This window comes from Castellaniella sp. MT123 (genome assembly GCF_039614765.1).
Classification (GTDB): domain Bacteria; phylum Pseudomonadota; class Gammaproteobacteria; order Burkholderiales; family Burkholderiaceae_B; genus Castellaniella.
The window spans coordinates 456515-571857 of the sequence record NZ_CP154879.1; the positions used below are offsets into that span (position 1 = coordinate 456515).

At 63.1% G+C, this 115343-nt stretch carries 96 protein-coding genes, 3 tRNA genes, 3 rRNA genes and 3 pseudogenes (2 of these 105 running past the window's edge); 59 read left to right on the forward strand and 46 right to left on the reverse strand.

Annotated features, from left to right (window positions below; translation table 11 throughout):
• Both ABCV34_RS02050 and ABCV34_RS02055 read right to left on the reverse strand, forming a co-directional pair.
• Positions 1-2059, reverse strand: the 5' portion of a protein-coding gene (locus ABCV34_RS02050; protein WP_345797606.1) for a helicase-related protein. 788 nt of this gene lie to the left of the window's left edge; the window shows 2059 of its 2847 coding nt (coding positions 1-2059); its start codon is at positions 2057-2059; its stop codon lies off the left edge, out of view.
• Complete coding sequence (locus ABCV34_RS02055) at positions 2056-7377, reverse strand: DEAD/DEAH box helicase (RefSeq protein ID WP_345797607.1); 5322 nt, start codon at positions 7375-7377, stop codon at positions 2056-2058. Before ABCV34_RS02055 ends, ABCV34_RS02050 begins: the two co-directional genes overlap by 4 nt.
• Positions 7378-7755: 378 nt before the next feature.
• Between ABCV34_RS02055 and ABCV34_RS02060 the strand changes: the two genes are divergently transcribed.
• From ABCV34_RS02060 to ABCV34_RS02070, 3 genes are all read left to right on the forward strand, one after another.
• On the forward strand, positions 7756-9684 hold the full coding sequence (locus tag ABCV34_RS02060; protein ID WP_345797608.1) for a hypothetical protein: 1929 nt from the start codon (positions 7756-7758) through the stop codon (positions 9682-9684).
• Positions 9685-10692: 1008 nt separating this feature from the next.
• Entirely contained in the window at positions 10693-10941 is a 249-nt protein-coding gene (locus ABCV34_RS02065; RefSeq protein WP_345797609.1) for a type II toxin-antitoxin system Phd/YefM family antitoxin, read from the forward strand.
• Positions 10931-11212 (forward strand): type II toxin-antitoxin system RelE/ParE family toxin, encoded by a 282-nt coding sequence (locus ABCV34_RS02070; protein ID WP_345797610.1) that lies wholly within the window; start codon positions 10931-10933, stop codon positions 11210-11212. The genes ABCV34_RS02065 and ABCV34_RS02070 overlap by 11 nt, the downstream gene beginning before the upstream one ends.
• A 49-nt stretch (positions 11213-11261) precedes the next feature.
• Here ABCV34_RS02070 and ABCV34_RS02075 read toward each other — a convergent pair whose 3' ends face one another.
• The 3 genes from ABCV34_RS02075 to ABCV34_RS02085 all read right to left on the reverse strand — a co-directional run bounded on the left by ABCV34_RS02075 (position 11262) and on the right by ABCV34_RS02085 (position 12836).
• Positions 11262-11522 (reverse strand): helix-turn-helix transcriptional regulator, encoded by a 261-nt coding sequence (locus ABCV34_RS02075; RefSeq protein ID WP_345798667.1) that lies wholly within the window; start codon positions 11520-11522, stop codon positions 11262-11264.
• A 171-nt stretch (positions 11523-11693) separates the two neighbouring features.
• Positions 11694-12047, reverse strand: a complete 354-nt coding sequence (locus tag ABCV34_RS02080; RefSeq protein WP_345797612.1) for a hypothetical protein — start codon at positions 12045-12047, stop codon at positions 11694-11696.
• Between the two features lie 300 nt (positions 12048-12347).
• Positions 12348-12836: a hypothetical protein gene (locus tag ABCV34_RS02085; RefSeq protein WP_345797613.1), complete on the reverse strand. Its 489-nt coding sequence runs from the start codon at positions 12834-12836 to the stop codon at positions 12348-12350.
• A 326-nt stretch (positions 12837-13162) separates the two neighbouring features.
• Between ABCV34_RS02085 and ABCV34_RS02090 the strand changes: the two genes are divergently transcribed.
• Positions 13163-13651 (forward strand): hypothetical protein, encoded by a 489-nt coding sequence (locus tag ABCV34_RS02090; protein ID WP_345797614.1) that lies wholly within the window; start codon positions 13163-13165, stop codon positions 13649-13651.
• 134 nt (positions 13652-13785) lie between these two features.
• Here ABCV34_RS02090 and ABCV34_RS02095 read toward each other — a convergent pair whose 3' ends face one another.
• Positions 13786-14784 carry a site-specific integrase gene (locus tag ABCV34_RS02095; protein WP_345797615.1) on the reverse strand — a complete coding sequence of 333 codons (999 nt, stop codon included), beginning with the start codon at positions 14782-14784 and terminating at the stop codon, positions 13786-13788.
• 125 nt (positions 14785-14909) lie between these two features.
• Positions 14910-14986 (reverse strand) — tRNA-Met (locus tag ABCV34_RS02100).
• A gap of 79 nt (positions 14987-15065) precedes the next feature.
• Here ABCV34_RS02100 and scpB point away from each other — a divergent pair.
• The 8 genes and pseudogenes from scpB to typA all read left to right on the forward strand — a co-directional run.
• Positions 15066-15686 (forward strand): annotated as a pseudogene (gene scpB / locus ABCV34_RS02105) (SMC-Scp complex subunit ScpB); the annotation flags it as partial.
• Positions 15687-15801: 115 nt separating this feature from the next.
• A complete protein-coding gene (gene rluB / locus ABCV34_RS02110) occupies positions 15802-17439 on the forward strand; it encodes a 23S rRNA pseudouridine(2605) synthase RluB (protein ID WP_345797616.1) in 1638 nt (545 codons plus the stop codon).
• A gap of 259 nt (positions 17440-17698) precedes the next feature.
• Entirely contained in the window at positions 17699-18169 is a 471-nt protein-coding gene (gene rimP, locus ABCV34_RS02115; protein ID WP_345797617.1) for a ribosome maturation factor RimP, read from the forward strand.
• Positions 18166-19650 (forward strand): transcription termination factor NusA, encoded by a 1485-nt coding sequence (nusA, locus tag ABCV34_RS02120; protein WP_345797618.1) that lies wholly within the window; start codon positions 18166-18168, stop codon positions 19648-19650. Before rimP ends, nusA begins: the two co-directional genes overlap by 4 nt.
• Positions 19651-19705: 55 nt before the next feature.
• Complete coding sequence (gene infB, locus ABCV34_RS02125) at positions 19706-22660, forward strand: translation initiation factor IF-2 (RefSeq protein WP_345797619.1); 2955 nt, start codon at positions 19706-19708, stop codon at positions 22658-22660.
• 16 nt (positions 22661-22676) lie between these two features.
• Positions 22677-23087, forward strand: coding sequence for a 30S ribosome-binding factor RbfA (rbfA, locus tag ABCV34_RS02130; protein WP_345797620.1), 411 nt, complete (start codon positions 22677-22679; stop codon positions 23085-23087).
• Positions 23088-23122: 35 nt separating this feature from the next.
• Positions 23123-23878: a tRNA pseudouridine(55) synthase TruB gene (gene truB / locus ABCV34_RS02135; protein WP_345797621.1), complete on the forward strand. Its 756-nt coding sequence runs from the start codon at positions 23123-23125 to the stop codon at positions 23876-23878.
• Positions 23875-25695: a translational GTPase TypA gene (gene typA, locus ABCV34_RS02140; RefSeq protein ID WP_345797622.1), complete on the forward strand. Its 1821-nt coding sequence runs from the start codon at positions 23875-23877 to the stop codon at positions 25693-25695. The genes truB and typA overlap by 4 nt, the downstream gene beginning before the upstream one ends.
• Here typA and ABCV34_RS02145 read toward each other — a convergent pair whose 3' ends face one another.
• Positions 25696-26610 (reverse strand): DMT family transporter, encoded by a 915-nt coding sequence (locus tag ABCV34_RS02145; RefSeq protein WP_345797623.1) that lies wholly within the window; start codon positions 26608-26610, stop codon positions 25696-25698.
• 135 nt (positions 26611-26745) lie between these two features.
• Positions 26746-27420, reverse strand: coding sequence for a helix-turn-helix domain-containing protein (locus ABCV34_RS02150; RefSeq protein ID WP_345797624.1), 675 nt, complete (start codon positions 27418-27420; stop codon positions 26746-26748).
• Positions 27421-27566: 146 nt separating this feature from the next.
• Here ABCV34_RS02150 and ABCV34_RS02155 point away from each other — a divergent pair, with 146 nt between their 5' ends.
• The 3 genes and pseudogenes from ABCV34_RS02155 to ABCV34_RS02165 all read left to right on the forward strand — a co-directional run bounded on the left by ABCV34_RS02155 (position 27567) and on the right by ABCV34_RS02165 (position 30048).
• The gene (locus ABCV34_RS02155) at positions 27567-29003 is read left to right on the forward strand and encodes a catalase (RefSeq protein WP_345797625.1); all 1437 of its coding nucleotides are present in this window, start codon (positions 27567-27569) and stop codon (positions 29001-29003) included.
• A gap of 4 nt (positions 29004-29007) precedes the next feature.
• Positions 29008-29574, forward strand: a pseudogene (locus tag ABCV34_RS02160) (YqiA/YcfP family alpha/beta fold hydrolase); the annotation flags it as partial.
• A gap of 159 nt (positions 29575-29733) precedes the next feature.
• Entirely contained in the window at positions 29734-30048 is a 315-nt protein-coding gene (locus ABCV34_RS02165) for a GNAT family N-acetyltransferase (protein ID WP_345798668.1), read from the forward strand.
• A gap of 255 nt (positions 30049-30303) precedes the next feature.
• Here ABCV34_RS02165 and ABCV34_RS02170 read toward each other — a convergent pair whose 3' ends face one another.
• From ABCV34_RS02170 to ABCV34_RS02190, 5 genes are all read right to left on the reverse strand, one after another.
• Positions 30304-31071 (reverse strand): ATP-binding cassette domain-containing protein, encoded by a 768-nt coding sequence (locus ABCV34_RS02170; protein ID WP_345797626.1) that lies wholly within the window; start codon positions 31069-31071, stop codon positions 30304-30306.
• Positions 31072-31075: 4 nt separating this feature from the next.
• Positions 31076-31786 (reverse strand): histidine ABC transporter permease HisM, encoded by a 711-nt coding sequence (hisM, locus tag ABCV34_RS02175; RefSeq protein WP_345797627.1) that lies wholly within the window; start codon positions 31784-31786, stop codon positions 31076-31078.
• Positions 31783-32472, reverse strand: coding sequence for an ABC transporter permease (locus ABCV34_RS02180; protein ID WP_345797628.1), 690 nt, complete (start codon positions 32470-32472; stop codon positions 31783-31785). The genes hisM and ABCV34_RS02180 overlap by 4 nt, the downstream gene beginning before the upstream one ends.
• 39 nt (positions 32473-32511) lie before the next feature.
• A complete protein-coding gene (locus tag ABCV34_RS02185) occupies positions 32512-33303 on the reverse strand; it encodes a transporter substrate-binding domain-containing protein (protein ID WP_345797629.1) in 792 nt (263 codons plus the stop codon).
• Between the two features lie 134 nt (positions 33304-33437).
• Positions 33438-34109 (reverse strand): TIGR00730 family Rossman fold protein, encoded by a 672-nt coding sequence (locus ABCV34_RS02190; RefSeq protein WP_345797630.1) that lies wholly within the window; start codon positions 34107-34109, stop codon positions 33438-33440.
• Here ABCV34_RS02190 and polA point away from each other — a divergent pair.
• On the forward strand, positions 34108-36828 hold the full coding sequence (gene polA / locus ABCV34_RS02195; protein WP_345797631.1) for a DNA polymerase I: 2721 nt from the start codon (positions 34108-34110) through the stop codon (positions 36826-36828). The genes ABCV34_RS02190 and polA overlap by 2 nt on opposite strands.
• A 62-nt stretch (positions 36829-36890) precedes the next feature.
• On the opposite strand, the gene ABCV34_RS02200 is transcribed toward polA, so the two are convergent.
• Positions 36891-38549: a Na/Pi cotransporter family protein gene (locus tag ABCV34_RS02200; RefSeq protein WP_345797632.1), complete on the reverse strand. Its 1659-nt coding sequence runs from the start codon at positions 38547-38549 to the stop codon at positions 36891-36893.
• A gap of 15 nt (positions 38550-38564) precedes the next feature.
• Positions 38565-39440, reverse strand: a complete 876-nt coding sequence (gene htpX / locus ABCV34_RS02205) for a protease HtpX (protein ID WP_345797633.1) — start codon at positions 39438-39440, stop codon at positions 38565-38567.
• Between the two features lie 88 nt (positions 39441-39528).
• On the opposite strand from htpX, the gene ABCV34_RS02210 reads away from it, so the two are divergent.
• Together ABCV34_RS02210 and ABCV34_RS02215 are read left to right on the forward strand one after the other, a co-directional pair.
• Positions 39529-40449 (forward strand): DMT family transporter, encoded by a 921-nt coding sequence (locus ABCV34_RS02210; protein ID WP_345797634.1) that lies wholly within the window; start codon positions 39529-39531, stop codon positions 40447-40449.
• Positions 40446-41312: a sulfurtransferase gene (locus ABCV34_RS02215; protein ID WP_345797635.1), complete on the forward strand. Its 867-nt coding sequence runs from the start codon at positions 40446-40448 to the stop codon at positions 41310-41312. Before ABCV34_RS02210 ends, ABCV34_RS02215 begins: the two co-directional genes overlap by 4 nt.
• A gap of 17 nt (positions 41313-41329) precedes the next feature.
• Here ABCV34_RS02215 and ABCV34_RS02220 read toward each other — a convergent pair whose 3' ends face one another.
• Positions 41330-42481 carry an aromatic ring-hydroxylating dioxygenase subunit alpha gene (locus ABCV34_RS02220; RefSeq protein WP_345797636.1) on the reverse strand — a complete coding sequence of 384 codons (1152 nt, stop codon included), beginning with the start codon at positions 42479-42481 and terminating at the stop codon, positions 41330-41332.
• A gap of 154 nt (positions 42482-42635) precedes the next feature.
• Here ABCV34_RS02220 and ABCV34_RS02225 point away from each other — a divergent pair, with 154 nt between their 5' ends.
• The 9 genes from ABCV34_RS02225 to ABCV34_RS02265 all read left to right on the forward strand — a co-directional run bounded on the left by ABCV34_RS02225 (position 42636) and on the right by ABCV34_RS02265 (position 49609).
• The gene (locus ABCV34_RS02225; RefSeq protein WP_345797637.1) at positions 42636-42914 is read left to right on the forward strand and encodes an exodeoxyribonuclease VII small subunit; all 279 of its coding nucleotides are present in this window, start codon (positions 42636-42638) and stop codon (positions 42912-42914) included.
• Positions 42911-43831 (forward strand): polyprenyl synthetase family protein, encoded by a 921-nt coding sequence (locus tag ABCV34_RS02230; RefSeq protein WP_345797638.1) that lies wholly within the window; start codon positions 42911-42913, stop codon positions 43829-43831. The genes ABCV34_RS02225 and ABCV34_RS02230 overlap by 4 nt, the downstream gene beginning before the upstream one ends.
• A 29-nt stretch (positions 43832-43860) precedes the next feature.
• On the forward strand, positions 43861-45723 hold the full coding sequence (gene dxs / locus ABCV34_RS02235) for a 1-deoxy-D-xylulose-5-phosphate synthase (protein ID WP_345797639.1): 1863 nt from the start codon (positions 43861-43863) through the stop codon (positions 45721-45723).
• Positions 45720-46529, forward strand: coding sequence for a GTP cyclohydrolase FolE2 (folE2, locus tag ABCV34_RS02240; RefSeq protein ID WP_345797640.1), 810 nt, complete (start codon positions 45720-45722; stop codon positions 46527-46529). The genes dxs and folE2 overlap by 4 nt, the downstream gene beginning before the upstream one ends.
• Positions 46530-46660: 131 nt before the next feature.
• The gene (gene rpsF, locus ABCV34_RS02245) at positions 46661-47029 is read left to right on the forward strand and encodes a 30S ribosomal protein S6 (protein WP_345797641.1); all 369 of its coding nucleotides are present in this window, start codon (positions 46661-46663) and stop codon (positions 47027-47029) included.
• Between the two features lie 19 nt (positions 47030-47048).
• Positions 47049-47342: a primosomal replication protein N gene (priB, locus tag ABCV34_RS02250; RefSeq protein ID WP_345797642.1), complete on the forward strand. Its 294-nt coding sequence runs from the start codon at positions 47049-47051 to the stop codon at positions 47340-47342.
• A gap of 45 nt (positions 47343-47387) precedes the next feature.
• Entirely contained in the window at positions 47388-47660 is a 273-nt protein-coding gene (gene rpsR, locus ABCV34_RS02255) for a 30S ribosomal protein S18 (RefSeq protein WP_066456389.1), read from the forward strand.
• Between the two features lie 16 nt (positions 47661-47676).
• Complete coding sequence (gene rplI, locus ABCV34_RS02260) at positions 47677-48132, forward strand: 50S ribosomal protein L9 (RefSeq protein ID WP_345797643.1); 456 nt, start codon at positions 47677-47679, stop codon at positions 48130-48132.
• 106 nt (positions 48133-48238) lie between these two features.
• On the forward strand, positions 48239-49609 hold the full coding sequence (locus ABCV34_RS02265) for a replicative DNA helicase (protein ID WP_345797644.1): 1371 nt from the start codon (positions 48239-48241) through the stop codon (positions 49607-49609).
• 91 nt (positions 49610-49700) lie between these two features.
• Here the strand turns inward: ABCV34_RS02265 and pdxA are convergent, their stop codons facing one another.
• The 4 genes from pdxA to ABCV34_RS02285 are packed head-to-tail and all read right to left on the reverse strand — an operon-like array spanning position 49701 to position 53484.
• Complete coding sequence (pdxA, locus tag ABCV34_RS02270; protein WP_345797645.1) at positions 49701-50705, reverse strand: 4-hydroxythreonine-4-phosphate dehydrogenase PdxA; 1005 nt, start codon at positions 50703-50705, stop codon at positions 49701-49703.
• A gap of 1 nt (position 50706) precedes the next feature.
• Positions 50707-52551 carry a PhoH family protein gene (locus ABCV34_RS02275; RefSeq protein WP_345797646.1) on the reverse strand — a complete coding sequence of 615 codons (1845 nt, stop codon included), beginning with the start codon at positions 52549-52551 and terminating at the stop codon, positions 50707-50709.
• A 19-nt stretch (positions 52552-52570) separates the two neighbouring features.
• Positions 52571-53041 carry a peroxiredoxin gene (locus ABCV34_RS02280; protein WP_345797647.1) on the reverse strand — a complete coding sequence of 157 codons (471 nt, stop codon included), beginning with the start codon at positions 53039-53041 and terminating at the stop codon, positions 52571-52573.
• On the reverse strand, positions 53038-53484 hold the full coding sequence (locus ABCV34_RS02285) for an MTH938/NDUFAF3 family protein (protein WP_345797648.1): 447 nt from the start codon (positions 53482-53484) through the stop codon (positions 53038-53040). The genes ABCV34_RS02280 and ABCV34_RS02285 overlap by 4 nt, the downstream gene beginning before the upstream one ends.
• A gap of 161 nt (positions 53485-53645) precedes the next feature.
• Between ABCV34_RS02285 and alaC the strand changes: the two genes are divergently transcribed.
• From alaC to thrC, 3 genes are read left to right on the forward strand one after another with little or no spacing between them, the layout of a single operon-like run.
• A complete protein-coding gene (gene alaC / locus ABCV34_RS02290) occupies positions 53646-54833 on the forward strand; it encodes an alanine transaminase (protein ID WP_345797649.1) in 1188 nt (395 codons plus the stop codon).
• The gene (locus ABCV34_RS02295; RefSeq protein ID WP_345797650.1) at positions 54830-56134 is read left to right on the forward strand and encodes a homoserine dehydrogenase; all 1305 of its coding nucleotides are present in this window, start codon (positions 54830-54832) and stop codon (positions 56132-56134) included. Before alaC ends, ABCV34_RS02295 begins: the two co-directional genes overlap by 4 nt.
• Positions 56131-57531, forward strand: a complete 1401-nt coding sequence (gene thrC, locus ABCV34_RS02300) for a threonine synthase (RefSeq protein WP_345797651.1) — start codon at positions 56131-56133, stop codon at positions 57529-57531. Before ABCV34_RS02295 ends, thrC begins: the two co-directional genes overlap by 4 nt.
• A 6-nt stretch (positions 57532-57537) precedes the next feature.
• Here the strand turns inward: thrC and ABCV34_RS02305 are convergent, their stop codons facing one another.
• Positions 57538-57963 (reverse strand): Lrp/AsnC family transcriptional regulator, encoded by a 426-nt coding sequence (locus ABCV34_RS02305; RefSeq protein ID WP_345798669.1) that lies wholly within the window; start codon positions 57961-57963, stop codon positions 57538-57540.
• Positions 57964-58104: 141 nt separating this feature from the next.
• Between ABCV34_RS02305 and ABCV34_RS02310 the strand changes: the two genes are divergently transcribed.
• Complete coding sequence (locus tag ABCV34_RS02310; RefSeq protein ID WP_345797652.1) at positions 58105-59187, forward strand: ornithine cyclodeaminase; 1083 nt, start codon at positions 58105-58107, stop codon at positions 59185-59187.
• A 79-nt stretch (positions 59188-59266) separates the two neighbouring features.
• Positions 59267-60184: an arginase gene (gene rocF, locus ABCV34_RS02315; protein WP_345797653.1), complete on the forward strand. Its 918-nt coding sequence runs from the start codon at positions 59267-59269 to the stop codon at positions 60182-60184.
• A 3-nt stretch (positions 60185-60187) separates the two neighbouring features.
• On the opposite strand, the gene hpnE is transcribed toward rocF, so the two are convergent.
• Genes hpnE through hpnC form a run of 3 tightly spaced genes read right to left on the reverse strand, consistent with a single transcriptional unit; the run spans position 60188 to position 63217 of the window.
• Positions 60188-61480 (reverse strand): hydroxysqualene dehydroxylase HpnE, encoded by a 1293-nt coding sequence (gene hpnE / locus ABCV34_RS02320; RefSeq protein WP_345797654.1) that lies wholly within the window; start codon positions 61478-61480, stop codon positions 60188-60190.
• Positions 61477-62340: a presqualene diphosphate synthase HpnD gene (hpnD, locus tag ABCV34_RS02325; protein ID WP_345797655.1), complete on the reverse strand. Its 864-nt coding sequence runs from the start codon at positions 62338-62340 to the stop codon at positions 61477-61479. The genes hpnE and hpnD overlap by 4 nt, the downstream gene beginning before the upstream one ends.
• Positions 62330-63217: a squalene synthase HpnC gene (gene hpnC, locus ABCV34_RS02330; RefSeq protein WP_345797656.1), complete on the reverse strand. Its 888-nt coding sequence runs from the start codon at positions 63215-63217 to the stop codon at positions 62330-62332. Before hpnC ends, hpnD begins: the two co-directional genes overlap by 11 nt.
• Before the next feature lie 89 nt (positions 63218-63306).
• Here hpnC and alr point away from each other — a divergent pair, with 89 nt between their 5' ends.
• The 9 genes from alr to ABCV34_RS02375 all read left to right on the forward strand — a co-directional run bounded on the left by alr (position 63307) and on the right by ABCV34_RS02375 (position 72092).
• Positions 63307-64425 carry an alanine racemase gene (alr, locus tag ABCV34_RS02335; protein ID WP_345797657.1) on the forward strand — a complete coding sequence of 373 codons (1119 nt, stop codon included), beginning with the start codon at positions 63307-63309 and terminating at the stop codon, positions 64423-64425.
• Between the two features lie 21 nt (positions 64426-64446).
• A complete protein-coding gene (locus ABCV34_RS02340) occupies positions 64447-65163 on the forward strand; it encodes an SDR family oxidoreductase (RefSeq protein WP_345797658.1) in 717 nt (238 codons plus the stop codon).
• Positions 65163-66518 carry a DNA repair protein RadA gene (radA, locus tag ABCV34_RS02345; protein WP_345797660.1) on the forward strand — a complete coding sequence of 452 codons (1356 nt, stop codon included), beginning with the start codon at positions 65163-65165 and terminating at the stop codon, positions 66516-66518. The genes ABCV34_RS02340 and radA overlap by 1 nt, the downstream gene beginning before the upstream one ends.
• Before the next feature lie 12 nt (positions 66519-66530).
• Complete coding sequence (locus tag ABCV34_RS02350; RefSeq protein ID WP_345797661.1) at positions 66531-67316, forward strand: sulfite exporter TauE/SafE family protein; 786 nt, start codon at positions 66531-66533, stop codon at positions 67314-67316.
• The gene (locus ABCV34_RS02355) at positions 67313-68011 is read left to right on the forward strand and encodes a 3-deoxy-D-manno-octulosonic acid kinase (RefSeq protein WP_345797663.1); all 699 of its coding nucleotides are present in this window, start codon (positions 67313-67315) and stop codon (positions 68009-68011) included. The genes ABCV34_RS02350 and ABCV34_RS02355 overlap by 4 nt, the downstream gene beginning before the upstream one ends.
• Positions 68012-68074: 63 nt before the next feature.
• Positions 68075-69172, forward strand: coding sequence for a polyamine ABC transporter substrate-binding protein (locus ABCV34_RS02360; protein ID WP_345797664.1), 1098 nt, complete (start codon positions 68075-68077; stop codon positions 69170-69172).
• Positions 69173-69195: 23 nt separating this feature from the next.
• Entirely contained in the window at positions 69196-70302 is a 1107-nt protein-coding gene (gene potA / locus ABCV34_RS02365) for a polyamine ABC transporter ATP-binding protein (RefSeq protein WP_345798670.1), read from the forward strand.
• Between the two features lie 72 nt (positions 70303-70374).
• A complete protein-coding gene (locus ABCV34_RS02370) occupies positions 70375-71283 on the forward strand; it encodes an ABC transporter permease subunit (protein WP_345797665.1) in 909 nt (302 codons plus the stop codon).
• A complete protein-coding gene (locus ABCV34_RS02375; RefSeq protein ID WP_345797666.1) occupies positions 71283-72092 on the forward strand; it encodes an ABC transporter permease subunit in 810 nt (269 codons plus the stop codon). Before ABCV34_RS02370 ends, ABCV34_RS02375 begins: the two co-directional genes overlap by 1 nt.
• Positions 72093-72124: 32 nt before the next feature.
• On the opposite strand, the gene ABCV34_RS02380 is transcribed toward ABCV34_RS02375, so the two are convergent.
• Together ABCV34_RS02380 and ABCV34_RS02385 are read right to left on the reverse strand one after the other, a co-directional pair.
• The gene (locus ABCV34_RS02380; RefSeq protein ID WP_345797668.1) at positions 72125-72382 is read right to left on the reverse strand and encodes a carbonic anhydrase; all 258 of its coding nucleotides are present in this window, start codon (positions 72380-72382) and stop codon (positions 72125-72127) included.
• A 58-nt stretch (positions 72383-72440) separates the two neighbouring features.
• Positions 72441-72857, reverse strand: a pseudogene (locus ABCV34_RS02385) (carbonic anhydrase); the annotation flags it as partial.
• A 159-nt stretch (positions 72858-73016) separates the two neighbouring features.
• Here ABCV34_RS02385 and rpiA point away from each other — a divergent pair.
• Together rpiA and phoU are read left to right on the forward strand one after the other, a co-directional pair.
• Positions 73017-73700, forward strand: a complete 684-nt coding sequence (gene rpiA / locus ABCV34_RS02390; protein ID WP_345797670.1) for a ribose-5-phosphate isomerase RpiA — start codon at positions 73017-73019, stop codon at positions 73698-73700.
• 235 nt (positions 73701-73935) lie between these two features.
• Complete coding sequence (gene phoU / locus ABCV34_RS02395; protein ID WP_345797672.1) at positions 73936-74667, forward strand: phosphate signaling complex protein PhoU; 732 nt, start codon at positions 73936-73938, stop codon at positions 74665-74667.
• A 68-nt stretch (positions 74668-74735) separates the two neighbouring features.
• Here phoU and ABCV34_RS02400 read toward each other — a convergent pair whose 3' ends face one another.
• The 4 genes from ABCV34_RS02400 to argA are packed head-to-tail and all read right to left on the reverse strand — an operon-like array spanning position 74736 to position 78463.
• Complete coding sequence (locus tag ABCV34_RS02400; protein ID WP_345797673.1) at positions 74736-75008, reverse strand: oxidative damage protection protein; 273 nt, start codon at positions 75006-75008, stop codon at positions 74736-74738.
• Positions 74996-76012, reverse strand: coding sequence for a dTDP-4-dehydrorhamnose reductase (gene rfbD / locus ABCV34_RS02405; RefSeq protein WP_345797674.1), 1017 nt, complete (start codon positions 76010-76012; stop codon positions 74996-74998). The genes ABCV34_RS02400 and rfbD overlap by 13 nt, the downstream gene beginning before the upstream one ends.
• A complete protein-coding gene (gene rfbB / locus ABCV34_RS02410; RefSeq protein WP_345797675.1) occupies positions 76009-77100 on the reverse strand; it encodes a dTDP-glucose 4,6-dehydratase in 1092 nt (363 codons plus the stop codon). Before rfbB ends, rfbD begins: the two co-directional genes overlap by 4 nt.
• A 7-nt stretch (positions 77101-77107) precedes the next feature.
• The gene (argA, locus tag ABCV34_RS02415) at positions 77108-78463 is read right to left on the reverse strand and encodes an amino-acid N-acetyltransferase (RefSeq protein WP_345797676.1); all 1356 of its coding nucleotides are present in this window, start codon (positions 78461-78463) and stop codon (positions 77108-77110) included.
• Between the two features lie 39 nt (positions 78464-78502).
• Between argA and hrpA the strand changes: the two genes are divergently transcribed.
• From hrpA to ABCV34_RS02455, 8 genes are all read left to right on the forward strand, one after another.
• A complete protein-coding gene (gene hrpA, locus ABCV34_RS02420; RefSeq protein WP_345797677.1) occupies positions 78503-82504 on the forward strand; it encodes an ATP-dependent RNA helicase HrpA in 4002 nt (1333 codons plus the stop codon).
• A gap of 49 nt (positions 82505-82553) precedes the next feature.
• Complete coding sequence (dnaE, locus tag ABCV34_RS02425; RefSeq protein ID WP_345797678.1) at positions 82554-86033, forward strand: DNA polymerase III subunit alpha; 3480 nt, start codon at positions 82554-82556, stop codon at positions 86031-86033.
• Complete coding sequence (locus tag ABCV34_RS02430) at positions 86030-86803, forward strand: glycosyltransferase family 25 protein (protein WP_345797679.1); 774 nt, start codon at positions 86030-86032, stop codon at positions 86801-86803. The genes dnaE and ABCV34_RS02430 overlap by 4 nt, the downstream gene beginning before the upstream one ends.
• Complete coding sequence (locus tag ABCV34_RS02435) at positions 86800-87897, forward strand: glycosyltransferase family 4 protein (RefSeq protein WP_345797680.1); 1098 nt, start codon at positions 86800-86802, stop codon at positions 87895-87897. The genes ABCV34_RS02430 and ABCV34_RS02435 overlap by 4 nt, the downstream gene beginning before the upstream one ends.
• Positions 87897-88733, forward strand: a complete 837-nt coding sequence (locus tag ABCV34_RS02440) for a polysaccharide deacetylase family protein (protein WP_345797681.1) — start codon at positions 87897-87899, stop codon at positions 88731-88733. Before ABCV34_RS02435 ends, ABCV34_RS02440 begins: the two co-directional genes overlap by 1 nt.
• A 72-nt stretch (positions 88734-88805) precedes the next feature.
• Entirely contained in the window at positions 88806-89552 is a 747-nt protein-coding gene (locus tag ABCV34_RS02445; protein WP_345797682.1) for a glycosyltransferase family 2 protein, read from the forward strand.
• A gap of 88 nt (positions 89553-89640) precedes the next feature.
• Positions 89641-90429: a polysaccharide deacetylase family protein gene (locus ABCV34_RS02450; protein WP_345797683.1), complete on the forward strand. Its 789-nt coding sequence runs from the start codon at positions 89641-89643 to the stop codon at positions 90427-90429.
• Positions 90430-90500: 71 nt separating this feature from the next.
• Positions 90501-91646 carry a glycosyltransferase family 4 protein gene (locus tag ABCV34_RS02455; protein ID WP_345798671.1) on the forward strand — a complete coding sequence of 382 codons (1146 nt, stop codon included), beginning with the start codon at positions 90501-90503 and terminating at the stop codon, positions 91644-91646.
• Positions 91647-91697: 51 nt separating this feature from the next.
• On the opposite strand, the gene ABCV34_RS02460 is transcribed toward ABCV34_RS02455, so the two are convergent.
• On the reverse strand, positions 91698-92462 hold the full coding sequence (locus ABCV34_RS02460) for a YdcF family protein (RefSeq protein WP_345797684.1): 765 nt from the start codon (positions 92460-92462) through the stop codon (positions 91698-91700).
• The gene (locus tag ABCV34_RS02465; RefSeq protein ID WP_345798672.1) at positions 92459-93373 is read right to left on the reverse strand and encodes a glycosyltransferase family 9 protein; all 915 of its coding nucleotides are present in this window, start codon (positions 93371-93373) and stop codon (positions 92459-92461) included. Before ABCV34_RS02465 ends, ABCV34_RS02460 begins: the two co-directional genes overlap by 4 nt.
• A 151-nt stretch (positions 93374-93524) precedes the next feature.
• Between ABCV34_RS02465 and msbA the strand changes: the two genes are divergently transcribed.
• Positions 93525-95318 (forward strand): lipid A export permease/ATP-binding protein MsbA, encoded by a 1794-nt coding sequence (msbA, locus tag ABCV34_RS02470; protein ID WP_345797685.1) that lies wholly within the window; start codon positions 93525-93527, stop codon positions 95316-95318.
• A gap of 77 nt (positions 95319-95395) precedes the next feature.
• Positions 95396-95827 (forward strand): hypothetical protein, encoded by a 432-nt coding sequence (locus ABCV34_RS02475; protein WP_345797686.1) that lies wholly within the window; start codon positions 95396-95398, stop codon positions 95825-95827.
• A 7-nt stretch (positions 95828-95834) separates the two neighbouring features.
• Here ABCV34_RS02475 and rng read toward each other — a convergent pair whose 3' ends face one another.
• From rng to rfbA, 3 genes are all read right to left on the reverse strand, one after another.
• A complete protein-coding gene (rng, locus tag ABCV34_RS02480) occupies positions 95835-97310 on the reverse strand; it encodes a ribonuclease G (protein WP_345797687.1) in 1476 nt (491 codons plus the stop codon).
• Positions 97311-97393: 83 nt separating this feature from the next.
• Positions 97394-97927, reverse strand: a complete 534-nt coding sequence (rfbC, locus tag ABCV34_RS02485; RefSeq protein WP_345797688.1) for a dTDP-4-dehydrorhamnose 3,5-epimerase — start codon at positions 97925-97927, stop codon at positions 97394-97396.
• The gene (gene rfbA, locus ABCV34_RS02490; protein ID WP_345797689.1) at positions 97924-98802 is read right to left on the reverse strand and encodes a glucose-1-phosphate thymidylyltransferase RfbA; all 879 of its coding nucleotides are present in this window, start codon (positions 98800-98802) and stop codon (positions 97924-97926) included. The genes rfbC and rfbA overlap by 4 nt, the downstream gene beginning before the upstream one ends.
• A 795-nt stretch (positions 98803-99597) precedes the next feature.
• On the opposite strand from rfbA, the gene ABCV34_RS02495 reads away from it, so the two are divergent.
• The 5 genes from ABCV34_RS02495 (at position 99598) to rrf (ending at position 105055) form a co-directional block, all read left to right on the forward strand.
• A 16S ribosomal RNA gene (locus ABCV34_RS02495) occupies positions 99598-101136 on the forward strand.
• Positions 101137-101238: 102 nt separating this feature from the next.
• Positions 101239-101315: transfer RNA gene (locus tag ABCV34_RS02500), tRNA-Ile, on the forward strand.
• A 45-nt stretch (positions 101316-101360) separates the two neighbouring features.
• Positions 101361-101436, forward strand: a tRNA-Ala gene (locus ABCV34_RS02505).
• Between the two features lie 357 nt (positions 101437-101793).
• Positions 101794-104681, forward strand: a 23S ribosomal RNA gene (locus ABCV34_RS02510).
• 261 nt (positions 104682-104942) lie between these two features.
• Positions 104943-105055 (forward strand): 5S ribosomal RNA (rrf, locus tag ABCV34_RS02515).
• Together the 16S, 23S and 5S rRNA genes with 2 tRNA genes alongside form the textbook arrangement of a ribosomal RNA operon.
• Positions 105056-105146: 91 nt before the next feature.
• Here rrf and ABCV34_RS02520 read toward each other — a convergent pair.
• The 8 genes from ABCV34_RS02520 to ABCV34_RS02555 form a co-directional block, all read right to left on the reverse strand.
• Positions 105147-105836, reverse strand: coding sequence for a Maf family protein (locus ABCV34_RS02520; protein ID WP_345798673.1), 690 nt, complete (start codon positions 105834-105836; stop codon positions 105147-105149).
• 52 nt (positions 105837-105888) lie between these two features.
• Positions 105889-107331 (reverse strand): pyruvate kinase, encoded by a 1443-nt coding sequence (pyk, locus tag ABCV34_RS02525; RefSeq protein WP_345797690.1) that lies wholly within the window; start codon positions 107329-107331, stop codon positions 105889-105891.
• 70 nt (positions 107332-107401) lie between these two features.
• On the reverse strand, positions 107402-107872 hold the full coding sequence (gene rlmH, locus ABCV34_RS02530; protein WP_345797691.1) for a 23S rRNA (pseudouridine(1915)-N(3))-methyltransferase RlmH: 471 nt from the start codon (positions 107870-107872) through the stop codon (positions 107402-107404).
• Positions 107869-108264, reverse strand: coding sequence for a ribosome silencing factor (rsfS, locus tag ABCV34_RS02535; RefSeq protein ID WP_345797692.1), 396 nt, complete (start codon positions 108262-108264; stop codon positions 107869-107871). The genes rlmH and rsfS overlap by 4 nt, the downstream gene beginning before the upstream one ends.
• Entirely contained in the window at positions 108261-108878 is a 618-nt protein-coding gene (gene nadD / locus ABCV34_RS02540) for a nicotinate (nicotinamide) nucleotide adenylyltransferase (protein ID WP_345798674.1), read from the reverse strand. Before nadD ends, rsfS begins: the two co-directional genes overlap by 4 nt.
• Positions 108878-109780, reverse strand: a complete 903-nt coding sequence (gene hemF, locus ABCV34_RS02545) for an oxygen-dependent coproporphyrinogen oxidase (protein WP_345797693.1) — start codon at positions 109778-109780, stop codon at positions 108878-108880. Before hemF ends, nadD begins: the two co-directional genes overlap by 1 nt.
• 20 nt (positions 109781-109800) lie before the next feature.
• Positions 109801-111099, reverse strand: coding sequence for a phosphoribosylamine--glycine ligase (purD, locus tag ABCV34_RS02550; protein WP_345797694.1), 1299 nt, complete (start codon positions 111097-111099; stop codon positions 109801-109803).
• Positions 111096-111827 (reverse strand): YebC/PmpR family DNA-binding transcriptional regulator, encoded by a 732-nt coding sequence (locus tag ABCV34_RS02555; RefSeq protein WP_345797695.1) that lies wholly within the window; start codon positions 111825-111827, stop codon positions 111096-111098. Before ABCV34_RS02555 ends, purD begins: the two co-directional genes overlap by 4 nt.
• Positions 111828-111968: 141 nt before the next feature.
• On the opposite strand from ABCV34_RS02555, the gene ABCV34_RS02560 reads away from it, so the two are divergent.
• Positions 111969-112952 (forward strand): quinone oxidoreductase, encoded by a 984-nt coding sequence (locus ABCV34_RS02560; RefSeq protein ID WP_345797696.1) that lies wholly within the window; start codon positions 111969-111971, stop codon positions 112950-112952.
• Position 112953: 1 nt separating this feature from the next.
• On the opposite strand, the gene ABCV34_RS02565 is transcribed toward ABCV34_RS02560, so the two are convergent.
• Positions 112954-113964 (reverse strand): class 1 fructose-bisphosphatase, encoded by a 1011-nt coding sequence (locus ABCV34_RS02565; protein WP_345797697.1) that lies wholly within the window; start codon positions 113962-113964, stop codon positions 112954-112956.
• Positions 113965-113993: 29 nt separating this feature from the next.
• Positions 113994-115343 carry the end of an aminopeptidase N gene (gene pepN / locus ABCV34_RS02570; RefSeq protein ID WP_345797698.1) on the reverse strand. The gene runs 1353 nt beyond the window's last position, so the window shows 1350 of its 2703 coding nt (coding positions 1354-2703); the start codon falls outside the window, past its right edge; the stop codon is at positions 113994-113996.

Consider the following 115343-nt stretch of genomic DNA (forward strand, 5'->3'; position numbering starts at 1 on the left):
TTAGGCGTCGCTGGGCAAAGAGCGTACGGTTTTTGGCGGCCTTGTCTCGCGCTGACTGCCACGCTGTTTCGATGGCCTGTTCTGGGTCGCCGAAGTCCAACCCCAACTGTGGGGCGGTGCGAGTGGTCGTGCCTTTGCGGAGTAGCACGGCACCGACCAGCGCCTGGGTCAGCTTGCCATCGTCGTCGGGCATGGGTACCAGAACTCCAAGCTCCTTGCGGATGCGTTCGGCTTTTCGCAGGATGACCTGAAGTACCGCGCCATCGACCGGGTTGTCTTGACCAAAGAGCATGGTGCTGCGTACCTCTCGGGCTTTCTGGCCAAATCGGTCTACACGGCCTTCGCGTTGCTCATGCCTGGTTGGATTCCATGACAGGTCGTAGTGCACCACTGCTGTAAACAGGTTCTGCAGGTTGATGCCTTCCGATAGGCAGTCGGTTGCTACCAGAATGCGCTGGTCGGCATCGGCCATGGCTTCTACTGCGGCTTCGCGTTCGGAAGGGGCCATTTCCCCTGTCACGGCAATCACCTGATGGTTGCGGAATGTCAGGCGTAACTGTTCGGCCACGTAATGGGCGGTGGCGATGTAACGGCAAAAGACCACAGGCTGAAAGCCGTCACCTGTAAGCTCTCGCAGATGCTCGATAAGCCGCTTGAGCTTGGGGTCCTTTGAACTGCCGGTAAGCGCAGCGGCCCGCTCGGTCAATGCCGTCAGCCAGTCGCTGTCTTCCGTGTTGGCGGCAGGCTCGATATCCTGGGTAGAGAGCGCGTCGTTGACACCATCCAGCACTCGGTCGCGACCATTCTCATCGGCTTCTTCGAGCGTGAGGGCGGTTTCGCCGGGGGAGCCCTCGGAGAGGCTGCTGCTCTGCAGGCGCGTGCGTAAAGCATTCACCGCTGCCGCTGGCGAAGACGAAATGCAGCGCAACAAGGCCAGCGCGGCCCACCAGGACATACGCTGGCGCATCAAGTCCAGACCTTCGGTTCGTTCGACCAGTGCCCGAGCATAGGACAGCACGTCGTCAAAGAGCTTGCCCCAGTCGCCAGTAAGCTTATAGGTGATTTCCGTTGAATAACGTTGAGGAAACACGCTGTTGTCGTGCCACTCGTCGATATCTGGTCGGCGGCGTTGTACGAAATGGTTCGCCAGCTGCTCGCGCAAAGGACGTCTGCCGTCTGCCGGTGCGTCCTTGAGTTCCTTGAACTCTGGTTGCAAAAGCCCTAGCAAGTTGTAGAACGCTTCATCGTCGCCCGAGTGTGGGGTGGCGGTTAGCAAAATCATGTGCCGCTCGGTATCGTCTGCAAGGCCTTGAAGCAGGGCGTAGCGCTGTTGCTTGCCCTGGCCGCTATGGGTGCAGGTATGTGCCTCGTCGACAATCACGCATTCTGGGCAGGCCCGCTGGAACTCATCACGCCGTCGGTCGGACTTGATGTAGTCCAGGCTCACCACCGTAAACGGGTAGGCCTCGAAGATGGACTGATTGGCAGGTAGTCCACGTTCAAGCCGTGCAACGGTCGTGTTGCGGACCACCACAGCCTGGATGTGGAAGCGGTCGTGTAGTTCTTGCTGCCATTGCTCACATAAGTGCGGTGGGCACAGAACCGCTATGCGGGAAATCTCGCCTCGGTCCAGCAATTCGCGCACAATGAGGGCTGCCTCAATGGTCTTGCCGATACCTACGTCATCGGCAATCAGCAGGCGCACCACCTCTTGCTTGAGCGCCATGAGCAGGGGTACAAGCTGGTACGCCCTGGGCTCTACGGCGATACTGCCAAAACTGCGAAACGGACCCGCACCGGAGCGTAGCTTAAGCTGCAGCGCGTCGAGCAACAGTTGTCCCGCCGCGAAGTTTGCAGCCTGTTCCACCGTGGGCGTCGGGAAGCTCGCTGGCCCCACAGTGCCGAGTTCGATGGGCAGGTAGATGAGTGTGGCATCATCCTCTGCAGCTCCCAGCGGTCGCAGATGCAGCGTGTCCTCGGAAGATTCTGGCAGCACTATCCATTCGCGGCCGCGCGCAGAGACGAGACTTCCTGGTTGGAATGAAGTTTGCAGAGTCATGCATGGGTTCCTGCGACACGGCCGGGACCAAATAGGTCGGCATGTGTCTTGAAAATGTCGGCCCAGCGGGCGCTGTCCTTGGGGAATCGGACCACATAGTAACCAGCGGCTTCCAGGCAGTTGGTGATGGCCTGGTCTTTTGCGGATTGTGCGGCGGCATCATGATGAGGGCCGTCAATGAAAACAGCGGCTTTCCAGTCAGCATAAAAAAAGTCTGCTGATGTTTTGCAGCGGTCGATAGTGTGTTGCCCTTCATCAGGTTGGCGATAGCCGTGCTGCTGAACGTATTCGAGCCATGCCTGCTCCAGAGAACTCCCTGCAACGCGCTCAAGCTCGGCCTGCTGTTCGCTGGGGCTACGTCCGAAGGTGCCGACCGAGCTGTGGGAGCGCGTCAGCTGGCACAGAATGTCCAATGCCTTTCCGTCATTGTCTGCATCCCTACGGTCGATATGGAGATGGTCGGGCTGGTTGTAGTACGACAGCAGGCACCGGTAGCAGCCTGCCTCACATAGGGGTTGGCCGTCAGCTTCTCGGTCTTCGGTGAGATGTGCTGCGTCCCAGCGACCATCCTTGGGACTTTGGTAATGCATGATGGAGAGGGCCTCTGTCGCCACAAGCGCCAGAGCCTCGGGCTCGGTGGCAATGCGGGTCAGCACTCCGGCACCGCCTTCGGCAGATTCATAAAAGAGGATGGAACGGCGTAGGTCTGCTTTGGGCAGGGGTTCAGCCATCAGTTCACTTTCTTCGAGCTGGTATACGGCTTCCATGCCGCGCTTGAGCGCGTATTGCAGGGTCGCCATGGTCTTGATATCCAGCGCTTCAAGCGGACGCACGATAAGAACGTTGCGCCGGTCTTCCACATACGGGACGATGCGCTGGGGCGGTGTCTTGTCTGGGGGCGTATCGGTATCAGGCTCGTCCTCTTCATTGGCGCCGCCCATCCAGTGGCCCGTGACCGGATTGATTTTGAACCCAAGCAGACTTTTTTCCTTACGCCGACGCCAACCCAGGTTCATGCGCCAGACCGTGGCGGACTGCCCGTACTGCAGCTCCAAGACCGGGGTGTCAGCATCCATGAGCAGTGCCCGCATGACATGGAGTTTGCCCTCCTGCTCGCCAAACTGAATGGTCGTCTGCATTTCGTAGCCCTGACGCACCCGTTCTTCCTCGTTGGCGCTGATGCGCTCCGCCCGCTTTGTGGACACGTTTTCGATGCGGTAGAGGTTTTGGACGGCCACAGCCTCGGTCAGCGGTGCATTGCAGGAGACACAGCGGTCGGCATCACGCTGATTGCGGAAATGTCCATAGCCGCATGCTGGGCAGATGCGCGCCACGTCGGTGGTCAGTTTTGCACCGACGGAGACTTGGTCGTTGGCACCAATCGAGAGCATGGCACGTGTGACGCGATACTGGCTGCCTTCGTGATAGATGAGGCTATAGGGCCCAAACTCCGAGAGCGCCAGGAAACGCGGGCGTGATAAAAAGTTCTCCCTGCCAATCTTGCCGCGGCGTGCCGGTATGTAGGCCATGAGCGGCAGGCGTGGGAAATTGTAGCCAGGCAAGAAACCCTGGCTTGCCAGATAGCGATAGGTATAAAAATCCGAATTGGCCGAGCCGGATTCTTGCAGCAGCAATGACTGCTGGCGGAATGCTTCGTCGTGGCGCTGCTTGGCGTCGCGGCGCTCTCGTTCGCTGGCGGCTGGGTTGTTCATCACCTTCTGGTTGATTTCCATCTGGCGCTTGGTTGCGGAAAACAGGTCGCGCCAGCGGTCTAGTGCGTTATCAAAGGAGGCGAAGGCTTGACTAAAGACCTGCTCTGCAAAGCGCTCGGAGTACCAGGGGGCTTTCTGGGGCGTCAATTCGCCTTCCAGCATGGTCAGTATTCTCAGGCCTCGTCCGTGAGCACGTTTTTGTGGTGCGTCGGCGTCCATCTGCTGCCGATAGTCCTCGGTGAGTGCCGCCTCGGGGTCGCTCATGTCCAGCAAGCCGCGCACACTGTTATCGAGCTTCTTGCCTGTTTCCGCAAGCCAGACGGCATGCAGGTGGCTCTGTATGAGTTCACGGTTTGCGAGGTCAAGCGTGGGCGGATTGACTTGACCATGCACCATGCGCACGGGGTCGCGGAAGAAATATTGGTCATGCGGTGATTGCGCTGCACAATATGTGATGACCAGGGCCGGTTGGCCCGCTCGGCCCGCTCGGCCGCTACGTTGTGCATAGTTGGCTGGTGTTGGCGGGACATTGCGCATGTACACCGTGTTCAATGACGCGATGTCTACGCCGAGTTCCATTGTCGGCGAACAAAAGAGCACGGGCAGCCAGTCTAGCGGCCTGCCAGTTGCTACCAACCAGTCCGCACGGTCTTTTTCGGTAAAGCGGAAACGTGCTTCGCGCTCAAGTCGGTCATCTTGTTCCACCTGAGCTGTGTGTTCTCGGGCTTCGAAATCAAAGAGGCGGTGAACAGGGTTCGAGAGCAGTCCGGCGATGTTACGGTACAGGCTGCGGAAAAACGAGTTGTCATGCGCACCACGACTGCTCTGGCCGTCACCCAGCGTCCAGAGCAGGCTGGTGCCATTCAACTGATAGCCTGTCACACCAAATTCGGTCTCTTCCGATACGACCAAGCCATAAGTCTTGGCGGCGTTCAGTAACGCACGAATGATGGCTTCGCACTGCTCGTCCTTGATTTTTCCGGCGTGCGGGTTGTCGCTGCCATCGGCCTCACGCCAGGTGCTGGCCCTTTTTATCGCTTTGCCCAAATTTGAACGAGGGCTACCAGAGACCAGGTAATCAACATTACGGCGGTCTTCGTCTCGTGGACGTGCGCTGGTGATGAACCAGTTAGATGGGGCGGGCGTTTCGTCTTCAGTAAATCCCCAGGGTTCACGCAGATTGGCGTAGCTCGAGGTTTTGAGCCGGTCGAGCTCGGTGCGGTCAAGATAGCGTGTGGCTAGGCATAGTCCTTGGCGCATCGCATCGAAAAGGGCGATGAGCAGGCGCTTTCTGACGTCGGGAGATGCGCTTTGCAGCACTGCGGGGATGTCTGCAGGCCAGGATTCCGCGTCAGTAGCGAGGTCGTCGAGGTCCTGATACGCAATACGAAGCAGACCTAGTTGTTCCAGGTTGGGGTTGTTGAAGCGCCATCCGTGGCGCAGGTCAAAGTACGCCCGATAGCCCAGGATGGTGCGCATGATGTCTTGTACCTGGCGTCGTGCGTTCCCCTTGATGTCGGGGTCTTGCATGTATTCGGCACGCACTCCATGGTCATCACGGTCAAAGCCCAGGGCCTTGAAGATGGCATCTGATACCTGGGCCTCGCTAAGGCTGCCACCTGCCTGGTCAACGGCGGAAAAGAGTGCGGCACGAAGCAACACGACTTGGAGGAAATCGTTAAAGTGGCCAACCTGAAGTGCCGCATCCTGTCGGTTGTCCGTGAAGCCCAACACCTTTTTGGCTTCTGCTTTCAGTTGCGTGTCGTCTTCATAGAGATAGCGTAGCGCTGAGAGCGTCAACATCGTGGTGGCGGAGCTGCGCCCTTCGCCTGACAGCCCCATGAGCCTCAGCGACTCCTTGCCCGCCGTGCTGTGCGTCACACCACAACGCAGACAGAATCCGAAGTTGCCAGGCACAAACCAGCCAGGCGTACCATCGGCAGCGAGCCGGCCTTCCGTATTGATGCGAATGTGGCGAGGTTGGCGTTTCTTGTAGTTGGACTTGAGCTTCAGGTCGCCATTGGCGCGTGGTTCAACCCACGTTTCCGGATACAGGTCGAGGGTGTCCTCCCAGATGCCCGTAGTATCCGGCATGAAGTAACCACTTCGGGTGTCTTCATCATCGTGATTGCGCTCGTCAATGCCGCGAGGGCTGAACGTACGCCCGGTGCTGCCGTTCTCATCCCAGACTGGTGCATACTCTTGCCCGCATTCGCGACAAAAGTGCAGGGTATACAGGCGTCGGGAGCGGTCGCCTGGTACGAACTGCGCACCTTCGAGGGTCAGATAACGTTTGCCTTCAGGTTCCAGTGTCCCATACACCTTGCTGCCGCCGGAGATGAATTGGTGCAGTTTGAACGCAAAAAGGCTGCGCCCCCCTTCTTCCACTGGTTTGTCAGTCGTGTGGTACGCGAGCAGAAGAAAGTCAGCCAATGTCCGGCGTGCCAATTCTTCATCGGTCTGTCCATCGTGGGCTAACTGTCGGGCAGCGGCCTCGAGAGTCATAGGCTGTGCCCTATGCCATTTGCCCTCATTGCGAGTCAGACCCAGTGTCAGTTCCACCCAGATGGCCAGAGGGTGCCGGGCAAGCTCTGCAAATGTGGCTGAGCGCGGCAGTTCCTTCTGAACTGCCTGCGTAAGTTCTGGCCGTATGTGTTCTATCAGAAGGTCTTCGGGAGTAACGCGCTGAAGTGTCTCGGTGATGACGTTAGCTGCCGAGAGGGCCTGGCCAAAGAGCCGACCAGCCACTTCAGCCACCTTGGTGTTTTTTTCTTTTTCACTGCCCTCGGTGGCCATGGTGGCCGAGGTGCCGATGCATTGCAGCTCATCTGCCAACGCCTCACGTACACGGCGTACCAGCAGAGCCACATCGGCCCCCTGGCGGCCGCGATACGTGTGCAGTTCATCTAGTACTAGAAAGCGCAGCCCCTTGGCGTGGCGGATGACAGCCTTGTCTTTGTCATCCTGGCGCGTCATCAGGAGCTCGAGCATCATGAAGTTGGTGAGCAGGATGTCTGGTGGGTTCTTCGCCAGGTACAGGCGTTCTTCCTCACTTTCCTGGCCCGTATAGCGACCGTACGTAACAGGTGGATGGTCGCCATAGTCAGAGAGGAACTTGCCAAGCTCCTCCAGTTGGCTATTGGCCAACGCGTTCATGGGATAGATGACGATGGCCCGGGTCCGTTTCTCGGGGTCTGCCATCTTGGCCTTGAGGATGGCATCCACCAGCGGGATGAAATAAGCAAGGGACTTGCCCGACCCTGTTCCGGTCGTGAGCACATAGCTTTGACCGTTCTGCGCGAAAGTTATGGCCTCTTGCTGGTGCTTGAAGAGCTTGAGCGAAACGCCGGGGTTCGTCGCAGTCTTGCCCGCCCGGAAAATCTGCGCACATTCGGTGTGCAGTACGCCTTGAGCAACCAAGTCTTCAATTGTGTTGCCAGTCTGAAAGTTCGGGTTGACCTGCACCAATGGGGCAGGCCAGTAGTGGCCCGATTCGTACGCTGCGTCGACGTAGCGGCGGATGTCAGGCGCATGGATGCGAGTGAAGCTGCGCGTGAACGCTGCGTAGTCAGAGACGAGCTTTGTGCGGAATTCAAAAACGTCCATTCTCTTCCTTTGTCCTTCCTGTTCACGGCTGAGATTGCTCGGGCGGACACATTCTGTGACGTGTGGCGCTCCCCACGATTCTACCCGCATCGAGAGGGACAACTCACCGTGGGCGTGAGGGCGGGGCCAGCCGGGTGAGCGCTTGAGGTCAAAAGTCTGTCGCTATACGAAGGGCGAAGACACTCCTTATCCTCCCCATTTTTCGAGCGAAATCCGATACCTGCATACCCACCATCCTGTAACCAAAAGGGTGGTACGGCTAACGGCCGTGAATCATCTGATAAATCAGATGGTTATGAATCCTGCAGGTACTTCGTTCCGGCGTCTTTACTTGCTTCGCAGACGCCGCAAAAAGGAGGAAAGGCATACCGGAAGAAAATGCTTACCCCTACGTCTCTCACATATGAATATCTGCGCGATGAACAGCGACGCAATGCCCAACTGTCGGTTGTCAGCAAGCAGACGGTCGCCAATCGCTTGACAGCGTTAAATTTATTTTTACGAGCGAACCACCTGCATGAACAGGATGTCGTGGGCGAAGAGTTTCGCGCTGGACATGGCGCCGCTATTGAGCCCTTGGTTGCTGAGCTGCGTCGTGAAGGGCGTTCTGAGCGTTCGATTGGCAATACGCGCTCCGCGCTGATGGCGTTTAAGAAAGCTGTAGTGGTATTCGATACGCAATTGGCGGTTGCTGGTGCTGATATTTCGCCGTTCCATAAGAGGATTAAAGAGGTTCTGAGTGCATATCCAATCAGGAGAGTTGCCAAGCAGTGTGCGATACCGCCGGATATGTTATTTGGGTGGAGAAATGGTAAGTGGCCTCGCATCAGCAGCATATGTCATTTGCGGCGGCTTGAATCTTTTTTTGGCTTGGAGCGTGAGAGCCTGGTGTTTCTGGCTGGTTTCCAGGATGGTAAACATATTGAGCAGAGAGTGGGGGATGCTGCGACGATTGAGTATCGTGTGGGTCTGGCCCGTCGCAGCAAAGAAAATTACTGGCTTCGCGTGCCCTGTGACTCTGAATTGGCTGAGCAGTGGCGGGCGTTACTCGAGTATAAGACAGCCGCGGTGCCGTTTTTAGAACGTAGCGGAAACGGTCGTTGGACCCTTGCTCCGCTTGCCGCAGCTCGTGAAACGAGTGGTAGTTGGTGGGCCTTTCTGGATGGGAGAGAAGTACCATCGGCGAGGATGGGATGGGCACGCGTTGCAAGCTACCTTGGTTGGCTATCTCTTCCCGCAAAGGAGGGCGGCGGCAATGTGCCAGTTGTAGATGCCCAGACGCTCGCTTGGTTTGCGGTACCTGAGTTCATTGAAAAATTTTTGGATTGGATGAAAGCTCGGGCAGGTGGCAAGCATACGGGCACGACACGAGAGTTTTTGGCAATGGTGCGCTGGCTGTGTCGCCCAGGTGATGGCTATCTTTACCAGATGCCCCATTTGGTTGAGACTTTACCAAGGAGCTACCGTGGACACGATTGGAAGGCTCTTTGTGAACGACAGCACAAATATGCCGGCCAGTTGAATCGAATATATCAACCGGAGATGGCGGCGGGTCGTGACCCTTTTGAGCCGATTACTACGCTTGTGAATTCACAAGAACCGATGCAATATATGATGGATATGGTTGCCAGAATGCGTGCCGACAGGCCTATTGGTCGAAGTCTGAGGGCGCAGGCGGTGTGGGCTCGTGATTTATTCGTCGTAGAGCTTTTGCTATCAAATCCCATTCGCTTGCGGAACCTTGCTTGTTTGCAATGGCATGGAGAAAAGGGCAGTAGAGGTTCGGATAAGGATGGGGTTTTATATCAGCGCGATGATGGCTCTTGGTGGATATATATTCCTAAGCGTCTGCTGAAAAACCGTGCATCGACGGCTTCAATAAGAGACTATCACGCACCGGTGCATCGGGCTGTTTGGCCTGACTTGGAACGCTATATATTCAAATTCCGGCCTGTACTGCAGCGTGCGCCGACCAACCTTGTCATCCTTACGCTGAACGGCGGTCGCGCTGCTACGCGCGCTCGCGAAAATGGGCAGCACGTGCATTTACCATATATGGACATAGGACGGACAGTTTTTCGGCTGACTCGCAAATATTTGTGGAAGTCTGATGGCATTGGGCCGCACGCCTTCCGCCATATTGTTGCAACGGCGATTCTGAAGGCCCCTGGCGGGGATGTGAAGACTGCAGCTCAGGTCCTGAATGACAAAGAGACGACTGTCGAGGAGCACTATGCTTGGCTAAGCAGTGGGGATGGCAGCCAGAGGATGGCCGAGCTTTTAAAAGACTCATTCTCGCGACTATAAAATAAGATGACTACACATCTGTCTGTTTGTCAAGATAACTTTAGGGGTTGTGTGCCACATATTCATCTCTTGCCGATGGCCTCGGGTGGTGCTATTTCGCGCATCACATCGCACGGGAACGACGTGGAAGACACCTTTCCTGTCGTCCCAGAAGGGTTTTCTATGTTGCCGTCCGAGCTATTGCGTTCCGGGTTCTTTGGGCTTTCGACGACACTATGTGATGACGATATCTCTGAATCGTACCCAGTCTACGATTGGGAGAGTGTTGACGTTAAATTGCGTGACCAGTGTTTGACCTTGAATGGACCTTCGCTGAATCAATACCACAAACGGATTTTGCTTGGGCTGATTTCGCGGGTATCAGGTAAAAAAGTTGATGCTACGGTTGCCATTAATCCAGCGGAGTTTCTTGAGTTTATAGGGAGGTCACCCTGTTCGAGGAACGTCGCTGCGCTAAAGCGCGCCTTGGTGCATCTTTCTCGTGCGCAAGTGAGCATCAAGCGGTATGCCTATGACGGTCGAAATCGGTTCACATTTCTTCGCTCTGCATCCATGGAAGAGGGGCGAGTTGAGATTCAGATGTCGCCCGGTTTCGCGGATGTCTTGCGATGGAGAGGCTCAACCCGTATTCCGCTGTCTTCACATTTGAGAGTGCCTGATGGCGTATCGACTGCGTTGGTAGACTTATTCCGTGCGTGTCGTACCCATGTGTATTACATATCCGCACTAGGCCAGGTTTGGCAGCGGGAGCCAGTCCAGTTTGGCCGCGAAATCACACGAACAATGAAGGCGCTTCATGCGGCAGGACTCCTGGCTTCCTACGACCGACGACGTGGGAAAATTCTGGTTGTGGCAAAGGAACCTTGGCAAGTTTAAAGAAATCTGCATCGACCTAAGCCGGGCGGCGATGTCGGGCCTCGCTTACCACTCAGGTCTTTTTCATTGAAAAGACCTATTTATAGTGCTAACATAAGAGCTTCTAATGATGCTTTTGTGAGGACTTTTCACATGGCCCACACTGTTCTTGCCGAAACGACGGCTAGCGTCTCTGAGCTCAAACGAAACCCCATGGGCACCGTAGCGGCGGGAGAAGGGTGGCCTGTGGCCATCCTCAACCGCAACGAGCCCGCGTTTTATTGCGTCCCAGCAAAGGCCTATGAAGCCTTGCTGAACCGCCTGGAAGACCTTGAGCTGAACGCCATCGCCAATGCCCGCCAAGGCCAGGCGGAAATCGAGGTCTCCCTGGATGACCTATAGGCTGAAGTTCAAAGACGAAGCTTTGAAGGAGTGGCACAAGCTCGACAACACGCTGCGCGAACAATTCAAGAAGAAGCTCACGGAACGTGTGCAAGACCCACGCGTGCCCGCTGCCAAGCTGTCTGGCCACGCCGACCGTTACAAAATCAAGCTCAGGTCCAGTGGCTACCGGCTGGTCTATGAGGTACGCGATGCGGAGGTCGTCGTGGTCGTCGTCGCCGTTGGCAAGCGTGAACGCAATGCAGTTTATTCTGCGGCGGACAAGCGCTGATTCTTCGGAATGAAGCAAGCACTACGTGGGCTTTATTGTTTGCCATAGCTCACCAATTTGGACTGGCTGACGGTTTTGGTGCCTCTGGAGTTGGTGGGTGGCGCAGCACCATTTCGACGCCCAAAAGACTCAGGAGCATCAATAATCTGTCTGCACTGACTTTTTGCGCATTGCGTTCTAATGCCGAAAGCGTCTGCTGAGTGACCCCCAATCGCTTTGCGACCTCAGTTTGAGTCAGGCCCGCTTGCTTTCGAAAGGCTTGAAGCAACAGTGGGAGGTGCTGTGCAGTACGAACTGTGAATTCTGGCATACAAAATTTAGGCTGTATTTTCATTTTACAAACTGCGAGCTGTGCGATAAAGAGCAAACCATTTAAGGTGTTCGCGTTTCGTATATGAATTTTTGAGAAATAGTGGAATAAGATAAAAATAAAAAGTGTTTCATTATTTTGAGTGAGCCTATATCCTGTCCCAGGAAGTATTTAAACGTCATTGGGCGGTTCATCGAGCAGTTGCGTGAGGCGTTTCATAATCCACTGCTGCTCATCGGGCGTAATATCCCACTGGGAGCTACGAACTTTGGTTTCTATGCCCTTGCCGATACGGGATAAATTGAATTCTCTCGTCCATTCCGGGTGCTCGCGTTCTTTGCGTTGGCCGTATTTTTTGAACTGCTGAGCGAGGTCTTCTGCATTTTCGTAGGCCTGGAGATGCTCAGTGTCATCCACATAATTCGAATACTGGCCGTCAGCTGTTTTCCGAACTGCAAGTTTTGGCGCTTTTCCTGCGACTGAGCTCATTATTTTTCTGCGGGGAAAATTATCTGGAATTTCCATGGCTTCGCTTTCCGCTAAATTGAGTCGTGTGAGTTGTGATTTGTTCTGTGGGATGAAATATTATGATGTAGATTATTTTTATTTAATCATAATGAATTTTTCAGACCGTGCAATCTGCCACGTTGGATGACTGAAGACGCTTGCGCTGTGAGGGTGTCTCAGTATCACGCTTTTCTTTTAAAGAGCTTTATATAAAGAGTTTCATATAAAGTAGAGCTCTATATGGAGAGTGCCGGGCGTTACCCGAGAAGGCAGTTGCCAATGGGTTTTGGGGAGAGGCTTTTCAGGTAGTGAGCTTTTTTATTTTTTATGATGTTCTTTTGCTTTTCTGTATGGGGTAACTACCTGTGGGACATATCCCATCACCCGCAGTTGCTCAAGCAGTGCTGCGATAACAAGTTGGTCTGGTGGCATGTCAAAGGCGTCTGGTGCATATTTGGCGTCATAGCGTTGCGTTGTGTCGCAAATGTATGTGGCTGCCCAGATGTGGTTTTTATGACGTTTTATTTTCATTTTGAATTTTGGTAGAGATGGGCTGGCATCGCTGTGATGCAATATTTGAATTGTTTTCCAGTCTCTACGTGGTGGGTAAGGGAAGTCTTCTTGGTGAGGACTAAATGCCAATGTGAGCATATTGATGATTTTTTGCTCGTATGGTGATGATGCATCTACAGCCATTGCGTATATTGAATGCTGTTTTTCCCTCTGGCAATGAATAAGGTAGGGGTCGGGGAAATTTGTATCCTCTTCGCTTTGTGGATGTCCTGAGGCAAGAACGCTCCAGCTCATGATGGTCCGATGCGCCTTGACGCGAATCTGCAGTAGACACTCATGCCTGGGACAGTCCAGGTTGGCATCTGCCCATCTGAATGCTGAGGATATGCCTAACGGGGTGCAACTAGTTTTTGAGCTCATGTTGGGCTTTTGTGCGTTGTTGAGTCGATTGTTATCGCAGCAACGCACATAAACACGCAATACTCAGAAAGCTATCTGTGACTTGATGTCGGCCAAACGCGCTCCGGTTATTCGCTCCTCAATTCGCAGGCAATGCGCCCTGACGGTCGCTATACGTCGCAAGCAGCGACGTGCTGCGAAAGGATATGGATGGATAGGTTATGGAATCTGAACGACCAGTCCGTATGGATGAACCGCTCATTGAACTGTTGCTCAGGCGGGCTGCTCAAAATGGACATTCATTGGTGCGGCTTTCGAGTGAAATTGGAATTTCGTATCAGCGCCTTGTTCAGTACCGGCGCGGCGAGGCGAGGTTGGCCAGTGCGCGACGGCTGACGTTAGAAAATATTGGGGCCTACCTGCAGATTCCTGTCGTGCTCGTCTTGCTCATGGCGGGGAGCATTGGAATGAGAGACCTGACGTGGCCCGGAGAGGCAGAACGTCACCGGGTGGCAATGGCATTGGCGCTGATGCGTCAAGACATCCATGTGGGACCGCTGGTGCCAGGGGGGCTGGAAGGTGCGTCAGCTGAGGTCCAGCACTTTGTGGTGTTTTTGTATGAGCAGCTTGTTGGTGTGCGCTGCGGGGGCGAAAGCGCCTACATGAAGGAGTGGACGAACATGCTCGCGCAGCTCTCGGCTCATCCCTGAAGGGGTTAGGCTGCTTGAGATGTGTGGGAATGAAGGAGAAGGGGGCCAGCGACTGTGGCTGCCCTTTTTGGCTTGAATGATTCTGAACAAACGGCCCCAACTGGGGCCGTTCTTCCGATGCAGGCAGTCAGCCGTCAGGCCACTTTTCTGATGGCGTCTACGAGTTCGTTGGCTGTCGGATTGTAGTAGCGCATGGCCATTTGCAAAGTTTTCCAGCCCATGATTTTTGCAAGCGTCGTCGGTGGCATTTTCTTGGAGAGCCGCGAGGCCGCTTCGTGCCGCAGGTCATGAAAGCGCAGCCCTTCAATGCCCGCGCGCTCACACGCCCTCGCAAATGCGGCGCCAAGCCCATTGGAGTCGTGAAAGCTCATGAGCCGCCCGCCGTGCAGCGGACGTGGCAGCGAGAGAAGGGCTTCTTCTGCGGTCTCTGAGAGTGGCACGATACGTCGCTCGCCGTTCTTGGTGTCTGCCGCGTCGAGCCGGATGACTTTGTTTTTGAAGTCAACTTGGTTCCATGTCAGCAGTGCTATTTCCCCTCGGCGCATCCCCGTTTCAATAGCCAGAATAACGCAGGTACTCAGTGTCGACGCACGGGCGTCACTTGTGGCGGCAAACAGTCGCGCCTCTTCGTCGTCCTCAAGTCGGCGCTCTCGTCCGGGAGGCAGCTTAGGCTTGCGGATGTTGGCGATAGGGTTGCTAATGGGGATGGACCAGTCCTTGTTCGCGGTTACGAGGACAGACGACATCAGCGATAATTCGAGATGCACCGTCTTTGGGGCGACTTCTCCCAGCCGCTCGTCGCGGTACGTCGAGAAGTCGACGCTACGCAGGCTCGCTAATGAGCGTAGGGCAAGCGGGTGTTTTTGCAGTTGCTGCAGCCGAGCGCGCTCTGCGGGTGCGCCTTTATGCGTGGGGGTGACCTCGCGCTCATAGCGCTTCAGGACTTCGCCGAATGTTGTGCGCTCGGCCTCGGAAAGGTCTACAAAGACTTTCCTGGCCATCTTCGACTCGACAGTAGCCGACCAGGCCTCAGCTTCACGCTTCGTTTCGAAGGTTTTGGTCTGCGTGGGATAGCCACTTCGGCGGATGGTGGCTTGGTATTGATACGAGCCGCGCTTTGTGATGCTTGCCATGTTTTCTGCTCCAGACAGAGAGTGGTTGGAGTCAGGTGTAGCGACAAGTGCAGCAAAATTGCAGCAAAAACCGAATTTAGAAAGCACAAGGGCTTACCGAAATTCGGTAAGCCCTTGATTTTATTTGGTTGCGGGGACAGGATTTGAACCTGTGACCTTCGGGTTATGAGCCCGACGAGCTACCAGACTGCTCCACCCCGCGTCTGAAGAACATAACTATAGCAAGTCTGCGAAAATAATGCAAGCAAGAATGCAAGCAAACCTTCGGAGTTCACGATAAAATGACGGAAACGGAAATCCTGCGAGTACTGGAAACCGCGTTATTGTGCGCGGACGCCCCTTTGCCGGTGGCCCAGTTGCGCAGCCTGTTCGAAAATACGATTTCCGGGGATGATATCCGCCGTCATCTGGCTGCGCTGCAGCTGGACTGGCAGGAACGGGGGCTCGAACTGGTGCAGCTGGCTAACAGCTGGCGCTTCCAGAGCCGCCCTGACATGCAGCGTTACCTGGCGCGCCTGAGCCCGGAAAAACCGCCCCGATACTCTCGCGCCGTTCTGGAAACCCTGGCGATCATTGCCTGGCGCCAGCCCGTGACGCGAGGCGACATCGAGGACGTTCGCGGGGTTACCGTGTCGGCGCAGATCATCCGCACCCTGGAAGACCGGGGCTGGATCGAAGTGCTGGGTTATCGCGATGCGCCAGGTCGCCCGGCTTTGCTGGGAACGACGCGCCGATTCCTGGAGGATCTGGGTCTGAAGGCGCTCGACGAATTGCCTGAGCTCGATTCGGCGGAATCGGAACAGATGCTGGAAACCCTGCCGTTTGCGTCAGCGAACACGGGCCGGACCGAAGATGGCGTTTTAGTCGAGCCGGATGCGGAACCGGCATCGGGCGCGGCCGAACCTGTGCCCGACGCGACCGATGATCGTCTCGGGCAGGCGCCGGATATCGCGCAAAACGGACCTTGAGCCGTGCACCACTCAATATTGGAATTATGTGAAGGAGTCATTGAACCCCATGACAGCAGAACTCGAAACGAAGCCACAACCCGCAAGCGACAGTCTGGCGGGGGCGCAGCCAACTGATTCGGAAGCCCGCACCGCGCCAGGCCGCGCCCGGGGTGGTCGCAAGCTGCGCACGCCGTTTCGTCGCCGTCGTGGGGATGAAACGGCCGCAGCCAAACCGGCTGACGATTCACCGGTGCCGGATGCCGGATCCGCCGAGGAGGCCGACCGGGCGCTGTCCTACCTGAGCAAAACCCATGCGACCGCTCAGCGCCTGGATCGCTACCTGAATAGCGACGCGCTGATGCCCAAGCTGCATAAGGTGCTGGCCGAGGCGGGTGTCGGGTCGCGCCGCGACATGGAAGAACTCATCGTTGCCGGCCGGGTCTCGGTCAATGGCGAGCCCGCGCATGTGGGCCAGCGCGTCGGCCCCGATGATCAGGTGCGCGTCAATGGGCGGCTGGTGTCGCGGCCGAGGGCCGGGAAATTGCCGCGTGTGATCCTGTATCACAAGCCGGCCGGTGAAATCGTCAGCCATGACGACCCGGAAGGGCGTGCGACGGTGTTTGCGCGTCTGCCGCGCATCCGCAGTGGCAAATGGCTGTCGGTGGGGCGTCTTGATTTGAATACCGAAGGCCTGTTGATCCTGACGACGTCGGGCGAACTGGCCAACCGTCTATCGCATCCCCGTTACGGTTCCGAGCGCGAATACGCTGTGCGGGTGTTGGGCGACCTGGATGAGCCGAAGCAGGCTGAACTGACCTCCGGCATCCAGTTGGACGACGGTCCGGCGCAGTTCAATTCGCTCGATTATCTGGGCGGCGAGGGTAGCAACCGGTGGTACCGGGTCACGCTGTCGGAAGGCCGTAACCGGGAGGTCCGGCGCATGTTCCAGGCGGCGGGGGTCACCGTCAGCCGGCTGATCCGCACACGCTTTGGCGATGTGATCCTGCCGACCAATCTGCGGCGTGGCCGGTGGGAAGAACTGGATTCCCCGCTGGTCGGGGCGTTGATGGTGCAGTTGGGGTTGATTCGCGCCGCGGGCGATGAAGATGAGGATCAGGTCGAGCGCCAGCCGCTGTCGCATGCCAGCGCCTTGCCGCCGGGGTTCGGGACGCCGGGTCAGAATGGCCAGAATGGCGCACGTCTGAATCGGCGCGGCCGCGTCTCCGGGGGGCGCAAAAGCGCCATCGACCCATTCACGACGGGCCTGTTGATCAGCGGTGGGCTCGCAAACGGGCATCCGGACGGTGGTAGGGCGCGTCCTGCGTCGAAGCCCGGTCGTGGGACGGCAAAGCCGGCCCGGTCGGCCAGGCCGCCCAAGGCGGCTGAGTCGCCGCGCACGGGCAGGCCGCGCAAGCCAGCCCCAGAGGGATCCCAGGCGCAGGATATGGGCGGACAGGTCGCCAAGGGGCATGCCGGAAAGGGCCGCGGCGGCAAGGGGCGCGCTGGCAATGATCATGCCGGAAAGGGGCATGATCGTCCCGCCGGAGAGTCCGCCCGTTCCCGTGCGCCGAAATCCGGCCAGCCCGCGGCACCGAAGACCGACCGTCGTTCGGCCAAGCCGCGCAAGCAGGGCGGCGGTGAACACCAGCCTCAGGGCGCGCATGCGCATGAGTCCCAGTTGGGCCGCCTGGGGCGGGGGCGTTGATCGGATTTCTCCGATTTCGAAAGTCAGGAAAATGCCCTTTACGACAGTGAATGCTGTTATAATCTAAGGCTTTACAGCATCTTTGTGCTGTGTCCACCGGAAATTTCGCGCACGGAAGTGCGACTGGTCTGTGGCACGTGCAGCTGGTCTTTAGCCAGTTGCAATGCTGCGATCAGGATTTTCGGCGGTTCCTGAATTCACCTCGGGGAATGCCGAGGCCAACAGAGGGCTGCGGGACAGCCCCTTTTTTTTGGATTTTATGGCGGACATATTTGCGGTCACCCAGCAGGCTCTGCTGGGTTTTGGTGTTGAACTGGTCGATGTGGAACGCGCGCCTCTTGGAGTTTTGCGTGTGGTGATCGATCGCCCCGAAGGGGTGCGCATCGAAGACTGCGAGCAGGTTTCGCGCCAGTTGTCGCATGTCTTCGAGGTCGAAAACATCGATTACAAGCGACTGGAGGTCAGCTCGCCGGGCGTGAACCGGCCGCTGCGCCGCCTGGCCGATTATGTCCGCTTTGCCGGTCAGCGGATCGAACTGCGTCTCCATGAGCCGGTCGAATCCCGCAAGGTCTTTACCGGGACGTTGCACGTGACGGAACAGGAACCCCCCGCCCTCAGTCTGGAATACGAAGACCAGACCGGGGGGCTGCGGACCCTGCCGTTTTCTTTTGACGATGTGGATCGGGCTCACCTGGATCCTGTTCTCGATTTCAAGGGTAAGAAGCGATGAGTCGCGAAATTCTTCTATTGGTCGACGCCCTGGCGCGTGAAAAAAACGTCGAACGCGAAGTGGTGTTCGGCGCGCTCGAAAGCGCGCTGGCCTCGGCCATGAAAAAGCGCTTCAAGGAAGACGTGGACATTCGCGTGGCCATCGACCGTCAGACCGGCGAACATGAAGGCTTTCGCCGTTGGCTGGTGGTGCCCGACGAGGCGGGCCTGCAGGAACCCGATGCGCAGGAACTGTACACGGATGCCCAGGACATCGTCCCCGGCATCGAGGTCGGCGAATACATCGAAGAGCCGCTCGAGCCCATCGAATTCGGTCGCATCGGTGCACAGGCGGCCAAGCAGGCGATTCTGCAGAAGATCCGCGATGCGGAACGCGAACAGGTGCTCAACGACTTCCTCGATCGGGGGGAAAGCATCGTCTCCGGCACGGTCAAACGCCTGGACAAGGGCGATGCCATCATCGAGATCGGCAAGGTCGAAGCCCGCTTGCCGCGCACCGAGATGATCCCGAAGGAAAACATCCGCTCGGGCGACCGTGTGCGCGCCTGGGTCCTGAAGGTCGATCATGCCGCGCGTGGCCAGCAGGTCATCCTGTCGCGCACCGCACCCGATTTCATCCGTGAACTCTTCGAAAACGAAGTGCCGGAAATCGAACAGGGTCTGCTCGAAATCAAGGCCGCTGCGCGCGACCCCGGCGTGCGTGCCAAAATCGCTGTCGTGGCGTACGATAAGCGGATCGATCCGATCGGCACATGCGTCGGCATGCGGGGGTCCCGCGTGACGGCCGTGCGTAACGAACTCGGCGGCGAACAGGTCGATATCGTCCTCTGGGCCGATGACCCCGCCGAATTCGTGATCGGCGCCCTGGCGCCTGCGCACGTCGAATCCATCCTGGTGGACGAGGACAAGCACGCCATGGATGTGGTGGTGGATGAGGAAAACCTCCCCAAGGCGATCGGTGCGCGGGGCCAGAATGTGCGGCTCGCGTCCGAACTGACGGGGTGGCAGATCAACATCATGACGCCCGAGGAAAGTCAGAATCGGCAGGATACCGAGCGCGCCGCCCTGCGTCATACCTTCATTACGAAGCTGGACGTGGACGAGGAAGTCGCCGATATCCTGATCGACGAGGGCTTCACCGGGCTCGAGGAAGTCGCCTACGTGCCCTTGCAGGAACTGCTGGACATCGAGGCATTCGACGAGGAAACCGTCAACGAGCTGCGCACCCGTGCACGTAATGCCTTGCTCACCGAAGCAATCGCCAAGGAAGAACGCGTGCAGACCGCCCGCGACTTGCTGGAGATCCAGGGCATGGACGCGTCGCTGGTCGCCAAGCTCGCCGAGAACGACATCACCACACTGGATGATCTGGCCGAGCTGGCGGCCGACGAGCTGGCCGAATTGACCGGTCTGTCCGAGGAAACCGCCAGCGACATGATCATGCAGGCGCGGGCCCACTGGTTCGAGGACGACAAAGCCTGATTGCTTTGTCGCATCGTTCCATACCGCCCCTTAACGTAGTCAAAGAGAGAGTCGAATGCCGAGTAACACCGTCGCCCAATTCGCCGAAGAACTGAACATGCCCGCCAACGTCCTGCTGGATCATTTCCGCTCGGCCGGTGTCCAGATCGATTCGGTGAACGCGGACGTGACCGAAGCAGACAAAAGCGCCTTGCTGGAGTCCCTGCGGCGTTCGCATGGCTCCGACTCGGGCAAGAAGGTCGTGCTGACGCGTCGCAAGACCTCCGAGATTCATCAGGCCGACAGCTCCGGGCGTTCGCGTACCATTCAGGTCGAGGTCCGCAAGAAACGGGTCCTGGTCAAGCGCGATCGCGCCGATCTGGTGGAACCGGCGCGTGCCGAAGCCGCCCAGGTCATCGCGGCGCAGCAACCTGCCGCCCTTGAACCGTCCGTCGCGGCGGCGCAGCCTGTGCCGGAACCGGTAGCGCCCCCGGTGACTGTGCCCGTCACCCCAGAGCCGCTGGCCGCTGCGGCGCCGATGGAAGACCAGGCCGTTGCCGAGGCGCAAGCCACGTCACCGGAAGCTCCGGTCAGTCAGCCGGCTGCGGCTCCCGTGGTGGAAGCACCCGTCCAGGCTGCCGCCGCACAGGCCGAAGCCGCCCCCGAGGCTGTCCAGTCCGCGACCGGGTCGGACACACCGTCCATTGAGATCAAGCAGGAAATCGTGAGCGAAACCCCTGTCGTCGAGTCGCAGGCCGCGCCTGCCAAGACGTCTGTCCCCTCCACACATTCACATGCGCGCTCCGATGCGGGATCGCCGCGTCAGGCTGCTGCCCGTCATGACACGACGATGCCCGTCGCGGCACCCGCCGCGACGCCAGGCAAAGCGCGTCGTGCGCCGGCCGACTCGGACCGCGAGCAGGCTCGCCGTGCCGCCGAAGCCGAAGCCGCCGCTTTGCGCGAGATGATGCGTCAGCCCCGCAAGGTCCTGCGCGCTCCCGAAACAGAAGAGCCCGCCGCCGCCAAGACGCTGCACAAGCCCGCAGGCAAGCCTGCGCCAAAAAAGGAAACCGAAGGCAAGAAGGTCATCAAGACCGCCGACGTTTCGTCCAGCTGGTCCAACGATGGCCGCAAGAAGCAGCCCTCCAAGGCCGACACGCTGTCGGCGGGGGCGGGCGAAGCCTGGCGCGCCGGCGGTAAGGGCCGAGGCGGCAAGGGCGGTCGCAGGCAAGGGCGCCGTCAGGCGGACCACCACCAGGAACCGCAACAGGCCGAGTTCATCGCGCGCGAAGTCCATGTCCCGGAAACCATCTCCGTGGCCGATCTGGCGCACAAGATGTCCGTCAAGGCCGCCGAGGTCATCAAGCAGTTGATGAAGCTGGGCCAGATGGTCACCATCAACCAGATTCTGGACCAGGAAACGGCGATGATCGTGGTCGAGGAACTTGGCCACAAGGCAATTGCGGCCAAACTCGACGACCCCGAAGCCTTCCTGGCCGATACCGAGATCACCGAGGCGGAAGCCTTGCCGCGCGCGCCGGTCGTCACGGTCATGGGCCACGTCGATCACGGCAAGACCTCGCTGCTGGACTACATCCGCCGCACCAAGGTCGCCACCGGCGAGGCGGGCGGCATCACTCAGCATATCGGGGCCTATAGCGTCAAGACCAGCCGCGGCATGGTGGCCTTCCTGGATACCCCGGGCCACGAGGCCTTTACGGCCATGCGGGCGCGCGGTGCGCAGGCGACCGACATCGTCATTCTGGTGGTCGCGGCTGACGACGGCGTCATGCCCCAGACGCGCGAGGCCATCCACCACGCCAAGGCGGCCAATGTGCCGCTGGTGGTTGCGATCAACAAGATCGACAAGCCCGAAGCCAACCCGGAACGCGTCAAGCAGGAACTGGTTGCCGAGGAAGTCGTTCCCGAGGAATACGGCGGCGACGTGCCCTTCATCTCTGTGTCCGCGAAGACCGGCCAGGGGATCGACGAACTGCTGGAAAACGTGCTGTTGCAGGCCGAGATCCTGGAACTGAAGGCGCCGGTCGACGCACCCGCCAAGGGCATCGTCATCGAAGCCCGGCTGGACAAAGGCCGTGGTCCTGTGGCCACGATTCTGGTGCAAAGCGGCACCTTGCATCGCGGCGACGCGGTGCTGGCCGGCGCGGCCTTTGGCAAGGTGCGCGCGATGCTGAACGACACCGGCAAGCCGACCAACGAAGCCGGTCCTTCGACGCCGGTCGAGATCCAGGGCCTGACCGAGGTACCGGCCGCCGGTGACGAGGTCATGGTCCTGACGGATGAGCGCAAGGCCCGCGAAATCGCCTTGTTCCGCCAAGGCAAGTTCCGCGACGTGAAGCTCGCCCGCCAGCAGGCCGCCAAGCTCGAATCCATGTTCGACAACCTGGGCGAGGGTGTGCGCACGCTGCCGTTGATCGTCAAGACCGACGTGCAGGGCTCTCAGGAAGCCCTGGTGCAGTCCCTGCTCAAACTGTCCACAGACGAAGTCCGGGTGCAGGTGGTACACGCCGCAGTGGGCGGCATCTCCGAAAGCGACGTCAATCTGGCGATCGCATCGGGTGCGGTCGTCATCGGTTTCAACGTGCGTGCCGACCAGTCCGCCAAGAAACTCGCCGAGACCAACGACATCGATCTGCGTTACTACAACATCATCTATGACGCGATCGACGACGTGAAGAATGCGTTGTCGGGCATGCTCGCGCCGGAAAAGCGCGAAGAAGTCATCGGCATGGTGGAAATCCGCGAGATCTTCACGGTCTCCAAGGTGGGCAACATTGCAGGTTGTATGGTCCTCGAAGGGGTGGTCAAACGCGATTCGCAGGTCCGCCTGTTGCGCAATCACGTCGTTCACTGGTCCGGCCACCTGGAATCCCTGCGTCGCTTCAAGGACGACGTCAAGGAAGTCAAGTCCGGCTTTGATTGCGGTATCACGCTGCGGGGCAACAACGACATCCAGATCGGCGATCAGCTCGAAGTCTTCGAAATCAAGGAAATTGCCCGCTCGCTCTGATGGCGTGGCTTGAATCATGGGTCGTCATAAATCCAAACCGAATCCCGGCCGCAATACGCGCCTGGCCGACCAGATCCAGCAGGATCTGGCGGCCCTGGTGCAGCGCGAGCTCGATGTGGCGCGCGCGGGCCTGATCACGCTGACCGGCGTCGATCTGTCGGCCGATTATGCGCATGCCAAAGTGTATTTCACGGTGCTGGGTGCCGAACCCGACGCCGCAGCCCAGGCCCTGAACGAAAAGGCCGGCTGGCTGCACTCGCAGCTCTTCAAGCTGCTGCATATTCACACGGTCCCCACGCTGCGATTCGTGCACGACGTGCAGCTGGCGCGTGGGATCGAACTCACCCAACTGATTGATCGGGCCAATCGTCCCCAGGCGGGCGCATCGGAAATTCCCGAGCTCGAAGACCCGGACGGCCAGCCCTGACAGGGCGGTCGTCACTCATCTAAACGGATTGAACGATGGCTTCCCGACGCGGGCAGTTGCTCGACGGTGTCCTGTTGCTGGACAAACCCGAGGGCCTGTCCAGCAACCATGCGCTGCAGCGCGCCAAACGTACCGTGGATGCCCGCAAGGCGGGGCACACGGGTACGCTCGACCCGTTCGCCACGGGCCTGCTCGTCTGCTGCTTCGGCCGGGCGACCAAGATTTCGGCGGCCATGCTGGAAGCCGACAAAATCTACGAGGCCACGCTGACCTTCGGCGAGGAAACCGACAGCGGCGACCTGACCGGGCACGTGGTGGCGCAGGCGCCGGCCGATTTTGCGGATGTCCCGGACGATGCGCTGGAAGCGGTGCTGGCGGGGTTTCGTGGCGAGATCGATCAGATCCCGCCGATGGTGTCGGCACTCAAACGCGACGGCAAGCCCTTGTACGAATACGCGCGCCAGGGCATCGAGCTGGATCGCCCGCCGCGCCGGATCACCATCCATGCGCTCGAACTGCTGGCCTGCAACGGCAGGACCGCGCAGCTGCGGGTCCATTGCAGCAAGGGGACGTACGTGCGCACCCTGGCGCAGGACATTGGCCGCCGCCTGGGCTGCCTGGCGCATCTGTCGGCGCTGCGGCGCACCCAGGTCGGTCCCTTTTCCATCGAGCAGGCCATCGGGCTGGAAGCCCTGCAGGCCATGGCGGCGCCACAGACGGCGCTTATCCCTTTACACGCCTTGCCGGACGGTCTGCGTCCGGCAAGTGTTTCAACCGAGGAAATCCTATGAAGCGAGCTTTGCGCAACGTGGCCATCATTGCCCACGTGGACCATGGCAAGACCACTCTCGTCGACCAACTGCTGCGGCAGTCCGGCACATTCCGTGACAACCAGCAGGTGTCCGAACGGGTGATGGACTCCGGCGATATCGAACGCGAGCGCGGTATCACGATCCTGGCCAAGAACTGCGCCGTGGAATACGAAGGCACGCACATCAACATCATCGACACCCCGGGCCACGCCGATTTCGGGGGCGAGGTCGAGCGCGTGCTGTCCATGGTGGACGGCGTCCTGCTGCTGGTCGATGCTGTCGAGGGGCCCATGCCCCAGACCCGCTTCGTGACCCGCAAGGCGCTGGCACTGGGTCTCAAGCCCATCGTCGTGATCAACAAGGTTGATCGTCCCGGCGCCCGCCCCGATTATGTGGTCAACGCCACCTTCGACCTGTTCGACAAGCTCGGCGCGACCGAAGAGCAGCTGGATTTTCCGGTGATCTACGCGTCCGGCCTGGCGGGGTACGCCGGATTGACGCAGGACGTGCGCTCGGGCACCATGCGGCCGCTGTTCGAGGCGATTCTGCAGCACGTACCACAGCGCGATGACGACGCAGATGGGCCCCTGCAGATGCAGATCATTTCCCTGGACTACAGCAGCTACGTCGGCAAGATCGGCATCGGCCGCATCAACCGGGGACGCCTGCGCTCCGGCCAGGATGTTCTGGTGAAGTTTGGCCCGGAAGCGGAACCCTTCAAAGGCCGCGTCAATCAGGTCCTGAAATTCCAGGGGCTGGAGCGCGAGCTGGTGGACCAAGCCGAAGCCGGCGACATCGTGCTGATCAATGGCATCGAGGACATCGGCATCGGCTGCACCCTGATGGATCCCAATACGCCGGAAGCACTGCCGATGCTGCGCATCGACGAGCCCACGCTGACCATGAATTTCATGGTGAACACGTCGCCCCTGGCCGGGCGCGAGGGTAAGTTCGTCACCAGCCGCCAGGTGCGCGACCGTCTGGACCGCGAACTGAAATCCAACGTGGCGTTGCGCGTCAACGACACCGCCGACGACACCGTGTTCGAAGTCTGTGGCCGGGGCGAACTGCACCTGACCATCTTGCTGGAAAACATGCGCCGCGAGGGCTACGAGCTGGCCGTGTCGCGTCCGCGTGTGATGTTCAAGGACATCGATGGCGTGCGCTGCGAGCCCTTTGAGCTGCTGACCGTGGACGTGGAAGACACCCATCAGGGCGGTGTCATGGAGGAACTGGGCCGTCGCAAGGGCGATTTGCAGGACATGCAGCCCGACGGGCGCGGCCGCACGCGTCTGGAATACCGTATTCCCGCGCGGGGTCTGATCGGCTTCCAGAGCGAATTCCTGACGCTGACGCGCGGCACAGGCGTGATGAGTCACATTTTTGACGATTACGGCCCGATGCGCGAAGGCGGGGTCGGCGAGCGCCGCAACGGCGTGCTGATCAGCCAGGACGACGGTACGGCGGTCGCTTATGCGCTGTGGAAGCTGCAGGAACGCGGCCGCATGTTCGTGTCGCCCCAGGATCCGGTCTACGAAGGCATGATCATCGGCATTCATTCGCGCGAGAACGACCTGGTGGTCAATCCGATCAAGGAAAAGAAGCTCACCAATGTGCGCGCCTCAGGCAAGGACGAACACATCGATCTGGTGCCGCCCATCGCCTTGAGCCTGGAATACGCGGTCGAATTCATCGCCGACGATGAACTGGTCGAAGTCACGCCCAAGTCCATCCGCCTGCGCAAGCGCTACCTGCAGGAGCACGAGCGCCGTCGCAGTCTGCGCGAATCGGCCTGATCAGCGCGTTTCGGCCCGGATCACGATGGCCAGGCCGGCCAGTAGCGCGGCCAGGCCGGCGTAAGCCAGTGCGGCGGGCCGTTCGCCTACCACGATGAGGGCCAGCAGGAAGGCGGTGACTGGCTCCATCAGGGCCAGTGACACGCCACTTGCGGCGCTGATGCTGCGCAGGCCGGTGCTGAACAACAGGTAGGCTGCGCCTGTGGCAACGATGCCCAGGAAGCCGACCACCAGCCAGCCTGCGGTCGTGATCGTCAACGGCCCCGCGCCGAACCAGGCAGCGGGCAGCGCTAGGACGGCTCCGGTGAAGAAGACGCCCAGGGTGGTGACGGCTGGTGCCGACCGGTGCACCAGCCGTTTATTCAGGATGGCGTAGACCGCGTATGCGAGCCCAGCCGCCAGGCAAAGGGCAATGCCCAGTGGATCGGCCTGGATGTCGCCGCCGCGCCCGAACACCAGCAGTACGCCGCCGGCCACCGCCAACAGCGTGCCTGCCCACCAGCCCGCGCCGGGCCGCGTGCCGCCGGCCAGTTGCAGCAGGCCGGCCCAGATCGGCCCGCTGCCGATGGTCAGCGCCGTGCCGACCGCCACCCCCGTGATCTTGACGCCCGCGAAGAACGTCAGGTTGTAGCCCGCCATGCAGGCACCCGCCCAGATCGCGCGGCGCCAGTCCAGGTCCGCCAGCTGACGGATCAGATGGGATAGCCCGTTGATCGACCCGGCATAGATCAGGAAAAAGAGGGTCGCCACCAGCAGGCGCAGGGCGCCTACCCAGTAGGGCGACAGGGTGCCGTCGGAGAAACTCTGGGCCGTGCCTGTGGTGCCCCACAGCATGCCGGCGCCCAGCACCAGCAGGATGCCGTGCAGGGGCCGGAGCGAGGGCGCGGTCGGCGAAGGATTCGATATCGTGCTCATGCCACCATGATGGCAGGCACAGCTGCGGATCTCTGTCGAGAAACGCTTGTGCTACGGTGGTGCGGCGTATTCATGCGGCCTTTGGCAACCGATAAGCGAACCTGGATGCGTTCCTGTCGTCGGAAGCGGGAGCGATCAGGAGACGCGCTGTCGAATCATCCGGGCGCCGGTACCCCGGTCACGCCGCAGGGCGTAGGCCAGGGCGCTGCCGGACCGGTAGCCGACCCGGGCGGCGGCGACTTCCAGTGTTGTTCCTTGCATCAGTGCCGCGCTGGCATGTTCCAGCCGCAGGGCGCGCAGATAATCGCCCGGCGTGCAGCCGGCCAGTTCGAGCAGGCGGGCATGGAATCGCTGGGGACTGAGATGAAACAGCCGCGCCATGCGGGCCGTCGGCCAGGGCTCGTGCAGCGCCTGTGTCAGGGCGGCATCCAGGCGCGTTAGATCCAGGCCCCGGCGCGAGGACAGGATGGCAGGCAGGCCCAGCAGAAGTGCCAGTTGCCGCCCGGCATCACCCTGGCTGTCCAGTGTGCGGCAGGCCGAGGTCAGCGCAAAACGCCGCAGCCGTTCGAGGCCGGCGAATTCAGGCGTGTCGATCACCAGGATGCGGGTGCCGGGTTGCGCATGATACGCGTGCCGGGCGCCAGCGGGGATAAGCATGCCGCAGGACGGATCCGTGAACAGCGAGTGCCCCGAGACTTCCAGTTCCATGCGTCCGGCCAGCGGCACCATGACCTGCGCATGGTCGTGGACGTGCACGTGTGCTGTTCCGTCATAGGTACGCACGGCACTGGTCGGCTGAAGAATCGACATGATATGGTGTGAAAACGGCGGCAGCAATGCGTTGATCTTAGCGCAGTCCTGTCAGTTGATGACCTGGATGGCCGTCTGTCTTTTAGGCGGAACTCTGGCTTGCAGCATTCCGGATACCGATTGACCCCCTGATCAGGAGAACGCTCATGAAGAAACTGACCACTGCCGCAGGTGCCCCTGTCGTCGATAACCAGAACATCCTGACCGCCGGATCGCGCGGCCCGGCGCTGCTGCAGGATGTCTGGCTGCTCGAAAAATTGGCCCATTTCGACCGCGAGGTCATCCCCGAGCGCCGCATGCATGCCAAGGGAGCCGGGGCCCACGGAACTTTCACCGTCACCCACGACATCACCCGCTACACGCGGGCTGCGATCTTCTCGAGCGTCGGCAAGCAGACACCGATGTTCCTCCGCTTTTCCACGGTTGCCGGTGAACGCGGTGCTGCCGATGCCGAGCGTGATATCCGCGGCGTGGCCATGAAGTTCTACACGGAGGAAGGTAACTGGGATCTGGTCGGCAACAATACGCCGGTCTTCTTCTTCCGCGATCCGCTGAAATTCCCCGACCTGAATCATGCCGTCAAGCGCGATCCGGGAACGGGCCTGCGCAGTGCCCAGAACAACTGGGAATTCTGGACTGGCTTGCCAGAGGCCCTGCATCAGATCACCATTGTCATGAGCGATCGGGGCATCCCGTCCGACTACCGCCACATGCATCTGTTCGGCAGCCACACGTTCAGCTTCATCAATGCCGCTCAGGAACGCTTCTGGGTCAAATTCCATTTCAAGTCCCGGCAGGGCATCCGCAATCTGACGGATGCCGAGGCGGCGGAACTGATCGGCCGCGATCGCGAAAGCTCGCAGCGTGACCTGTACGACAGCATTGCCCTGGGCCGCTTCCCCAGCTGGACTTTGTTCGTGCAGATCATGCCGGAGAAGGAAGCCGGCAGCTATCACCTGAATCCCTTTGACCTGACCAAGGTCTGGCCGCACAGCGACTATCCGATGATCGAGGTCGGCACGCTGGAATTGAACCGCAACCCCGATAATTTCTTCGCCGAAGTGGAGCAGGCGGCTTTCACACCGGCCAATGTCGTGCCGGGTATCGGCTTTTCGCCGGACCGCATGCTGCAGGCCCGCCTGTTTTCCTACGGTGACGCGCAGCGCTACCGCCTGGGGGTGAATCACCACCAGATCCCCGTCAATGCGCCGCGTTGCCCCTTTCACAGCTATCACCGGGACGGTGCGATGCGGGTCGACGGCAACCATGGCAGCCTGACCGGCAATCAGCCCAATCGTGTGGGAGAGTGGGCCGAACAGCCGGAATTCCGCGAACCGCCGCTGAGCCTGGAAGGCGCGGCCGACCACTGGAACCATCGCGAGGACACCGATTATTTTTCACAGCCCGGCAATCTGTTTCGCCTGATGTCGTCCGCTGAGCGGCAGGCGCTGTTCGACAATACCGCCCGCGCCATCGCTGGCGTGACGCCGGACGTGCAGGCGCTGCACGTCGAACATTGCACACAGGCAGACCCGGCCTATGGAGCGGGCGTAGCGGCCGCGATCCGCGCTGTGCAGGGTTGATTTCATGATCCTCTATCTGCATGGGTTTCGTTCTTCTCCGGACTCATCCAAAGCACGTCTGATGGCGGCTGCGCTGGCCGAGCGCGGCCTGGGGGATGCCTGGTGTTGTCCGCAGCTGCCGGCCAGCCCGGCGGCTGCGCTGCGGCTGGCTCTGCGCCTGGCAGAGGAGGCACAAACAAGCGACCTGACCCTTGTCGGTTCCTCGCTGGGCGGCTTTTACGCCACCTGGCTGGCCGAGCGCCTGGGCTGCCGCGCCGTGCTGCTCAATCCCGTCGTGCATGCGGCGCGCGATCTGGCGACACAGGTTGGCTCGCATCGTACCTTTCATGGCGACGATCCCTTTGAGTTTCTGCCGGACTATGTGGATGAACTTGCGCAGGCCGAAGCCGAAATCCCGGTGTTGACGCACCCCGACCGTTATTTCCTCGTCGCCGCCACCGGCGACGAGGTCCTGGATTGGCGCGAGATGCAGGCGCGGTTCGCGGGCAGCCGTCAGCGCATCATCCAGGGCAGCGATCACGGGATCTCCGACTTTGCCCGTTGGTTGCCCGAGGTCCTGGATTTCGCGCTGGCCGATGCCCCACAAAAAGTGACGTCGGCCGACCCGAGCCGGAGAGGCGCGCGGGTTGCGACGGGGAGCTGGGCCGAGCTCGGCACCGAGGCTGCCCGAATCCGCTTCGAGGTCTTCGTCCAGGAGCAGCGGGTGCCCCCGGAGGAAGAACTCGACCCCATGGATGGGCAGTGCGTGCACGCGATCGCCTATGCCGCCGACGGCCAGGCTGTGGGCACGGGCCGCCTGCTGCCCGATGGCCACATCGGCCGCATGGCCGTGCGGCAACCTTGGCGTGGCCAGGGCGTTGGGTCGCTGCTATTGGCGGCCCTGATGGACGCAGCCAGGCAGCGTGGCGACCGGGAAGTTGTTCTGGCTGCCCAACTGCATGCGCGGCCCTTCTACGCCCGCCATGGCTTCGCGGAGGAGGGCGAAACCTTCATGGATGCGGGGATTCCCCACCGGTTGATGCGATATTCTTTCGCGGCTCGATAAGCGGATGCGGAGGGTACCTGCCCGCCGGTCCCATTCGGTCAGCGCCGGGTGCTACCGTAGGGAATCGGGGGGCTCTCGGCGGACGTGTTTGCGCTGCGAAGCAGCGAGTTCGTCCGCCGCCCCGATGGACGAGGTAGACCCGGGAAGTCCGAAGGACCGCTGATCGTGGGCCGGCGGGCAGGTACCCTCCGCATCCGCAGCGTGCCAGAGAGAGGCCTTGCCGATGTCGTCCTGACCTCGACGGGGTCATGGGACTTATTTCAAGTTCCCTGACAGAAACTGCCGCAGCCGCGGGCTTTGGGGATTGTCGAAAATATCCGCCGGGGCGCCGGTTTCTTCCGCCACACCCTGGTGCAGGAACATCACATGCGATGCCAGGTTGCGCGCGAAACCCATTTCGTGCGTCACCACCAGCATGGTGCGGCCTTCCTCGGCCAGCTTCTGCATGACCTTCAGGACTTCGCCGACCAGTTCCGGGTCCAGCGCGGACGTCGGCTCGTCGAACAGCATGACTTCCGGTTCCATCGCCAGCGCCCGTGCGATCGCCACGCGCTGCTGCTGGCCGCCGGACAAGGACGACGGATACTGGGTTTCCACCTTCGGGTCCAGGCCTACCTTGGCCAGGTAGTGGCGGGCGCGCTCCGTGGCCTCGGCGCGGCCGAGCTTCAGTACCTGGATCGGGGCTTCGATGACGTTGCCTAGCACGTTCATGTGCGCCCACAGGTTGAAGTGCTGGAACACCATGGCCAGTTTCGAGCGCAGGCGGCGCAGCTGATCCAGGTCGGCGGCGTGTGGCTCGCCGTGTTTGTCGTGGACGATCTTCAGCAGTTCGCCGTTGAGCGACACGGAACCCTGATTCGGCTTTTCCAGGAAATTGATGCAGCGCAGGAAGGTGGATTTTCCCGAGCCGCTGGAGCCCAGAATGCAGATCACGTCGCCGGCATTGGCCTGCAGGGACACGCCTTTCAGGACCTCGTTGTCGCCGTAGCGCTTGTGGATGTTGAGTACGTCGAGTTTGGACATGGTCTTATCGGTGATGGCCCAGATAGGCCAGCGTGCGGCGTTCATACAGGCGAAACAGCCCGATCAGTGCAAATGACAGGCACAGGTAGAGCAGGGCGGCGATGCCGTATGAAGCAAAGGTCTGGTAGGTGGCCGAATTCGCGTCGCGGGCGATCTTGAGGATGTCGGGGACCGTGGCGGTGAAGGCCAGCGAGGTTGCGTGCAGCATCAGGATGACCTCGTTGCTGTAGGCGGGCAGGGCGCGCCGCAAGGCCGAGGGCAGGATGATGCGCCGGTACAGGGCGAATCGCGTCATGCCGAAGGCGCGCGCGGCCTCGATTTCCCCGGCGTTGGTGGCGCGGATGGCGCCGGCGAAGATTTCGGTCGTGTAGGCGACGGTATTGAGAGTCAATGCCAGCACCAGGCAGTTGAAGCCGCTCTGGAAAAACGTTGCCAGACTGGGGGTGTTCTTGACGAAATCCAGGCTGTAGATGCCGGCGTAAATGAACAGGATCTGCACGTACAGCGGGGTGCCGCGAAAGACGTAACTGAACGCCCACAGCGGGACGGACAGCCAGCGGCGCGACGACACGCGGGCAACCGCCAGTCCGATCGAGGCGAAAAAACCGATCGACACGGACAGCACCAGCAGCCAGAGCGTGATGGCCATGCCCGACAGGCTGCCATTGCTGGAATACAGATAGGCGCGCCAGAACTGGTCCAGGACGTCCATCATAGGGACACCTCGCGCACGCCGACGCTATAGCGTTTGTCGAGCCAGTACAGGATGCCGTTCGACAGGGTGGTCAGGGCCAGATAAATCAGGCCGGTGATGGTGATGAACAGGAACACGCGGAACGTCACGTTGCCGGCGTCCTGGGCGACCTTCACCAGATCCGTCAGGCCGATCAACGAGACCAGCGCGGTGGATTTCAGCAGCACCTGCCAGTTGTTGCCGATGCCCGGCAGGGCGTGGCGCATCATCTGCGGAAATAGGACGCGGCGGAATGTCTGGAATTCGCGCATGCCGTAGGCGGTGGCGGCTTCCATCTGCCCATGAGGGACGGCCATAAAGGCGCCGCGGAATGTTTCCGCGAAGTAGGCGCCGTAGATGAACCCCAGGGTCAGCACGCCGGCGGCGAAGGGGTCGATGTCGATGGGGTCGATGCCCAGCAGGTCGGTGAAATCGTTCAGGTAAATCTGCAGGCTGAAGAAGATCAGCAGCATCAGCACCAGGTCCGGGACGCCCCGGATCAGGGTCGTGTAGGCCGTCGCCAGCAGACGGGCGCCCCAGGATGTGGACAGTTTGGCCCAGGCGCCCAGCAGCCCCAGTCCCACGGCGACCGCCAGGGACAGGAGGGCAAGCTGGATGGTGACCCAGGTCCCCTGCAGCAGCAGGGGACCGTAGCCGTTCAGGAACATGATGATCGTGTCAGGCCGCGCCACAGGGCGCGGATAGGGTCATTGGGCGGGAAACTGGATCAGGTCCTTGGCGAAATATTTTTTCGCGAAGCCCTGGATGGTGCCGTCGGCCAGCATGGCCTTCAGGGTCTTGTCGACTTCGGTTCCCAGTTTCGTGTTGCCTTTGCGCATGCCCATGGCGATGGGTTCGTTCAGGATGGGATCCTTCAGCGTCATGGAGGCCAGCTCGTAGCCGGCGCCTTCGGGTTTGCTGAGGAAACCGTCGACCGCGCTCTGGGCTTCCTGGAATGTGGCGTCCAGGCGGCCGGCCTTCATGTCGACGTAAGCATTGGTGTAGCTGGGATAGGCGATGACCTGGACCTCTTTGGGTGCCCAGTGCTTGCGTGCATAGGTTTCCATCGTGGTGCCCTGTTGCACGCCGACCCGTTTGCCCTTCAGGGATTCGGCGGTCGGTTCCAGGCCGCTACCCTTTTTCACCAGCAGCTTGACCGGCACGATGTACATCGGCGTGGAAAAGTCGATGACTTTCTTACGGGCCTCGGTGGCCGTCATGGTGGAATTGGCGAGATCGAATTTGCGGGCCTGCAGGCCCGGGATCAGGCTGTCGAAGGACTGGTCGATCCAGACGCATGTGCGTTGCAGGCGCTTGCACAGCTCGTTGCCGATGTCGATGTCAAAGCCTTCCAGCTGGCCGCTGGGATTGCGGTATTCGAACGGAGGGTAGCCTGCCTCGGTGGCGATTTTCAGTTCCGGGGCGTCGGCGGCCGAGCCGATGGCGGGAATGAAACCGGCTGCGATCAGCAGGGCGGCGCCCAGCAAGGTGGTTTTCATCGAGGGAATCTCCTGTGGAGCCGGAAACGGGGTCCTCCGCCCGGCGGTAACAAGGCGTGATGTTAACTCAGGTGGGCACCGGGGCGCATCGAGCATTACCCGAAGGAGTGCCGGGGGCTTGGTCCTGCTGTCCCTTATTCCGGAAGCACGGGTTCGCGGTCGGGTTCGATCTGGACGGCTTCCTGGATGTGGCGGATGACCTCGTCCAGATCGTCGGTGATCACCAGCAAGTCCGCGTCGTAAGGCCCGATCATGCCGTTGGGGGCCAGTTGGTCGCGGATCCAGTCGATCAGCCCCGACCAGAAAGCGGTGCCCACCAGGATGATGGGGGCCGGCGGCTGCTTCATCGTCTGGATCAGTGTGACGGCCTCGAAGAGTTCGTCCAGGGTGCCGAAGCCGCCCGGCAGCACCACGTAGGCCAGGCTGTGCATGAAGAAGGACGCCTTGCGTGAATTGAAGTATTCGAAATGCAGGCTGTCGGTCTGGTAGGGGTTGTTGGTGGTTTCGCGCGGCAGGCGGATGTTCAGCCCGACACTGCGGCCGCCGGCGCTGAAGGCGCCGCGGTTGGCGGCTTCCATCAGGCCCGGGCCACCGCCGGCGATGACGGGAACGCCCAGTTGGGCGATCCGTGCCCCCAGTTCCAGGCCCAGATCATAGAAAGGGTGGCCGGGAGGGATGCGTGCGCTGCCGAAAATACTGACGCCCATGCCGATTTTCTGAAAAGCGGCGGCCGCGGCGCGCATCTCTGCAATAATCGTGGGAATTTGTTGTTCTGCCGAAACTCGTTTCGTCTTGTTGTTCGTCATGAAAAAAACCTTGTTGCTCGTGGATGGGTCCAGCTACCTGTACCGCGCCTATCATGCGATGCCCGATCTGCGCAATGCGCGGGGAGAGCCCACCAGTGCCTTGTATGGCGTCATCTCCATGTTACGGAGGCTGATGCACGATTACAAGGACGCGGCGCAGTATGGCGCCTGCGTGTTCGATGCGCCGGGGGGGTCGTTCCGCGAAGCGATCTATCCGCGGTACAAAGCCAATCGCCCCTCGATGCCGGATGATCTGCGGGCGCAGATCGCGCCGATCCACGAGGCGGCCGCCGCCCTGGGCTGGACTGTCATCTCGACGCCGGGCGTCGAGGCGGACGATATCATCGGCACCCTGGCGCGCCAGGCTACCGAAGAGGGCTTTTATACCATCATTTCGACGGGCGACAAGGATCTGGCGCAGTTGGTGAACGATCAGGTCGAACTGATCAACACCATGTCCGGAGAGCGTCAGGACCGCGAGGGTGTGATTCGCAAATTCGGCGTGCCCCCCGATCGCATCATCGATTACCTGATGCTCACGGGCGACACCGTGGACAACATTCCGGGCGTGGACAAGGTCGGCCCCAAGACGGCCGCCAAATGGCTGAACGAATTTGGCGACATCGGCACGCTGGTGGCGCGGGCCGACGAGATCAAGGGGGTGGCGGGGGCCAATCTGCGCGCCGCGATCCCGAACTTTCCCATGACCCGCGAGCTGCTGACCATCAAACTGGATTGCACGTTGCCGCCGGAACATGAAGTCCCTGGGCTGGCATTCCGCGCGCCCGATCAGGAGACGCTGCTTCGACTGTACGAGACCTATGGCTTTCGGACCTGGCTGCGGGAAGCCACCGGGGACCCCGAACGGATTCCGCTGCAGGATGGACGGGTCGAGCCGGTGGCGCAGGAACGGCCGCAGGCCCTGCAGTACGAAACCATCCTGGACCGGGACCATTTTGCCCGCTGGATGGCGAAGATCCAGGCGGCGTCGCTGGTCGCGCTGGATACGGAAACCACCAGCCTCGATCCCATGGCCGCCCGGCTGGTGGGCCTGTCCCTGGCGATCGAGCCCGGGCATGCCGCGTATATCCCGGTTGGGCATCGCGCGCCTGGAACGCCCGAACAGCTCGATCGGGCCTGGGTGCTGGACCAGTTACGCCCCTGGGTCGAGAATCCGGACGCGCCCAAGCTGTTGCACCATGCCAAATACGATGCCCATGTGCTGGCCAACGACGGGCTGACGCTGCGGGGCGTGCGGCATGACACCATGCTGCAGGCCTACGTGCTGCAGTCCCACCGTCGTGTGAACCTGCAGGATCTGTGCATCCAGTGGCTGGGCCTGACCGGCACCACATACGAGGATCTATGCGGCAAGGGAGCCCGTCAGATCGGCTTCGAAGAGGTGGATCTGGAACGCGCAGCCCATTACGCAGCCGAGGACGCGGATTTCACGCTGCGGCTGCATCAGGTCCTGCTGCCGAAGGTGCAGGCCGAAGCGGGTCTGCGGCGGATCTATGAACTGGAAGTGCGCACGTCCGATGTGCTGACGCGCGTCGAGCGCAATGGCGTCGCCATCGACGCGCAGGTGCTGGCGCGGCAGAGCCACGAACTGGGCCAGCAGATGATCGACCTGGAGGCCCAGGCGCATGCCCTGGCCGGCCAGCCGTTCAACCTGAATTCACCCAAGCAGTTGGGCGAGATCCTGTTCGAGCGGATGCAGCTGCCGGTATTGCGCAAGACCGCAGGCGGTGCGCCTTCTACAGACGAGGAGGTCCTGACCCGGCTGGCGGCCGACTATCCGCTGCCGCGTCTGTTGCTGGATTACCGGGGAATCGCGAAGCTGAAATCCACCTATACCGACAAGCTGCCGCGCATGATCAATGCCCGCACCGGGCGGGTGCATACGCGGTATGCGCAGGCGGCGGTGGTCACCGGGCGCCTGGCGTCCTCGGATCCGAACCTGCAAAACATCCCTGTACGCACCGCCGAGGGCCGGCGCGTCCGGACCGCTTTCGTCTCCAGCCTGGGCAGCATCGTTTCGGCGGATTATTCCCAGATCGAATTGCGCGTGATGGCGCACGTGTCGGGCGATGCCAACTTGCGCCGCGCGTTCGCCGAGGGCCAGGACATCCACCGCGCCACTGCGGCCGAGGTCTTCGGCCTGGCACTGGATCAGGTCGATGCGGAACATCGACGCGCGGCCAAGGCGATCAATTTCGGCCTTATCTACGGGATGGGGGAATTCGGCCTGGCCTCGAACCTGGGCATCACCCGCGCGGCGGCGAAATCCTACATCGACCGCTATTTCATGCGCTATCCCGGGGTAGCCGACTACATGGACCGCATTCGCCGGCAGGCGCGCGAGCAGGGCTATGTGGAAACGGTTTTCGGGCGGCGCCTGTATTTCCCGGAACTGGCTGGCGCGAAGGGGCCTCGTGCGGCTGCGGCCGAGCGCGCCGCCATCAATGCGCCGATGCAGGGCACGGCGGCGGATCTGATCAAGATGGCCATGGTGTCGGTGCAGGACTGGTTATCGGCCGAAGGCCTGCGCAGCCTCATGGTGATGCAGGTGCACGACGAATTGGTGTTCGATGCGGTGCCCGACGAGGTCGAGCGTCTGCGCGAACGGGTGCCGCAGCTGATGGCCGGGGTGGCGGAGCTGGCGGTCCCGCTGGTGGCCGAGGTCGGCGTGGGCCGCAATTGGGGCGAGGCGCACTGATCGTCCGGGCGCGATGGCCCCGCGCCCGGCCCGTCCGCATCGTCGTTCGCGATCCGGTTGATTCAGCGCGCCTCGCGTAGCCGGTTGGGGCGCAGTTCGCCGAAGCGCGCCAGGATCGGATAGGCGGCGGCATTGACCAGATAGGCGTTCACGCCGCCCGCGTCGCGCAGGATTTCCAGATAGAAGGCCCCCACGTCGGCCGCATCGATGCGGCCGAGCTTGAGGCGTTCCAGGTGGCGTTCGGCGGCCTTGGCCTCCAGATCGCGAAAAACGTCCTTTTCGAATGCCAGCGTGCGGGCGGCCTGGCGGTCGGCGGATACGAACAGGGCTGCTGTCTGCCGCAGATTACGCTGCAGGCGGTCCAGCGTCTCGTTGAGTTCCGCCTGCTGTTCCGCGTCCAGTGCCCAGTGTTTCTTGTTCAGGTGGCTGGCGTGGCTCAGCAGGCCAGTCCCCAAGGCACTGGCTGCGTGGGCGACGTTCGTGGAGAAGGTCAGGATGGACTTCAGATACTGTTCGTCGTCCGGACTGAGGCTTTCCTGGTCCTGGGTCGCCAGATAGGTGGTGATGGACTGGTCCAGCTGCCCGATGGCGCCATTCAGATAGCGCGCGCGAGCGACCGCGGCGTTGTCCTCGTGCAGCAGGGCGCGCTGGGTCAGTTGCAGGGATTCACGCAGCAGGTCCGTCAGGCGCAGGGCCTCGCGCGCCGCCTGCCCCAGGGCGACGGCCGGGACCTCGTGGGCGGATTCGTCCAGGTAACGAGGGCGGGCCGGATCATCCGGATTGATGCGCTGCGGCAGAAAGCGCTGCAGCAGGTGGGCGTAGGGCTTCAGGGCCGGCATGAAGCAGGCCGCCACCACCAGGTTGAAGATCAGGTGAAAGTTGGCCACCCCGTGGGCAGGGTCGCTGCCCAGCGCATTCATGATGTCTTTTGACCAGGGCAGCAGGATCATGCCCACCAGACAACCCGCGATGCGGGTACCCAGATTGCCGATCGGCAGACGCCGGGATGCGGGGTTGTCGTCGTGGTCGCCTTCCAGCACCGGATTGATGGCGGTCCCCAGGTTGGCGCCCAGCACCAGGGCATAGGCCAACTGCGGGTCCGCCAGCCCGTGGTGCGCGAGCGACATGATCAGCACCACGACGGCGACGCTGGAATGCGAGGCCCAGGTCAGAGCCGTGCTGGCCAGCAGCGCGATCAGCGGCGTGTCGCCCAGGGCACCCAGCGCCGTGCCGAGCATGGGAGCGCTTTTCAGCGGCTCGAACATGGTGACCAGTTCGTTCAGAGACAGCAGCACCAAGCCCAGGCCAATGAAGGTGCGCCCCAGGTCGCGCGTGCGCCCCGGGGCATAGTGGCGGAACATCCAGACCCCGGCCAGCACCAGGCCGGGCGCCAGAGCGGTGGGGTTGAAGGACAGCGCCTGGACGATCAGGGTCGTGCCGACGTTGGCGCCCAGCATGGCCGCCAGGCCGGGCACCAGCGACACCAGACCGTCGATGGCGAAGCCCGTGATCATCAGTCCGGTGGCGGTGCTGCTCTGGATGGCGGCCGTGATCACCAGTCCGGTGCCGAAGGCTTTCGGCAGCGAGCCCATGGCGCGCCCCATCCAGAGGCCCAGCGACTTGCCGAAGGCACGCTGGACGCCAGTCTGGACCATGTGGACACCCCACAACAGCAGCGCAATGAAGCCGCTAAAGGCGAGGATGACCTGAAGTTCACGCATGGCCGGTCAGGTGGTTCAACCTTGTTGACGGCGCAGGGCCTCGATGCGTTGTTCGATCGGGGGATGCGAGGCAAAGAGCGCACCGATCGCGCCGCCTGTGATGCCGGCGGCCTGGAATGATTTCGGCAGCTCGCCCGCTTCGACGCCACCCAGGCGCGCCAGCGCGCGAATCATGGGTTCGCGGGCGCCCAGCAGATGGGCCGAACCGGCATCCGCCCGGAATTCCCGCTGGCGGGAAAACCAGGCCACGATGATCGAGGCGATCACGCCGAACAGGATCTCGCAGACGAAGACACTGATGTAATAGCCGATGCCGACATCGCGTTCGTTCTTCAGGACGGCCCGGTCGATGAAATATCCGACCGCGCGTGAAAGGAAGATCACGAAGGTGTTGACGACGCCCTGGATCAAGGTCAGGGTCACCATGTCGCCGTTGGCGACGTGGGCGACTTCATGTCCCAGCACTGCCGTGACCTCTTCTTCGGTCATGGATTCCAGCAGGCCGGTCGAGACGGCGACCAGGGCCTCGTTGCGGAATGCCCCGGTGGCAAAGGCGTTGGGTGCGCCTTCGTAGATGGCGACTTCAGGACGGCCGATGCCGGCGCGATCCGCCAGCTGGTGCACGGTTTCCACCAGCCATGCCTCCCGCCGGCCGCCTGGTGCCCTGGGGTCGATGACGTGGGCGCCGGTGCTGGTCTTGGCCATCCATTTGCTCATCAGCAGAGAGATGAAGGAGCCTCCGAAGCCGATCACGGCCGCGAAGATCAGCAGCTGCGCCGGGTTGATGCCGTTGGCCGTCAGGTAGCGGCCGACGCCCAGCAGGTTCATGGTGATGCTGAGCACCAGCATCACCGCCATATTGGTCACGAGAAACAGAAAGATTCTTTTCATTTGAAAGACGGCTCCGCGAGTCGGGTTTTCATGTGCCCAAAGTGTATAGTATCGGCTTTCCGGGCGGTTCCTTGTTGTGGTGACGAACATGCAGTCTTTGTGGATGTTGCTGGCCTGCGCAATGTTCGCCACGATGGGGGCTTTCGTGAAGGTGGCGGCCGACCTGGGCGCCACTCTCCCGGAAATCGTCCTGTTTCGCGGCATTCCGTCCGTCCTGTTGCTGTTCTTCTGGGCGCGCTCCACCCGGCGGACGATCCGGCCCCCCAGCTGGCGCCTGCACGTCTGGCGCAACCTCAGTGGGATCACATCCATGTGGCTGGGGTTCTACGCGCTGTTTTATTTGCCGCTGCCCACTGCTACCAGCCTCAATTACACGGCACCTCTGTTCATTGCCGGATGGCTGTTGTTCTTTGGCGGCGCCCAGCGCGATCCGGTGCGGGTGCTGGCTGTTCTCGCCGGCTTTTTGGGGGTGCTGGGCATCCTGCGGCCCAGTATCGAGCACGATCAATGGTTCGCCGCGCTGATGGGGCTTGGGGCGGGCTGTCTGGCCGCGATCGCCATGATGCAGATTCGTCAGCTGGGCCAGATCGGTGAGCCGGAATGGCGCACCGTGCTGTTGTTTTCCACCGGGGTGTGCATCAGCGGCATTGTGGGCATCGCGTTTCAGGGCTGGCACACGTCCAACCCCCTGGCCCTGCTGGCGCTGACCGGGCTGGGCCTGGCGGGCCTGGTGGGGCAGCTGACCATGACACGGGCGTTCGGACTGGGGTCAACCCTGTTGACGGCGGCGCTGCAGTACATGACCATCATCTTTGCCGCCCTGATTGGCATCGTGTTTTGGGGTGATCGACTGGCGCCGCTGGCCTGGACCGGCATCGCGCTGATCATCGGCTCCGGGCTGCTGTCGGTCTGGCGCACGCACTCCGAGTCCCGTACCCTGCGGGGTCGGGATGCGGCTGCGTCACAGTTAGGGATTTCGCAGACGACCCAGGAGACCAATCCATCATGACCGACTTACTGATTCAAGCCGAAACCCTGCGCGATCGTCTGGCCCGGCCAGGTTGCCTGGTTTTCGACGTGCGCCATGATCTGGCGGATCATCATGCCGGCCGTCGGGCCTACGAGGCGGGCCATATTCCCGGCGCCTTGTATCTGGATCATGAAACGCAGTTGTCCGCGTTGCGTACGGGTCACAACGGTCGTCATCCTTTGCCCGATCGGGCGGATTTGGCGGCGTTGCTGCGCGCTCAGGGACTAACGGCGCGTTCGGACGTGGTCGTCTACGACGCCAGCAACAGCATGTTCGCCGCGCACCTGTGGTGGATGCTGCGCTGGCTCGGGCATGACTCCGTGTCCGTGCTCGATGGTGGCTGGGCCGCGTGGCAGGCTCTGGGCGCAGGCATCGAAACCGGGGTGCGGACCGCCTCGGTCAGCGAGGCGCAGGCCGTGCAAAGCCTGGCGTCATCGGGCAAGCCGTCCATGCCGGTGGTCGATGCGCGGGCCGTGCTGGCCAATCTCGACGAACCCCGCTTTACCGTGCTCGACGCCCGGGCGCCGGATCGCTACAGCGGCGAGGCCGAGTCCATCGACCCCGTTGGCGGGCATATCCCTGGTGCCGTGAACCGACCCTTTGCCCTGAATGTCGAACCTGATGGGCATTTCAAATCACCGGCCCGCCTGCGCCAGGAATTCGAGTCGTTGCTGGGTGACCGGCTGGATCATGGCATCGTGCATCAGTGCGGATCCGGCATCACTGCGTGCCATAACGTGTTTGCGATGGAACTGGCCGGCCTGCGCGGCTCGGCCCTGTATCCCGGATCCTGGAGCGAATGGTGCAGCGATTCCAGCCGGCCCGTGGCGCGCGGCAACTGATCCGTGCAATGCGCGGGCTACGCCTGCAAACCGTCAATGCTGTTCATCATCCGGCGGTACCAGGCATGGAAGTGCGCCATGCCGTCTTCCAGCGGACTTTGGTAGGGTCCGCATTCGCTGGTGCCGCGTTCCATCAGGGCGCGGCGCCCGGCATCCATCCGTTCCCCGATTTCGTCGTCCTCGATGGCGGTTTCCAGATAGGCGGCCCGTTGCGCGTCGACGAACTCGCGCTCGAAGGCCACGATCTCCTCGGGGTAATAGAACTCGATGACGTTGACCGTTTCCTGCGGGCCGACCGGGTGTAGCGTGGACAGCACCAGCACGTGCGGGTAGAGCTCGATCATGTGGGTGGGGAAATAGGTCACCCAGATGGCGCCGAAATCGGGTGTCGCCCCGGATCGGTATTGCAACAGACGATCATGCCACTGCCGGTACACCTGGGTACCTGGCTGGCCCAGCGCCTGATTGACGCCCACGCGCTGCATGCTGTGGAACTCGCCGAATTCCCAGCTCAGGTCGTCGCAGGTCACGAACTGCCCGAGCCCCGGGTGGAAGGGGCCGACATGATAGTCCTCCAGGTAGACCTCGATGAAGGTCTTCCAGTTGTAGTGGCAGGCATGGACTTCGACGTGGTCCAGCTGGTAGTCGGAAAAATCGAATTCCGGGCGGGCGAACAGGCCGCCCAGGTCCTGGCTGACGTTGCGCGGACCTTCAAACAGCAGGCCATGGCAGCGTTGCAGCGGGAACTCGGCCAGCTTTAGGTCCGGCTTCTCGGGGAACAAGGGGGCGTCCAGCAACTGGCCCTGGGTGTCGTAGCTCCAGTGGTGCACCGGGCACAAGATGCGCCCGCCCGTCTGGCACAGATTGCCCGAGGCGCAGGATGTGTCGCGGCCAGTCTGGCTGCCCAGCATCAGGGCCTGGCGATGGCGGCATACGTTGGACAGCAGGCGGATGTCATGACGGTCGCGCAGCAGCACGCGTCCGCCGCCTTCGTGGGTCAGGGTGCGCCAGTCGCCCGGTTCCGGGACCATGTGTTCATGCCCGACGTAGCGTGCACTGTGGGCGAAGATCCGTGCGCGTTCCTGTTCCAGGATCGCAGGGTCGAAATAATGCCGTACGGGAAGCTGGCTGGCCAGATCCGCACCGGAAGGGATGGTTGGGTAGCTCATGGTTCCCCCTGCGGGAAAGGAGCCGGCCGGCCAAAAATGCCACGGCTGGCAGGGGCCAAAATTGTACCTCAGCCCAAAAACACCGGAAAAAGCGGTTTCATGGCGCGTCGGGGTTCTCGTACAATCCAGTCTGGAACCCAAAGACGAAACCCCCATGGTCGACGATCAAAACTCGTTGCGCGCGGATGTGGCGCAACCCGAAGAGGCATTGCCGCAGGACTTCGAATCGGCGCTGGCCGAGCTCGAGTCGCTGGCCGGCCGCATGAGCGATGGCACGCTGGGGCTGGAGGAATCCATCGCCCTGTATCAGCGTGGTGTCGCGCTGGCGCGCGTATGCCAGCAGCGGCTCGAGGCCGCCGAACAGCAGGTCCAGGTGCTGCAGGGCCAGTTGCTGGAACCCTTTGCCGGCGCCAACGACCAGGACGCGTCATGAGTCCGGCACAGGGCGGTTTTGAACAATGGTTGCAGGATACCGTAGAGCGCACCGGCGCCGTCCTGGACGAACTGCTGCCTCCCATCGAGGACGCGGGTCCCGCGCGTTTGCACGAAGCGATGCGCTATGCCGTGCTCGGTCCGGGCAAGCGTGTGCGCGCCGCCCTGGTGCATGCGGCGGGCGAGGCCAGCCACATGCCCGGCGTGGCGGCGGGCGCCCAGGAACTCGCACTGGATGGCGCTGCGGCCGCGGTCGAACTCATCCATGCGTATTCCCTGATCCACGACGATCTGCCCTGCATGGATAATGACGATATGCGGCGCGGCCGCCCGACGGTTCATCGGCAGTTCGACGACGAAGCGCTGGCCATGCTGGCGGGCGATGCCCTGCAGCCGCTGGCGTTCGATTGTCTTGCGCAGATGCCGATCGCGCCGGCGCTGATTGTGCAGGCCGTGCAACTGCTTGCGCGCGCGGCTGGCAGCGACGGCATGGTGGGGGGGCAGGCCATCGACTGCGCCAGCGTCGGGCAGCCCCTGCCGATCGAGGCGCTGCAGCGCATGCACCGCATGAAAACAGGCGCATTGCTCGAAGCCAGCGTGCTGCTGGGCGGTGTGGTGGCAGGGGCCAGTTCGACCGTGCGCACGGGCCTGGAAACCTATGCCTCGGCGATGGGGCTGGCGTTTCAGGTCGTGGATGATATTCTCGACGTGACGGCTGATTCGGCGACGCTGGGCAAGACCGCCGGCAAGGATGCCGCGCAGGGCAAGCCCACCTATGTGTCCATCATGGGACTGGATGGTTCCCGCGAACTGCTGCTGAATCTGCGCGAGGCGGCGCACGGCGCGCTGCTGCCGCTCGGCCCTTCGGCGTGCCGACTGCGGGAACTGGCCGATTACATCATCGGCCGCACGCATTGATCGGCCGCGCAGCAATGACTGAAAGCATCATGACAACAACTCTACTGGAAGAGATCGACTCGCCCGCCGATCTGCGTCGCCTGGATCGGCGCGCACTGAAGGATCTGGCGGTGGAATTGCGTGCGTTCGTGCTGGATTCGGTGGCGCGCACCGGCGGGCACCTGTCGTCGAACCTGGGGACGGTGGAACTCACCCTGGCGCTGCATTATGTCTTCAACACGCCGGACGATCGCCTGATCTGGGACGTGGGCCACCAATCCTATCCGCACAAGATCCTGACCGGCCGGCGCGATGCCATGGCCGGGCTGCGCCAGCATGGCGGCATCTCGGGTTTTCCCAAGCGCAGCGAGTCTCCCTACGACGCATTCGGCACGGCGCACTCGTCCACGTCGATCTCGGCCGCGCTCGGGATGGCGGTGGCGGCGCGCAATGCCGGGCTCGACCGCCAGCACATCGCCGTGATCGGCGACGGCGCCATGAGCGCCGGCATGGCCTTCGAGGCGCTGAACAACGCCGGCGTGACGCCCGATGTGAATCTGCTGGTGGTGCTCAACGACAACGACATGTCGATCTCGCCGCCGGTCGGCGCGTTGAACTACTATTTCGCGCGCTTGCTGTCGGGGCAGTTCTATGCGCGTGCGAAAAACATGGGGCGCGCGATGCTGCAGCACGTGCCGCCGGTGCTGACGCTGGCGCGCAAGCTCGAAGGCCACGCCAAGGGCATGCTGTCGCCTGCCACGCTGTTCGAGGAACTCGGGTTCAACTACATGGGGCCGATCGACGGCCACGACCTGGAGGTCCTCATCCCCACGATGGAAAACCTGCGCGCCTTGCGCGGCCTGCAGTTCCTGCACGTCGTCACGCGCAAGGGCCAGGGCTACAAATTGGCGGAAGCCGACCCCGTGCTCTATCACGGGCCGGGCAAATTCGACCCGTCGATCGGCATCCAGAAGCCCGCGCAACCCGCTCGCCAGACCTTCACCCAGGTGTTCGGCCGCTGGCTGTGCGACATGGCCGCAGCCGATACGCGGCTGGTGGGCATTACGCCCGCCATGCGCGAGGGCAGCGGGCTGGTCGAGTTCGAACGCCGTTTCCCCCGGCGCTATTTCGATGTGGGCATTGCCGAGCAGCACGCCGTGACCTTTGCCGCCGGCCTGGCATGCGAGGGTTGCAAGCCCGTCGTCGCGATCTATTCCACATTCCTGCAGCGTGGCTATGATCAACTGATCCATGATGTGGCGCTGCAGAATCTGGACGTCACCTTCGCCCTGGATCGTGCCGGCATCGTCGGCGCCGATGGCGCCACCCACGCCGGCAACTATGACATCGCGTATCTGCGCTGCATCCCGAACATGGTGGTGGCCACTCCATCGGACGAACTCGAGGCGCGCCTGCTGCTCAATACCTGTTATCTGCATCCTGGCCCTGCGGCGGTGCGCTACCCGCGTGGTGCGGGCTGCGGCGCCGAGCCGGGTGACAACCTGGAACCTGTCGAGATCGGCCGCGCGGTCGTCCGGCGGCAGGGGCGGGACGTCGCCTTGCTAGTGTTCGGCACCCTGCTGCCGCAGGCTGCGCAAGCCGCCGAGGCGCTGGATGCCACGCTGGTGGACATGCGCTTCGTCAAACCGCTGGACGAGGCTTTGCTGGCGCAACTGGCGGGCACGCACCGCCTGTTCGTGACGATCGAGGAAGCCGCGGTCATGGGCGGCGCCGGCAGCGCAGTTGTGGAATACTTCAACCGGGATGCGATCATTCGCCCGGTCCTGCAGCTGGGCCTGCCGGATGAATTCATCGATCACGGGGACCAGAAGGCGATCCTGGCCGGGCTCGGCCTCGATGCCCGAGGGATCGAGGCGTCGATACGCCAACGTTTGGAAAGGACAAGTTCATGAACACCGTGCTGGATCCGGCGGTCATCGCCATGCCGGACGTGCAAAGCAGTGCCGATACGCGCCATATCGCCATTCAGCGGGTCGGTGTGCGCGGCGTGCGCCACCCCCTGCTGGTGGCGGGCGCCGCGCAGCCGCAGGCCACCATCGCAGATTGGGAAATGACCGTCGCCTTGCCGGCCGAGGAAAAGGGCACCCATATGTCGCGTTTCATCGCGCTGCTGGAAGCCCACCGCGCCGAGCCGATGACACCGGCATCGATGTGCGCCATGGCGCAGGCCATGCTGGATCTGCTGCAGGCCGACGCCGGCGACATGACGGCCCGCTTTCCGTATTTCGTGGAAAAATCGGCCCCTGTTTCCGGCGTGCGCAGCCTGCTGGATTATCAGGTTGGCTGGGTCGTGCGCGCTCAGCGGGGGCGGTCGCCCCGGTTTTCCCTGTCCGTGCAGGTGCCGGTGACCAGCCTGTGCCCGTGCTCAAAGGCGATTTCGGAATACGGCGCGCACAATCAGCGTTCGCACGTCACGGTGCGCGTGGATTGCGAGGCCGATCGGGCCCCGGCGCTCGACGATCTGATCCGGCGCATCGAGGCACAGGCCTCGTCCGAACTCTGGGGCCTGCTCAAGCGCGCCGATGAAAAATTCGTCACGGAGCGCGCTTATGAAAACCCGAAGTTCGTCGAAGACCTGGTGCGCGACGTGGCCGTGATGCTGCAGCGCCTGCCCGGCGTGACCGCCTACGAGGTCGAGGCGGAAAATTTCGAGTCGATCCACAATCATTCGGCGTATGCGATGGTGCGCAGCCACTGATTGCCGATTGCTTGTGCTAGAATGCCGGGTTACTTGCTCGATCGTGCCTGGTGGTCATTTTTGAAGATGACTGGAATCCCAGTGCCGACGGGCTGTCTGTCAACATCGCAGATATCCTTAAGGAGTCATTCATGCGCCACTACGAAGTAGTGTTTATCGTGCATCCCGATCAGAGCGAGCAGGTGCCCGCCATGATCGAGCGCTATTCAGCCATGGTCACAACCCACGGCGGTCAGATCCATCGTGTCGAAGACTGGGGTCGCCGCCAGCTGGCCTACCCGATCCAGAAGCTCGTCAAGGCTCACTACGTCTGCTTCAACATCGAATGCGGCCAGGCCGCCCTCGACGAACTGGAGCACTCGTTCCGCTACAACGACGCGATCCTGCGCCACCTGTTCGCCAAGACCAAGCACGCGCACACCGAACCTTCGATCATGATGAAGTCGGTCGAACGCGAAGAAGCCCGCAAGGCCTCCTCCGTCGAATCCTCGAATTCCTGATCCGGCGCTTGCGCGATCCGTGAACCGTGTCGAGCTGGCGGCGCACCTGGTTGAAATCGAGCCCTTGCGCCACACACCGGCAGGCCTGCCGGTGCTGCGGATGCGAATGGAGCACGAATCCCAGGTTCTCGAAGCCGGCCTGTCCCGCAAGGTAACACTGGGACTGAACGCGGTGGCCTTCGGAGATCCCGCGCTGGCCCTGGCCAAGTCCCCTGTGGGCAGTCAGGTACGGATCGTCGGATTTCTGGCCCCGCAGCGACAAGGATCGGATCGGCTGGTGTTGCATATCCAGCAGATCGTGCAAGCACACTGAATGAACCCACCGGGCCAGGCCCGGAACCAGACAAAGGCAAACATCATGGCTTACTTCAAGAAGTCGAAAGAAAAACGCAAATTCGGGCAACAGAACCCGTTGTTCAAGCGGCGCAAGTTCTGCCGCTTCACGGTCGCCAAGGTCGAAGAGATCGACTACAAGGACCTGGACACCCTGCGCGATTTCATCCAGGAAAACGGCAAGATCATCCCGGCTCGTCTGACCGGCACCAAGGCGCACTATCAGCGCCAGCTGGACACCGCGATCAAGCGTGCGCGGTTCCTGGCCCTGTTGCCGTACACCGACAACCACAACTGATCCGAGGTCCCCTGTCATGCAAGTCATTCTGCTTGAAAAAGTCGTCAATCTCGGGAATTTGGGTGAAGTGGTCCGCGTGCGTGACGGCTATGCCCGCAACTACCTGATCCCGCAAAAGATCGCCCGCCGCGCCACCGAAGCGGCCCTGAAGGAATTCGAAGCCCGCCGCGCGGAACTCGAAAAGCACCAGGCCGAAAAGCTGGCCGCCGCGCAGGCGATGGCCGAGACGCTGCACGGCTACGCGCTGATCATCAGCCAGAAGGCCGGTGTCGACGGTCGTCTGTTTGGTTCCGTCACCAACATGGACGTGGCCGCTGCCCTGCATAACGCCGGTTTCACCGGCGTGCACAAGGGTCAGGTCCGCATGCCGGACGGCGCCATCAAGGCCGTGGGTGAGTTCCCGCTGCAGGTCGCGTTGCACGCCGACGTGGTGGCCGACATCACCCTGACCGTGCAGGGCGAGATGGCCTGATCGCCATCCGGCGCCGTGCTACATTCCCTCTGCGGGAATGGCAGAGGCACCTCTGAAAAGGCCGGCGCCATGCCGGCCTTTTTTCATTGATTCCGAGGACACCAAGGTGGAGATCGAAGCCGACAGCCAACTGGATTACCTGCGGGTGCCGCCGCATTCCATCGAGGCCGAGCAGTCGGTGCTGGGGGGACTGCTGCTGGACAATGCAGCGTTCGACCGGGTTGCCGACGTCCTGACGGAAGACGATTTCTATCGCTTCGATCACCGCCTGATCTGGCAGCATATCACCCGGCTGGTGGGGCTGGCCCGGCCAGCCGACGTGATCACGGTCCACGAGTCATTGACCACGGCCGGCAAGGCCGACGACAGCGGTGGCCTGCCATATCTGAACGCGCTGGCCCACAACACGCCGTCCGCAGCCAACATCCGCCGGTATGCGGAGATCGTGCGCGAGCGCTCGATGCTGCGCAAACTGGTGTCGATTGCCGACGAGATCTCTTCGGCTGCTTTCAATCCGCAGGGCAAGGAAGCCCGGCAGATTTTGGACGAGGCCGAATCCCGGGTCTTTCAGATCGCCCAGGAAGGCGCGCGCGGCATGGCTGGGTTCCAGGAAATCCGGCCGCTGCTGGCGCAAGTGGTCGAGCGTATCGACGAGCTCTACCACCGCGAAGGTGATTCCGACGTCACCGGGGTGCCCACCGGGTTCAACGACCTGGACCGCATGACCTCGGGTCTGCAGCCAGGGGATCTGGTCATCGTGGCGGGTCGCCCGTCCATGGGCAAGACGTCGTTTTCCATGAACATCGGCGAGCACGTCGCCATCGAGCAGGGCCTGCCGGTCGCGGTGTTTTCCATGGAAATGGGCGCCGTGCAGCTGGCCATGCGCATGATCGGCTCGGTCGGCATGCTGGACCAGCACCGCATGCGCACGGGCAAATTGAACCAGGACGACTGGCCACGCCTGACGCATGCCGTGCAGAAGGTCGAGCAGGCGCAGATCTACATCGACGAGACCCCGGCGCTGACGTCGATGGAAGTTCGTGCCCGGGCGCGGCGTCTGTCGCGCCAGTGCGGCCAACTGGGGATGATCATCATCGACTATATCCAGCTGATGTCCGGTAGCGGCGGGGAAAACCGCGCGACGGAGATCTCCGAAATCAGCCGTTCGCTGAAAAGTCTGGCGAAGGAACTGAACTGCCCGCTGGTCGCGTTGTCGCAGCTGAACCGCAGTCTGGAGCAGCGTCCCAACAAGCGTCCGGTGATGAGCGACCTGCGGGAATCCGGTGCCATCGAGCAGGATGCCGACGTGATTATCTTTATTTACCGGGACGAGGTCTACAATCCGGATTCTCCGGACAAGGGCACGGCCGAAATCATCATCGGCAAGCAGCGTAACGGCCCGATCGGGACCGTGCGCCTGACCTTCCAGGGCTCGAGCACGCGTTTCCTGAATTTCTCGGGCAATCCGGGATTCTGATAAAAAGCCCGAGCCCGGTGCAATACCGGACTCGGGCCTTGAACCCCGGCGTTCCAAACCCGCCCGATTTCCAGGGGCGGTTGGCTGCGGGTTATTCCGTGTCCTGGGTCATTCGCAGCGCCATCCGCATGGCGGCTCGTAGCGACGCCGGGTCGGCGATGCCCTTGCCGGCGATGTCGAAGGCCGTGCCATGGTCCACACTGGTGCGGACGAACGGCAGGCCGACTGTCACGTTCACCCCGTCGTCCAGCCCCAGGTACTTCACCGGGATCAGGCCCTGGTCATGGTACTGGGCGACCACGATGTCGAATTCGCCCTTGCGCGCCCGCATGAAGACCGTGTCCCCCGGCCAGGGGCCGGAGGCATCCAGTCCTTCGGCGCGGGCCTGTTCGATGGCCGGAACGATGTGGCGGGCTTCCTCGGTGCCGAAGACGCCGCCTTCGCCCGCATGGGGGTTGAGCCCGGCCACAGCGATGCGCGGCCTGGCGATGCCGGCCATCCGGCACGCCAGATGAGCCAGCCGGATGGCGTGCAGCTCGGCCATCCGATCGATGGCGGCGGGGACGTCGGCCAGGGCGATATGGATGGTGACCAGCAGGACCCGCAGTTCGTCATTGGCGAGCATCATGGCGTAGTCTGTGGTGCCGGTGCGTTCCGCCAGGATCTCTGTGTGGCCTGGGTAGTCGATGCCGCCGGCGTGCATGGCGCCCTTGTGCAGCGGCGCGGTGACCAGCGCCCGTAGCAGCCCGGCCCGCGCATCGTCGATGGCGTGGCACAGGTACTCGTAGGCGCCGCGGCCCGCGCGCGGGTCCTCGCGCCCACACGGCAGGTCGGCGGGCAGGGCCTGCCAGCGGTTGAGCACCCCGATCACTGCCCCCGTCGTGCCTTGGCCGGGGTGGTCGATCGCCCGGATCTCCAGACGATCATCCAGTCCCATTGCGCGACAGGTCCGTTCCAGGGCGCCGATGTCCCCATAGACCACCGCCGGATGGGGCAGGCCTTCGGCGAACAGACGCACGATCAGTTCCGGGCCGATACCTGCGGCATCCCCCAGCGTGAACGCCAGGGGCAGGGCTGCGCGTGTCGAGTCCGTCATGTCAGAGGGCATCGCTGGCATAATCGGCCAGGCGTGAGCGTTCGCCGCGCTGCAGCGTGATGTGCCCCGCGTGCGGCCAGCCCTTGAACCGATCCACGACGTAGGTCAGGCCGGAGCTGCCTTCGGTCAGGTAGGGTGTGTCGATTTGCGCGATATTGCCCAGGCAGACGATTTTGGTGCCGGGGCCTGCCCGGGTGATCAGCGTCTTCATCTGCTTGGGCGTCAGGTTCTGGGCCTCGTCGATGATCAGGAATTTATTCAGGAAGGTACGCCCGCGCATGAAGTTCATGGACTTGACCTTGATGCGTGAGCGGATCAGATCCATGGCCGGGGTCTTGTTCCATTCCTGACCATTGCTGGTGGTGCTGACCGTGCTACCCGATCCCTGGTGCAAGACTTCCAGGTTGTCCTCCAGTGCCCCCATCCAGGGCAGCATCTTTTCTTCCTCGGTGCCAGGCAGAAAGCCGATGTCGTCGCCGACCGGCACGGTCGCCCGGGTAATGATGATCTCTGTGTAGCGTTTGGTTTCGAAGGCCTGGGCCAGCCCGCTGGCCAGCGCCAACAGTGTCTTGCCGGTGCCGGCCTGCCCTAGCAGGGATACGAAATCGATATCCGGGTTCATCAGCAGGTTGAGTGCGAAATTCTGTTCGCGGTTGCGTGCCGTGACCCCCCAGACGCTGTTTTTATTGTGGCTGAAATCGCGCAGCGTGGTGAGGACCGCACTTTTCCCGGTGACCTCGCGGACCTGGGCAGCCAGCGGCATGTCACCTTCGTAGTACACGAACTCGTTGACGATGAACTGGCTGCATAGCGGGCCACGCACGCGGTACCAGGTCAGGCTGTTTTGCTGCCAGGATTCGATGTTCTTGCCGTGCCGTGTCCAGAAATTTTCCGGCAGCGGCATGATGCCGTCATACAGCAGGTCGGAATCGTCCAGGACATGGTCGTTCAGATAGTCTTCGGCGGGCAGGTTCAGGGCACGCGCCTTCAGGCGCATGTTGATGTCCTTCGAGACCAGCACGATCTCGCGCTTCGGGGATTGCTTGCGCAGACCGTGGACGATGCTGAGGATGACGTTGTCCGCCTTGCCCATCGGCAGTTCCAGCGGCAGGTGCGCTTCGGTGGGGCGGGTCTGGAAAAAAAGCGATCCCAGTGCGTCTATATTGCCCAATGCATCCAGCGGAACGCCCTTTGTCAGGTCCGCCGTGCCGACCAGCTCGTCGAGATAGCGGCTGACCTGGCGGGCGTTGCGCGCGACTTCCGACATCCCCTTTTTCTGGTGGTCGAGTTCTTCGAGCACGATCATGGGCAGGAAGACGTCGTGTTCGGCGAAGCGGAACAGCGACGTGGGGTCGTGCAGAAGGACGTTGGTGTCCAGTACGAACAGCTTGCGCTGGGTCGCGGGCAGGCGCCGCGAACGGGCCTTGGCGTTGCCCGCGGTCGGATCCTTGTCCGCCGCCGGGCTTTTGGCCGGGGCTTCGGCGATCGGGGTGGATCGATGTCGGGATACCGGGGCTTCGGCGGGCTCCGCCACAGGCGATTTTGCAGCTGGTGTTGGAACCCGGGCAGGCGTCCGGGTCGGGACGGGTGTTTGGGCGGGGGTGGACGCCGGAGCCGCGACGGATGATGCCGGGGCAGGGGCCGATGGCGCAGGCCTGGACAGGATCGCGGCGACCTGGCGGTTTCGCCGGGCGGGCGCTGCCGCTGCCGCTGCCGCTGCCGGCGTGTCCGGCTGGCTGGCCGGCGGGGTTGGCAGCCGGGTCGCGGCAATGGGGTTCTGAATCGGGGCGGCCGAAGTCGGCTCGACGGAGGCGCCCAGGCGGGCCGGCGGTTTCGGAAGGGGCATGAAGGTTCCTGTAGGGGGCTCAGGCGGCCAGGTTGCGTGCGGCTTGCAGGACTTCCTCGGCATGGCCGGGGACGTGGACGCTGCGCCATTCCTGGACCAGCACGCCCTGACGGTCGATCAGAAAGGTGCTGCGATCCAGGCCGCGCACCTGCTTGCCGTACATGTTTTTCATCTTGATGACCCCAAAGAGTTCGCACAGTGTCTCATCGGCGTCCGAGATCAAGGCGAAGGGCAGGCTCTGCTTTTCGGTGAAATTCTCGTGCGAGCCCAGGGAATCGCGGGAGATGCCGTAGATCTGGCAGTCGATCGCTTTGAATTGTTCGTGCAGGTCGCGGAAATTTTGTGATTCGGTCGTGCAGCCGGGGGTGTTGTCCTTGGGGTAGAAATACAGAACAAATGGTTTGCCCCGCAGCGATACGGAATCGAAGGGGCCGTGCGTGGACGGGGCATTCAGGGCGGGCAGGGGGCGGCCGGTCACAATGGCGTTCATGCGTGGGAGTCTCCAGGAAGCAGCAGGGCCAGGACGCGTCGTTCCTCGGACATGAGGATGTTGTAGGTTCGAGCGGCGGCCTGGGTGGTCATGGTCTCGACGCCGATGCCCAGTTGCAGCAGCGGGCGCGTGACCTCGGGGGAAAGAAAAGTCTGCCCCGCGCCCGTGCCGATCAGCAACACTTCGGGAGCGTCATGGGGCAGGGTGGGGGGCGTGTCGTCCAGAAAAGCCAGAGGATCCCGGACCAGTTCGTCCAGGCCGATCAGGGCTTTGAGGAAAGCCGCGTCGATGTCGGCGGCGGTGCGCAGATCCAGGCTGCGTACCGGGCCTTCGGGGCCGAAACAGACTGCGGTCTCGAAGCGGACGCGGTTGATCTCCAGGTGGTGTTCCCCGTAAGCCGTCACGGTATTGAGGGCGGGATTGATGTCTTTTTGCAGTAACACGGGAAGCTCCAGAGTTCCTGTGATGATAGCGCAGTGCCGCAGGCCACGGGCGGCGGGTCCGTCGTGGATTTGCGGCTCGCGGGCGCATGCGCTAGATTATCGAATTTGCTGCACTGCAGCCACCTGCTGCCGATCCTGTCTCCGCCCTGCCGAGGAACACCATGACGACCTTTCCGCGCATCGAGCGCCTGCCCCCTTATGTATTCAACATTACCGGGGAACTGAAGATGGCCGCCCGGCGGCGCGGCGAGGACATCATCGACATGTCCATGGGCAATCCGGACGGTCCCACCCCGAAGCACATCGTCGAGAAGTTGGTGGAAGTCGCGCAGCGCGAGAACACGCACGGCTATTCCGTCTCCAAGGGCATTCCCCGGCTGCGTCGGGCGATCACCGGCTGGTACGAGCGCCGCTACGGGGTGGAATTCGATCCGGATAGCGAGGCGATCGTCACGATCGGCTCGAAAGAAGGCCTGGCTCATCTGATGCTGGCCACGCTCGATCGCGGCGATACGGTCCTGGTGCCCAATCCCAGCTACCCGATCCACATCTACGGGGCGGTGATCGCCGGCGCCAACATCCGTTCGGTGCCGATGGCTCCCGGGCTGGATTTCTTCGAGGAGATCGAACGCGCGGTACGCGAGACGATTCCCAGGCCCAAGATGATGATCCTGGGTTTTCCCAGCAATCCGACCGCGCAATGTGTGGATCTGTCTTTCTTCGAGCGTATCGTGGCGCTGGCGCGCGAGCACGGCATCCTGGTCGTGCATGACCTGGCCTACGCGGACATCACATTCGACGGTTACGTCGCACCGTCCATCATGCAGGTGCCCGGCGCGCGCGACGTCGCCGTGGAATTCTTCACCATGAGCAAGAGCTACAACATGGCCGGCTGGCGCATCGGCTTCATGGTGGGCAATCGCGAACTCGTCAACGCCCTGGCGCGCATCAAGAGCTACCACGACTACGGCACCTTCACGCCCATTCAGGTAGCTGCCATCGCGGCGCTGGAAGGGCCCCAGGATTGCGTGTCCGAGGTGGTCGAGCAATACCGCCGCCGCCGCGACGTCCTGGCCAAGGGTCTGCAGGAAGCGGGCTGGCCGGTGGATGTGCCCAAGGCCTCGATGTACATCTGGGCGCGCATCCCCGAACCCTATCGCGCGCTGGGTTCGTTGGAATTTGCCAAGCGCCTGCTGGCCGATGCCAAAGTCGCAGTGTCGCCCGGCATCGGGTTCGGTGAATATGGCGATGGGTACGTCCGCTTCGCCCTGATCGAGAACGAACAGCGCACCCGCCAGGCGGTGCGCGGCATCAAGGACATGTTTCGCAAGGACGGGCTGCTGAAATGAATTCCATTCGAGTCGGCCTGCTGGGCCTGGGTGTCGTCGGCAGCGGCGTCTGGACGGTGCTGGCGCAAAACGGCGGTGAGATCGCCCGGCGCGCGGGCTGCCGCATCGAGGTCGCCGCCGTGGCGGTGCGCGACGTCGCCAAGGCCCGGTCGCTGGTCGGGCCGGACGTGCGTGTCACCACGGACGGCATGGCGCTGGCGCGGGACCCGGATATCGACATCATCGTCGAGCTGATGGGCGGTGAGACGCTCGCGCGCGAGTGCATCCTGGCGGCCATCGACAGCGGCAAGCACATCGTCACGGCCAACAAGGCGCTGCTGGCCGTGCATGGCAACGAGATCTTCGCCGCCGCGCAGGCGCGCGGCGTGATGGTCGCCTTCGAGGCGGCCGTCGCCGGCGGCATCCCGATCATCAAGGCCATCCGCGAGGGGCTGACCGCCAACCGCATCCAGTGGCTGGCCGGCATCATCAACGGCACCACCAATTTCATTCTGTCGGAAATGCGTCAGCGTGGGCTGCCCTTCGAGACCGTGCTGGCCGAAGCCCAGCGCCTGGGCTATGCCGAGGCCGATCCGACCTTCGACATCGAAGGGGTGGACGCGGCGCACAAGCTCACGCTGCTGGCCTCGCTCGCCTTCGGCATCCCGGTGCAGTTCGATAAGGCCACAATCGAAGGCATCTCCCACCTGGCGTCCGAGGACATCGTGCACGCCGAACGCCTGGGCTATCGCATCAAGCTGCTGGGTATGACGCGCCACCGCCCCGATGGCATCGAGCTGCGGGTGCATCCCACCCTGGTGCCGGCCGATTGTCTTCTGGCCAACGTCGAGGGCGCCATGAATGCCGTCCTCGTGCGTGGCGATGTGGTTGGCTTGTCGATGTACTATGGTCAGGGTGCGGGATCCCTGCCGACGGCGTCGGCGGTCGTGGCCGATCTGGTGGATGTGACTCGCCAGCAGATGGCCGATCCCGAACACCGGGTGCCGCATCTGGCGTTCCAGCCCGATGCCGTCGTGGACATTCCGATCCTGCCCATGGCCGAGGTGCGCTCCAGCTTCTATCTGCGCCTGCGGGTCGATGACCGCCCCGGCGTGCTGGCGGACCTGGCGCGTATTCTGTCGGGCGCCGGTATTTCGGTCGGGTCGATGTTCCAGCAGCCGCACGGCGAACATCAGGCCGACATCATCTTCCTGACCCACGAGGCCCGCGAGGGTAACGTGGACGATGCCTTGCAGGCCATGCGGGCGCTGCCCTTTGTCCGCTCGGATGTGACCCGTCTGCGCGTGGAGAATCTGAATTGAAGTACCGGTCCACCCGGGGCGGCATGGCCCCCTTGCCCTTTTGCGACATCCTGCTGGAAGGCCTGGCGCCCGATGGCGGCCTGACCCTTCCGCAGTCCCTGCCCAGGCTCGACGCGGCCACGCTGGAATCCTGGCGCGACTTGACGTATGCCGATCTGGCCGCGAAGGTGCTGGGCCTGTTCATCGACGATATCGCGCCGCAGGATTTGTTGCGCATGACGCGGGCGGCCTATTCGACCGATGTCTTCCCGCGGATCGCGCCGGTCAAACCCCTGCGTGACGGATTGTCGCTGCTGGGTCTGTCCGAGGGACCCACGCTGGCCTTCAAGGACATGGCCATGCAGTTCCTGGGCCAGGTGTTCGAATTCGTTCTGGCGCAGCGCAATCAGACCTTGAACATTCTGGGCGCGACTTCGGGCGACACAGGCTCCGCGGCCGAATACGCCTTGCGTGGCAAGCGCGGTGTGGCGGTCTTCATGCTGTCGCCGTATGGCCGCATGAGCGCTTTCCAGCGTGCGCAGATGTATTCCCTGCAGGATGCCAACATCCACAACATCGCCGTGCACGGCGTGTTCGACGAGTGCCAGGATATTGTCAAGACCCTGGCTGGCGACCTGGAGTTCAAGAGCGCCCACCGGTTGGGCGCGGTGAACTCCATCAACTGGGCGCGTATCGCCGCACAGATCGTCTACTACGTCTGGGGCTGGCTGCGCGCGACCCAGGGGCCGGGCCAACAGGTGTCCTTTGCCGTGCCCTCGGGCAATTTCGGCAACATTCTGGCCGGGCATCTGGCGCGCGAGATGGGGGTCCCCATCCGGCGTCTGGTGCTGGCCACCAACGAGAACAACGTGCTGGAAGAATTCTTCCACACCGGCATCTACCGGCCACGTCCCGCCAGCCAGACCTATGCGACCTCCAGCCCGTCGATGGATATTTCCCGGGCGTCGAATTTCGAGCGTTTCGTCTTCGATCTGGTGGGCCAGGATGCGTCGCGGGTACGCGTGCTGATGGACGAACTGCGGCAGGCCGGGCAGTTCGATCTGTCGGCGCTCAAGCCGCAATTCACGGACCGTTATGGTTTTGTCGCCGGTGCCAGTTCCCATGCCGACCGGCTGGCCACGATCCGTGCTGTCCATCGGGAAACCGGCGTGTTGATCGATCCGCACACGGCCGATGGGGTCAAGGTCGCGCAGGCACACCTGGAACCCGGTATACCCATGCTGGTGCTGGAAACCGCCTTGCCGGCGAAATTCGCCGAAACGCTGATCGAAGCCACCGGCGAAGCGCCGCCGGTACCGGACGCCCTGCGGGATCTGGGGCAGCGTCCGCAGCGTGTCGAAGTCATGGACTGTGATGCGCGACTGGTGGCCGATTACGTCCGCCGACACGCCCTGTGATCCATTTCAGGCAACACGGTACGTCTGCAGGTGGATGCTGGTTTCGGACTGGCTGATCCCGCGGATCAGCCGGATGCGCTCTAGTACCTGAGACAGTTCCTGCAGATCGGCGGCGCGCAATTCGGCCAGCAGATCCCAGCGTCCGTTGGTGTCGTGCAGAGCGGCGACGCCCGGTTCGCCCAGCAGGCTGGCGATCACGGTGCGTGCCTCGTTGCCTTCCACCGTGATTCCCATCCAGGCGCGGATCGCCTGCGGCTGGACGTCGGGGCGCAGCCGGACGGTGTAGCCCACGATCAGGCCCGCGTCTTCCATGCGTCGCATGCGCTGGGTGACGGTGCCGCGCGCCACCCCCAGGCGCTTGGCCAGCGTGGCCACGCTGGTGCGCGCATCGGCGCGTAGCAGCCGGATCAGGGCCTGGTCCGTGGAATCAATGGCAAGATCCTTTGGCATTTTGCATGTTCCGGGATGTCATTTCGTCAATTTTAGGTCGAATGACACACATTGTTGACGATAGTTATTGGCGGCGACTTCGAACATACTGAATCCATCAGAAGGATTCTTCAGGAGACGGCCATGAAAACGCTGTTGACTTCGCCACCCCGGACACTTTTTCTGGATACCCATGATGTGGCCCGTCTGCTGGGTGTCATGGGTATGCCGGCCGCCTTGCGCACGTTGGTTGACAGCCTGAAGGCGGATTATCTGCGCTGGCCTGTGTTCGACAAGGCGGCGCGGATCGCGGCCTATTCGGAACAGGGCACGATCGAGCTGATGCCGATCACCGATGGCTCGCTGTACAGTTTCAAATGCGTCAACGGGCACCCAGGCAATGAACGCCACGGTCTGCCCACCGTTATGGCCATGGGGGCCCTGCTGGATTGCGATACCGGCATGATCCGCATGCTCAGCGAACTGACCCTGACCACCGCCCTGCGCACGGCGGCAACGTCCGTGCTTGCGGCCCGGGCGCTGGCGCGTCCGGACAGTCGTTCGATGGCCTTGATCGGCAATGGCGCGCAAAGCGATTTTCAGGCGATTGCCTTTCGCGCGCTGCTGGACATCGACGAGCTGCGTCTCTACGATATCGACCGTGGCGCATCGTTGCGCCTGCAAAACAACCTGCGAGCCAGCCAGCTGTCCGGGCCGCCGCTGCGGATCCGGATCTGTGACTCGGTGGCCCAGGCGCTGCGCGGCGCAGATATCGTCACGACGGTCACCGCCTATCAGGGACAGGAACGGGTGCTGACGGCCGACATGATCGAACCGGGCATGCACCTGAATGCCGTGGGCGGCGATTGCCCCGGCAAGACCGAACTGGATCCGGAGATCCTGCGGAGTGCCACCGTGTTCGTCGAGTTTCCGCCGCAGACCCGCAAGGAAGGCGAGATCCAGCAGATGCCGGCGGATTTTCCCGTCACGGAACTGTGGCGGGTGCTGGCGGGGCAGGTGCCTGGGCGCATCGATGATCGGCAGGTCACCGTATTCGATTCCGTGGGCTTTGCGCTGGAAGATTACTCCGCCTTGCGGTTCCTGCGGGCCGCGGCTTTGCAGCAGGGTATCGGCCGCTGGGTGGACGTCACACCGGGACAGAAGGATCCCCGGGATCTGTATGGCTGGCTGCTCGCTCAGGAACAGGTCGAACCGGTGCTCGACTGATAGCTGACGTCGGTCCGGCGCCCGGGTATCCTGTCCGGACCAGGGGCTTGGACGCCGACTGCAACTTTCAGGAGAGATCGTGACGACCGTCATTGGACTCATCGGAGCACCGACCGACATCGGCGCCGGAACCCGGGGCGCCTCCATGGGGCCGCAGGCCCTGCGCGTCGCGGGGCTGGCCGAGGCGTTGCGGCATCAGGGGTGTGATGTGATCGATACCGGTGACGTGTCGGGCCCGGCCAACCCTTGGCAGCCTGCTGTCCAGGGGCATCGCCACCTGCCGCAGGTGATCCAGTGGAATGCCCAGGTCTTCGAGGCGGTGTCCGTTCAGCTGGGCGCCGGCCGTCTGCCGCTGCTGCTGGGGGGGGACCACTGCCTGGCGGTCGGTTCGGTTGGTGCGGTAGCGCGTCATTGCCGCAGCCTGGGCCGGCCGTTGCGGGTGTTCTGGCTGGATGCGCATACGGATTTCAATACCGCGCAGCTGACGCCCAGCGGCAACGTGCATGGGATGCCGGTCGCCTGCCTGTGTGGATTCGGCCCGCGCGAACTGGTCGATCTGGGGGGGAGCGGCCCCGCGCTGCGCCCCGATGAACTGCGCATGATCGGTATTCGTAGCGTGGATGCGGGTGAGCGCCGGTTCGTCCACGAGCAGGGACTCGATATCTATGACATGCGCACCATCGACGAGCGCGGCATGCGCGCGGTCATGGAGGCCGCCCTGGACGGCCTGCCTGAACAGGCCCATATCCACGTCAGCTTCGACGTGGACTTCCTGGATCCGGATTATGCCCCGGGGGTGGGAACCACGGTGCGGGGCGGGCCGACCTGGCGTGAGGCACAGTTGTGCATGGAGATGCTGGCCGACACCGGGCAGGTGGGTTCCGTGGACATCGTGGAACTCAACCCGGCGCTCGATGTGCGCAACGGCACGGCGAAGGTCGCGGTCGAACTGATCGAGAGCCTGTTTGGGAAATCGACGCTGATCCGTCGCCGTTGAGTTTCAGCGCATCACGCGGTCGGCGGCCCGCAGACCGCTACGCACCGCGCCCTCCAGCACGGCCGGGTAGCCTGTGTCGGTCCAGTCGCCGGCCAATAGCAGTCCCGGCCAGGGCGTGATCGTTGTCGGCCGGCGCAGGCCTGGGACGGCATCAAAGGTCGCCCGCTTTTCCGTCACCAGCGCCTGTGCCTCGATGGAAGGCAAGGGGCGGGCAACCTGCGTCCGGATCTGGGACAGGATGCCTGTGGCGATATCGGCGGTGCTTCGATCCGCATAGCGATCCGCCGCGCTGACGACCACGTGGACCAGTCGTCGGTCCGCCGGGGATCGCGCGGTGGCGCTGCGGTCGAACAGCCATTGGCCCCAGGCCTCGCGATCCGGATCATCCCACAACAGCGCCATGGCATGGCCGGAGTCCCATGGCTGGCTCAGCCGCAGTGTCAGCGTACCGATGGCGGCGTGTTGTGGCACGGACCAGGCATCCAGGTACTGTGCGGCGCGCGGCAAGGGGCTGATCAGGCGACGGGCCTCGCCGGGTGGGACAGCCAGGATCACGTGGTCATAGGATTCGCCGTCGATGGACCATCGTCCGTCGGGCTCGGGCGACAATGCATGGACCCGGCGAAAGCGCACATGGTCGCCCAGCAGCGCGCAGGCCTGAGCCGGCCAGAGATCATGCAGCCGGGACCGGGGAATGTACAGGCGGCTTGCCTGGGCGTCGTGTCCCAGGCTGTCGCGCAGGACCCGGGCGAACAGCTGTGCCTGAGCGCGGGCGATATCCGTGTTGGTCGCGGCCAGGCACAGGGGACCCCAGAGACGCCGCAGCAACCCCGGCGGGCAGTCCAGCTGCCGCAGCCAGTGCGCCACTGTCGTCCATGGATCGATCGCGTCCGGATCGAGCGCGCACAGGACGCGCAGCAGGTGCCGGCGGCCGTGCCAGCCGTCCAGCCCTCGGCCGCCGATCAGGGCGCCCAGCCGGTGTGCTGGAGCGGGCAGGGGCCAGAAACGCAGGCGCAGCTGGCGGTCCGCGGACTGCAGGGCCAGCGGCTGCGCATGGCAGACGTCCTCGGGATCGACCCTCAACGATCGCATCAATCCCAGGGTTTCGCGGTAGGCGCCCAGCAGGAGATGCTGTCCGTTGTCGATCGACTGGCCAAGTGCCGGGGGATCGATCGGACGTGCCCGACCTCCGGCCTGGGGCGCGGCTTCGTAGATGTGGACCCGATGATTCGCCTGATGCAGATGCACGGCGGCGGCCAGCCCGGCCCACCCGGCCCCTACGACGGCTGTCTTCATGCCGCCAGACGGCGCACCAGCCCTCGGCCGCCGCCGACCCAGACCTTCCAGGCCAGCCAGAACTTCCGGATCGGCGTCAGCGCGATGCGCTGGTCCAGGACGTGCCAGCCGTCGCGTTCGATTTCGTCGAGCAGGGTCGCGTAGATGGCGGCCATCATCAGGCCAGGGCGCTGTGCGCGCCGGTCCGCTTCCGGCAGCAGGCGCATCGCGTCGCGGTACAGCTGGCGGGCGCGCAGCGTCTGCTGACGCATCAGGGCCTGGAAGGCTTCGGTGTAGTTTCCGTCGAGCACGTCGTCGACCGAGACGCCGTGTTGCGCCATCTCGTCGGCGGGCAGATAGATGCGGCCGCGCCGCGCATCGTCGCCGACATCGCGGATGATGTTCGTCATCTGGAAGGCTAGGCCGAGTGTTTCGGCGTATTCCAGCGTGCGCGGGTCGGTGTAGCCGAAGATGCTGGCCGACAGGTCGCCGACCACGCCAGCCGCGCGCCAGCAGTACTGGCGCAGGGATTCCCAGTCGGGATAACGGAACTGGTCCAGGTCCATTTCCATCCCTTCGATGACGGCGTAGAACGGATCCGGGCGCAGGCGGCAGGACTGGATGTGGCGGGCCAGTGCGACGGCGACCGGGTGGTCCGGTGTGCCGTCGAACATCAGTGCCACCTGGCCGCGCCACCAGGCAAGCTTCATGCGCGCGACCGAGGCCTCGCTGATTTCGTCGACGATATCGTCGATCTCGCGGCAGAAGGCATATAGGGCAGTAATGGCCCGTCGTTGCTCGGGCGGCAGGAACAGGAAGGAATAATAGAAGCTGGAGCCGCTCTGGGCGGCCTTCTGCTGGCAATACTCGTCAGGACTCATGATGGCTGGGGAAATCGATGGCCGGGCGGGGTCGGCGCAATGCGCGCCAGCATAGCAGGAAGCCGTCGCGGCGGGTCAGGATGGGCCGGTCGGTGAAAGGGTTGTATTGGCCGGCCGCCAGTTTTTCCAGGATGCGCAGTCCCCCATGAACGACCAGGCGTAATTCCAAACCGATGCGGCCCGGCAGGCGCCAGGCCAGCGGACTGCCGGTCAGCAGCGATCGGCGGGCCTGCTCGGCCTGCTCGCGCAGGACGGCTTGCCAGGCCGCCGGCACCTGCTGGGGCGGCGCGGCGCACAGCCCCTGCAGTCCCGGCAGCGTCACCTCGTGGCGGGCCAGGCAGTCCAGCGGGACATAGCAGCGGCCCTTGGCCTGATCCAAGGCAATGTCCTGGCAGAAGTTCACCCGCTGCAAGCCGGTGCAGATCGCGTCCGATTGCGCCAGATCGTCCATCGAGGTTGCGCCGAACAGATGCAGCATCAGCCGGCCGACCGGGTTGGCGGATCGCCGGCAGTAGTCCAGCAGGGCCGGTTCGTCGTCGTAGCTGACGACGCTCAGATCCTGTGTGAAGGCCGACAGCAGATCCAGGAACGGCTGGATGGGCAGCCCGTGCTGGGCGATGGTTCCGCTCAGGCGCTCGAACATCGCCCGGTCCTCGGGGGACAGCGGTGCGCGGATCGTCCGGTGGCTGCCGATGTCCTGGATGGCGGCGCGCCAGGTCTCCAGCGCATCCAGCCGCGCCTGGGGGCTGGCATTGCCCTCGTCGGCCAGATCGTCCGCACCTCGGGCGAAGGCGTACAGATCGCGCACCGCCGGTCGCAGCCGGGCGGGTAGCAGGATGGACGCGACGGGGAAGTTTTCGTAGTGATTGACGGCCATGATCCGGCAGTATACTGAGCCTCGGCAAACCGTTGGCCACGTCGGGCGAGGCATTCCGTGCTTCGCTGTTCTTGTTTTTTGGGGATTTCATGCCGCGTCCGATCCTCGCGACCATCGATACCACCGCTCTGGCTCACAATCTGCAAACCGTCGCCCGGCGACTGGGACAGGATACTTCCGGTGTGGGCACGCCGTCGATCTGGGCCGTCATGAAGGCGCGCGGATACGGCCACGGCATCGAGGCCGCCCTGCGCGGCTTCGAACAGGCCGACGGCTTGGCCATGCTCGATCTCGACGAGGCCGTGCGTTGTCGCGAACTGGGCTGGGCCGGGCCGCTGCTGCTGCTCGAAGGCTTTTTCGAACCCGCCGATCTGGACGTTCTGTCCCACTATCGTGTCGGCACCGCCATCCATTGCGCCGAACAACTCGATATGCTCGAATCCGGGCAAATAAGCGCGCCGATCGATGCGTTCGTGAAGTTGAATACCGGCATGCATCGGCTGGGTTTCCAGCCGGGTGAATACCAGGATGCATTCGTCCGCGCCCGGGCCCTGCGGGACGGCGGTGTGCTGGGGGCCGTGGGCAAGATGACCCATTTCGCGCGGGCCGACGATGATCCCGTCGTCACCCGGGATCAGCTCGACTGTTTCAACCGGGTGACCGAATCCCTGCCCGGACCGGTCAGCGTCTGCAATTCCGCGGCCACACTGACCCCCGGACTGGCTGCGGGGGTGCCGGGCGATTCGCAGTGGGTGCGTCCGGGCATTTGCCTGTATGGCGCGTCCCCTTTTGCCGACCGGCCCGCTGAATCCTTCGGTCTGCGGCCTGCCATGACACTCAGCACCCGGCTGATCAGCACCCACACCGTGCCGGCTGGTGGGGCCGTCGGCTATGGGCAGATCTTCCGCGCATCCACAGACATGCGCGTGGGCGTTGTTGCGTGCGGCTATGCCGACGGCTATCCGCGGCATGCCGTCACAGGGACACCGATCACCGTGGCCGGCGTGCGCACGCGGCTGGTCGGGCGTGTTTCCATGGACATGCTGGCCGTCGATCTGGATCCGGTCCCCGGGGCCGGTGTCGGCGCGCCGGTCGTGCTGTGGGGGCAGGGTGGTCCTTCCGTCGACGAGGTCGCGGCCTCGTGCGGTACCATCGGCTATGAACTTCTGTGTGCGGTGGCGCCGCGTGTGCCGCGCCGCGAGTTGTAATTCTGACCTCGAGGACCCCTCATGAAAAATAGCTGCGTGCTGGTCACTGGCGCGACCAAAGGGATCGGCTGGGCCGTCAGTCAGCGGCTGGCCGATCAGGGCTGTCATGTCGTGGGGCTGGCCCGCCATACCGCGGACATCGATTTCCCGGGCTATCTCTATGCCTGCGATCTGGCCAACGCGGGCGAAACGGAAGAACTGCTGCGGGTCATCCGGGAAAAATATCCTGTCGATGCGGTGGTGAACTGCGTCGGGCCGGTGATGCCGGAACTGCTCGGCGAGGTCGATCTGGCGTCGTTGTACCAGGCATTCGATCTGAACGTGCGGGTGGCCGTGCAGGCGGTGCAGGCCTTCGTGCCAGGCATGAAGGCGCGCAAGGCTGGCCGCATCGTCAATCTGTGCGGGCGCGCGGTCTATGGTTCGGTTGGCCATACCAGCTATTCGGCGGCCAAGAGCGCCTTGCTGGGGTGCACCCGGACCTGGGCACTGGAACTTGCGCCTTACGGAGTCACGGTCAATGCCGTATCCCCGGGGCCGGTCGAGACCAGCCTGTTTCGTGCGGAATGCCCGGTCGGCAGCGACGCCGAACGCGCCGTGCTGGCCAGCATTCCCATGGGACGCCTGGCCCAGGCCGACGAGGTCGCCGCCGCCGTGGTGTTCCTGCTTAGCGATCAGGCGGCGTTCATCACCGGACAGGAACTGGGCGTGGACGGCGGCGGCAGCCTGGCGGGCCGCTGATGGCCAAGGCTCGGACACTGTTTCTTTGTACCGATTGTGGCGGAACCAGCGCCAAATGGGAAGGCCGGTGCCCGCATTGCGGCGCCTGGAACACGCTGCAGGAAACCCGCGAATCCGCGACGGCGGCGACGCACCGCTTCGCCCCGCTGGCGGCGGCGACCCCGGTGCGGCGCCTGGCCGAGATCGAGGCGCGCGAGCAGGTCCGCAACCCGACCGGCATCGAGGAATTCGACCGGGTGCTGGGCGGGGGGCTGGTCGCGGGCGCCGTCGTGCTGATCGGCGGAGACCCGGGTATCGGCAAATCCACGCTGCTGCTGCAGGCGCTGGCCAGTCTGGCCGAGCGCGGCTCGGTGCTCTACGTCACCGGCGAGGAATCCGCCGAGCAGGTTGCCCTGCGGGCCCAGCGGTTGGGCGTCTCCGGCGAAGCCGTCGATCTGCTGGCTGAAATCCGGCTCGATCAGATCATCGGCACCCTGATGGATCGTCGGCCGGAGGTCGCCGTCATCGATTCCATCCAGACCCTATATTCCGGCGAGCTTTCGGCTGCGCCGGGTTCTGTGTCCCAGGTTCGCGAATGCGCGGCCCAACTGACGCGCGTGGCCAAACAGACCGGCATCACCCTGATCCTGATCGGCCACGTCACCAAAGACGGTGCGCTGGCCGGCCCCCGTGTGTTGGAACACATCGTCGATACAGTCCTGTACTTCGAAGGGGATACGCATTCGTCCTTCCGGCTGGTGCGCGCCATCAAGAACCGTTTTGGCGCGGTCAACGAACTGGGCGTGTTCGCCATGACAGACCGGGGTCTGCGCGGGGTCAGCAATCCGTCGGCCCTGTTCCTGGCGGGGCATTCACGACAAGTGGCCGGTTCCTGTGTCATGGCGACGCAGGAAGGCACGCGGCCGCTGCTGGTCGAGGTCCAGGCCCTGGTCGATACGGCCCACGTGCCCAATCCCCGGCGCCTGTCGGTCGGCCTGGAAGGCAGCCGGCTGGCGATGCTGCTGGCAGTGCTGCACCGTCACGCCGGCGTGGCGACCTTCGATCAGGATGTGTTCGTCAATGCGGTGGGCGGTGTGCGCATCATGGAGCCGGCGGCCGACCTGGCCGTGGCGCTCGCGATCCTGTCCTCCATGCGTGACCAACCGCTGCCGTCGGGGTTGCTGGCGTTTGGCGAGATCGGCCTGGCCGGCGAGGTCCGCCCCGCGCCCCGGGGGCAGGAACGTCTTCGTGAGGCGGCCAAGCTGGGCTTCGGGATCGCCATCGTGCCGCGCGCCAATCTGCCCCGTCAGCCCATCGAGGGCCTGGAGATCCGGGCGGTGGACCGCGTCGAGGACATGCTGGGTGTGCTGCATTGATGGACGCCGGCAATGGTAGATAGCCTCTGGCTGATTCCCGCCTGCCTGGCGGTGGGCGGGATCATTGGGTTCTCTGGCGGGGTGCTGGGTATCGGGGGCGGGCTTTTCGCCATCCCGCTGCTGGGGCTGGTGCTGGGCTACGAACAGCAGGCGGCCCAGGGGACGGCGCTGATCATGGTGCTGCCCGCCGTGCTGCTGACGGTGCGCAAATATCACCAGCGCGCGCCCATCGACCTGCGCTCGGCGGCGGCGGGGGCGGCGGGATCGATCGTGTTCACCTGGATCGGCGCTCAGATTGCGCTGGGCATCGACCCTTGGTTGCTGCGCCGCATCTATGCGGGTTTCGTGTTCCTCATCGCGCTGTTCTATTTCCGCGAGAGCCTGGGGCGCAAGGCGCGTTCACGTCCGGCCAGCCATTTCCGCGAGGTCGGCCAAGTGCGTCGCCTCTGGTATTTTCTGGTGGGGATCTTCGCCGGGTTGACCGGCGGCATCTTCGGGGTCGGGGGATCGGTCCTGGCCGTGCCCTTCATGACAACCTTGTTCCGTTTGCGCCAGACCTCCGCGCAGGCGCTGGCCCTGACCATGATCGTGCCGGGAACCTTCGTGGCGCTGGCAACCTACGCCTGGCATGGCCAGGCACATGGCCTGGTCGGGATCCCGCTGGCACTGGGCAGCCTGCTGTGCGTGCCCTACGGGGTGCGTCTGGCGTATTCCCTGCCCGAAGCACGCCTGAAGCTCATCTTCGCGTGCATGCTGTTGCTCATCATGGGCCTGCTGCTGGCCCGGGGGGCGTCATGAAGCCACTGCCGGCAGGCTGGGTCCGGCGGCCGTTTCCCGGCGGCGTCCTGTGCGTGCCCGAACGCCTGGCGGCTGCAGCCGGGCGGACATGGTTCGACCCGGCACGTCCTGGCGCGCTGCCGGTGGGCGAGGGCGGTCGTCAGGCCGCGTGGTTCGTCGATGGCGACCACGGACCAGCCGTCTTGCGCCATTACCGGCGTGGCGGCCTGCGTGCCCGTCTGGGTCGCGAATCCTATCTGTGGCTGGGTGCGGCGCGGGTACGCGCCCTGGCCGAAGTCCGCGCACTGGTCCATCTGCGCAGTGCCGGCGTGCGCGTTCCGGAACCCCTGGGCGCCGCCTACTGGCGCTCCGGCCTGTTCTATCGCAACGCGATCCTGATCGCCCGGATCGCCGGGGCCAGGGCGCTGGCCGGCCGGCTGGATCAGGCCGACCCTGCAGCGGTGGCGCGGGCGATCGGCGCCATGCACGCCGCGGGCGTCCTGCACGCCGACCTGAACGCCTACAACATTCTGTTCGATGATCGCGACCAGGTCTGGCTCATCGATTTCGACCGTGCGCGACTCGTTGTGGTGTCCTCGGAACAGCGGCGTAAAAACCTGTTGCGTCTGAGGCGGTCTTTGGTTAAGGTAGCCGGCGCGCGCGGAGCGCAGTGGTGGGATGCTCTGGATTTGGCATATCGACGGTTCGCCGGCTGACGGCGGGTGTTGCCCGGTCCCGTCCTGAGGATCCCCTTGTTGACCTTTATGAGGGACCTTGCCATGAAATTCGGCACCGTGCATGCCCTGTTGGCCACCGCCGCGTTGATCGCAGCCGGGGCGGCCTGCTCCCAGGATCGTGTCGTCAATGTCTACAACTGGGCCGAATACACCGCGCCCGACACTCTGCCCGGCTTCGAGAAGACGACCGGCATCAAGGTGCGCTACGACGTCTACGATACCAACGACACATTGCAGGCCAAGCTGCTGACGGGCAAATCGGGTTATGACGTGGTCGTTCCGTCCACGCACTATGCCGCCCGCCAGATCCAGGGCGGCCTGTTCCAGAAGCTGGACCGCTCGAAGATCCCGAACTGGAAGCATCTGGACCCGGACCTGATGGCCCTGGTCGCCACGGTCGATCCCGGCAATCAGTACCTGGTGCCCTGGGGCTATGGCACCAACGGCCTGGGGTACAACGTGACCAAGGTGCGCGAGATCATGGGTGCCGATGCGCCGCTGAATTCCTGGGACATGCTGTTCAAGCCGGAAAATGCCGCCAAACTGCAGTCTTGCGGGATCTCCATGCTGGACGAGGCCGCGCAGGTTTTCCCGGCGGCGCTGCACTACCTGGGCAAGGACCCCAACAGCAGCGACCCGAAGGACTACGAGGCCGCCCTGGCGCTGCTCAAGTCCATCCGGCCCTATATCCGCCAGTTCAGTTCCTCGGGCTACATCGACGAGCTGGCCTCGGGCGGGCTGTGCATGGTCTACGGCTTTTCCGGGGACGTCATGATCGCGTCCTCGCGGGCGCGCGAAGCGAAGAAGTCCTACGCGATCGACTATTACATCCCCCAGGGCGGCGCGCCGGTGTGGTTCGACACCATGGCCATCCCCAAGAGCGCGGAGCACGTGGATGAGGCCCATGCCTTCATCAACTATATCGAGACCCCGCAGGTGCACGCGGCCATCACCAACACCATGTTCTATCCCAATGCCAACAAAGAAGCGCGGAAGTACGTGGTCAAGGAAGTCGCCGAGAACCCCATGATCTATCCCTCGCCGGAAGTGTCGCGCACGCTGTTCGTGATCAAGCCGCAACCCATGAATATCCTGCGCCTGCAGACGCAGATGTGGGCGCAGCTCAAGACCGGGCGCTGACGGCCGTGGCGGATCCGCGAGGCATGCCTCGCCAGGGCGAGGCCGATGACTTCGTGCGCATCGAAGATGTCGTGAAGATCTTCGGCGACACGGTGACCGTGAAGTCCGTCAGCCTGTCGGTGCGCCGGCACGAGATCTTCGCGCTGCTGGGCAGCTCGGGCTGCGGCAAATCGACGCTGCTGCGCATGCTGGCGGGTTTCGAGGAACCCACTTCCGGGCGCATCGTCCTGGATGACGAGGATATCACCAGCCTGCCGCCGTATCGCCGGCCGGTGAACATGATGTTCCAGTCCTACGCGCTGTTCCCGCATATGACGGTGGAGGCCAACGTGGCCTTCGGCCTGAAGCAGGAAGGCGTGCCGCGCCACGAGATTCACGAGCGCGTCTTCGAGGCTCTGGATCTGGTACAGATGGCCGGCTATGCGCGGCGCAAGCCGCATCAGCTGTCTGGCGGCCAGCAGCAGCGCGTGGCGCTGGCCCGCAGTCTGGTGAAACGCCCCAAGCTGCTGCTGCTCGACGAGCCTATGTCGGCGCTGGACAAACAGATCCGGCAGGCCACGCAGATCGAGCTGGTGAAGATCCTGAATCAGGTGGGTGTCACCTGCATCATGGTCACCCACGATCAGGAAGAGGCCATGACCATGGCCAGCCGCCTGGCGGTCATGACCGAAGGGCAGATCGTGCAATGTGGCACGCCGCACGACGTGTATGCCTTTCCCAGTACCCGTTTCGTGGCGGGGTTCATCGGTTCGACCAATCTGTTCACCGGTACTATCGTGGTGGACGAGCCCGACCATGTGCTGATCGGGACCGATGCGCTGAGCCGCCCGTTGTACGTCAGCCATGGCATCAGCGAACCCCTGGGGATGGAGGTCCACGTCTCGATCCGGCCAGAGCAGATCCGGGTGGGGCGTCAGGCTCCGGAATCCGAATCGAACTGGGGACACGGCATGGTCTCGCACGTGGCGTGGATGGGCAGCTATGCCCGCTATCAGATCCGCCTGGACGCCGGCCAGACCATCGAAGCCAGCGTGCCCAGCCTGGACTGGAGCCAGGCGGATGCGCCCGGGGTCGATGAGGAAGTCTACGTCACCTGGTCTCATGATGCCGGTACTGTTCTGGCATCGTGACGGCCGGCGGATGCCGGTTTTCCGATTCCGCATGCCTACGATGACAAGGCGTTCCGCCCGAGAGGACAGGTCATGAATCTGAATTTTCCCGGCCGTCGTCCCAGCGCGCGTCAATGGGCCATCGCCGTGCCCTTTGCCTGGCTGGCGCTGTTTCTGCTGCTGCCCTTCCTGCTGGTCCTGAAGATCAGTTTTTCGGATCTGCAGTTCGGCATTCCGCCCTACCTGCCGATCGCCACGCTGCAGGATCACACCGTGTCGCTGGCGCTGCACCTGCGCGGCTACGTGCTGCTGTTCACCGACAACCTGTACGCGGCGGTGTACCTGAATTCGGTGAAGATGGCGCTGGTCACCACGATCTGCTGCATCCTGATCGGCTATCCGATGGCCTATCACATCGCGAGGTCCCGCCCGGAGATCCGCAACCTGTTGCTGCTGGGGGTGATCCTGCCGTTCTGGACCTCGCTGCTGCTGCGGGTCTACGCCTGGGTGGGAATCCTGCGCAATGACGGGCTGCTGAATCACCTGCTGATGGGGTTGGGGCTGGTCGATGCCCCGCTGGAGATCTACCGCACCGATCTGGCCGTTTATATCGGCCTGGTCTATGCCTATCTGCCGTTCTTCATCCTGCCGCTCTACGCCAATCTGGTGAAGCTGGATGAACGCCTGCTGGAAGCCGCCTACGACTTGGGCGCCAGACCGTGGCGGGCGTTTTTCCAGATCACGTTGCCTCTGTCCATGCCGGGGGTGATTGCTGGCGCCATGCTGGTGTTCATTCCGTCGGTCGGCGAATATGTGATCCCGGAAATGCTGGGCGGGGCTAATACCCTGATGATGGGGCGCGTCATGTGGAATGAATTCTTCAATAACGCCGACTGGCCGATGGCGGCGGCCGTGACCTGCGTCATGGTACTGCTCCTGCTGGTGCCGTTGTCGATCTTCCAGTACAACCAGGCCCGCCAGCTGGCCGACCGGAGGGCGTGATGCGGCGTTCGTCCTGGTTCCGCTTCGCCTCGCTGACAATCGGCTACAGCTTCCTGTACGTGCCGATCGCCTGCCTGATGGTGTTTTCCTTCAACGACTCCACGCTGATGAATTCCTGGTCCGGGTTTTCCTTGCGCTGGTATGCGTCGCTGTTCCAGGACCAGGCCCTGCTGTCGGCGGCGCGCCTGTCGCTCGTCATCGCCCTGTTGACGGCGACCGCGGCGGTGGTCATCGGCACCTGGGCGGGCTACGTGCTGGCCCGGATGGGACGCTTCCGGGGTTTCGGGTTGTACATCGGCATGCTCAGCGCGCCGCTGGTCATGCCCGAGGTCGTGCTGGGGATCTCGCTGCTGCTGATGTTCGTGGAGCTGTCCAAGGTGATCGGCTGGCCCGACGGCAACGGCATGTTCACCATCTGGGTCGGACACGTGACGCTGTGCACGGCCTACGTCGCGGTCATCATCCAGTCGCGCGTGCGCGACCTGGACCGTTCTCTGGAAGAAGCCGCTCTGGATCTGGGCGCTTCGCCGTTGCGGGTGTTCTTCGTCATCACGCTGCCGCTGATCGCTCCCGCGCTGATGGCCGCGTGGCTGCTGGCCTTCACCCTCTCGCTCGATGACGTGGTGGTGGCGGCGTTCCTGTCGGGGCCCGGCTACACCACGCTGCCGCTTGAAGTCTTTTCCCGCGTGCGCCTGGGTCTGAAGCCGGAGATCAACGCCCTGGCGACCCTGTTCATGGTGGTGGTCGGTGTGATCGTCGTCGCGGTCAACCGGATGCGGATCCAGGCCGCAAAGCGGGGGGCGGGGTAGGTAGTTGGAGCGGCCCTGCGCAGACCGTGGGGTCAGGCCAGAAAATCGACCTTTCCCGTGCCCAGCCGGTAGATGCCGCCGACGATCCGCAGCGCCCCGGCCTGGTGCGCCTTGTCGATGATGGTCGATTTCCCGGTCAGATCGGCCATGCCCTGGCGGACGTTCTGTTCGGTGGCGGCTTCCAGAAGCCCGCTTGACGGGTTGCCGGCCTTTTTCACGACCGGCACCAGTGTCGTCACCAGCGACTGGATATGGCCGGGATACTGAGTCTGCTCCGTCACCGCTTTCACCGCCGCATTTCTCGTGGCCCAGCACGAGGATCGTGGGCACGGCCAGCACCGCAACGGCATATTCCAGGCTGCCCAGCATGTCATCGCTGACGAAATTCCCCGCGACCCGGGCGACGAACAGGTCGCCCCGGGCGCTGTCGAAGGCGTATTCGGGCGCGACGCGCGAATCCGCGCAGCTCAGGATGGCGGCATAGGGGTTCTGCCCGCCTGCCAGCGCCGCGCGCTCGTGGGCGAAGTCGTGCCGCTTTGTGACGCCCGAGACGTAGCGCTGGTTGCCCTCGATCAGACGTTTGACCGCGTCGTCCGGCGATATCGCGTTTCCGGGTTTCGGCAGCCCGGCCGCCCGAGCCGTGGTGCCGATCATGCCATTGAGGCCGGCGGATGCCGTCAGGGCCAGGGCCAACGCGGCCGATGAGCGCAGAAACTGACGTCGGGATGCCTCTGGCGCGTGAGAGCAGGATGGCGAATTGCACATGAGACTTCCCCTCGAAATCGGTTGGGCGGATTGTGTTTTTGTTGCGGAAATTTCGATGCTTCAAGGAACGCGGATGAGGCCCACAGATAGTACTTGTTCCTTTCGTGGACGCAAACCTTAAAATACGGGGTCTTTCTGAAACTCCTCCGGATATTTGCCATGCTGACCCAGGACGAACTCAAACAGCAGGTGGCCCAGGCCGCCCTCGATTATGTGCTGCCGCTGTTGTGGCCCGACAGCATTCTGGGGGTGGGGACGGGTTCCACCGTGGATCGTTTCATTGATCTGCTGGCGGCGCACCGTCAGGCTTTCCGTGCCGCCGTGTCCAGTTCCGAACGCAGCACCCAGCGGCTGCGGGCGGCCGGCATCGCGGTGCTGGATCTGAACGAGGTGCCGTCCATGGCGCTGTATGTGGACGGTGCCGACGAGATTGACGGGCAGCTGAACATGATCAAGGGCGGGGGCGGCGCGCTGACCCGCGAAAAGATCGTGGCCTCGGTGGCTGACCGCTTCGTCTGTATCGTGGACGAGTCCAAGCTGGTCGAGCAACTGGGCGGCTTTCCCTTGCCAATCGAAGTCATCCCGCTGGCCCGCGAGGCTGTCGCCCGCGAGGTCCGTCAACTGGGCGGTCAGCCGCGCCTGCGCGAGGGCTTCACGACCGACAACGGCAACCAGATTCTGGATGTGTCCGGCCTGCGCTACGGCGATCCAGCCGCGTTCGAGGCCATGCTGAACAATATCCCCGGTGTGGTTTGCTGCGGCCTTTTTGCCATTTCGGGCGCGCAGGTGGCGCTGGTGGCCGGGCAGCAGGGGGTCTCACGGCTGGAACTGCAGGACGAGTAAGACCATTCCATCGCCCTGTATGACGGGGTTCCGTGCCGCTGGCCGGCACGGAACATGACCTCGTAGTCTGTCACATCTGTGTCATATGGCGCTGCTATGCTGCCAAGAGCCGTGATCGTAGCGAGTCCGGGCTGATTTCCAGCTCGCCGCCGACGTTCTTTCCAAGAGGCAGGCGTGATGGTACGCTGTGCCCTCGTTGAATGTGCCTGAAGCGGCAGGCAGACAGGGGTACCCCATGCTGGAACACACCAACAAACAATTTCACAGCGAGCTCGAAACCACGCGATCCATGTTCCTGCAGATGGGCGGGCTGGTCGAATCCATGGTGCTCGACGGCATCCAGGCCTTGTCCGGGGGCGAAATGCAGCTGGTTGATCGGGTGCGCGAACACGAGCGCCAGGTCAACCAGTTCGAGATCGACATCGACGAGCGCATCGGCCAGTTGATCGCACGCAACCAGCCCACTGCGGTGGACCTGCGCTTGCTGCTGTCGGTGTCCAAGATGCTGACCGACATGGAACGCTGTGGCGACGAGGCGGAAAAAATCGCCAAAGTCGCCCGGCGCCTGCACGAGGGCGATCCCTCCTACGAACCGGTGGTCGAGTTGCGGCACATGGCCGATGCCGTGGCGGCGATGATCCGGGCCGCGCTCGACGCCTTTGCCCGCGAGGATCCCGTGGCGGCGGCGCAGGTCGTGCGCAACGACAAGGACGTGGACAAGGAATGGAAGGCGTCCCTGCGGCACATCATTACCTACATGATCGAGGATCCGCGCACGATCTCGCATTCCATCGATCTGATCTTCGTCGCCCGAGCGCTCGAGCGTATCGGTGACCACGCGAAGAACATGGCCGAACGTGTCATCTATATGGTACGCGGCGACGACGTCCGGCACACGGGGGTCACCAACACCGAGCGGATGGCGCGCGGCGAGCCGCTCGAACCCAAGGACCCGACGCAGGAATGAGCCGGACGGACACCCCGCTCGCGCAGCGTGCGGCGGGGTGGTTCATGCCCGAGCGGTATGTGGACGGGTCAGGCTGAAGGGGGCACGTAGCCCTGGGCCTCGACGTCCTGGTCGTCGAACAGGAATGCCTGCATGCGTCCGGCCAGGAATTTGCGTGCATCAGGATCGGCCAGGCTAAGATGGTTTTCGTTGACCAGGCGGGTCTGGATATCCAGCCATTTGGCCCAGGCATCCTTCGAGATCTCGCGCCAGATCCTGACGCCAAGATCGCCGGGATAGGGCGGGTAGTCCAGGCCCTGGGCCTCGCGTTTCAGTTTGTGGCATTGGATCATGCGTGCCATGGTCGGGGTCTCTGGTTGAAAGGCAAAGAAGCATTGTAGGTCAGAACCTGTCTCAACCCGTCCCTCCAGTCGCGCTCCAGCGGCCCCAGCAGTGACTCCAGCCGGGCACAGTCCAGACGGCTGTTGGCTGGGCGCGGTTCGGGAGACGGCCAATCCGCCGAGCCGATGGCCTCGAGCACCGGGATGCGCCCGATCAAGCCCAGATCGTGGGCCTGGGTGAAGATCTCCCGTGCGAATCCGTACCAGCTGACCCAGGGCGAACCCGCGAAGTGATACACCCCGCCGGGGATGCCTGCAGCCGGTTCCGTGGACCACCGCGCCCCCATTGGGCTGGAAGATTCGCCCTGGGGGGCCTTGATCGTGGGCACGACGGCGAGCCTGGTCAGTCTGTCCAGCGCCTGGGCCAGGTGTCCCGCCCAGGTGGGTCCGCCGATCTGGTCGTCGATGATGCGCAATCGATCGTGCTGCGCGCCCAGCCGCAGCATGGTGTGCACGAAATTCGTTCCCCAGGCGCTGAATACCCAACTGGTGCGCAGCACGATCGCGTCGGGGGCGGCACGCAGAACGGCCTGTTCGCCCAGCCACTTGCCGCGGCCGTAGGTGTTCAGGGGCGCGACCGGATCGGTTTCCCGGTAAGGGCGGTCCGCGCGGCCGTCAAAGACATAATCGGTCGAGACATGCAGCAGGCGGATACCCCGTTCGTGGCAATGCCGGGCCAGCAGCCCCGGCGCCTGGGCGTTGATTGCCATCGCCAGTTCCGGTTCGCTGGCGGCCCGGTCCACTGCCGTGTAGGCGGCTGCGTTGATCAGGCAGTCGGCCGGATGCGCGTCCAGCCAATGGACAATGGCGTCGTTATCGGTGATGTCCAGGTCCGCCCGCGATGCAAAGATGTACCCGGTGTCGGTGTGCGGATCCGCCAGTGCCCGCAGGGATCGGCCCAGCTGGCCGTCACCGCCCGTGACCAGCACACGGGGGGCGCGCCCCCGATGCGCGGCCGATGTCATCGGGACGCGGCCTTGCCGGATCCCGATGACCCCAGTCCCAGCCGCTCGCGCTGATAGCTGCCGTCCTGGACCCGACGGCTCCAGTCGCGGTGGGTCAGATACCACCGTACGGTCTTACGCAGGCCGCTGGCGAAGGTTTCCCGAGGCGACCAGCCCAGTTCGCGCTGGATTTTCCCTGCGTCAATGGCATAGCGCAGGTCATGACCCGGACGGTCGGCGACGTGGGTAATCAGGTCGGCGTATTGGTTCACGCCGGCCGGGTGTTCGGGGGCGAGCTCATCGAGCAAGTCGCAGATTGCCCGGACCACGTCGATGTTGCGCTGCTCGTTGTGGCCGCCGATGTTGTAGGTTTCCCCCGGCAAGCCGGCTTCCACGACCCGCAGCAGGGCTCGGGCGTGATCCTCGACGTACAGCCAGTCGCGGACCTGCAGCCCTTGGCCATAGACGGGCAGGGGTTTGCCGTCCAGGGCGTTGAGGATCACCAGCGGAATCAGCTTTTCCGGGAAATGATAGGGCCCGTAGTTGTTCGAGCAGTTCGTCACCAGGACGGGCAGGCCGTAGGTGCGGTGCCAGGCGCGCACCAGGTGGTCGGATCCCGCCTTGCTGGCGGAATAGGGCGAACTGGGCGCGTAGGGGGTCGTTTCGGTGAACAGGTCGTTCGTGCCGTGCAGGTCGCCATAGACCTCGTCGGTGGAAATGTGATGGAAGCGGAACAACGCGCGTGATTCGGCGCCCAGCCCGTTCCAGTACCGGCGTGTCGCTTCCAGCAGGGTGTAGGTGCCGACCATGTTGGTCTGGACGAAGGCTGCCGGCCCATCGATCGAGCGGTCCACGTGGGATTCGGCTGCCAGATGCATGACGGCGTCGGGCCGGTGCCGTGCGAACGCGCTGGCGAGCCCCGCTGCGTCGCAGATGTCCAGCTGTTCGAAGGCGTAGCGGGGGCTGTCGGCCACGGGGGCCAGGGATTCCAGGTTGCCCGCGTACGTCAGCTTGTCCACGTTGACCACGGCGTGGTCCGTTTCGGTCAGGACATGACGGATCAGGGCCGAGCCGATGAAGCCAGCCCCTCCGGTGACGAGAATTTTCATGAGGGTGTCAGAGCCGCTTGATGAAGATCAGGCTGTTGCGTGAGTGGTTGTAATGGGCGCGCTTTTCATGCGGCAGGTCGGAGACGCCGCCCTGCACGAAGCCGCGCTTCAGGAACCAGTGCGAGGTGCGGGTCGTCAGTACGAACAGGCGCCGCGCACCCTGGGCCCGGGCGCTGGATTCCGCGTGGCGCAGCAGTTTTTCGCCGTCGCCCGCGCCCTGCCATTCGGGATGCACGATCAGACAGGCCATTTCGGCCATGCCATCGGCCACATACGGGATCAGCGACACGCAGCCGTAGATCACGCCGTCGTGCTCCAGCACGGTGAACTTTTCGACGTCGCGTTCGATGACGGCACGCCCGCGCGGCACCAGGGTGCCGTCGGCTTCCAGGGGTTCGATCAGTTGCACGATGGCGCCGACGTCGTCCGCGACGGCGGGGCGCAGATCTTCCAGGGTATCCTCGACCACCATGGTGCCCACCCCGTCGTGGGTGAAGATCTCCAGCAGGATGCTGCCGTCCAGCGTATAGGGCACCAGATGGGCGCGGGCCACCCCGCGCTTGACCGCCAGCGAGGCGTGGCGCAGGAAGGCGCTGGTGTCTTCGTCCAGGATGTTCTGCGCCAGCAGGTCGTCGGCGTCGTTGCGGGCCAGTTCGGTGTCCACCGTGCCGTCGGTTTCCGTCACAGTCCGGTTCTGCGTCAGGAAAATCAGTTTTTCGGCGCGCAGCGCCACGGCGGCGTTGGTGGCCAGGTCTTCCATGGCCAGATTGAAGGCCTCGCCGGTGGGGGAAAAGCCCAGCGGCGACAGCAGCATGATCGCGCCCTGGCTGATGAGGTTGTTCATCGCGTCGATGTCCAGCTTGCGCACCGTGCCGGAACGTTTGTAATCGACCCCGTCGATGACGCCTACCGGCCGGGCAGTCACGAAATTGCCGGAAATCACGCGGATCTTGGCGTGCGACATCGGGGTGTTGGGCAGCCCCTGGCTGAAGGCGGCCTCGATGTCCAGCCGGATCTCGCCGGCCGCTTCCTTGGCGCACTCCAGGGCTTCCGGCGTGGTGGGGTCGGTGCCCCGGCCGAATTGCATTGTGTAGCCCTTCAGCCGCAACTGCTCGTTGACCTGCGGGCGGGACCCGTGCACCAGGACCAGCTTGATGCCCAGGGCGGACAGCAGGGACAGGTCGGCCACCAGGTCTTCCAGGCCGCCGTCCTCGATCAGCTCGCCGCCAAATGCCACCACGAAGGTCTTGCCGCGGAAGTCGTGGACGTACGGCGCCACCTCGCGGAACCAGCGCACGAACTGGGCGGGGGCGAACTCGGGGGCATCCTGGGCGGAATAAGTATCGGTTTCTGAGGCACTCATGGCGGGAAGGTTGGGGCGTGGCTGGACCCGGAAATTATAATGACGGATTGCGCCCGCTTCGCAGCAATCGGGCCCGCCTTATTTGTGGAATCGTTCGTTTTGCCAGAAAAACCACGACAGCAACCGTCACGCCCCCCCCGGCAGCCTCGGGCGCAGGCTGCCCAAACGCCCCGATCGGCCCAGGCGCCTGGGTCGTCCGGATCTGTTCGCCGCGTCGATGCGGCCAGGCCGGCGGCGCCAGGACGCGGCACAGGCCGCGTGCCGACCGGCGCCGGCGACCGCCCCCTGCCGCCCATCGTCTATCCAGAGGAACTGCCGGTCAGTGCTCGCCGGCAGGATATCGCCCGGGCGATCACGGAACATCAGGTGGTCATCGTCTGCGGCGAGACCGGGTCCGGCAAGACCACCCAACTACCCAAGATCTGCCTGGAACTGGGACGCGGTCGCCATGGCATGATCGGCCATACGCAGCCGCGCCGGCTGGCGGCGACGTCGGTCGCGCAGCGCGTGGCCGAGGAACTGAAGACCGACCTGGGCGACTGGGTCGGCTATCAGATCCGCTTCAGCGAACGGGCCGGGCCCGCGACGGCGATCAAACTCATGACCGACGGCATCCTGCTGGCGGAAACCCAGCGCGATCCGCTGCTGCGCCGTTACGACACCCTGATCATCGACGAGGCGCACGAACGCAGCCTGAACATCGATTTCCTGTTGGGATTTCTCAAGCGCCTGCTGGCGCGCCGGCCGGACCTGAAGCTGATCATTACGTCGGCCACGATCGATGCGGATCGATTTGCCCGGCATTTTGGCTCGGACGACCGGCCCGCGCCGGTGATTCAGGTCTCCGGCCGTCTGTTCCCGGTGGACCTGCGTTACCGGCCCGTGCGCCCCGACGTGGCGCCCGGGGATGCGCCGCAGCCGGAATCGGGCAAGGGCGACGAGGAACGCGATCTGGTCGATGCCGTGGTCGATGGCGTGGATGAATGCGCCCGCCATGGGGCGGGCGACGTCCTGGTGTTCCTGCCGGGCGAACGGGAAATCCGCGAGTGCGCCGAAGCCCTGCGCAAGCGCCATCCGGTCGGGGCCCAGGTGCTGCCGCTGTATGCCCGGCTGTCGCGGGCCGAACAGGAACAGATCTTTCATCCGCGCGGCAACACGCGGCGCATCGTGCTCGCCACCAATGTCGCGGAAACCTCGCTGACGGTGCCGGGCATCCGCTACGTGGTGGACAGCGGCCTGGCGCGCATCAAGCGCTATTCCTGGCGCAGCAAGGTCGAGCAGCTGCGCATCGAACCCATCAGCCAGGCTTCGGCCAATCAGCGAGCCGGCCGCTGCGGGCGCCTGGGCCCGGGGGTCTGCATCCGTCTGTATGCCGAACAGGATTTCAGGCAGCGGCCGCCCTTCACCGACCCAGAGATCCTGCGCTCGTCGTTGGCGGCCGTCATCCTGCGCATGAAGGCCCTGCGTCTGGACGATGTGGAATCCTTTCCCTTTGTCGAGCCGCCCACGGGCCGCGCCATTGCCGACGGCTATCAGCTGCTGCAGGAACTGGGCGCGCTCGACGAGCAGAACCGGCTGACATCGGTCGGCCGGTCCCTGGCGAAACTGCCGGTGGACCCGCGTGTCGCGCGAATGATCTTTGCCGCGCACGAACAGCAATGCCTGACGGAAATCCTCGTCATCGCCTCGGCGCTGTCGATCCAGGATCCGCGCGACCGGCCCATGCAGGCACGAGAGGCGGCCGACAATGCTCACGCTCAGTTCCGCGACAAGCAATCCGAATTCCTGTCCTGGCTGAAGCTGTGGGAATGGTATGGCGAACAGGTCGCCCACAAGGCATCCCAGCGCAAACTGATCGATCAGATCCGGGCGAAATTCCTCTCGCCGATCCGCCTGCGCGAGTGGCACGACACCCATGTGCAGTTGCTGGCTCTGGCCGGCGAACAGGGCTGGCGCCTGAACCAGACCCCGGCGACACGTGAACAGATCCACCTGGCGCTGCTGGCCGGACTGCTGGGCAATATCGGCATGAAGTCCGACGATACCAATCTGTATCAGGGGGCCCGGGATATCCGGTTCGCCATCCACCCGGGGTCGCCGCTGCAAAAGAAGGCCGGCCGCTGGGTGCTGGCTGCCGAACTGGTCGAGACGACGCGGCTATATGCCCGCTGCGTGGCGCAGATCGAACCGGCCTGGGTGGAACGCGCCGGCGCGCATCTGCTGCGGCGCGCCTGGTCCGATCCGCGCTGGGAAAAGAAAGCCGGGCAGGTGGTCGCCAACGAACGGGGCACGGTCTACGGGCTGCCGGTCTATACGGGCCGCCGCGTTCACTACGGCCGCATCGACCCGAAGGCGGCGCGCGAGATCTTCATCCGCGATGCCCTGGTGCCCGGCGAGATCGACAGCAAGCTGCCTTTCATCGCGCACAACCGCCGCCTGATCGCCTCGATCGAACGGCTGGAGCACCAGAGCCGCCGCCCGGACATCCTGGTGGACGATGCCCTCATTCAGGCGTTCTACGACCAGCAAATCCCGGCCGACGTCTGCCAGACCGCGACCCTGGAAGCCTGGTACGGGAAGCTCGATCCGCAGACAGCGCAACGCCTGAACCTGAACCGCGACGATCTCATGCGGCATGATGCGGCGGGCGTGACCACCGAGGTCTTTCCCCGGCGTCTGCGCTGGGCGGGCACCGAACTTGCGGTGGATTACCACTTCGAGCCGGGTTCTCCCCGGGACGGCATGACGCTCACCGTGCCGCTGTTCGCCCTGAATCAGATCGATGCCGCACGCTGCGAATGGCTGGTGCCGGGCATGCTGAAGGAAAAGGTCCTTCTGCTGCTGAAATCTCTGCCGCAGAAGCTGCGTCGTCATTGTGTGCCGCTGCCCGATTACGCGGCTGGTTTTCACGATCGCTGGTTCGACCGGGCGGACGATCCGGGCATGGGGCTGCTGGACGCCATCGCCCAGGACGTCTGGGAGCAGTGCAAGGTACGGCTCCAGGCCACCGACTTCAAGCTGGAAACATTGCCCCCGCATCTGTTCATGAATTTCAAGGTGATCGACGAACATGGCCGCATGCTCTCGGGCGGACGCAGCCTGGACCAACTGCGCGCCGAGCATGGCCGCGAGGCCCAGGCGTCCTTTCAGCAACTGGCGGCGCGCGATCATGAAGCCGCCCAGGTGCTGGAGCACGAACACCTGACCGCATGGACCTTTGGCGCCTTGCCGGAATTGCTGGAGATTCGTCGCGGCGGCCAGTCGCTGGTCGGTTATCCGGCGCTGCGCGACCGGGGCGAGTCCTGCGATCTCGACGTATTCGACGATCCCCAGGAAGCGCGCCGGGTGCACGCCGGCGGCCTGCGGCGCCTGTTCCGCATTGCCCTGCGCGAGCCCGTGCGCTATCTGGAAAAGAACTTGCCGGAACTCACCCGAATGGCCATGCTGTACATGGATCTGGGCACGCAGCAGGAATTGCGCGATCAGCTCGTCGACGCGGCCTTGGACCAGTCCTGCCTGATGGAGCCCTGGCCCGAGGATGAGCCGGCTTTTGCCAGACGCTGTGAAGAAGGCCGCACGCGCCTGGGCCTGCTGGCGCAGGAACTTGCCCGGTTGGCGGCGGTGATTCTGCAGGAACGGGCCGTCCTGCAGAAGAAACTGCCTCAGGCCAAGCCCTGGCCGCAGGCGCAGCAGGATATCCGCCAGCAGCTCGACGCGCTGGTTGGGCGGCATTTCGTGCGTGACACGCCGCCGGATCAGCTCAAGCACCTGCCGCGCTATCTGAAGGCGGCCCAGATGCGCATCGACAAGCTGCGGGACGATCCGGCGCGGGATGCGCAGCTCATGGCGGAATTCTCGACCCTGGCGACGCCCTGGCAGCGGGCCCGGGCCACGCTCAAGGGCGCCCCCGATGCACAACTGGATGCCTTTCGCTGGCAGCTGGAGGAACTGCGTGTCGCCCTGTTCGCCCAGACGCTGCGCACACCCTTCCCGGTATCGGTCAAGCGCCTGCAGAAGGCCTGGTCCGCGATGCCGCGTTAGCCAGGCCATCAGGTTCCGCCGCACCTCTGCCCTTCAGTACAATCCTGGCATGACGATGTCCCCCGTATCTCCCGCTTTTGTCCACCTGCGCAGCCACTCCGAGTTTTCGGTGGTGGACGGCATTGCGCGCATCCCCGATCTGGTCAAGCGTGCGAAAGCTTTCGGCCAGCCGGCCATGGCATTGACCGACCTGGCCAATCTGTTTGGCTGGATCAAGTTCTACAAGGCGGCGCGCAAGGCCGGGGTCAAGCCGATCGCGGGCTGTGACGTCTGGCTGCACAACCCGGACGATGCCGACAAGCCATTTCGCCTTCTGTTGCTGGCCACGAATCACGCCGCCTACCTGGATCTGTGCGAACTGCTCAGCCGCGCCTGGACACAGAACAGCCAGCGCGGGCGCGCCGAACTGCGCCGCGAATGGCTGTCCGGAAACAGCGGCCTGATCGTGCTCTCGGGCGGGCGGGCGGGTGACGTCGGCCACGCGCTGCAGGCCGGCCGCACGGACGAGGCGCAGCGCCTGGTCCGCCAGTGGGCGGCGGATTTCCCCGGCAGTTACTTCATCGAACTGCAGCGCGCCGGATTCGACGGCGACGAAGCTTACGTCCAGGCTGCCCTGCGGGTGGCGGTTACCTGTGGCGTGCCGGTGGTGGCCACTCATCCCATCCAGTTCATCGAGCCGGGCGACTTCCGCGCCCACGAGGCCCGCGTCTGCATCGCCGACGGCGAGCTCCTGGGCAATCCCCGTCGGGTCCGGCGTTTTACCGCCGATCAATACATGCCCGACAGCGACGACATGGCCCGGCGATTTGCCGATGTGCCTTCGGCGCTGGCCAATACGGTGCAGATCGCCCGGCGCTGCAATCTGACCGTGACGCTGGGTCACCCCGAACTGCCACTGTTTCCGACGCCCGATGGCGTGTCGCTGGACGATTACCTGGTGCAGCTGGCCAACGAGGGCCTGCGGCGGCGCATGGTGCAGCTCTATCCGGACGAGGGCGAGCGCACCCGTCAGATGCCGGCCTACCAGGAACGCCTGGATCTGGAATGCAAGACGATTGTCGGCATGGGCTTTCCCGGCTACTTTCTGATCGTGCAGGACTTCATCAACTGGGGCAAGCACCATGGCGTGCCTGTGGGGCCGGGCCGGGGATCGGGGGCGGGTTCGCTGGTCGCCTACAGCTTGGGGATCACCGACCTGGATCCGCTGCGTTACGACCTGCTGTTCGAGCGGTTCCTGAACCCCGAACGGGTGTCGATGCCCGACTTCGACGTCGATTTTTGCCAGGACAACCGCGAGCGGGTCATCGACTACGTGAAGGAAAAATACGGCCGCGAGGCCGTCAGCCAGATTGCCACCTTCGGCACGCTGGGGGCCAAAGCCGTCGTGCGCGACGTCGGCCGGGTGCTCGAGATGCCCTACAGCGTCTGCGACAACCTGTCGAAGATGATCCCCTTCAATCCGGCCGACCCGTGGTCGCTGGACCGCACCCTCGAAAACGAACCCGCCTTCAAGGAACGCTACGACACGGACGAGGAAATCCGTGCGCTGATCGATCTGGCGCGTCCGCTGGAAGGGCTGACGCGCAATATCGGCATGCACGCCGGTGGCGTGATCATCGCCCGCGGCAAGCTGACCGATTACACGCCGCTGTATTGCCAGCCGGGTAGCGAATCCAGCGTGGTCTCGCAATACGACAAGGGTGACGTCGAAGACGTCGGCCTGGTGAAGTTCGACTTCCTGGGCCTGCGCAACCTGACCATCCTGGACTGGGCGGTGCGCTACGTGCGGGAATTCAACCCCGGCATGGGCGATTTCGACATCATGAGCCTGCCGCTCGATGATGCCGAAACCTACGCGCTGCTGTCTTCGGCAAACACCACGGCGGTCTTCCAACTGGAATCGCGGGGGATGAAAGAGCTGCTCAAAAGCATGCAGCCCAACACCTTCGAAGACGTGATCGCCTTGCTGGCGCTGTTTCGTCCGGGGCCGCTGGAATCGGGCATGGTGGTCGATTTCGTCAACCGCAAGCATGGCCGCGCGGACGTCGATTACTTCCATCCAGACCTGGAGCCGGTGCTGAAAAGCACCTACGGCGTCATCGTCTACCAGGAACAGGTGATGCTGATCTCCCAGATCATCGGGGGGTATTCCCTGGGCGGCGCGGACCTGCTGCGGCGCGCCATGGGGAAAAAGAAGCCCGAGGAAATGGCCAAGCACCGGGTGACCTTCCAGGAAGGCGCGGTCAAGAAAGGCTATGACGCCGAACTGGCGGCGCACCTGTTCGACCTGATGGAAAAGTTCGCCGGTTATGGCTTCAACAAGAGCCATTCCGCTGCTTATGCGCTGATTTCCTATCAAACGGCCTGGTTGAAACGCTACCATCCGGCGGAATTTCTGGCGGCGACGATGCTGTCGGACATGGATGATACGGACAAGATTCAGGTGTTCTGGCGCGACGCGCTGGATAATGATGTGGAGGTCCTGCCGCCGGACGTCAATGCCTCGGGCTACCGTTTCGCGCCCGTGGCTGACGCCGCCACCGCCAAGGGGCAGCCGCCGCGTACCATCCGCTACGGACTGGGCGGCGTGAAGGGCACCGGCCAGGCGGCGGTCGAGGCCATCCTGGCCGCGCGCGATGCCGGCGGGCCGTTCGCCAGCCTGTTCGATTTCTGTGCGCGGGTGGATCGCCATGCCGTCAACCGCCGTACGATCGAGGCCCTGATCCGGGCCGGCGCCTTCGATACCCTGGAACCCAATCGCGCGGCCTTGCTGGAGACCCTGGGCAGCGCCATCGAGGCCGCCGAACAGGCCGAGCGCAACGCCAACCAGTGCTCGCTTTTCGCCGACGAATCCGATCAGCTGGTGGCGGGCGAACTGGCCCGTGTCACCCCCTGGGACCTGCAGACCCGCCTGACCGAGGAAAAAACCGCCCTGGGGTTCTACTTCAGCGGGCATTTGTTCGATGCCTGGCGCGACGAGATCCGCCGGGTGGCACCCACGCCGCTGGCGCGCCTGGCGCCCGCGCGCGGACAGCAGTGGCTGGCCGGCGTGCTGGCGGCGGTGCGCGTGCGCATGACGCGGCGCGGCAAGATGCTGTATGCGCTGCTGGACGACGGCAGCGCCCAGATCGAAGTCGCGATCTTCAACGAACTCTTCGAGCAATACCGCAACAGCCTGAAGGAAGACCGTCCGCTGCTCATCCAGGGGCGGGTCAGCCATGATGAATATTCGGGTGGCTTGCGGGTATCGGCCGACGATCTGTACGACTTGCAGCGCATCCGCGAAACCCGCGCACGCAGCCTGCGCCTGTCGGTGCCCGACGCGGTCGAACCCGCGCGCCTGCAGGCGTTGCTGGCCCCGTGGCGCTCAGTGGAATCGGGTGTGCCGGTGGAACTGCGCCTGCGCCGGCCGGATTTTTCCTGCCTGCTGCGCCTGGGCGACGAGTGGCGCGTGCGTATGGACGATGCCCTGATCGCCGGTGCCCGGCAGTGGCTGTCCTATGATCAGGTCGAGGTGAACTACGGATGAAGCCGATTTCCATTCGAATCATCAGCCTGGCCTCGCGGTCCGACCGGCGCCGGCAGATCGCCGATCAGTTTGATCGGCTGGGGGTGTCTGGCTACAGCTTTCTGGATGCCGTCAATGGCAAACAGCAGCCGGATCATCCCCTGTTTGCCCATTACGACCCAGCGGCGCGTGCCCGTGTGAAGGGACGCGGCCGCGACCTGAAGCCGTCACAGCTGGGGTGCTTCGCCAGCCATTACCTGCTGTGGCAGGAATGCGCGGAATCCGGGCAGCCGCTGATCGTGGTCGAGGATGACGCGATCCTGAAGGAGAATTTTCCGGAGATGCTGGCCCATTCAGAGGCGCTGCTGCAGGCCTGGCCGTTCATCTGGCTGCATGAATACGATCGGGCCGGCCCGGATCCTCGTATGACGGTTGGGCGCGTGGGGGCGTTCACGCTCGTCCGGAAACTCAAAAACCACTTCTGTGCTGTCGCCTACCTGCTGAGCCCTCCAGCGGCTGTCGCTCTACTGGACCATTGTCGGGTCTGGGTATATCCAGTCGACGACACCATGTTCCGTTTTTACGAACACGGCGTTGAGAACATCGTGCTTCAGCCCGCCTGCGTGGCGCAGGACCACGGATCGCCCTCGGATATCACCGGTTCGGGCGGCGAGACTCCGCTCCGTCTGTCGGATATCGTCCGCCGCGAAGCCTACAAGACGCGTGACGAGGTGTGGCGTCTGTGGCATAACCTGCGCTTTCGCTTGCGCTTTCGGCGGCCCGCCTCATGATGCCGCTGCGCATCGTCCATGCCGAGGCCGCCACCGGTTTTGCAGGCCAGGAACGCTATATTTTCCGCCTGATGTGCGCATTGCGCGAACGCGGGCACCATGTTCAGGCCATCTGCCAGCCGCATGCACAACTGACCACCGAACTGCGGCGGGCGGGTTTCCAGGTCGATACCCTGTATATGGACGGTCCCTGGAACCACCTGAAGGGCCTGCCTCGTCTGGTGCGCCTGCTGCGGCAGGGCGGCTTCGATGTGGTCAACACCCACAGCCGACGCGAGACGCTGCTGGTCGGCACGGCCGCCCGGCTGGCCGGGGTGCCGCTCATCGTGCGCACGCGCCATCTGGCCAAGCCCGTCGGCTCGCTGCTGGCGTTCACCCGGGTACCGAAAAGGGTCATCGCGCCCAGCGAGTTCGTGCGCCAGCATCTGATCGAGCGGGGCGTGGCGCCCGGGCACGTGGCCGTTGTGCCGCCCGCCGTGGATTTCCCCGATCCCATGCCGGCGCCAGTGCTGCGGGCCGAACTGGGCCTGGGCCCCGACGCGGTGATCGTCGGCAGTGTCGGGGTGCTGCGCAGGGAAAAGGGGCACGAGCAGTTGATCGAGGCCATGCTGCCGCTGTTTCCACGGTATCCGCATCTGCAACTCGTGATTGTCGGCGGCGGCGATGCGGCCCTGGAAAAACTGCGGGGGCTGGCGGCTGCCACCGGCCTGGCGGCGCGGATCCACCTGCTGGGGGCCCGCTCGGATGTTCCCGCTTTGCTGCCGGACTTCGACATCTTTGCCCTGGCGACGCACATCGAGGCTTCCGGCACAGCCTTCGTCGAAGCCGGAGCAGCCGGGCTGCCCGTGGTTGGCACCCGCGTGGGCGGGGTGCCCGAGATGATGCGCGAGGGCGAAACCGGATTACTGGTGCCCCTGTTCGACATTCCGGCCCTGACGTCGGCGCTGGATGATCTGATCGCAGATCCCGACCTACGGCGGCGCATGGGGCAGGCAGGGCGGCGTTTCTGTCTGGACGAGGGCCGCTTCACGCGCGCCGCCTTGGGCGAACGTACCGAACACTGTTACCGCCAATGGCTGGAGGAACTGCACTGATGGCCGCCGACATCGTTCCTGTGCTGATGTACCACCATGTCCGCCCTGGGGGCGGCATGATTGCGGCCACGCCCGAACACTTCGAGGATCAGCTGCGTTGGCTGGCGCGCCACGGGTACCGGACGCTGAGCACCGATGAGTTCACCTGTCACCTGCGGCAGGGCGGGGCGCCGCGACGATCCGTCCTGATCACCTTCGACGACGGCTATCTGGACAACTGGGTCTATGCCGCGCCCTTGCTGCGGCGCTATGGCATGCGCGCCACCATTTTCGTCGTGACCGGCTGGGTGGGGCAGGGGCCGGTCCGCCCGCATCTGGGCGATGATCGGGCCTTGCCGGAAACCCCCGAACACCACGAATGCGAGCGTCGCATCGATCGGGGGCGCGCCGACGAGGTCATCCTGCGATGGTCGGAAATCCAGGCGCTGCGGGAACAGGGCCTGATGGAATTTCACAGCCATACGCATACCCACACGCGCTGGGATCAGCTGGATGTCGACAAGAATGCCCACATGCAGGATGAATTGGCCCTGTCGCGTGATGCACTGATGCGAAACCTGGGAGAAGTCTCCGACCAGCTGTGCTGGCCGCAGGGCTATTTCGATGCGGATTACATCCGCATCGCCCAGGATGCGGGTTTTCGCCATCTATATACGACCCGGGCATTCGGCCGCAACCGGCCCGGATCGGATCCTGCTTCCATTTTCCGGTTTGCCGTACGCGATACGACCGGCGCATCGCTGGGACGCCGGATCCACGTGGCCGCCAACCCGATGCTCGCCCCCGTCTTCAACGGCTGGAAGCGCTGGAAGCGGGGGCAGACTTATGTGGGGTGATGTGTCCTCCTTCGTGCCGGGCCGGCGGGCCCCAGGTGCGTTCTTTGGAATCGCGTGAACAGGCTCGACTGCATGAAACTGTCCGTCATCATCATCACCAAGAACGAGGCGGATCGCATCGCGGCCTGCCTGGCGTCCGTCGCCTTCGCCGATGAAATCATCGTCGTTGATTCCGGCAGCACCGATGCGACCTGCGACATCGCGCTCCAATCCGGCGCCCGGGTCGAGCGCACGGCGGACTGGCCCGGTTTCGGCCCCCAGAAGAACCGCGCGCTGGATCTGGCGACCGGCGACTGGGTCCTGTCCATCGACGCCGACGAGCAGGTCACGCCCGAACTGGCGCGGGCCATCGGTCAGGCCGTTCATGCGCCCGTTGCCGATGCCTACCGGATTGCCCGCCTGTCCAGTTTCTGCGGCCGCTCGATCCGGCATAGTGGCTGGTGGCCGGATTACGTGGTGCGCTTGTTCCGCCGCAATGCGGGGCGGTTCACGGATGCGGCCGTCCACGAGCGGGTTGTCGTACAGGGGCGCACGGCCACCTTGGACGGCCATTTCCTGCACGATCCCTACGCCAGTCTGGAAATCTTCATCGACAAGATCAACCGCTATTCCACCGAGGCCGCACGCAGTGCCTTCGAGAGCGGGCGCAGTACCAGCCTGCTGGGGCCTTTCGGCCACGCGGCCTGGACCTTTATCCGGCATTATCTGCTGCGGCGTGGCTTTCTGGATGGCTGGCAAGGGCTGGTGCTGGCCGGCATGGCCGCCACCGGCAGCTTTTATCGCTACGTAAAGCTGTACCAGCTGGGGCGCGAGCGGTGATCGCGGGCCCGGCCGCCATCCGGCAATCGGTTGTCCCTTGTGGCCCGGCATCCGCGCGCTGGCTGGAGCCGGCCGATATAATCGGCCCATGATCCCCATCCTCATGTACCACCAGATTGGCGAACCGGGTCCCCGGGGTACGCCATACCGGGGCCTTACCGTCCATCCATGGGACTTCCGGCGCCAGATGACTTCGTTGCGGCTGCTGGGCTACCGCGGCTTGTCGATGACTCAGCTCATGCCCTATCTGCGGGGCGAAAAGCGCGGCAAGGTCTTTGGCATCACGTTCGACGACGGCTATCAGAACGTGCTGGATCATGCCGTGCCGATCCTGGAAACCTGCGGCTTTCATGCGACCAATTATTTCGTGGTCCGGCAATTGGGCGGTTCCAACGTCTGGGATCGCGACGAGGGGGTTCCCGCGTCGGCGTTGATGGACACCAGTGGTCTGCGGGACTGGGTCGCGGCGGGTCACGAGACCGGCTCGCATACCCTGAATCACCCGGTTCTGCCACGGCTGTCGCCCGAGCTCGCCGCCAACGAGATTCGAGATTCGCGCGATGCGCTCGAGCAGCTCATCGGTGCGCCGGTCCGGGCCTTTTGTTATCCCTATGGAAAGTTCACGCCCGCCCTTGCGGATTGCGTGCGGGATGCGGGCTACGAGACCGCCACGACGACGGCGCGGGGGCTCGCGCGCCTGGATGACGATTTCTTTGCCTTGCCCCGGATCGCCGTCATGCGGTCCACGCTGCTGGTGCGCTTCCTGCAGAAATGCCTGACCGGCCTGGAAGACCGCAAGCGCATCCAGGCAGAACGGCTTCATGCGGATCTCAGGCAGAAAAACCAGAGTCCGGCCCGCGCCGGAGAGACCCGATGAACAGTGCGCCGGTCGGCCCGGAATCCGTCCCGATCACCGCCGCGCCCGTCGCTTCCACCGGGGATGCAGGGCTGTCCATCGCCTTCGTCGTGGACCGCTTCGGCAGCCGGTTTGGAGGGGCCGAGGCCTATGGTGTGGCGCTGATGCGCGAATTGTCCGCGGCCGGTCACCGGATCACGGTCTTTGCGCGGGAATACGACCCCGCCTGCGAGCTGAAACTGCCATTTCATCCCCTGCGCATCGGCCGCCGCTGGCCCAGCTGGATTCGCGTCTGGCTGTTTGCCCGCCGGGCGGCACGAGCGACCCGGCAGGGGTTCGACATCGTCCATTCGCACATGAACGGGTGGTGCGGCGACATCGAGGTCGTGCACGTGACGCCGGTACGGTATCGCTGGCGGGTGCAACCCATGCCGGTGATCAAGCGTCTGCTGTCCTTCGTCAGCCCTCGTGTCCAGACATATCTCGGACTGGAGGCCCGGCGCATGGCGATGCGTCCGGCGCATCGGGTGGTGGCTGTATCGCAGCTCATTGCACGTCAGCTGGAAGAAGCCTATGGCAGGCCAGCCGCGCAGTTCCCGGTGATCGCACCCGGGGTTGCGATGCCGCCGCCGGTGTCCGCCGATCAGCGGCGCGAACAGCGCCAGGCGTTGGGCCTGCCCGCGCAGGGTACCTTGTGCCTGCTGGTGGCGCGAAATCCCATGCGCAAGGGACTGCCCACCATGCTGCAGGCGCTCGAGCGCCTGCCCGCCGACGTTCTGCTGCTGGTCGTCGGCGCCAATCCGGCGTCGCGCGACTGTGTCGCGCGGATGCCCGAGGCCGTGCGCCAGCGAGTCCATCTGGTGGCGGAAACCTCGCAGGTGGCGCCTTATTATCAGGCGGCCGACCTGTATGCTCACCCCACGCTGAACGACAGCTTCGGCATGGCACCCCTGGAAGCCATGTCCTTCGGGCTACCCGTGATTCTCAGTCCGGCGCCCTGGTGCGGATTCGCCCAATATGTCACGCCTGGAGACGAGGCGCTGGTCCTGAGCCATCCCGAACGGGCCGACGAGCTGGCCGCCGCGATCGAGCGGCTGCGCTCGGATCCGGTCTTGCGCGATCACCTGCGAACCGGCATGCGCGCGGTTCTGGCGCGTCATGCCTGGCCAGAGGTCGCCCGGCAATACATCGGGCTGTATGCCGAAATCCTGCGCGAACGCGATAGCCTTTCACGCTGACTCACCACCACGCGTGTTCCCGGGATGGACGGTCGGCCGAGCGCGCCGGTGTCAGGCCCAGCCGCGTATCCAGTAGACCAGCAGGCCCAGGTATTCCTTGACGATGGAGCGGCTGGCAGTCAGGGCGCGCCAGTCGGGTAGCCAGAACGAGAAATCCAGCTCCCGGGGCACCACGATTTGCGGGGGCGATGGCGCCGGGATCGGATTCAGCCCTTGCTTCTGGAAGCTGGCCATGGCGCGCGGCATGTGCAGGGCCGAGGTCACCAGCAGGAACGTCCGGATGTCGTGCTGGCGCAGCAAGCGGGCGGTGTAGACGGCATTCTGGTGGGTCGTCAGGCTGTGGTCCTCCTGCAGGATGGCACCGGTCGGGATCCCGTCATGCTCCAGGGCCTGGGTCATCATGCGGGCCTCGCTCATTCCGCCGTCCAGCGCGGCGCCCGAGACGACGATCAGAGGCGCGCGCCCGGCCGCGTACAGCTTGGCCGCCGTATCGGTGCGCAGGGTGGCGGTCTTGCGGTCGAAGGATTCGAACCAGTTCTGCCGACCGTTGGCGGTGTTGCCGCCCAGGACGACAATGGCCTGAGCGGTGGGCAATGATGCCGGTGGCTCGCTCGGGTAGCGCTGTTCCAGCAGTCCGCCGGCCCACAGCGACGAGGTCGGCAGGGACCAGAACACCACCCAGGCCAGCGCGCCGACCGTCAGAAAGGCAGCGGTCTTGCGCCACCTCAGGATGAACAGGATGACAGCCAGAACCAGCAGGGTGATCGAGAGATTCAGCGGAATGACCAGATTGGCCAGAAATTCGGACAAGCTCATGTGGCAGGCGGGGTATCCAGGATTTCGAGTGCGGTGGACAGGACATCGGGGGCGCCGGGCCAGGCATCCATCCGCCCCAGGCGCCGGGCGCGGTTGGACCACGGCCCGGTGCGGTTGGGGTCGGTGACCCCGAACAGGGTGATCTGGCGGGCGCGGGCCGCCGCCGCCAGATGCGACACCCCGGAGTCGTTGCAGACGACCAGTGCGGCCTGGCGGGTCAGCGCGGCAAAGGCGCCTAGTCCGAGGGCCGGCAGCATCCGCGCGCTAGGGGCCGCGATTTCGGCCGCTGAGCGCTCCGCGGGCGGAGGAGCCATCACCACCGGGATGCCGCGCGCCTGCAGGGATTGGGTCAGGCTGTCGAAGCCGGACCAGGCCTTGACTCGGCCCTTGTGCAGGCCGGTGGCGGTCGGCGCGATCAGCACGAAGGTGTTTCGGGTCAGGCCCGCCTGCGCCATGGCCTGCGCCGCCTGGGCTTCATGCTGAGGGGCGGCGATCCAGTCCAGTTCGTCGGCCGGCTGGGCCGGCGCGCCAGGCAGGTGCCATTGTGTCAGCGCGAACCGCGTCAGGTGGTACCAGGACTGCACGGCATGCAGCGGTGCGCCGGGTTTGCGGCATGGCCAGCGCAGGATCAGGCTGCGTCCGTCGTCACGGTAGCCCGCGCAGGGGATGCCGGCAAAGCGGAAGACCAGTGCGCTGGACAGTGAATCCGGCAGCAGCAGGCCCCGGACGTGGCTGTGTCGGGCCTGACGGATATGTTGGCGCACCGCCGCGCGATCCGTGCGCCAGGCGCCGCGGATCGGGACGAAACCGGCCAGCGGGTAGGCGGCCAGCAGATCCTGCGCCCAGGGGCGGGCGCAGACGACGACCGGCAGGCCCGTATCCAGCAGGGCCTGGAGACTGGGCAGGCTCATGCAGACGTCGCCCACCCAGTTGGGCAGGCGCACATAAAGGGCGGGGCGGGAGGCAGGTGTCAACGCGGGTGCTCCGACAGCCCGCCATGGAGTCAGTCTGTCGGCGGGCTAAAATGCGTGATTCACGACAGTATATAAGAGAGCGTGCCGGTTGAAAGCCAATCCCGATCCGACGACTGACAGCCGCCCCGTGCGGCTGGAACTGTGGCGCCAGATTTACACTCGCCTGGGCAAGGACTGGAAAGTGGGCCTGCTGGCGCTGGTGCTGCTCAGCGTCGCCTCCGCGACCCAGCCGCTGCTGGCCGTCATCATGAAGCCGCTGCTCGACGAAGGCTTCACCGGTACCGAACCCTCGTACGTCTGGTCGATCCCGCTGACGGTTGTCGGTCTGATGCTGGTGCGCGGGCTGACGACCTTCGCGGGTACGTACCTCATGTCCTGGGTTGCCAACAACATGCTGCTGGGGCTGCGTCGCGACATGTTCGAGCGCCTGCTGGGGATGTCGGACGAAACCTTCCGGGGCCGCGACCGGGGCCGTCTGCTCAATCGCTTCACGATCGACGCGGGCAACGTCAGCGGCTTGTCCACCGAGGTCGTCCGCGTACTCGTGCGCGAATCCCTGACCGTGGTGGCGCTGCTGGCCGTCCTGCTGTACATGTCCTGGCAGCTGACGCTGATCGTGCTGATCATGTTGCCGTTGTCTGTGCTGACCGGGCGCTATTTCGTGCGCCGGCTGCGCCGCATCAACCGCGACACCATCAATATGAATGCGGAACTGACCCGGGTCGTATCCGAAGGCATCGCGGGCCAGCGCGTGATCAAGCTCTTCGACGGCTATGCCCGGGAACGGGATCGCTTCAGCTACGTCAATGCCCGGCTGCGGCGATTCGCCATGCGGGCGGCCAGCGCCGATTCCGCCATGTCACCGATTTCGCAGTTCTTTGTGGCCCTGTCGGTGGCCATCGTCGTCGCCGTGGCCCTGTATCAGGCCAACCATCAGGGTTTGACGGTCGGCAGCTTCGCCGCCTTCATGGCGGCGCTGGGGCAGATTTTCGACCCGCTCAAGCGTTTGACCAACATTGCGGGTGCGACGCAGCGCATGCTGATCTCGGCCGAGAGCGTGTTCTCGCTTGTGGATGAGCCGGTCGAACGGGACACCGGCAGCCGCACCATCGAAGGCCGCCTGACGGGGCAGGTGGATTTCCGCGCGGTCACCCAGCGCTATCAGGATGCGGCACACGATACGCTGGATGCGGTCTCCCTTTCGGTGTCGGCAGGCCAGACCGTCGCCTTGGTGGGGCGCTCGGGCAGCGGCAAGACCACCTTGGTGAACCTGCTGCCGCGCTTCATCGAACCCACGGAGGGGCAGGTCCTGATCGATGGTGTCGACGTGCGGGAATTCCGCCTGCGATCCCTGCGTTCGCAGCTGTCGCTGGTCAGCCAGGATGTCGTCATGTTCGAGGGCACTATTGCGGAAAACGTCGCCTACGGGGTTCAGGGCGACGTCCCTGAAGCCCGCGTGCGGGCGGCGCTGGAAGCTGCCAGCCTGCTGGATTTCGTCGACAGCCTGCCCGATGGCATCCATACCCAGGTCGGCAGCAACGCCAATATGTTGTCCGGGGGCCAGCGTCAGCGTCTGGCGATTGCCCGCGCGCTCATCAAGGACGCTCCCATCCTGATCCTGGACGAGGCGACCTCGGCGCTGGACAACGAATCCGAGCGCCAGGTGCAGGCATCGCTGGAACGTCTGATGGCGGGCCGCACGACGCTGGTGATCGCCCACCGTCTCAGCACGGTGCAGAAGGCGGACCGCATTGTCGTGCTGGACCAGGGCCGCGTCGTCGAGGAAGGCCCCCATGCCGACCTTCTGGCCCTGGGCGGCCTGTACGCCACGCTGTATCGTTTGCAGTTTCAGGACGATATGTCGGACACCCCTATCCCCTGAACCCGATGCCCCGCTTGATCCTGGATACCGGGATCCGGCGAGTCATCGGAACCGGATTCTGCTTTCTGGAGCCTCTGATGAAGACTGTTTATGCCCTGGCATCCCTGGCGGTGCTGTCCGCGTGTGCCGGCCAGCCCCATGGTCTGACGGTGAACGAACTGGAAACCCCCCGCTACCAGATCACGGAACGCCGCCGCCTGCCGATCGATTTCCCGGGCGTGCAGCAGAACCTGTTCCGCCACGCCGCAGCCTGTGGGCAGACCTATACCTTCGAGATGGTGCCTAACGAGTCGTCGTTCGGCCGCGTCGTGTACCGTCCAACCCCCGATGCGGGCTGGGATCGCAGCGTGGTGCTGAGCTTGGTGCTGCTGCACAACCGCACCATCAACGTGAAGGCGTACAGCTACTATCCCGGCCAGATGACGCGGGTGCACGAGATGTTGACCGCGATGATGAAGCCGCAGACGTGCGGCGCCGACAGCAGCTGGGAAAACAAGTTGAGTGATTAGGTCCTGATTACAGCAGCACCAGATCGTACTGCTCCTGTGCATAACCGGCCTCCACGGCCAGCGAAATCGGCTTGCCCACGAAATCTCCCAGCATCGCCAGATGCTGGCTTTCTTCTTCCAGGAACAGGTCGATGACCGCCTGCGAGGCGACGATCCGGAATTCCTTGGGGTTGAACTGGCGCGCTTCGCGCAGGATTTCCCGAAGGATCTCGTAGCACAGGGTGCGGGGCGTGCGCACCGAGCCGCGGGACTGGCAGGTGGGACAGGGTTCGCACAACTGATGCGCCAGCGAATCCCGGGTGCGTTTGCGTGTCATTTCCACCAGCCCCAGCTGGCTGAAACCGCTCACCGTGACCCGCGTCCGGTCGTGTGACAGGGTCTTGTGTAGTTCGGCCAGGACCGATGCCTGATGCCCGGCGTCGTCCATGTCGATGAAGTCCAGCACGATGATCCCGCCCAAGTTGCGCAGACGCAACTGGCGTGCGATGGCGACCGCCGCTTCCAGATTGGTTTTGAAGATCGTGTCGTCGAAATTGCGCCCGCCGACGTAGCCGCCCGTGTTGACGTCCACCGTGGTCAGGGCCTCGGTCTGGTCGATGATCAGGTAGCCACCGGACTTCAGGTCCACCCGACGCGACAGTGCGCGGGCGATCTCCTCGTCCACGTTGGCCGTGTCGAACAACGGACGGTTGCCGCTGTAGTGGTGGATGCGTTCGACCACGGACGGCGTGTAGCGCTGTGCCCAGTCGATCAGCTCCTGGGTGACCGTGCGGGAATCGATCGTGATGGCACCGGTCTCGGGCGTTACCATGTCGCGCAGGACGCGCTGCGCCAGGGTCAGTTCGATATAGACGGGAGACGGGGCGGGAACCTCGCGGATGCGTGCCTGGATATTGACCCACAGCATGCGCAGGTAGGTGATGTCCGCAGTCAGTTCCTCGTCACTGGCCCCTTCGGCCTGGGTGCGGACGATGAACCCCCCGGACTCGTCGGCCGGCTGCAGGGCCTGGACACGCTCGCGCAGGGCATTGCGTTCGGCTTCGTCATCGATGCGTTGCGAGACGCCGATGTGCGGTTCGTGGGGCAGATAGACCAGCATGCGCCCCGCGATGCTGATATGCGTGGACAGGCGCGCGCCCTTGGTGCCCATTGCATCCTTGATGACCTGAACCAGCAGAGGTTGACCTTCGAACAGCAGTTTCTCGATAGGGGTGTGCGGGATATGCTCGCTGCTGTTGCGCGCATGTCGGTTCTGCCGCAGGTCGGCGACATGGATGAAGGCGGCGCGCTCCTGACCGATGTCCACGAAGGCGCTCTGCATGCCGGGCAATACCCGTGCCACGCGTCCCAGGTAGAGATTGCCGACGTGGCCCCGCTGGACGCTGCGTTCGATGTGCAGTTCCTGCACGACCCCCTGGGCCGTCAGGGCTACACGGGTTTCAAAGGGGGTGACGTTGATCAGGATGTCTTCATTGAGGGACATGACGTGGGTTTCCGGAGCCGCTGGGCTGCACAGGCCGAATGGGTGCTGGCCTGACTGTATCACCTTCTGGCGCGGCTTCCCCGTCAGGCCTTGTCAGGCAAGCCCGGCAGCCGTTGGTCCTTCGCCGACAGGATCGGCTGGCGGGTTGGCCAGGGAATGTCCAGTATTGGACAGTCCCAGGCAATGCCGCCTTCGTCATCGGGGTCATAATAGTCGGTGCACTTGTACTGGAAGATCGCGATGTCGCTGGTGACGCAGAAGCCGTGCGCGTAGCCTGGTGGCACCCACACCTGTCGATGGTTGTTGGCGGACAGTTTCATGGCAACGTGCTGGCCGTACGTGACGGATGTCGGGTCGATGTCGGCCACGACGTCGAAAACCGACCCCGCAATGACCTGAATGAGCTTGCCCTGCGGGCGGGTACGTTGAAAATGGAGCCCCCGCAGCGTGCCCCGGATAGACTGTGAGACATTGTCCTGGACGAAGGGTGTCTCGATGCCCACCTCGTCCCGATAGCGCCGGAGGCTGAAGGATTCCAGGAAGAACCCCCGTGTATCGCCAAAGACCCGGGGCTCGATGATGCGCACTCCTGGCAGGATCGTATCGGTGACCTTCATGGCCGGCCCCCTTCTTGCGCCAGACTCAGTATGTACTGGCCGTATTCGGTCTTTGCCAGCCGCTGGCCGCGCTCGATCAGGCCCGCGCGGTCGAGCCAGCCGTTGTTGAAGGCAATTTCTTCCAGGCAGGCGATTTTTTGTCCCTGGCGCCGTTCGATGGTCTGCACATAGGTGCCCGCATCCAGCAGACTTTCGTGGGTACCCGTATCCAGCCAGGCGAAGCCGCGACCCAGCACCTGCACGTGCAGGTCGCCGCGGCGCAGGTAGGCGTTGTTCACGTCGGTAATCTCCAGCTCGCCCCGCGCTGATGGCTTCACCTGGCGGGCGATGTTCACCACGTCATTGTCATAGAAGTACAGACCGGTGACCGCATAGGGGGATTTCGGAAGCGGCGGTTTTTCTTCGATCGAGACCGCCCGTCCACCCGCATCGAACTCCACCACGCCAAAACGCTGCGGGTCCGCGACCCGGTGTCCGAAGATCGTGGCGCCATGAGGACGCTGGGCTGCCTCGTGCAGCATCTGGCTGAACCCATAGCCATAGAAGATGTTGTCTCCCAGGACCAGGCAGACCCGGTCCGTGCCGATGAAGTCGGCCCCGATCAAAAACGCCTGTGCCAAGCCGTCGGGCGAAGGTTGCTCCGCATAAGACACATGAATACCGAAATCCGCACCATCGCCTAGCAGGCGCTGAAATCCGGCCAAATCGTCGGGGGTCGAGATCACCAGCACATCGTGGATGCCAGCCAGCATCAACACCGACAGCGGGTAATAGATCATGGGTTTGTCATAGATAGGCAGCAGTTGCTTGGAAACGCCACGCGTGGTGGGATGCAGTCGTGTGCCGGAGCCACCAGCCAGAATGATGCCTTTCATGGAGGAATCCGTGAGCAATGAGAGCAGATGCGTAGTGTAAGCGGGCGGGGCCCGGTTCAGATGCATCGGGCGGTGGAATGAGGCGGCAGCGCCCGGCCTCCTTTGTTCTTGGAGTCATGGGCCTCTATGCGGACTCTGGTGAAGGTGGGCAGGGCTTTCATTTGCACGTAGCCAAAAACCCGTGCTATAGTTGCGCCTCTTTGCCGCCAGGTGGTCAGGGTTAACCCTGAAACTGATGGGTTTATTGCCCACCAGACACGGTGCTGAAGTTCTTGGTTTGTGGCCTGTGTGCCCGACTGGGGGCGCAGGCAGGCAGCGAGGCTTCGGTTTCGATCGAAGGGAAGTCTGGCTTGACAGACCGGCACGCAAGTGCTCTAATGGCAGGCTCGATAACGAGGTGAGAAGGCCTTTTTGGTCAGACGCTTCGGGTCCGGATCCAGGGTTTGTAGGCGGCAAATTTGCCAACCGCGAATTTCAGGTTTCCCCCGGCGGTGATTTGACAGAGATAAGAAGTTCCTTCATAATCTCGTTTCTCTGCTTGACGCAGACTTGTTCTTTAACAACTAAACAGCCGATAAGTGTGGGCGCTTGAATGACAGGCACCGGCCAGGCGCGCTGAGGATTCTCACGAATCGTCAGCTGCCGCTGGAATTGCACAAATGTTATACCAAGTGCTCACATAGATAGAAATGAAGAAGTAAGGTTTTTGACCATACTTTGTCATTTCTTTTGAGTGATGCATAGCGAGCGTAGCTTCCGGCCTTTATAGGTCAAGGAACTACGATTACAGGAATTGAACTGAAGAGTTTGATCCTGGCTCAGATTGAACGCTAGCGGGATGCTTTACACATGCAAGTCGGACGGCAGCACGAAGAGCTTGCTCTTTGGTGGCGAGTGGCGAACGGGTGAGTAATGTATCGGAACGTGCCCAGTAGCGGGGGATAACTACGCGAAAGCGTGGCTAATACCGCATACGCCCTACGGGGGAAAGGGGGGGATCGCAAGACCTCTCACTATTGGAGCGGCCGATATCGGATTAGCTGGTTGGTGGGGTAAAGGCCTACCAAGGCGACGATCCGTAGCTGGTTTGAGAGGACGACCAGCCACACTGGGACTGAGACACGGCCCAGACTCCTACGGGAGGCAGCAGTGGGGAATTTTGGACAATGGGGGCAACCCTGATCCAGCCATCCCGCGTGTGCGATGAAGGCCTTCGGGTTGTAAAGCACTTTTGGCAGGGAAGAAACAGCCTGGGATAATACCTTGGGCGAATGACGGTACCTGCAGAATAAGCACCGGCTAACTACGTGCCAGCAGCCGCGGTAATACGTAGGGTGCAAGCGTTAATCGGAATTACTGGGCGTAAAGCGTGCGCAGGCGGTTCGGAAAGAAAGGTGTGAAATCCCAGGGCTTAACCTTGGAACTGCACTTTTAACTCCCGAGCTAGAGTACGTCAGAGGGGGGTAGAATTCCACGTGTAGCAGTGAAATGCGTAGAGATGTGGAGGAATACCGATGGCGAAGGCAGCCCCCTGGGATGATACTGACGCTCATGCACGAAAGCGTGGGGAGCAAACAGGATTAGATACCCTGGTAGTCCACGCCCTAAACGATGTCAACTAGCTGTTGGGGTTTATTAACTTCAGTAGCGCAGCTAACGCGTGAAGTTGACCGCCTGGGGAGTACGGTCGCAAGATTAAAACTCAAAGGAATTGACGGGGACCCGCACAAGCGGTGGATGATGTGGATTAATTCGATGCAACGCGAAAAACCTTACCTACCCTTGACATGTCTGGAATGCCGAAGAGATTTGGCAGTGCTCGCAAGAGAACCGGAACACAGGTGCTGCATGGCTGTCGTCAGCTCGTGTCGTGAGATGTTGGGTTAAGTCCCGCAACGAGCGCAACCCTTGTCATTAGTTGCTACATTTGGTTGGGCACTCTAATGAGACTGCCGGTGACAAACCGGAGGAAGGTGGGGATGACGTCAAGTCCTCATGGCCCTTATGGGTAGGGCTTCACACGTCATACAATGGTCGGGACAGAGGGTTGCCAAGCCGCGAGGCGGAGCCAATCTCAGAAACCCGATCGTAGTCCGGATCGCAGTCTGCAACTCGACTGCGTGAAGTCGGAATCGCTAGTAATCGCGGATCAGCATGTCGCGGTGAATACGTTCCCGGGTCTTGTACACACCGCCCGTCACACCATGGGAGTGGGTTTCACCAGAAGTAGGTAGCCTAACCGCAAGGAGGGCGCTTACCACGGTGGGATTCATGACTGGGGTGAAGTCGTAACAAGGTAGCCGTATCGGAAGGTGCGGCTGGATCACCTCCTTTAAGAGCATGCCAGTGTGCATGTTGTTTGAAGCGTCCACGCTTATCGGCTGTTTGAGTAGTGACATGGTCTGAAGGTCCAGGCCTGCGGTAAGCAGACTTCGGGGGTCAGTAGCTCAGTCGGTTAGAGCACCGTCTTGATAAGGCGGGGGTCGATGGTTCGAATCCATCTTGACCCACCACGGTTTTTTCGGCGTCAGGCGTGAGTCTGGGGTGCGGGAGAGCATGGGGGATTAGCTCAGCTGGGAGAGCACCTGCTTTGCAAGCAGGGGGTCGTCGGTTCGATCCCGTCATCCTCCACCAGGATCACAGTCCATTGGACGCTTCAGTCAACAGGATCTTGACACGCCAGGCCCCTTGCGGGTCGATGGGTTAGGGTTTTGTTGACTGAATGGCGCCTCGTTTACCGAGGTGCTTGCGTCAGTGCGCAGTACCATGTTCTTTAACAATCTGGAAGAAGCACAACAATGTAAATGTTCTGAATCGACTTTAGGGTCGATCATGGAAAATTTACGGGTTGTGATTGCAAAATCAATTGTTCAAAAGTTCTTAAGATTCAGTCAGGTAAGGTTCGCAAGGATCGATAACTGATGAGCCTTTAATGGAATTGAACGGCACAAACACGCGAAACTCATATTTCTATAACCTGCAAAGTTATAGGATCAAGCGAATAAGTGCATATGGTGGATGCCTTGGCGATCACAGGCGATGAAGGACGTTGTAGCCTGCGAAAAGCTGCGGGGAGCTGGCAAACAAGCTTTGATCCGCAGATGTCCGAATGGGGAAACCCACGCTAGCGATAGCGTATCAACAACTGAATACATAGGTTGTTGAGGCGAACCGGGTGAACTGAAACATCTCAGTAGCTCGAGGAAAAGAAATCAACCGAGATTCCGGCAGTAGCGGCGAGCGAAACCGGAAGAGCCTTGACGAGTTAGCACTTCAAATAGTCGAATGGTCTGGAAAGGCCAGCCACAGCATGGTGATAGCCCTGTAGACGAAATTTGGAGTGTGGGACTAGGCGTCAGACAAGTAGGGCGGGACACGTGAAATCCTGTCTGAAGATGGGGGGACCATCCTCCAAGGCTAAATACTCGTGATCGACCGATAGTGAACCAGTACCGTGAGGGAAAGGCGAAAAGAACCCCGGAAGGGGAGTGAAATAGATCCTGAAACCGTATGCATACAAACAGTAGGAGCCTCCTTGTGGGGTGACTGCGTACCTTTTGTATAATGGGTCAGCGACTTACATTCAGTGGCAAGCTTAACCGAATAGGGAAGGCGCAGCGAAAGCGAGTCCGAATAGGGCGAATTAGTCGCTGGGTGTAGACCCGAAACCAGGCGATCTATCCATGGTCAGGTTGAAGGCACGGTAACACGTGCTGGAGGACCGAACCCACTAACGTTGAAAAGTTAGGGGATGAACTGTGGATAGGGGTGAAAGGCTAAACAAGCCTGGAGATAGCTGGTTCTCTCCGAAAACTATTTAGGTAGTGCCTCACATGATTACTGCCGGGGGTAGAGCACTGTTATAGCTAGGGGGTCATGGCGACTTACCAACCTATGGCAAACTCCGAATACCGGCAAGTACAGTGTGGGAGACAGAGCACCGGGTGCTAACGTCCGGACTCAAGAGGGAAACAACCCAGACCGCCAGCTAAGGTCCCTAAAACGGGCTAAGTGGGAAACGAAGTGGGAAGGCATAGACAGTCAGGAGGTTGGCTTAGAAGCAGCCACCCTTTAAAGAAAGCGTAATAGCTCACTGATCGAGTCGTCCTGCGCGGAAGATGTAACGGGGCTCAAGCCAGTTACCGAAGCTGCGGGTGTGCAATTTATTGCACGCGGTAGGAGAGCGTTCTGTAAGCCTGCGAAGGTGGCTTGTAAAGGCTGCTGGAGGTATCAGAAGTGCGAATGCTGACATGAGTAGCGATAAAGGGGGTGAAAAGCCCCCTCGCCGTAAGTCCAAGGTTTCCTGCGCAACGTTCATCGGCGCAGGGTGAGTCGGCCCCTAAGGCGAGGCAGAGATGCGTAGCTGATGGGAAGCTGGTTAATATTCCAGCACCGTCGTGAGATGCGATGGGGGGACGGATAGCGAAAGATCATCGGGGTGTTGGATGTCCCCGTTGCTGCATCGTAGAAGGCGCTTTGGTAAATCCGGGCGCATGATTCAAGGGTGTGGCTGAACAGGAACTTCGGTTCCTGGACTGATTGGAAGTTGTCCCAGGAAAAGCCTCTAAGCTTCAGTCTCACGAGACCGTACCGCAAACCGACACAGGTGGACGGGATGAATATTCCAAGGCGCTTGAGAGAACTCAGGAGAAGGAACTCGGCAAATTGATACCGTAACTTCGGGAGAAGGTATGCCCTGGTAGTGTGATAGGCTCGCGCCTAGAGCATGAAGGGGCCGCAGAGAATCGGTGGCTGCGACTGTTTATTAAAAACACAGCACTCTGCCAAGACGAAAGTCGACGTATAGGGTGTGACGCCTGCCCGGTGCCGGAAGGTTAAGTGATGGGGTGCAAGCTCTTGATCGAAGCCCCGGTAAACGGCGGCCGTAACTATAACGGTCCTAAGGTAGCGAAATTCCTTGTCGGGTAAGTTCCGACCTGCACGAATGGCGTAACGATGGCCACACTGTCTCCTCCTGAGACTCAGCGAAGTTGAAATGTTTGTGATGATGCAATCTACCCGCGGCTAGACGGAAAGACCCCATGAACCTTTACTGTAGCTTTGCATTGGATTGTGAACCGGCCTGTGTAGGATAGGTGGGAGGCGTTGAACTCGTGTCGCTAGATGCGAGGGAGCCAACCTTGAAATACCACCCTGGTCTGTTTGCGGTTCTAACCTTGGCCCGTGATCCGGGTTGGGGACAGTGCATGGTGGGCAGTTTGACTGGGGCGGTCTCCTCCTAAAGTGTAACGGAGGAGTACGAAGGTACGCTAGGTACGGTCGGAAATCGTGCTGATAGTGCAATGGCATAAGCGTGCTTGACTGTGAGACTGACAAGTCGAACAGGTGCGAAAGCAGGTCATAGTGATCCGGTGGTTCTGTATGGAAGGGCCATCGCTCAACGGATAAAAGGTACTCTGGGGATAACAGGCTGATACCGCCCAAGAGTTCATATCGACGGCGGTGTTTGGCACCTCGATGTCGGCTCATCTCATCCTGGGGCTGTAGCCGGTCCCAAGGGTATGGCTGTTCGCCATTTAAAGAGGTACGTGAGCTGGGTTTAAAACGTCGTGAGACAGTTTGGTCCCTATCTGCCGTGGGCGTTGGATACTTGACGGAGCCTGCTCCTAGTACGAGAGGACCGGAGTGGACGTACCGCTGGTGTATCGGTTGTCATGCCAATGGCATTGCCGAGTAGCTATGTACGGAAGAGATAAGCGCTGAAGGCATCTAAGCGCGAAACTCGTCTGAAGATTAGGTATCCCGGGGGCTAGACCCCCCTAAAGGGTCGTTGTAGACCACAACGTTGATAGGCTGGGTGTGGAAGCGCAGTAATGCGTGCAGCTAACCAGTACTAATTGCCCGTGCGGCTTGATCCTATAACCTTGCAGGTTAGTCGTTGACTGACCCATGGAAATAGCGATTCGTGTGTAAGCCCAAAGAATTGAAACGCAAATCGTACAAAACAACCCCAAGCGTGCAAGCTTTAAAGCCCCAGACGGCAGGCGTGAAAACCTGCTAGAATGCGCACCTGTCAAAAGACAGCGGCGCAAGGCGCAAAGACTTGCCCGCCTGTGCTTCTTCCAAATTGGTGATCTAGAGACAGCCCTCGGGATGTCGCTCGATCACAACCAGTTATGCTTGACGACCATAGCAAGGTGGCCCCACTCCTTCCCATCCCGAACAGGACAGTGAAACGCCTTCGCGCCGATGATAGTGGGTGGACACCTGTGAAAGTAGGTCATCGTCAGGCTCTTATTGCTCAAAGCCCCCGCAGTGATCTGCGGGGGCTTTGTCTTTTGCGAAATCGAAGAACACCCCGTGCGGCAGCGGCCGGGACGGTCTCAGTGTCGCGGAGATCGGGCGCGCATCAGCAATTGCACCGTTTCGTGCGCCGGCAGACCCATGACGCCGCTGTGGCTGCCGGACAGATGGGTGATGAAGGCGGCGGCGCGTCCCTGAATCGCATAGCTGCCGGCCTTGCCGAAAGGCTCGCCGCTGGCGCAGTACCGCGCGATATCGTCGGTGGACAGCGGCTGGAACCAGACCTCGCTAACGCTGGTTCCTTCGATCAGGCGGCCCTGGAAGGCGACAGCGACGGCCGTATGGACATCATGGAGACGACCGGAAAGGCGGCCCAGCGTGGCGGCGGCATCGGCTGCGTCGGTCGGCTTGCCGAGCACGCTGCCATCCAGGATGACCGTCGTATCGGCACACAGGATCGGGGCCGAGGCCCAGTCTTCTGGCCAGTCTTCCGGGATCTTTTCGGGGCGGCCGCCTGCTGCCAGCCATGCCACGGACCGTTGTGCTTTTTCGCGGGCCGTCCGGCGCACATATTCTACGGCCGGCTCGCCTGGCCATTGCGGCTCGTCTTCCCCCTCGGGGGCGGGAACGTCGAGGATACCGTGCCTGATGCCCAACTGATCCAGGATCTCGTGACGGCGCGGACTGGCGGAAGCCAGCAAGATGAAGCCAATGGGGTCCGCAGGTTCGGTGGTTGACACGGAAATCTGGGCTGGTAAGGGTATCGACATCATCGGTGCTCGGTCAATTTTGTGTCTGTCGTGCGAACGCATCTTCAGCCGATCAATCGACCCTCAGGATTTTCAGGCCGTTGGTTCCGCCGCTGTTGCTGTATCTGTCGCCCTTGGTCAGGATGATCCAGTCACCCGGTTGCAGCAGACCTTGTTGGCGCAGGATGTCGATGGCCGCATTGCTGACTTCCGCAGGCGGCAGGCCTGCGGCGTCGAACGACACGGTGTAGACACCGCGGAACAGGGCTGCGCGCCGTTGGGTGGCGACGTGCGGGGTGTAGCAGTAGATTGGGACCCCAGAGCGGATCCGGGACATGATGAGCGGCGTATGGCCGCTTTCGGTCAGACTGATGATGGCCTTGATCCCGGGGAAATGATTGGCCGCATACATGCTGGCCAGGGCGATGGTCTCATCGCAGCGGGTAAATGTCTCGCCCAGGCGGTGGTGGGACTTCAGGCTGGTCGGTTCCTGTTCGGCTCCGAGACAGATGCGTGCCATGGCCTGCACGGCTTCCACCGGATATTGACCGGATGCCGATTCGGCCGACAGCATCACGGCGTCGGTGTAATCCAGGACGGCATTGGCCACGTCGGAGACCTCGGCGCGGGTCGGGATGGGGCTGGAAATCATGGATTCCATCATTTGCGTGGCTGTGATGACGAGTTTGTTCAGCGTGCGGGCATGCTGGATGATCCGCTTCTGGATGCCGGCAAGACGGGCATCGCCGATCTCCACGCCCAGATCGCCGCGGGCGACCATCACGCCATCGCTGACGCGGATCAGATCGTCCAGTGCCGCGTCGTTGGCGACGGCTTCAGCGCGCTCGATCTTGGCGATGATCCAGGCAGGGCTGCCGGCTGCGCGTACCAGCTGGCGCGCCTGCTCGATGTCGGCGCCGGATCGTGGAAAGGACACGGCGACGTAGTCCAGTTCCAGTTCAGCCGCCAGACGGATATCCTGGTGATCTTTTTCTGTCAGGCTGGGGGCCGAGATTCCGCCCCCGCGCCGGTTGATGCCCTTGTTGTTGGACAGAGGACCGCCGACCATGACCACCGTATGCACTGCGATCTCGTCGACGGATTCGACGCGCAGAATGACGCGGCCGTCGTCCAGCAGCAGTTCGTCGCCGGGGGCGCAGTCCCGCACCAGCGGGGGGTATTCGATGCCAACGATTGTCGCCGTGCCGGCGTCGATCGGATGACAGATGGACAGTGTGAAGGGATCGCCCGCGCGCAGGGTCACGTTTCCGTCGACGAAGCGCGCGATGCGGATCTTGGGGCCCTGCAGGTCGCCCATGATGGCGACATGGCGGTCGTGACGGGCCGATAGTTCGCGGACCAGGCGCACCCGTTCCCGGTGATCAGCCGCCGATCCATGCGAAAAATTCAGGCGGGCGACGTCCAGCCCGGCAAGGATCATGGCCTCGATCTGTTCCTGGCTGGATGTGGCGGGCCCCAGTGTGGCGACGATCTTGGTGCGGCGGCGGGCTGTCATGCGCAAGCTCCGGTGAGGTATGGCCCAAGGGTGTGTCTTGGGCCCGCCGGTCGGCAAGGGCGGCGATTATTCAGGCTCGATGATACGGGTGGCCGGACAGAATACTCCAGGCGCGGTACAACTGCTCGGCCAGCAGGATGCGCACCATGGGGTGAGGCAAGGTCAGTGACGAAAGGCGCAAGGTCTGGCGCGCGGTCTGCTTCAGTGCCGGGTCCAGGCCGTCGGGCCCGCCGATGATGAAGGCGATGTCCTGGCCGCTGGCCTTCCAGCTTTCAAAATGCCCGGCAAGATCCTGGGTGCTGAGATCCTTGCCGTGTTCGTCCAGGATGACGCGCCAGACAGGTTCATGCAGGGCGGCTTCGATCCGTTCGGCTTCGGCCTGCATCAGCTGACCGGCGGTTTTGCCGTGGGTGCGTGGCTCCGGCTTGATTTCATGCAGTTCGATGGCGCATTCCCGGGGCATGCGCTTGGCGTAGTCTTGCCAGGCATCTTGCACCCAGGCGGGCATCCGGGTACCCACCGCGTAGACGCGCAGCTTCATGCGTCGTCGAAACCCGGGTCGGGTTCGAATGGCTGCGCGGGACCGGTGGGCGACAATTTGACGTGGACGGGCTTCGCCCCCCAGATGTCCTCGAGGTTGTAATAGCTGCGGACAGACGGCTGCATGCAATGCACGACGATGTCGCCCAGGTCGACCAGGACCCATTCTCCCGTGTCCTCACCTTCGAAGGCGATGATCTCCAGGCCGTGTTGTTTGGCCTGGTCGGCGACGTGGCTGGCGATGGCGCGGGTCTGGCGGTTCGACGTGCCGCTGGCGATGATGATGCGGTCGAACAGGCTGGTCAGGCCCGTTGTGTTGAAGACCTTGATGTCCTGGGCCTTGATGTCTTCCAGTGCATCGATGATGAGGCGTTGCTGTTTTTGCAGGTTCATGAGGCATGTGCGGCGTCGGGAGGGACAGCCGGGTATTGATAGAGTCGGTGTGCGTGGATGTAGTCCAGCACGCGGGGGTCCAGCTGGGCCTCGACCGCTTGCCCTTTGGCGAGGGCCTGGCGGATGGCGGAGGCGGAGACGTCCTGCGGTGGAAAGGGAATCCGTACGAGGCCTCCTGGCGGCAGAGCCTGGATGAGCTCGTCGGGAGGCTGCGCTGTTGCCCCCGGACGCTGTGCCACTGCCAGGCGAACATAATGCAGAATATCGCGCCAGCGATGCCACGTACAGAAATTGGCCAGTTGGTCGGCACCCAGGATCCAGGTGTACTGCGCGGTGTCCGGCAGCGCCGCCAGCGTGTCGATGGTGTAGGTGGCGCCCGGGCGATAGAGCTCGACCGGATTGATCCGCAATATCGGATCGTCTTGGCAGGCCAGCTGCAACATGCGCAGGCGATGCTCGGGCGAGGCGCCCAGGTCGTCGCGTTGCCAGGGGCGGCCCGCAGGCAGCAGATCGACCCTTTCCAGTTTCAGTGCCTGGCAGGCAGCCCGGGCCAGTACGATGTGGGCTCGGTGGACCGGGTCGAAGCTGCCGCCCAGCAGGCCGACCTGCGGCATCACAGCCATGCGCGAGGTTTCAGATAGTCGCCCAGCGCCGCTTCGGCGGAACCCGGCTCGGGCGTCCAGTCATAGCGCCATTGCGCGACAGGGGGCATGGATAGCAGGATCGATTCCGTGCGGCCACCGGACTGCAGACCGAACAGGGTTCCGCGGTCGTACACGAGGTTGAATTCGACATACCGGCCTCGACGGTACGCCTGGAACGCGCGCTCACGTTCACCGTAAGCGGTCGTGTTGCGCGCCTGGACGATCGGGACATAGGCGGGCAGAAAGCAGTTGCCCACTGCCTGGGTCAATGTGAAGCAGGTGTCGAAATCCGGCGTGTTCAGATCGTCGAAGAACAGGCCGCCAACACCGCGGGTCTCGTGGCGGTGACGCAGCAGGAAGTACTCGTCGCACCAGGCCTTGTAGCGGGGGTATTTGTCGGTCCCGAAGGGGGCCATCGCATCATGGCAGACCTGATGGAAATGCCGCACGTCGGCTTCCACCGGGTAGTACGGGGTCAGATCCAGGCCGCCACCGAACCAGAACACGTCCTGGTCGCCGCCGTTTCCGTGGGCGACGAAGAGCCGTACGTTCATGTGCGTGGTCGGGACGTGGGGGTTGCGTGGATGCAGCACCATGGAGACTCCCATGGCTTCCCAGCCGCGTCCGGCGAGTTCCGGGCGATGTGCGCTGGCCGAGGGCGGCAGCGCGTGGCCCTGGACATGGCTGAACAGCACCCCCGCCCGTTCGAAGACGGTGCCGTTCTCGCAATACCGGGTCAGACCGCCGCCGCCTTCGGGGCGGGTCCAGGGATCACGGCCGAACGAGGCCCCTTCCAGGGCCTCGAGACTGCTGACGATGCGCTCCTGGAGCGCGGAGAATGTGGCGTGAACGTGGTCGACTGGGACGTGCATGAGGCTCCCGTGATGACAGGTTAGTCGTGCCGCTTGCCGGCGGCGACGGCACGCCAGCCGATGTCTCGTCGGAACTGGCGGCCTTCGAAGAAGGTCTGGTTCACCGCGTCGTAGGCGGCCTGCTGGGCGCGGCGGATGGAGTCGGCCAGCGCGGTGACGCACAGCACCCGTCCGCCGTTGGTGCGCAGCTGACCGTCGTCGCGGGTGGTGCCCGCGTGAAAGGTGATGCAGGTGTCGGTATCAGCGGCCAGCGCCGTGATGAGGTCGCCTTTGCGCGGTGCGTCTGGATAGCCGGCGGCCGCGAGGACGACCCCGACCGCCGTGCGCCGGTCCCAGTCGATCTCGGTCTGGTCCAGCGTGCCGTCCAGTGCGTGTTCCAGCGTTTCGGTGAAGTCGTTCTTGACGCGCAGCATGATGGGCTGGGTTTCCGGGTCGCCCATGCGGCAGTTGAATTCCAGGACCTTCAGCCCGCGGGTGGCGTCCGGACCTGGCCCGATCATCAGGCCCGCGTACAGGAAGCCGGTATACGGGATTCCGTCGTGCGCCATGCCCTGAATGGCTGGCTGGATGACCTCGCGCATGATGCGATTGTGCAGGGCTGGGGTGACGATGGGGGCTGGCGAGTAGGCGCCCATGCCGCCGGTGTTGGGCCCCGCGTCGCCGTCGAGCAGGCGCTTGTGGTCCTGGCTGGTGGCCAGCGGCAGCACGTGATGGCCGTCGCACATGACGATGAAACTGGCTTCCTCGCCGTCGAGGAACTCTTCGACCACGACGCGAGCGCCGGCCGCGCCGAAGGCGCCGTCCGTACCCAGCATGTCGTCGATGGCCTGCAGAGCCTCGTCCAGCGTCTGGGCCACGACCACGCCCTTGCCGGCAGCCAGGCCGTCGGCCTTGATGACGATCGGGGCGCCTTGTTCGCGGATGTAGGACTTCGCCTGCTGCGCATCGGTGAAGGTCTGGTAGGCGGCTGTAGGAATGCTGTGGCGCAGCATGAAGGCCTTCGCATAGTCCTTCGAGCTTTCCAGCTGGGCCGCCGCGCGGGTTGGTCCGAAAATGCGCAGGCCGGCCGCGCGGAAGGCATCGACGATGCCGGCCGCCAGCGGGGCTTCCGGCCCGACCACGGTGAAGGCGATCTTTTCCTGGCGCACGAAGGTGATCAGTGCCTCGATGTCGCTCAAGGGCAGGTTCTCGATCAGGGGCGCATCGGCTGTCCCGCCATTGCCGGGAGCGACGTAGATTTTTTGCACGCGAGGGGACTGGGCCAGGCGCCAGGCCAGGGCATGTTCGCGGCCGCCCGAGCCGATGACCAGCAGCTTCATTCGGTATCGTCCATGACGGCAGTGGTGTAGACCTCCTGGACGTCGTCCAGGCCTTCGAGGATATCGATGATCTTTTGCATGCGTTCGGCGTCGTCGCCCTGTAGCTGGACTTCCGACAGGGCCTTCATGATGACGCCATGGATCTCCGGGTTCAGGCCGGCCGTGTCGAAGGCCTGCTTCAGGGCGGCGTACTGGCCCGGTTCGCAGATGACCTCGATGACGCCTTCCTCGTCGGTCTGGACGTCCTCGGCGCCGTTCTCCAGCGCCACATCCATGACTTTTTCTTCGGAGATGCCCGGCGCGAAGATGAACTGGCCGCAATGCTTGAACATGAAGGCCACGCAGCCGTCCTGGCCCAAGTTGCCACCGTGCTTGGTCAGCGCGTGCCGGACTTCGGAGACAGTGCGCTGGCGGTTGTCGGTCATGCAATCGATCAGGACCGCGGCGCCGCCCACGCCATAGCCTTCGTAGCGGATTTCCTCGTAGTTGGCATCATCTGCGCCGCCCGCGCCGCGCTGGATCGCGCGCATGATGTTGTCTTTGGGCATGTTGGCCGCGGTGGCCTTGTCCCAGGCCAGGCGCAGGCGCGGATTGGCATCCGGATCGGCCCCGCCGGCGCGGGCAGCCACGGTGACTTCACGGATGATCTTTGTCCAGAGTTTGCCGCGTTTGGCGTCCTGACGCCCTTTGCGGTGCTGGATGTTTGCCCACTTACTGTGTCCGGCCATGATGTGTCAACTAAGAAGGGATAAAACGGGGAATCCGCAATTTTAACGCCTTGGCGCCGTTCAGTCCGGCCACAGCGGGAATTCATGCTAGTCTGGTCGGGTGCTTTGAAACAGGGCCCGGGCGGGCTGGAGGAAACGGCAGTGAAGAAAGCTCAGATCATACAGATCCGTCAGCATGGCGGGCCTGAAGTCATGCAACTGGCTCAGGTGGATGTGCCGGCGCCTGCTTCCCACGAGGTTCAGATTCGCCAGAAGGCCGTCGGTCTCAATTTCATCGACATCTATTGCCGCACGGGCCTCTATCCGCATCCGCTGCCGCATGGCCTGGGTTTCGAAGCATCCGGGATCATCGAGGCAGTGGGCGCCGAGGTCACGCACCTGCGCGTCGGCGATCGCGTCGCCTATGGCCAGGGGCCGATCGGCGCCTACACGGATCTGCGCAACATCCCTGCGGACCGCGTCGTGGCGATTCCGGACTCGGTCGGTTTCGAACAGGCCGCCGCTCTGATGCTCAAGGGGCTGACCGTCCAGTATCTGTTTCGTCAGGCCTACCGGGTCCAGGGCAACGAAACGATCCTGTTTCACGCGGCGGCGGGTGGCGTCGGCCTGATTGCCTGCCAATGGGCGCGGGCCCTGGGGGTGCGCCTGATCGGCACCGTGTCCTCGCCGGAAAAGGCCGCGCTCGCACGCCGCCATGGCGCCTGGGAAGTGATCGATTACACCCGCGAGGACGTCGTGGCCCGGGTGCTCGAACTGACCGGCGGCCAGAAGGTTCCAGTCGTCTACGACGGGGTTGGAAAGGACACCTGGGAAACGTCCCTGGATTGCCTGAGGGCGCGCGGGATGATGGTCAGCTTCGGCAATGCGTCCGGGCCGGTCGAGGGTGTGAATCTGGGGCAGCTGGCGGCCAAGGGGTCGCTGTATGTCACCCGGCCGATTCTGGCGACCTACGTGGCGACGGCCCAGGCCATGCAGGCCGCCGCCGCCGAGGTCTTCGAACTGGTGACGGCGGGCAAGCTCGACATCGTGGTCGGCCAGCGCTTCGCCCTGAAGGATGCCGCCCGCGCGCACGAGGCCCTGAAGTCGCGCCGGACGACCGGCGCAACTGTGCTGACGCTGGACTGACTCAGCTGTCCTGGTGGTAGCGTTGCAGGCGCTCGACTTCCTGCTTCGACCCCAGTATCACCCCGACGCGCTGGTGCAGGGCGTCGGGCTGGATGTCCAGGATCCGGGTGCCGCCGTCCACCGCGCAGCCCCCGGCCTGCTCGACCAGGAAGCTCATGGGATTGGCTTCGTACATCAGGCGCAGCTTGCCCTTCCTGCCCGAAGCCCGGGCGTCGCGCGGATACATGAAGACGCCGCCGCGCGTCAGGATGCGATGCACGTCGGCAACCATCGACGCGATCCAGCGCATGTTGTAGTTCTTGCCTAGTGGGCCGGTCTCGCCCTGCAGGCATTCGTCGATGTAGCGCCGCACGGGGGCTTCCCAGTGACGCATGTTGGACATGTTGATGGCGAACTCGGCAGTCTGTTCCGGCAGCTGGATGTTCTCGTGGGTCAGCAGCCAGGATCCCATTTCGCGGTCCAGCGTGAAGCCCATGACCCCGGCCCCGACTGTCAGCACCAGCATGGTCTGAGGGCCGTAGATGGCATAGCCGGCGGCGACCTGGCGGGTGCCGGGCTGCAGAAAGTCGGATTCGGCGATCTCACGGCCGGCGGCTTCGGCGGGTGCCTGCAGTACGGAGAAGATCGTGCCGATCGAAACATTCACATCGATGTTCGAGGAACCATCCAGCGGATCGAACAGCAGCAGGTTCTGGCCCTTCGGATAATGGTTGGGAATGCGGTGAATGGTCTGCATCTCCTCGGAGGCCATGGCAGCCAGATTACCGCCCCATTCGTTGGCTTCGAGCAGGATTTCGTTGGACAGGACGTCGAGCTTCTTCTGGATCTCGCCTTGCACGTTCTCTGTGCCCAGGCTGCCCAGCACGCCGCCCAGAGCGCCCTTGCTGACGGTGTGGCTGATGGCCTTGCAGGCGCGGGAGACTGTTTCGATGAGCAGGCGGACGTCGGGCGAGACAGCCTTGTGTTCACGCTGCTGTTCGACCAGATACTGGGTCAATGTCTTGAATTTCAAGGTGTTCCTCGTTGGGTGATCGAATGGATTCAGGCGTCGAGCGCCTTGGATACGATTTCATGCACGTTGCGCGACAGGCCGGGGGCCGAGCGCACCCGATGCAGCGCGGCTTTCATGCCTTCGCGCGACACGGGTTCGTAGCGCGCCCAGTTGTCAAAAGCGCGGGCCAGCCGGGCGGCGACTTCCGGATTGATCTCGTTCAGGGTCAGCACCTGCTCGGCCCAGAAGTCGTAGCCTTCGGGGGTGTGCAGATTGGCCATATTGTCCATGCAGAAGCGGAAGATCACGGCGCGGGCCCGGTTCGGCGTGCGCAGGGTGAAGTCGGGCAACGCCATCAGGGCGCGCACCCGGGCCACCGTGCAGGAGGGGGCGCTGGCCTGGATACCGAACCAGTTGTCGAGCACCAGGGGTTCCGCATGCCAGCGTGTGTGGAAGTCCTGGAGCAGATCGGCGCATTCCTGGGGCGCGTGTTGCAGCAGGGCCGTCAGCGCACCCAGGCTTTCTGTCATATTTTGCGCCTGGGCATATTGCACGCGGGCCTTCCGGACGGCATCCGGCGTCTGGCCTGCCAGCAGGTATTCCAGTGCCAGGTTGCGCAGGGATCGGCGCCCAGAGGAAACGGGATCGGGGGAATAGGGGCCCCCCTCGTCGGCCAGCGAGTCGTACAGCGCGTTCCATTGATCCGCCAGGCTCGCTCCCAGGGCCGCCTGCGTCCGCGTCCGGACGGTGGCGGCGGCTTGCGGATCCATGGGGGCACTGCGTTCGAGGAGTTCGCGCAAGGCAGGCAGGGCCAGAAGGCGCGTCCGGTAGGCGGGAGACAGGGCATCGTCGCGCAGAGCTTCGCGCCAGAGTTCCATCAGGGGCTCGATGGCGGGCTGCGGGGCCTGGTCGCGCAGCGACCGCATGCCGGCCAGCAGGTGCCGCAACGCGGTTTCCTGTGTGGCGTCCCACCGCGCGAAGGGATCCGGGTCGGACCGTGCCAGCAGTGCCAGATCGTCCGCGTCGCGCTCGGTCTCGATGATGACCGGAGCCGAAAACCCGCGCAGCAGGGAGATCACGGGAGCTTCGGGAACGTCGTCCAGCGTCCATGTCTGGCGGGCTTCCCGCAGTTCCAGCAACAGGGTGTCCCTTGACTGTCCCTGCCAGAGGATCGGCAGCGGGCGGCCTGACCGGTCCAGCAGGCCGATGGCAACGGGGATGTGCAGCGGCGGCTTGTCGGCGATCGGCGTCTGGCGGGCCTCCAGGCCAGCTGGGGGGCAGTGCTGGCTGAGCGTCAGCTGCAGGCAGCGGGCTTTGGCATCGTAGTGATGTTCCACCTTGACGCGCGGCGTGCCCGCCTGGGCGTACCAGCGGCGGAACACGGTGAAGTCCTGTTCCGG

Coding starts and splice junctions, on each gene's coding strand:
- ABCV34_RS02055 (WP_345797607.1), bottom strand. CDS start 7,377: ATGGACGTTTTTGAATTCCGCACAAAGCTCGTCTCTGACTACGCAGCG.
- ABCV34_RS02060 (WP_345797608.1), top strand. CDS start 7,756: ATGCTTACCCCTACGTCTCTCACATATGAATATCTGCGCGATGAACAG.
- ABCV34_RS02065 (WP_345797609.1), top strand. CDS start 10,693: ATGGCCCACACTGTTCTTGCCGAAACGACGGCTAGCGTCTCTGAGCTC.
- ABCV34_RS02070 (WP_345797610.1), top strand. CDS start 10,931: ATGACCTATAGGCTGAAGTTCAAAGACGAAGCTTTGAAGGAGTGGCAC.
- ABCV34_RS02075 (WP_345798667.1), bottom strand. CDS start 11,522: ATGCCAGAATTCACAGTTCGTACTGCACAGCACCTCCCACTGTTGCTT.
- ABCV34_RS02080 (WP_345797612.1), bottom strand. CDS start 12,047: ATGGAAATTCCAGATAATTTTCCCCGCAGAAAAATAATGAGCTCAGTC.
- ABCV34_RS02085 (WP_345797613.1), bottom strand. CDS start 12,836: ATGAGCTGGAGCGTTCTTGCCTCAGGACATCCACAAAGCGAAGAGGAT.
- ABCV34_RS02090 (WP_345797614.1), top strand. CDS start 13,163: ATGGAATCTGAACGACCAGTCCGTATGGATGAACCGCTCATTGAACTG.
- ABCV34_RS02095 (WP_345797615.1), bottom strand. CDS start 14,784: ATGGCAAGCATCACAAAGCGCGGCTCGTATCAATACCAAGCCACCATC.
- rluB (WP_345797616.1), top strand. CDS start 15,802: ATGACAGCAGAACTCGAAACGAAGCCACAACCCGCAAGCGACAGTCTG.
- rimP (WP_345797617.1), top strand. CDS start 17,699: ATGGCGGACATATTTGCGGTCACCCAGCAGGCTCTGCTGGGTTTTGGT.
- nusA (WP_345797618.1), top strand. CDS start 18,166: ATGAGTCGCGAAATTCTTCTATTGGTCGACGCCCTGGCGCGTGAAAAA.
- infB (WP_345797619.1), top strand. CDS start 19,706: ATGCCGAGTAACACCGTCGCCCAATTCGCCGAAGAACTGAACATGCCC.
- rbfA (WP_345797620.1), top strand. CDS start 22,677: ATGGGTCGTCATAAATCCAAACCGAATCCCGGCCGCAATACGCGCCTG.
- truB (WP_345797621.1), top strand. CDS start 23,123: ATGGCTTCCCGACGCGGGCAGTTGCTCGACGGTGTCCTGTTGCTGGAC.
- typA (WP_345797622.1), top strand. CDS start 23,875: ATGAAGCGAGCTTTGCGCAACGTGGCCATCATTGCCCACGTGGACCAT.
- ABCV34_RS02145 (WP_345797623.1), bottom strand. CDS start 26,610: ATGAGCACGATATCGAATCCTTCGCCGACCGCGCCCTCGCTCCGGCCC.
- ABCV34_RS02150 (WP_345797624.1), bottom strand. CDS start 27,420: ATGTCGATTCTTCAGCCGACCAGTGCCGTGCGTACCTATGACGGAACA.
- ABCV34_RS02155 (WP_345797625.1), top strand. CDS start 27,567: ATGAAGAAACTGACCACTGCCGCAGGTGCCCCTGTCGTCGATAACCAG.
- ABCV34_RS02165 (WP_345798668.1), top strand. CDS start 29,734: ATGGATGGGCAGTGCGTGCACGCGATCGCCTATGCCGCCGACGGCCAG.
- ABCV34_RS02170 (WP_345797626.1), bottom strand. CDS start 31,071: ATGTCCAAACTCGACGTACTCAACATCCACAAGCGCTACGGCGACAAC.
- hisM (WP_345797627.1), bottom strand. CDS start 31,786: ATGATGGACGTCCTGGACCAGTTCTGGCGCGCCTATCTGTATTCCAGC.
- ABCV34_RS02180 (WP_345797628.1), bottom strand. CDS start 32,472: ATGTTCCTGAACGGCTACGGTCCCCTGCTGCTGCAGGGGACCTGGGTC.
- ABCV34_RS02185 (WP_345797629.1), bottom strand. CDS start 33,303: ATGAAAACCACCTTGCTGGGCGCCGCCCTGCTGATCGCAGCCGGTTTC.
- polA (WP_345797631.1), top strand. CDS start 34,108: ATGAAAAAAACCTTGTTGCTCGTGGATGGGTCCAGCTACCTGTACCGC.
- ABCV34_RS02190 (WP_345797630.1), bottom strand. CDS start 34,109: ATGACGAACAACAAGACGAAACGAGTTTCGGCAGAACAACAAATTCCC.
- ABCV34_RS02200 (WP_345797632.1), bottom strand. CDS start 38,549: ATGCGTGAACTTCAGGTCATCCTCGCCTTTAGCGGCTTCATTGCGCTG.
- htpX (WP_345797633.1), bottom strand. CDS start 39,440: ATGAAAAGAATCTTTCTGTTTCTCGTGACCAATATGGCGGTGATGCTG.
- ABCV34_RS02210 (WP_345797634.1), top strand. CDS start 39,529: ATGCAGTCTTTGTGGATGTTGCTGGCCTGCGCAATGTTCGCCACGATG.
- ABCV34_RS02215 (WP_345797635.1), top strand. CDS start 40,446: ATGACCGACTTACTGATTCAAGCCGAAACCCTGCGCGATCGTCTGGCC.
- ABCV34_RS02220 (WP_345797636.1), bottom strand. CDS start 42,481: ATGAGCTACCCAACCATCCCTTCCGGTGCGGATCTGGCCAGCCAGCTT.
- ABCV34_RS02225 (WP_345797637.1), top strand. CDS start 42,636: ATGGTCGACGATCAAAACTCGTTGCGCGCGGATGTGGCGCAACCCGAA.
- ABCV34_RS02230 (WP_345797638.1), top strand. CDS start 42,911: ATGAGTCCGGCACAGGGCGGTTTTGAACAATGGTTGCAGGATACCGTA.
- dxs (WP_345797639.1), top strand. CDS start 43,861: ATGACAACAACTCTACTGGAAGAGATCGACTCGCCCGCCGATCTGCGT.
- folE2 (WP_345797640.1), top strand. CDS start 45,720: ATGAACACCGTGCTGGATCCGGCGGTCATCGCCATGCCGGACGTGCAA.
- rpsF (WP_345797641.1), top strand. CDS start 46,661: ATGCGCCACTACGAAGTAGTGTTTATCGTGCATCCCGATCAGAGCGAG.
- rpsR (WP_066456389.1), top strand. CDS start 47,388: ATGGCTTACTTCAAGAAGTCGAAAGAAAAACGCAAATTCGGGCAACAG.
- rplI (WP_345797643.1), top strand. CDS start 47,677: ATGCAAGTCATTCTGCTTGAAAAAGTCGTCAATCTCGGGAATTTGGGT.
- pdxA (WP_345797645.1), bottom strand. CDS start 50,705: ATGACGGACTCGACACGCGCAGCCCTGCCCCTGGCGTTCACGCTGGGG.
- ABCV34_RS02275 (WP_345797646.1), bottom strand. CDS start 52,551: ATGCCCCTTCCGAAACCGCCGGCCCGCCTGGGCGCCTCCGTCGAGCCG.
- ABCV34_RS02280 (WP_345797647.1), bottom strand. CDS start 53,041: ATGAACGCCATTGTGACCGGCCGCCCCCTGCCCGCCCTGAATGCCCCG.
- alaC (WP_345797649.1), top strand. CDS start 53,646: ATGACGACCTTTCCGCGCATCGAGCGCCTGCCCCCTTATGTATTCAAC.
- ABCV34_RS02295 (WP_345797650.1), top strand. CDS start 54,830: ATGAATTCCATTCGAGTCGGCCTGCTGGGCCTGGGTGTCGTCGGCAGC.
- ABCV34_RS02310 (WP_345797652.1), top strand. CDS start 58,105: ATGAAAACGCTGTTGACTTCGCCACCCCGGACACTTTTTCTGGATACC.
- hpnE (WP_345797654.1), bottom strand. CDS start 61,480: ATGAAGACAGCCGTCGTAGGGGCCGGGTGGGCCGGGCTGGCCGCCGCC.
- hpnD (WP_345797655.1), bottom strand. CDS start 62,340: ATGAGTCCTGACGAGTATTGCCAGCAGAAGGCCGCCCAGAGCGGCTCC.
- hpnC (WP_345797656.1), bottom strand. CDS start 63,217: ATGGCCGTCAATCACTACGAAAACTTCCCCGTCGCGTCCATCCTGCTA.
- alr (WP_345797657.1), top strand. CDS start 63,307: ATGCCGCGTCCGATCCTCGCGACCATCGATACCACCGCTCTGGCTCAC.
- ABCV34_RS02340 (WP_345797658.1), top strand. CDS start 64,447: ATGAAAAATAGCTGCGTGCTGGTCACTGGCGCGACCAAAGGGATCGGC.
- radA (WP_345797660.1), top strand. CDS start 65,163: ATGGCCAAGGCTCGGACACTGTTTCTTTGTACCGATTGTGGCGGAACC.
- ABCV34_RS02350 (WP_345797661.1), top strand. CDS start 66,531: ATGGTAGATAGCCTCTGGCTGATTCCCGCCTGCCTGGCGGTGGGCGGG.
- ABCV34_RS02355 (WP_345797663.1), top strand. CDS start 67,313: ATGAAGCCACTGCCGGCAGGCTGGGTCCGGCGGCCGTTTCCCGGCGGC.
- ABCV34_RS02360 (WP_345797664.1), top strand. CDS start 68,075: ATGAAATTCGGCACCGTGCATGCCCTGTTGGCCACCGCCGCGTTGATC.
- potA (WP_345798670.1), top strand. CDS start 69,196: ATGCCTCGCCAGGGCGAGGCCGATGACTTCGTGCGCATCGAAGATGTC.
- ABCV34_RS02370 (WP_345797665.1), top strand. CDS start 70,375: ATGAATCTGAATTTTCCCGGCCGTCGTCCCAGCGCGCGTCAATGGGCC.
- ABCV34_RS02375 (WP_345797666.1), top strand. CDS start 71,283: ATGCGGCGTTCGTCCTGGTTCCGCTTCGCCTCGCTGACAATCGGCTAC.
- rpiA (WP_345797670.1), top strand. CDS start 73,017: ATGCTGACCCAGGACGAACTCAAACAGCAGGTGGCCCAGGCCGCCCTC.
- phoU (WP_345797672.1), top strand. CDS start 73,936: ATGCTGGAACACACCAACAAACAATTTCACAGCGAGCTCGAAACCACG.
- ABCV34_RS02400 (WP_345797673.1), bottom strand. CDS start 75,008: ATGGCACGCATGATCCAATGCCACAAACTGAAACGCGAGGCCCAGGGC.
- rfbD (WP_345797674.1), bottom strand. CDS start 76,012: ATGACATCGGCCGCGCATCGGGGGCGCGCCCCCCGTGTGCTGGTCACG.
- rfbB (WP_345797675.1), bottom strand. CDS start 77,100: ATGAAAATTCTCGTCACCGGAGGGGCTGGCTTCATCGGCTCGGCCCTG.
- argA (WP_345797676.1), bottom strand. CDS start 78,463: ATGAGTGCCTCAGAAACCGATACTTATTCCGCCCAGGATGCCCCCGAG.
- hrpA (WP_345797677.1), top strand. CDS start 78,503: ATGACGGATTGCGCCCGCTTCGCAGCAATCGGGCCCGCCTTATTTGTG.
- dnaE (WP_345797678.1), top strand. CDS start 82,554: ATGACGATGTCCCCCGTATCTCCCGCTTTTGTCCACCTGCGCAGCCAC.
- ABCV34_RS02430 (WP_345797679.1), top strand. CDS start 86,030: ATGAAGCCGATTTCCATTCGAATCATCAGCCTGGCCTCGCGGTCCGAC.
- ABCV34_RS02435 (WP_345797680.1), top strand. CDS start 86,800: ATGATGCCGCTGCGCATCGTCCATGCCGAGGCCGCCACCGGTTTTGCA.
- ABCV34_RS02440 (WP_345797681.1), top strand. CDS start 87,897: ATGGCCGCCGACATCGTTCCTGTGCTGATGTACCACCATGTCCGCCCT.
- ABCV34_RS02445 (WP_345797682.1), top strand. CDS start 88,806: ATGAAACTGTCCGTCATCATCATCACCAAGAACGAGGCGGATCGCATC.
- ABCV34_RS02450 (WP_345797683.1), top strand. CDS start 89,641: ATGATCCCCATCCTCATGTACCACCAGATTGGCGAACCGGGTCCCCGG.
- ABCV34_RS02460 (WP_345797684.1), bottom strand. CDS start 92,462: ATGAGCTTGTCCGAATTTCTGGCCAATCTGGTCATTCCGCTGAATCTC.
- ABCV34_RS02465 (WP_345798672.1), bottom strand. CDS start 93,373: ATGAGCCTGCCCAGTCTCCAGGCCCTGCTGGATACGGGCCTGCCGGTC.
- ABCV34_RS02475 (WP_345797686.1), top strand. CDS start 95,396: ATGAAGACTGTTTATGCCCTGGCATCCCTGGCGGTGCTGTCCGCGTGT.
- rng (WP_345797687.1), bottom strand. CDS start 97,310: ATGTCCCTCAATGAAGACATCCTGATCAACGTCACCCCCTTTGAAACC.
- rfbC (WP_345797688.1), bottom strand. CDS start 97,927: ATGAAGGTCACCGATACGATCCTGCCAGGAGTGCGCATCATCGAGCCC.
- rfbA (WP_345797689.1), bottom strand. CDS start 98,802: ATGAAAGGCATCATTCTGGCTGGTGGCTCCGGCACACGACTGCATCCC.
- ABCV34_RS02520 (WP_345798673.1), bottom strand. CDS start 105,836: ATGTCGATACCCTTACCAGCCCAGATTTCCGTGTCAACCACCGAACCT.
- pyk (WP_345797690.1), bottom strand. CDS start 107,331: ATGACAGCCCGCCGCCGCACCAAGATCGTCGCCACACTGGGGCCCGCC.
- rlmH (WP_345797691.1), bottom strand. CDS start 107,872: ATGAAGCTGCGCGTCTACGCGGTGGGTACCCGGATGCCCGCCTGGGTG.
- rsfS (WP_345797692.1), bottom strand. CDS start 108,264: ATGAACCTGCAAAAACAGCAACGCCTCATCATCGATGCACTGGAAGAC.
- nadD (WP_345798674.1), bottom strand. CDS start 108,878: ATGCCGCAGGTCGGCCTGCTGGGCGGCAGCTTCGACCCGGTCCACCGA.
- hemF (WP_345797693.1), bottom strand. CDS start 109,780: ATGCACGTCCCAGTCGACCACGTTCACGCCACATTCTCCGCGCTCCAG.
- purD (WP_345797694.1), bottom strand. CDS start 111,099: ATGAAGCTGCTGGTCATCGGCTCGGGCGGCCGCGAACATGCCCTGGCC.
- ABCV34_RS02555 (WP_345797695.1), bottom strand. CDS start 111,827: ATGGCCGGACACAGTAAGTGGGCAAACATCCAGCACCGCAAAGGGCGT.